Origin of the sequence: Streptosporangium sp. LJ11 (assembly GCF_051918945.1) — a bacterium.
Taxonomy (GTDB): domain Bacteria; phylum Actinomycetota; class Actinomycetes; order Streptosporangiales; family Streptosporangiaceae; genus Streptosporangium.
Genome location: NZ_JBPXMB010000011.1, coordinates 1 through 115,343, shown reverse-complemented (window position 1 = coordinate 115,343; position 115,343 = coordinate 1). Strand labels below are relative to the sequence as shown.

The 115,343-nt window shown below is 70.5% G+C and carries 87 protein-coding genes (1 of these 87 running past the window's edge); 45 read left to right on the top strand and 42 right to left on the bottom strand.

Features of this window, described 5'->3' with window-relative positions:
• Together ACTOQ3_RS17920 and ACTOQ3_RS17915 are read right to left on the bottom strand one after the other, a co-directional pair.
• Positions 1-730: the 5' portion of a glycosyltransferase family 4 protein gene (locus ACTOQ3_RS17920; protein ID WP_440084521.1), read on the bottom strand. Its footprint begins 362 nt before the window's first position; only the first 730 of its 1,092 coding nucleotides appear in the window; its start codon is at positions 728-730; its stop codon lies off the left edge, out of view.
• Positions 731-868: 138 nt separating this feature from the next.
• Complete coding sequence (locus tag ACTOQ3_RS17915) at positions 869-2,989, bottom strand: amylo-alpha-1,6-glucosidase (protein WP_440084520.1); 2,121 nt, start codon at positions 2,987-2,989, stop codon at positions 869-871.
• A 337-nt stretch (positions 2,990-3,326) separates the two neighbouring features.
• Between ACTOQ3_RS17915 and ACTOQ3_RS17910 the strand changes: the two genes are divergently transcribed.
• Positions 3,327-5,195, top strand: coding sequence for an FAD-dependent oxidoreductase (locus ACTOQ3_RS17910; RefSeq protein WP_440084642.1), 1,869 nt, complete (start codon positions 3,327-3,329; stop codon positions 5,193-5,195).
• A gap of 379 nt (positions 5,196-5,574) precedes the next feature.
• On the opposite strand, the gene glgP is transcribed toward ACTOQ3_RS17910, so the two are convergent.
• On the bottom strand, positions 5,575-8,157 hold the full coding sequence (glgP, locus tag ACTOQ3_RS17905; protein ID WP_440084519.1) for an alpha-glucan family phosphorylase: 2,583 nt from the start codon (positions 8,155-8,157) through the stop codon (positions 5,575-5,577).
• A gap of 352 nt (positions 8,158-8,509) precedes the next feature.
• Here glgP and ACTOQ3_RS17900 point away from each other — a divergent pair, with 352 nt between their 5' ends.
• The 3 genes from ACTOQ3_RS17900 to ACTOQ3_RS17890 are packed head-to-tail and all read left to right on the top strand — an operon-like array spanning position 8,510 to position 13,709.
• Positions 8,510-10,642 carry an alpha-1,4-glucan--maltose-1-phosphate maltosyltransferase gene (locus ACTOQ3_RS17900; RefSeq protein WP_440084518.1) on the top strand — a complete coding sequence of 711 codons (2,133 nt, stop codon included), beginning with the start codon at positions 8,510-8,512 and terminating at the stop codon, positions 10,640-10,642.
• Between the two features lie 45 nt (positions 10,643-10,687).
• Positions 10,688-12,391 (top strand): maltose alpha-D-glucosyltransferase, encoded by a 1,704-nt coding sequence (treS, locus tag ACTOQ3_RS17895; protein WP_440084517.1) that lies wholly within the window; start codon positions 10,688-10,690, stop codon positions 12,389-12,391.
• A 4-nt stretch (positions 12,392-12,395) separates the two neighbouring features.
• Positions 12,396-13,709, top strand: a complete 1,314-nt coding sequence (locus ACTOQ3_RS17890) for a maltokinase N-terminal cap-like domain-containing protein (RefSeq protein WP_440084516.1) — start codon at positions 12,396-12,398, stop codon at positions 13,707-13,709.
• A gap of 43 nt (positions 13,710-13,752) precedes the next feature.
• On the opposite strand, the gene ACTOQ3_RS17885 is transcribed toward ACTOQ3_RS17890, so the two are convergent.
• The 3 genes from ACTOQ3_RS17885 to ACTOQ3_RS17875 all read right to left on the bottom strand — a co-directional run bounded on the left by ACTOQ3_RS17885 (position 13,753) and on the right by ACTOQ3_RS17875 (position 17,128).
• A complete protein-coding gene (locus ACTOQ3_RS17885; protein WP_440084515.1) occupies positions 13,753-15,090 on the bottom strand; it encodes an MFS transporter in 1,338 nt (445 codons plus the stop codon).
• Positions 15,087-15,617 carry a MarR family winged helix-turn-helix transcriptional regulator gene (locus ACTOQ3_RS17880; protein ID WP_440084514.1) on the bottom strand — a complete coding sequence of 177 codons (531 nt, stop codon included), beginning with the start codon at positions 15,615-15,617 and terminating at the stop codon, positions 15,087-15,089. The genes ACTOQ3_RS17885 and ACTOQ3_RS17880 overlap by 4 nt, the downstream gene beginning before the upstream one ends.
• Before the next feature lie 146 nt (positions 15,618-15,763).
• Positions 15,764-17,128: an FAD-binding oxidoreductase gene (locus tag ACTOQ3_RS17875; RefSeq protein ID WP_440084513.1), complete on the bottom strand. Its 1,365-nt coding sequence runs from the start codon at positions 17,126-17,128 to the stop codon at positions 15,764-15,766.
• Positions 17,129-17,414: 286 nt separating this feature from the next.
• On the opposite strand from ACTOQ3_RS17875, the gene ACTOQ3_RS17870 reads away from it, so the two are divergent.
• Positions 17,415-18,533 (top strand): helix-turn-helix transcriptional regulator, encoded by a 1,119-nt coding sequence (locus tag ACTOQ3_RS17870; RefSeq protein ID WP_440084512.1) that lies wholly within the window; start codon positions 17,415-17,417, stop codon positions 18,531-18,533.
• Between the two features lie 61 nt (positions 18,534-18,594).
• On the opposite strand, the gene ACTOQ3_RS17865 is transcribed toward ACTOQ3_RS17870, so the two are convergent.
• A complete protein-coding gene (locus ACTOQ3_RS17865) occupies positions 18,595-19,284 on the bottom strand; it encodes a DUF998 domain-containing protein (protein WP_440084511.1) in 690 nt (229 codons plus the stop codon).
• Between the two features lie 73 nt (positions 19,285-19,357).
• Between ACTOQ3_RS17865 and ACTOQ3_RS17860 the strand changes: the two genes are divergently transcribed.
• The 3 genes from ACTOQ3_RS17860 (at position 19,358) to ACTOQ3_RS17850 (ending at position 23,971) form a co-directional block, all read left to right on the top strand.
• Complete coding sequence (locus ACTOQ3_RS17860) at positions 19,358-19,831, top strand: MarR family winged helix-turn-helix transcriptional regulator (RefSeq protein WP_440084510.1); 474 nt, start codon at positions 19,358-19,360, stop codon at positions 19,829-19,831.
• Positions 19,832-20,265: 434 nt separating this feature from the next.
• Entirely contained in the window at positions 20,266-20,919 is a 654-nt protein-coding gene (locus ACTOQ3_RS17855) for a TetR/AcrR family transcriptional regulator (RefSeq protein WP_440084509.1), read from the top strand.
• 67 nt (positions 20,920-20,986) lie between these two features.
• Positions 20,987-23,971, top strand: coding sequence for an ATP-binding protein (locus ACTOQ3_RS17850; protein ID WP_440084508.1), 2,985 nt, complete (start codon positions 20,987-20,989; stop codon positions 23,969-23,971).
• Positions 23,972-24,119: 148 nt separating this feature from the next.
• Here the strand turns inward: ACTOQ3_RS17850 and ACTOQ3_RS17845 are convergent, their stop codons facing one another.
• From ACTOQ3_RS17845 to ACTOQ3_RS17820, 6 genes are all read right to left on the bottom strand, one after another.
• Complete coding sequence (locus ACTOQ3_RS17845) at positions 24,120-24,392, bottom strand: hypothetical protein (RefSeq protein ID WP_440084507.1); 273 nt, start codon at positions 24,390-24,392, stop codon at positions 24,120-24,122.
• Between the two features lie 81 nt (positions 24,393-24,473).
• Entirely contained in the window at positions 24,474-24,728 is a 255-nt protein-coding gene (locus tag ACTOQ3_RS17840) for a hypothetical protein (protein WP_440084506.1), read from the bottom strand.
• Between the two features lie 55 nt (positions 24,729-24,783).
• On the bottom strand, positions 24,784-26,979 hold the full coding sequence (locus ACTOQ3_RS17835) for a peptidase domain-containing ABC transporter (RefSeq protein WP_440084505.1): 2,196 nt from the start codon (positions 26,977-26,979) through the stop codon (positions 24,784-24,786).
• A gap of 143 nt (positions 26,980-27,122) precedes the next feature.
• Positions 27,123-30,572: a type 2 lanthipeptide synthetase LanM family protein gene (locus ACTOQ3_RS17830; RefSeq protein ID WP_440084504.1), complete on the bottom strand. Its 3,450-nt coding sequence runs from the start codon at positions 30,570-30,572 to the stop codon at positions 27,123-27,125.
• 486 nt (positions 30,573-31,058) lie between these two features.
• Positions 31,059-31,655 carry a CHRD domain-containing protein gene (locus tag ACTOQ3_RS17825; RefSeq protein WP_440084503.1) on the bottom strand — a complete coding sequence of 199 codons (597 nt, stop codon included), beginning with the start codon at positions 31,653-31,655 and terminating at the stop codon, positions 31,059-31,061.
• 391 nt (positions 31,656-32,046) lie between these two features.
• A complete protein-coding gene (locus ACTOQ3_RS17820) occupies positions 32,047-32,286 on the bottom strand; it encodes a hypothetical protein (RefSeq protein WP_440084502.1) in 240 nt (79 codons plus the stop codon).
• 10 nt (positions 32,287-32,296) lie between these two features.
• Here ACTOQ3_RS17820 and ACTOQ3_RS17815 point away from each other — a divergent pair, with 10 nt between their 5' ends.
• Entirely contained in the window at positions 32,297-33,436 is a 1,140-nt protein-coding gene (locus tag ACTOQ3_RS17815) for a xylan 1,4-beta-xylosidase (RefSeq protein ID WP_440084501.1), read from the top strand.
• Positions 33,437-33,780: 344 nt separating this feature from the next.
• Positions 33,781-35,106, top strand: coding sequence for an extracellular catalytic domain type 1 short-chain-length polyhydroxyalkanoate depolymerase (locus ACTOQ3_RS17810; RefSeq protein WP_440084500.1), 1,326 nt, complete (start codon positions 33,781-33,783; stop codon positions 35,104-35,106).
• Between the two features lie 252 nt (positions 35,107-35,358).
• On the opposite strand, the gene ACTOQ3_RS17805 is transcribed toward ACTOQ3_RS17810, so the two are convergent.
• From ACTOQ3_RS17805 to ACTOQ3_RS17795, 3 genes are read right to left on the bottom strand one after another with little or no spacing between them, the layout of a single operon-like run.
• On the bottom strand, positions 35,359-36,183 hold the full coding sequence (locus ACTOQ3_RS17805) for a carbohydrate ABC transporter permease (protein ID WP_440069227.1): 825 nt from the start codon (positions 36,181-36,183) through the stop codon (positions 35,359-35,361).
• Complete coding sequence (locus ACTOQ3_RS17800) at positions 36,180-37,100, bottom strand: carbohydrate ABC transporter permease (protein WP_440084499.1); 921 nt, start codon at positions 37,098-37,100, stop codon at positions 36,180-36,182. Before ACTOQ3_RS17800 ends, ACTOQ3_RS17805 begins: the two co-directional genes overlap by 4 nt.
• A gap of 1 nt (position 37,101) precedes the next feature.
• Entirely contained in the window at positions 37,102-38,421 is a 1,320-nt protein-coding gene (locus tag ACTOQ3_RS17795) for an ABC transporter substrate-binding protein (RefSeq protein ID WP_440084498.1), read from the bottom strand.
• A gap of 263 nt (positions 38,422-38,684) precedes the next feature.
• Between ACTOQ3_RS17795 and ACTOQ3_RS17790 the strand changes: the two genes are divergently transcribed.
• The 12 genes from ACTOQ3_RS17790 to sppA all read left to right on the top strand — a co-directional run bounded on the left by ACTOQ3_RS17790 (position 38,685) and on the right by sppA (position 54,027).
• Positions 38,685-38,921 (top strand): hypothetical protein, encoded by a 237-nt coding sequence (locus tag ACTOQ3_RS17790; protein ID WP_440084497.1) that lies wholly within the window; start codon positions 38,685-38,687, stop codon positions 38,919-38,921.
• Between the two features lie 34 nt (positions 38,922-38,955).
• The gene (locus ACTOQ3_RS17785) at positions 38,956-39,666 is read left to right on the top strand and encodes a FadR/GntR family transcriptional regulator (protein ID WP_440084496.1); all 711 of its coding nucleotides are present in this window, start codon (positions 38,956-38,958) and stop codon (positions 39,664-39,666) included.
• An 82-nt stretch (positions 39,667-39,748) separates the two neighbouring features.
• A complete protein-coding gene (gene dgoD / locus ACTOQ3_RS17780) occupies positions 39,749-40,894 on the top strand; it encodes a galactonate dehydratase (RefSeq protein ID WP_440084495.1) in 1,146 nt (381 codons plus the stop codon).
• Positions 40,895-41,053: 159 nt separating this feature from the next.
• The gene (locus ACTOQ3_RS17775) at positions 41,054-42,022 is read left to right on the top strand and encodes a sugar kinase (protein WP_440084494.1); all 969 of its coding nucleotides are present in this window, start codon (positions 41,054-41,056) and stop codon (positions 42,020-42,022) included.
• Positions 42,019-42,612, top strand: a complete 594-nt coding sequence (locus ACTOQ3_RS17770; RefSeq protein WP_440084493.1) for a bifunctional 4-hydroxy-2-oxoglutarate aldolase/2-dehydro-3-deoxy-phosphogluconate aldolase — start codon at positions 42,019-42,021, stop codon at positions 42,610-42,612. Before ACTOQ3_RS17775 ends, ACTOQ3_RS17770 begins: the two co-directional genes overlap by 4 nt.
• A 217-nt stretch (positions 42,613-42,829) precedes the next feature.
• Positions 42,830-43,330 carry a GNAT family N-acetyltransferase gene (locus ACTOQ3_RS17765; RefSeq protein ID WP_440084492.1) on the top strand — a complete coding sequence of 167 codons (501 nt, stop codon included), beginning with the start codon at positions 42,830-42,832 and terminating at the stop codon, positions 43,328-43,330.
• Positions 43,331-43,545: 215 nt separating this feature from the next.
• Complete coding sequence (locus ACTOQ3_RS17760) at positions 43,546-44,220, top strand: hypothetical protein (protein ID WP_440084491.1); 675 nt, start codon at positions 43,546-43,548, stop codon at positions 44,218-44,220.
• A 3-nt stretch (positions 44,221-44,223) separates the two neighbouring features.
• On the top strand, positions 44,224-45,468 hold the full coding sequence (locus ACTOQ3_RS17755; RefSeq protein ID WP_440084490.1) for a copper amine oxidase: 1,245 nt from the start codon (positions 44,224-44,226) through the stop codon (positions 45,466-45,468).
• A 290-nt stretch (positions 45,469-45,758) separates the two neighbouring features.
• On the top strand, positions 45,759-48,062 hold the full coding sequence (gene glgB, locus ACTOQ3_RS17750; RefSeq protein WP_440084489.1) for a 1,4-alpha-glucan branching protein GlgB: 2,304 nt from the start codon (positions 45,759-45,761) through the stop codon (positions 48,060-48,062).
• A 279-nt stretch (positions 48,063-48,341) separates the two neighbouring features.
• Complete coding sequence (locus ACTOQ3_RS17745; protein ID WP_440084488.1) at positions 48,342-49,946, top strand: glycosyl hydrolase family 18 protein; 1,605 nt, start codon at positions 48,342-48,344, stop codon at positions 49,944-49,946.
• Positions 49,947-50,094: 148 nt separating this feature from the next.
• The gene (locus tag ACTOQ3_RS17740) at positions 50,095-52,155 is read left to right on the top strand and encodes a S8 family peptidase (protein ID WP_440084487.1); all 2,061 of its coding nucleotides are present in this window, start codon (positions 50,095-50,097) and stop codon (positions 52,153-52,155) included.
• Positions 52,156-52,323: 168 nt separating this feature from the next.
• A complete protein-coding gene (gene sppA, locus ACTOQ3_RS17735) occupies positions 52,324-54,027 on the top strand; it encodes a signal peptide peptidase SppA (protein ID WP_440084486.1) in 1,704 nt (567 codons plus the stop codon).
• Between the two features lie 93 nt (positions 54,028-54,120).
• Here the strand turns inward: sppA and ACTOQ3_RS17730 are convergent, their stop codons facing one another.
• Positions 54,121-54,591, bottom strand: a complete 471-nt coding sequence (locus tag ACTOQ3_RS17730; protein WP_440084485.1) for a flavin reductase family protein — start codon at positions 54,589-54,591, stop codon at positions 54,121-54,123.
• Positions 54,592-55,217: 626 nt separating this feature from the next.
• Between ACTOQ3_RS17730 and ACTOQ3_RS17725 the strand changes: the two genes are divergently transcribed.
• Together ACTOQ3_RS17725 and ACTOQ3_RS17720 are read left to right on the top strand one after the other, a co-directional pair.
• Entirely contained in the window at positions 55,218-62,465 is a 7,248-nt protein-coding gene (locus ACTOQ3_RS17725) for a LamG-like jellyroll fold domain-containing protein (protein ID WP_440084484.1), read from the top strand.
• 210 nt (positions 62,466-62,675) lie between these two features.
• Entirely contained in the window at positions 62,676-63,197 is a 522-nt protein-coding gene (locus ACTOQ3_RS17720) for a hypothetical protein (protein ID WP_440084483.1), read from the top strand.
• A gap of 774 nt (positions 63,198-63,971) precedes the next feature.
• On the opposite strand, the gene ACTOQ3_RS17715 is transcribed toward ACTOQ3_RS17720, so the two are convergent.
• The 4 genes from ACTOQ3_RS17715 to ACTOQ3_RS17700 form a co-directional block, all read right to left on the bottom strand.
• Positions 63,972-64,895 carry a glycine betaine ABC transporter substrate-binding protein gene (locus ACTOQ3_RS17715; RefSeq protein ID WP_440084482.1) on the bottom strand — a complete coding sequence of 308 codons (924 nt, stop codon included), beginning with the start codon at positions 64,893-64,895 and terminating at the stop codon, positions 63,972-63,974.
• Positions 64,896-64,930: 35 nt separating this feature from the next.
• Positions 64,931-65,602 (bottom strand): ABC transporter permease, encoded by a 672-nt coding sequence (locus ACTOQ3_RS17710; RefSeq protein ID WP_440084481.1) that lies wholly within the window; start codon positions 65,600-65,602, stop codon positions 64,931-64,933.
• Positions 65,603-65,669: 67 nt separating this feature from the next.
• Positions 65,670-66,332, bottom strand: a complete 663-nt coding sequence (locus ACTOQ3_RS17705) for an ABC transporter permease (protein ID WP_440084480.1) — start codon at positions 66,330-66,332, stop codon at positions 65,670-65,672.
• A complete protein-coding gene (locus tag ACTOQ3_RS17700; protein WP_440084479.1) occupies positions 66,325-67,596 on the bottom strand; it encodes an ABC transporter ATP-binding protein in 1,272 nt (423 codons plus the stop codon). Before ACTOQ3_RS17700 ends, ACTOQ3_RS17705 begins: the two co-directional genes overlap by 8 nt.
• Before the next feature lie 301 nt (positions 67,597-67,897).
• Here ACTOQ3_RS17700 and ACTOQ3_RS17695 point away from each other — a divergent pair, with 301 nt between their 5' ends.
• A complete protein-coding gene (locus ACTOQ3_RS17695) occupies positions 67,898-69,988 on the top strand; it encodes an RNA polymerase sigma factor (RefSeq protein WP_440084478.1) in 2,091 nt (696 codons plus the stop codon).
• 64 nt (positions 69,989-70,052) lie between these two features.
• Here ACTOQ3_RS17695 and ACTOQ3_RS17690 read toward each other — a convergent pair whose 3' ends face one another.
• Positions 70,053-71,036 carry a helix-turn-helix domain-containing protein gene (locus ACTOQ3_RS17690; protein ID WP_440084477.1) on the bottom strand — a complete coding sequence of 328 codons (984 nt, stop codon included), beginning with the start codon at positions 71,034-71,036 and terminating at the stop codon, positions 70,053-70,055.
• 481 nt (positions 71,037-71,517) lie between these two features.
• On the opposite strand from ACTOQ3_RS17690, the gene ACTOQ3_RS17685 reads away from it, so the two are divergent.
• A complete protein-coding gene (locus tag ACTOQ3_RS17685) occupies positions 71,518-72,615 on the top strand; it encodes a glycoside hydrolase family 19 protein (RefSeq protein WP_440084476.1) in 1,098 nt (365 codons plus the stop codon).
• A 188-nt stretch (positions 72,616-72,803) separates the two neighbouring features.
• Here the strand turns inward: ACTOQ3_RS17685 and ACTOQ3_RS17680 are convergent, their stop codons facing one another.
• From ACTOQ3_RS17680 to ACTOQ3_RS17660, 5 genes are read right to left on the bottom strand one after another with little or no spacing between them, the layout of a single operon-like run.
• Positions 72,804-73,976, bottom strand: a complete 1,173-nt coding sequence (locus tag ACTOQ3_RS17680) for a lipid-transfer protein (protein ID WP_440084475.1) — start codon at positions 73,974-73,976, stop codon at positions 72,804-72,806.
• Positions 73,977-74,028: 52 nt separating this feature from the next.
• The gene (locus ACTOQ3_RS17675) at positions 74,029-74,439 is read right to left on the bottom strand and encodes a MaoC/PaaZ C-terminal domain-containing protein (RefSeq protein WP_440069281.1); all 411 of its coding nucleotides are present in this window, start codon (positions 74,437-74,439) and stop codon (positions 74,029-74,031) included.
• Positions 74,439-75,500, bottom strand: coding sequence for a bifunctional MaoC family dehydratase N-terminal/OB-fold nucleic acid binding domain-containing protein (locus ACTOQ3_RS17670; protein WP_440084474.1), 1,062 nt, complete (start codon positions 75,498-75,500; stop codon positions 74,439-74,441). The genes ACTOQ3_RS17675 and ACTOQ3_RS17670 overlap by 1 nt, the downstream gene beginning before the upstream one ends.
• The gene (locus ACTOQ3_RS17665; protein WP_440084473.1) at positions 75,497-76,651 is read right to left on the bottom strand and encodes an acyl-CoA dehydrogenase family protein; all 1,155 of its coding nucleotides are present in this window, start codon (positions 76,649-76,651) and stop codon (positions 75,497-75,499) included. The genes ACTOQ3_RS17670 and ACTOQ3_RS17665 overlap by 4 nt, the downstream gene beginning before the upstream one ends.
• The gene (locus ACTOQ3_RS17660) at positions 76,651-77,745 is read right to left on the bottom strand and encodes an acyl-CoA dehydrogenase family protein (protein WP_440084472.1); all 1,095 of its coding nucleotides are present in this window, start codon (positions 77,743-77,745) and stop codon (positions 76,651-76,653) included. The genes ACTOQ3_RS17665 and ACTOQ3_RS17660 overlap by 1 nt, the downstream gene beginning before the upstream one ends.
• A 298-nt stretch (positions 77,746-78,043) precedes the next feature.
• On the opposite strand from ACTOQ3_RS17660, the gene ACTOQ3_RS17655 reads away from it, so the two are divergent.
• From ACTOQ3_RS17655 to ACTOQ3_RS17640, 4 genes are all read left to right on the top strand, one after another.
• Positions 78,044-78,652, top strand: coding sequence for a TetR family transcriptional regulator (locus ACTOQ3_RS17655; protein ID WP_440084641.1), 609 nt, complete (start codon positions 78,044-78,046; stop codon positions 78,650-78,652).
• A 244-nt stretch (positions 78,653-78,896) separates the two neighbouring features.
• The gene (locus ACTOQ3_RS17650; protein WP_440084471.1) at positions 78,897-80,054 is read left to right on the top strand and encodes a steroid 3-ketoacyl-CoA thiolase; all 1,158 of its coding nucleotides are present in this window, start codon (positions 78,897-78,899) and stop codon (positions 80,052-80,054) included.
• A 118-nt stretch (positions 80,055-80,172) separates the two neighbouring features.
• Positions 80,173-81,192 (top strand): MBL fold metallo-hydrolase, encoded by a 1,020-nt coding sequence (locus ACTOQ3_RS17645; protein ID WP_440084470.1) that lies wholly within the window; start codon positions 80,173-80,175, stop codon positions 81,190-81,192.
• Between the two features lie 37 nt (positions 81,193-81,229).
• Positions 81,230-81,904 (top strand): FadR/GntR family transcriptional regulator, encoded by a 675-nt coding sequence (locus tag ACTOQ3_RS17640; RefSeq protein ID WP_440084469.1) that lies wholly within the window; start codon positions 81,230-81,232, stop codon positions 81,902-81,904.
• Between the two features lies 1 nt (position 81,905).
• On the opposite strand, the gene ACTOQ3_RS17635 is transcribed toward ACTOQ3_RS17640, so the two are convergent.
• Positions 81,906-83,123, bottom strand: a complete 1,218-nt coding sequence (locus ACTOQ3_RS17635; protein WP_440084468.1) for an RNA polymerase sigma factor — start codon at positions 83,121-83,123, stop codon at positions 81,906-81,908.
• 8 nt (positions 83,124-83,131) lie between these two features.
• A complete protein-coding gene (locus tag ACTOQ3_RS17630; protein ID WP_440084467.1) occupies positions 83,132-83,488 on the bottom strand; it encodes a YciI family protein in 357 nt (118 codons plus the stop codon).
• Between the two features lie 412 nt (positions 83,489-83,900).
• Between ACTOQ3_RS17630 and ACTOQ3_RS17625 the strand changes: the two genes are divergently transcribed.
• Together ACTOQ3_RS17625 and ACTOQ3_RS17620 are read left to right on the top strand one after the other, a co-directional pair.
• On the top strand, positions 83,901-84,917 hold the full coding sequence (locus ACTOQ3_RS17625) for a TIGR03564 family F420-dependent LLM class oxidoreductase (protein WP_440084466.1): 1,017 nt from the start codon (positions 83,901-83,903) through the stop codon (positions 84,915-84,917).
• On the top strand, positions 84,889-85,113 hold the full coding sequence (locus ACTOQ3_RS17620; protein ID WP_440084465.1) for a hypothetical protein: 225 nt from the start codon (positions 84,889-84,891) through the stop codon (positions 85,111-85,113). The genes ACTOQ3_RS17625 and ACTOQ3_RS17620 overlap by 29 nt, the downstream gene beginning before the upstream one ends.
• A 9-nt stretch (positions 85,114-85,122) precedes the next feature.
• On the opposite strand, the gene ACTOQ3_RS17615 is transcribed toward ACTOQ3_RS17620, so the two are convergent.
• The 9 genes from ACTOQ3_RS17615 to ACTOQ3_RS17575 all read right to left on the bottom strand — a co-directional run bounded on the left by ACTOQ3_RS17615 (position 85,123) and on the right by ACTOQ3_RS17575 (position 94,059).
• Positions 85,123-85,521: a hypothetical protein gene (locus tag ACTOQ3_RS17615; RefSeq protein WP_440084464.1), complete on the bottom strand. Its 399-nt coding sequence runs from the start codon at positions 85,519-85,521 to the stop codon at positions 85,123-85,125.
• Between the two features lie 40 nt (positions 85,522-85,561).
• The gene (locus ACTOQ3_RS17610; protein ID WP_440084463.1) at positions 85,562-86,164 is read right to left on the bottom strand and encodes a hypothetical protein; all 603 of its coding nucleotides are present in this window, start codon (positions 86,162-86,164) and stop codon (positions 85,562-85,564) included.
• Between the two features lie 91 nt (positions 86,165-86,255).
• On the bottom strand, positions 86,256-87,191 hold the full coding sequence (locus tag ACTOQ3_RS17605) for an aldo/keto reductase (RefSeq protein ID WP_440084462.1): 936 nt from the start codon (positions 87,189-87,191) through the stop codon (positions 86,256-86,258).
• 277 nt (positions 87,192-87,468) lie between these two features.
• On the bottom strand, positions 87,469-88,482 hold the full coding sequence (locus ACTOQ3_RS17600) for an ABC transporter permease (RefSeq protein ID WP_440084461.1): 1,014 nt from the start codon (positions 88,480-88,482) through the stop codon (positions 87,469-87,471).
• The gene (locus ACTOQ3_RS17595) at positions 88,479-89,975 is read right to left on the bottom strand and encodes a sugar ABC transporter ATP-binding protein (protein WP_440084460.1); all 1,497 of its coding nucleotides are present in this window, start codon (positions 89,973-89,975) and stop codon (positions 88,479-88,481) included. The genes ACTOQ3_RS17600 and ACTOQ3_RS17595 overlap by 4 nt, the downstream gene beginning before the upstream one ends.
• Positions 89,975-91,036 carry a sugar ABC transporter substrate-binding protein gene (locus tag ACTOQ3_RS17590; protein ID WP_440084459.1) on the bottom strand — a complete coding sequence of 354 codons (1,062 nt, stop codon included), beginning with the start codon at positions 91,034-91,036 and terminating at the stop codon, positions 89,975-89,977. Before ACTOQ3_RS17590 ends, ACTOQ3_RS17595 begins: the two co-directional genes overlap by 1 nt.
• 65 nt (positions 91,037-91,101) lie before the next feature.
• Positions 91,102-91,848 carry an SDR family NAD(P)-dependent oxidoreductase gene (locus ACTOQ3_RS17585; RefSeq protein ID WP_440084458.1) on the bottom strand — a complete coding sequence of 249 codons (747 nt, stop codon included), beginning with the start codon at positions 91,846-91,848 and terminating at the stop codon, positions 91,102-91,104.
• Positions 91,841-93,217, bottom strand: coding sequence for an L-fuconate dehydratase (locus ACTOQ3_RS17580; protein WP_440084457.1), 1,377 nt, complete (start codon positions 93,215-93,217; stop codon positions 91,841-91,843). Before ACTOQ3_RS17580 ends, ACTOQ3_RS17585 begins: the two co-directional genes overlap by 8 nt.
• Complete coding sequence (locus tag ACTOQ3_RS17575) at positions 93,214-94,059, bottom strand: fumarylacetoacetate hydrolase family protein (protein WP_440084456.1); 846 nt, start codon at positions 94,057-94,059, stop codon at positions 93,214-93,216. The genes ACTOQ3_RS17580 and ACTOQ3_RS17575 overlap by 4 nt, the downstream gene beginning before the upstream one ends.
• 467 nt (positions 94,060-94,526) lie before the next feature.
• On the opposite strand from ACTOQ3_RS17575, the gene ACTOQ3_RS17570 reads away from it, so the two are divergent.
• The 3 genes from ACTOQ3_RS17570 (at position 94,527) to ACTOQ3_RS17560 (ending at position 100,119) form a co-directional block, all read left to right on the top strand.
• On the top strand, positions 94,527-97,742 hold the full coding sequence (locus ACTOQ3_RS17570) for a glycosyl hydrolase family 95 catalytic domain-containing protein (RefSeq protein WP_440084455.1): 3,216 nt from the start codon (positions 94,527-94,529) through the stop codon (positions 97,740-97,742).
• Positions 97,743-98,170: 428 nt separating this feature from the next.
• A complete protein-coding gene (locus ACTOQ3_RS17565) occupies positions 98,171-99,376 on the top strand; it encodes a cytochrome P450 (RefSeq protein WP_440084454.1) in 1,206 nt (401 codons plus the stop codon).
• Positions 99,377-99,666: 290 nt separating this feature from the next.
• Positions 99,667-100,119: a DNA-binding protein gene (locus tag ACTOQ3_RS17560; RefSeq protein ID WP_440084453.1), complete on the top strand. Its 453-nt coding sequence runs from the start codon at positions 99,667-99,669 to the stop codon at positions 100,117-100,119.
• Positions 100,120-100,231: 112 nt separating this feature from the next.
• Here the strand turns inward: ACTOQ3_RS17560 and ACTOQ3_RS17555 are convergent, their stop codons facing one another.
• A complete protein-coding gene (locus ACTOQ3_RS17555; RefSeq protein ID WP_440084452.1) occupies positions 100,232-101,116 on the bottom strand; it encodes a helix-turn-helix domain-containing protein in 885 nt (294 codons plus the stop codon).
• Between the two features lie 139 nt (positions 101,117-101,255).
• Between ACTOQ3_RS17555 and ACTOQ3_RS17550 the strand changes: the two genes are divergently transcribed.
• Positions 101,256-101,948 carry an SDR family NAD(P)-dependent oxidoreductase gene (locus ACTOQ3_RS17550; RefSeq protein ID WP_440084451.1) on the top strand — a complete coding sequence of 231 codons (693 nt, stop codon included), beginning with the start codon at positions 101,256-101,258 and terminating at the stop codon, positions 101,946-101,948.
• Positions 101,949-102,173: 225 nt separating this feature from the next.
• Here the strand turns inward: ACTOQ3_RS17550 and ACTOQ3_RS17545 are convergent, their stop codons facing one another.
• A complete protein-coding gene (locus ACTOQ3_RS17545) occupies positions 102,174-103,382 on the bottom strand; it encodes a macrolide family glycosyltransferase (protein ID WP_440084450.1) in 1,209 nt (402 codons plus the stop codon).
• Positions 103,383-103,722: 340 nt separating this feature from the next.
• Entirely contained in the window at positions 103,723-104,751 is a 1,029-nt protein-coding gene (locus ACTOQ3_RS17540; RefSeq protein WP_440084449.1) for a GDP-mannose 4,6-dehydratase, read from the bottom strand.
• A 296-nt stretch (positions 104,752-105,047) separates the two neighbouring features.
• Between ACTOQ3_RS17540 and ACTOQ3_RS17535 the strand changes: the two genes are divergently transcribed.
• The 6 genes from ACTOQ3_RS17535 to ACTOQ3_RS17510 all read left to right on the top strand — a co-directional run bounded on the left by ACTOQ3_RS17535 (position 105,048) and on the right by ACTOQ3_RS17510 (position 112,726).
• The gene (locus ACTOQ3_RS17535; protein WP_440084448.1) at positions 105,048-106,292 is read left to right on the top strand and encodes a glycosyltransferase family 4 protein; all 1,245 of its coding nucleotides are present in this window, start codon (positions 105,048-105,050) and stop codon (positions 106,290-106,292) included.
• Positions 106,293-106,334: 42 nt separating this feature from the next.
• Complete coding sequence (locus ACTOQ3_RS17530) at positions 106,335-107,048, top strand: class I SAM-dependent methyltransferase (RefSeq protein ID WP_440084447.1); 714 nt, start codon at positions 106,335-106,337, stop codon at positions 107,046-107,048.
• A gap of 29 nt (positions 107,049-107,077) precedes the next feature.
• Positions 107,078-108,130, top strand: a complete 1,053-nt coding sequence (locus tag ACTOQ3_RS17525) for a prenyltransferase (RefSeq protein WP_440084640.1) — start codon at positions 107,078-107,080, stop codon at positions 108,128-108,130.
• 607 nt (positions 108,131-108,737) lie between these two features.
• Positions 108,738-109,658, top strand: coding sequence for a DUF1702 family protein (locus ACTOQ3_RS17520; protein ID WP_440084446.1), 921 nt, complete (start codon positions 108,738-108,740; stop codon positions 109,656-109,658).
• A 24-nt stretch (positions 109,659-109,682) separates the two neighbouring features.
• Positions 109,683-111,671, top strand: a complete 1,989-nt coding sequence (locus ACTOQ3_RS17515) for a CRTAC1 family protein (RefSeq protein ID WP_440084445.1) — start codon at positions 109,683-109,685, stop codon at positions 111,669-111,671.
• Positions 111,668-112,726, top strand: a complete 1,059-nt coding sequence (locus tag ACTOQ3_RS17510; RefSeq protein ID WP_440084444.1) for an enediyne biosynthesis protein UnbU — start codon at positions 111,668-111,670, stop codon at positions 112,724-112,726. Before ACTOQ3_RS17515 ends, ACTOQ3_RS17510 begins: the two co-directional genes overlap by 4 nt.
• Here the strand turns inward: ACTOQ3_RS17510 and ACTOQ3_RS17505 are convergent.
• Complete coding sequence (locus ACTOQ3_RS17505) at positions 112,662-113,309, bottom strand: class I SAM-dependent methyltransferase (protein ID WP_362696934.1); 648 nt, start codon at positions 113,307-113,309, stop codon at positions 112,662-112,664. The two genes, ACTOQ3_RS17510 and ACTOQ3_RS17505, sit on opposite strands and share 65 nt — an antisense overlap.
• 76 nt (positions 113,310-113,385) lie before the next feature.
• Here ACTOQ3_RS17505 and ACTOQ3_RS17500 point away from each other — a divergent pair, with 76 nt between their 5' ends.
• Genes ACTOQ3_RS17500 through ACTOQ3_RS17490 form a run of 3 tightly spaced genes read left to right on the top strand, consistent with a single transcriptional unit; the run spans position 113,386 to position 115,151 of the window.
• Positions 113,386-113,850: a pyridoxamine 5'-phosphate oxidase family protein gene (locus tag ACTOQ3_RS17500; protein ID WP_362696936.1), complete on the top strand. Its 465-nt coding sequence runs from the start codon at positions 113,386-113,388 to the stop codon at positions 113,848-113,850.
• Positions 113,851-113,859: 9 nt separating this feature from the next.
• The gene (locus ACTOQ3_RS17495) at positions 113,860-114,054 is read left to right on the top strand and encodes a ferredoxin (RefSeq protein WP_362696938.1); all 195 of its coding nucleotides are present in this window, start codon (positions 113,860-113,862) and stop codon (positions 114,052-114,054) included.
• An 11-nt stretch (positions 114,055-114,065) separates the two neighbouring features.
• The gene (locus ACTOQ3_RS17490) at positions 114,066-115,151 is read left to right on the top strand and encodes an alcohol dehydrogenase catalytic domain-containing protein (protein WP_440084443.1); all 1,086 of its coding nucleotides are present in this window, start codon (positions 114,066-114,068) and stop codon (positions 115,149-115,151) included.
• The last annotated feature ends 192 nt before the right edge of the window (positions 115,152-115,343 follow it).

The following is a 115,343-nucleotide window of genomic DNA, read 5'->3' as shown; positions in this document are numbered from 1 at the left end:
TGGCCGCCGCCAGCAGCTCGTGCTTGCGCGGGGTGTCGGCCTCGCCGACGTACTCGGCGTCGGCGCCGAGCCGGGGCCTGACGTACTCGTCGAAGTAGTCGTACTCGATCTTCTCGGTGAGCTTGCCGGCGAGCAGGATGCGCCGTCCCGCGGCGCGGGCGGCGTCGATGGCCAGGTGGGCGCCCTTGTCCTCGTTGAACCGGCCCAGCCACAGCGCCCAGTCCTCCTTGCGCTCCCTGAAGGAGAAGGCCGTGACGTCGACCGCGTTGTGGACCACCCCCGCCCAGTTCAGGTCGGGGGCGATGCGCCGCTGGGCCTCGGAGATGGCCACCATCGACACGGTGGCGCCCAGGACCCGGTAGTACTCGCCGTACTCGCCCCCCACCTCCCCGTGACAGGTGATCACCGTCGGGACGGTCTGCGCGGGCGCGGTCAGCGGGCCGGCCAGGGTGTGGTCGTGGATCACGTCCACCACGAGCTTCGAGGTCATCGCGTACGCCTTGGCGGCGTGCAGGACCTCGGGCAGCGGCTCGCCGATCCGCTCCGAGGGCGCCCGCCCGTAGGTGCTCAGGAAGCGCGCGGAGGTCCCCGCCCGGCCCGCCCCGATCAGCGTGATGTCGTGCCCGCGCCGGGTCAGCCCGGCGACGAGCCCGGCCACCACCGACTCGATGCCCCCGTAGCCCAGGGGCGGCACGTCGTACCAGGGCGGCGCGACCATCAGAATGCGCATGCCCTCCGACCATCCCGGAACATCTCTCGAAGAAACCATGGCCACCTCACAGAAAAGACACGGAACCGAAGAAGACAGGAACCTGGAAGAACGCGGAATCAGAAAAGGCGCGGCCCCGGAAGGACGCGAGAGAAACGATCAGTGGACCTGCCGCAGGGCGGCGTTGAGCGGGCTGCGCGGCTCATTGATCAAGGTGATCCCCTCGGGCAGCCCGGCCACGGCGGCACCGTCCGGGCCGACCTCGATCGTGACCCGGGAGCCCGCGAGCGGAAGTCCCTGGATCCGCAGGCCCTCCAGGCCGACGGGATCCAGCCACACCCGCCCGTACGGGATCCACGGCTCGAAGCGCAGCAGGCTCCTGATCAGCTGGATGGGACTCGCCGCGGCCCACGCCTGCGGGGAGCAGGAGGTGGGGTACGGCACCGGCCAGGTGAACTCGGCCCGGTCGAACCCGCAGAACAGCTCGGGCAGCCGCCAGCCGAAGACCTCGGCCGCGTCCAGCAGGCCGAAGGCGATCCGCTGGGCCTCGCCCGTGAAGCCGTAGCGCATCAGCCCGGCCGCGATCAGGGCGTTGTCGTGCGGCCAGACCGAGCCGTTGTGGTAGCTCATCGGGTTGTAGGCGCCCATGGTGGTGGCGAGGGTCCGCACCCCGTACCCGGTGAACATCTCCGGCGAGAGCAGCCGCTCGGCGACGTGGGGGGCCCGGTCCTCGTCGACGATGCCGGTCCACAGGCAGTGGCCCATGTTGGAGGCGAGGCTGTCGATGGCGCGTCCCGCGCCGTCGAGGCCGATGGCGTAGTGGCCCCGGTCCGGCAGCCAGAAGCGCTCGTTGAAGGCGTCCCTGATGCGTTCCGCGCGGACCGTCCACTGCCCCTCCAGGGCGTTGTCGCCCATCTCGTGGGCGAAGTGGGCGCGGGCGATGTAGGCGGCGTAGACGTAGCCCTGGACCTCGGCCAGGGCGATGGGAGGGGCGGCGATGGTGCCGTCGGCGAAGTTGACGCCGTCGAAGGAGTCCTTCCACCCCTGGTTGATCAGCCCGTGGTCGGTCTTGCGCCGGTAGGACAGGAACGGGTCGGAGGATCTGCGGATCCAGTCGAGGGCCGCGTCGACGTGCGGCATGAGCTCCTCGACGGCGCCCCCGTACATGCCCCACCTGCGCAGCTCGCCCATGACCATCACGAACAGCGGGGTCGAGTCCACCGAGCCGTAGTAGGCGCGGCCCGCGTGCGGCGAGGCGCCGCTCTGCGTGCCGAACCGGAGCTCGTGCAGGATCTTGCCCGGCTCCTCCTCGGTCAGCGGGTCGTCGGCGGTGCCCTGCAACCCGGCCAGGCGCCTCAGGGTGCCCAGTGCCAGGCACTGGTCCATCGAGAGCGCCATCCACGAGGTCAGCAGCGAGTCGCGGCCGAACAGGGTCATGAACCACGGCGCGCCCGCGGCGATCGTCGGCGCCTCGTCCGGCTTGCCGGGCTCGAAGAGCCGCAGCGCGCCGAGATCCGCCTTGGAACGCTCCAGAACCTTGGTCAGGACGCGGTCGGAGGTGACGATGATCGGGCTGAGGCGCTCCCAGTCGGCGCGCCGCCTGGCGGGCTCCGCGTGCTCCAGCGGACGGTGGGTGGAGAACCACGCGGGCGACTCCTCACCGTCCAGGATCGGGTTGACCTGCAGGCTGGCGCTCCACTCACCCCGCGCGGGCACGACGACGCGGAAGATGAGCACCCCGGGCACGGCGAACGGTGACGGCTCGGCCACCACCCTGGTGCCGCGCGAGCGGCAGGCGGAGAAGATCAGCAGTCCCGTCCTGTCGGCCGTCATCTCCACGTCGGTCACGTACCGGATCCGGCCGGCCTTCACCTCGAACAGGTCGGCCACGTCGGAGGCGACGTGGATGTCGATCACGCATCCGGCGGGCTCCCCGGACAGGTTGCGCAGGGTCAGGTCCTCGCGCAGGCCGCCCCCGACGTAGCGGTCCCTGATCACGAGCAGGCTGCCCTCGGCCCGCCCGGGGCGGGGGGCGGCCCTGCCGAGGAACATCGCGTGGTAGGGCTCGGCCGGAAGCACCCTGAGCGCCTCCACGGGCAGCTCGTCCACCCTCAGCTCCCAGCGCGACAGGATCCTGGTGTCGGCGTGGTAAACACCCTGCGCCCCGCCGGGAAGGATGTCGCCGTTACGGGCGCACACGCAGAAGGAGCCGCCCTCGACCAGCGTGACCGTGGTGTCGCCCAGCGCGCCCGGCTGGCCCTCGAAGGTCCATGCGTCCACTGTTCTCTCCAGGGTGTACAAGATGTCGGCTATATAGCCATTCCCGCCACAAACAAGAAAGAACTATGTAAAAGAAGTATATTGTCGCACTTTGCCACATAAGAGGGATTTTGTCCGAGTCGATCCGGCACCCGTCCCCCGAGGCCGCCCACCGGCGGAACCACACACCCCTCCCCGGCCGTGCCCGCACTCCCCATACGACAAAAGCCGCGAAAGACGGATCCTGTGCGACCGGTTGGAGTCACAACCACAAAGAACCTGGCATACCTGAACTTGAACCGATAGTAGTCATTCAATTACTTACAGTGACCGTGAAAGGGAGGATGTCGTGCCAGGGATGAACCGGCGAGGGTTCGCCAGGTTGGCCGGGCTGGGCGCCGTGGGAGCGATGGGCTCGGCCGTGGAACCGGCGGTCGCGGCGGCGGTCTCGCTCACGGACCCGGCCCCCGCACGCACCGGGAGGGAGCCGCGCGACGCGAGGCGCTGGGACACCTGCACCCGGGTGGCCCGGGATCTGTTGCTCGTCGGCGAGGACGGCTCGGACCTCAAGCTCGAATACCTCAAGGTGCTGATCGACAAGGGCCTGCCCAGGACCCGCTCCCCCAAGAAGATCCTCGTCGTCGGCGCCGGGATCGCCGGGCTGGTGGCCGCGACGCTGCTGAAGCGGGCCGGGCACCGGGTCACCGTCATCGAGGCCAACGGCAACCGGATCGGCGGCCGGATCAAGACCTTCCAGACCGGTTTCGCCGACCGGCGGCAGTACGCCGAGGCGGGGGCGATGCGCATCCCCGACTTCCACCCGCTCACCCTGGCCCTGATCGACAAGCTCGGCATCTCCCGGCGCCTGTTCTACAACGTCGACGTGCGGCCGGGCGACGCGGCGAGCGGCCCGACACCGCCCGTCGTCTACACCCCGCGCCGCGGCCCGGTCTGGCGCTCCGGCCCGTCCCGGGGGGAGTTCACCGCGCCGGAGCGGGCGAACCACACCCTGATCCGGGTCAACGGCATCACCCAGCGCCGCGACGAGTACGCCAGGAACCCGCGCGAGATCAACGCCTCGTTCGGGCTGCGGGACGGCAGGACCGCGGGCAGGATCCTGGACGACGCGCTCGACCCGGTCAGGGACTACTTCTCCGTCGTCCGCGGCGGGACGCGGGTCGACAAGCCACTGCCGGAGCTGATCGAGGGCTGGGCCCGCGTCCTGTACGACTTCGACGACCACTCGATGAACCGCTTCCTGCGTGAGCACGCCCGGCTGAGCGACGCGGCGATCGACGCCATCGGCACCCTGGAGAACCTGACCTCCCGGCTGCCGCTGTCGTTCATGCACACCTTCCTGACCCGGAGCCTGGTCAATCCCTCCGCGACCTACTGGGAGATGGAGGGAGGCAGCCGGGAGCTGCCGTACCGGCTGGCGCCGGGGCTGCGCGGCGACATCCGGATGGACCGGCGGGCCGTGCGGATCCGGCACACCGCGCGGGGCGTCCGCGTCGAGACGGTCACCGAGACGGGCAGCACCGAGTCCGCCTCCAGGCCGCAGGGCAGGGGCGAGACGTTCGAGGGAGACCTCGCGATCATCACGATCCCGTTCTCCGCGCTGCGCCACGTGGAGATCACCCCGGCCCTGCCGTACCCGAAGCGGCGCGCGGTGATCGAGCTGCACTACGACTCCGCGACCAAGGTGCTGCTGGAGTTCCGCAGGCGCTGGTGGGAGTTCGACGAGCGGGACTGGCGGCGTGAGCTCGGCTCCCGCTACCGCCCGGGGCCCGCGGCCCACGTGACGGGCGGCGGATCGGTCACCGACAACGCCAACCGGTTCGTCTACTTCCCGTCCCATCCGGTGCGCGGCAGTGAGGGCGGCGTCGTGCTGGCCAGCTACGCGTGGGCCGACGACGCCTCCCGCTGGGACTCCATGGACGACGCCGAGCGCTACGGTCACGCGCTGCGGGGGCTGCAGGAGGTGCACGGGGAGCGCATCTCCGAGTTCTACACCGGCCACGGCATGACCCAGAGCTGGCTGCGCAACCGCTACGCCTTCGGCGAGGCCGCCGTCTTCACACCGGGCCAGATGACCGAGATCCACCCCGCCATCGCCGCCCCCGTGGGGCGGCTGCACTTCGCGGGTGAGCACACCTCGCTGAAGCACTCCTGGATCGAGGGCGCCCTGGAGTCGGCGGTCCGCACCGCCCTGGAGGCCAACGCCTGACCCCTCACCCCTCACCCCTCACCACGGGGTTTCTCCGCGTGGCCCGCGGCACCGACCTCCGCGGGCCACGCGCCACCGGGGCGCCGTACGATCAGGCGCGCTCCGGGGTCACGGCGCCGGGAACCTCTCTCGGGCGCCAGGGATCGAGTGCTCAACCCTACCCACCTCACCACGCAACGTGTCGGCACGCGGACACTTCAGAAAAGCACCGGTGTCGCGACGCCGTCCGTGGACGTCGTACGCGAAGACCGTGTGCGAGACCCCGCACGGCCGCTCACCCCCTCACCCCGCGGGAACGCGAAGACCCCCGCGCCCCTCGCCGGAAACCGGGAGGAGCACGGGGGTCCCGCCGTCCGGCGCGCGCCGGACGGTCACGTGGTCAGCGCAGGGTGCCGTTGGTCATGCCGACGGGCTCCTCGGGCACCGCGACCAGGCCGAGCTCCGAGGTCGACGCCACCAGCGGGTGGTCGGGAACGACCCGGACGGTGTAGCCGAAGGGCCCGGTGCGGTCGAGGGGGATGGTCCCGGCGAAGACGGCCCTGCCGTCGTCGCCCTCGGACTCGACGGTCAGGTCGGCGTAGGAGGGGGCCGCCAGGTCGTCGTGGTCGCCGACCCGGCCGTAGGCCGCCTGGACCCGGATGTCCCCGGGCTCCAACTCGCCGAGGGCGATGGTGGCCTTCAGTTCCACGGACGTCCCGAGCTCCGGGGTGCTGTCGCCCAGGCCCGAGGCCTCCACGTGCTCGACCCGCACGCCCGGCCAGGCCCTGCCGACCTTGAGCTTCCACGCCGCGAAGCCCCTGGCCTGCTCGTACCCCTCCCCGGAGAGGGCACGGGCGGACCTGGCGGCCGGCGTGTAGAGGTCGACCACGTAGTCGCGGAGCATCCGCCCGGCGAGCACCTTGGGGCCGAGCGAGGCCAGGGTGTGCCTGACCATCTCCAGCCAGCGCCGGGGCAGCCCGTCGGCCCGGTCGTAGAACCGGTCGGCCACCTCGTGCTCGATCAGGTCGTACAGGGCGGCGGCCTCGAGCTCGTCGCGGCGGTCGGGGTCGGCGACGCCGTCGGCGGTGGGGATGGCCCAGCCGTTGGTGCCGTCGTACCACTCGTCCCACCAGCCGTCCCGGATGGACAGGTTGAGCCCGCCGTTGAGCGCGGCCTTCATCCCGGACGTGCCGCACGCCTCCAGCGGGCGCAGCGGGTTGTTCATCCACACGTCGCAGCCCTGGACGAGCAGCTGGCCCAGGGCCATGTCGTAGTCGGGCAGGAAGACGATGCGGTGCCGCACGTCCTCGGAGTCGGCGAACTTCACGATCTGCTGGATGAGCTTCTTGCCGCCCTCGTCGGCCGGGTGGGCCTTGCCCGCGATCACGATCTGCACCGGCCTGGCGGGGTCGAGCAGCAGCGCGCGGAGCCGGTCGGGGTCGGACAGCATCAGGGTGAGCCGCTTGTAGGAGGGCACCCGGCGGGCGAAGCCGATGGTGAGCACCTCGGGGTCGAGGGCGTCGTCGATCCAGCCGAGCTCGGCCTGCGAGGCGCCCCGGTTGATCCACGACTGGCGGAGCCGCACGCGGGCCGCGACGACCAGCTTCTCGCGCAGCCGGCCCCTGATGCCCCAGACGTCTCCGTCGGAGATCTTGCCGATGCTCTCCCAGCCCTGGGCGCGGTCGACCAGGGTGGGCAGCTCCCTGCCGGCCAGCTCCATGATCTCCCGGCCGACCCAGGTGGGGGCGTGCACGCCGTTGGTGATGAACCCGATCGGGACCTCTTCGGTGTCGAAGCCCGGCCACAGGCTCTGGAACATCTCCCGGCTCACGGCGCCGTGCAGCTCCGAGACGCCGTTGACCCGCTGGGCCAGCCGCATGCCCATCGCGGCCATGTTGAACTTGCCCGGCTCCTCCTCGGCGCCCAGCGCGAGGATGCGGTCGACGGGGACCGTGGGCCACGCGTTCTCGCCGCCGAACTGGCGGCCGATCATCTCCGCGGGGAAGCGGTCGATCCCGGCGGGCACGGGGGTGTGCGTGGTGAAGACGGTCCCGGCCCTGACCGCCTCCAGGGCCTCGTCGAAGGAGAGCCTGGCCTCGGTGAGCTCGCGGATGCGCTCCAGGCCGAGGAAGCCGGCGTGACCCTCGTTGGTGTGGAACACCTCGGGCTCGGCGTGCCCGGTGACCCGGCAGTAGGCGCGGATGGCGCGGACGCCGCCGACACCGAGCAGCAGCTCCTGGAGCAGCCGGTGGTCGCCGCCGCCGCCGTACAGGCGGTCGGTGACGTCGCGGGCGGCGGTGTCGTTCTCGGCCACGTCGGAGTCGAGCAGCAGCAGCGGCACCCTGCCGACCTGGAGCACCCAGACCTGGGCGTGCAGCGTGCGGTGCTCGGGGAGGCTGATCTTGATGCGTACCGGGGTGCCGTCCTCCTCCCGCAGGAGGGTGAGCGGCAGGCCGCCGGGGTCGAGGGAGGGATAGTGCTCCAGCTGCCAGCCCTCGGGCGAGAGGGACTGGGTGAAGTAGCCGTGCCGGTACAGCAGGCCGACGGCCAGGATGGGCACGCCGAGGTCGCTCGCGGCCTTGAGGTGGTCACCGGCGAGGATGCCGAGCCCGCCCGAGTACTGCGGCAGGGCGGCGGCGATGCCGTACTCGGGAGAGAAGTAGGCGATGGCCTTGGGGGCGTCGGACATGGTCTGGTACCACCGGGGGGCGGTCATGTACTCGCGGAGATCGTCGGCGGCGTCGGCCAGTCGCCTCAGGAAGCGGCGGTCGGCGGCCAGCTCGCGGAGCCGGTCGGCCTGCACGGCGCCCAGCAGGGCGACGGGGTCGTACCCGACACGCCCCCAGATGGCCGGATCGACCTCGCCGAACAGATCCAATGTCTCCGGGTGCCATGACCAGCGCAAATTGAGGACGAGCTCGCCGAGGGAGGCCAGCTCCGGCGGCAGGACGGTGCGGACGGTAAACCTGCGGATTGCTCTCACGGTGCCAGACCCTAGTTACTCAGCGCCACGAGGGCGACCCCAACACTCACGCGTCTCCCTCTCACCGCTATCAATCCACCCCAAACACATCAAAGGCAGGTGATCGACTGTTAGGGCGACTCGCGGAAGAGTAAGAGGTGCCGCACTCTATCCAGAGGGACGCATGAAGCTGGACTATTGGGGCACCGGACATACGAGCCAGAACATGCCGCCCTCGGGAACCGGCCGTCCCATCAGGGCATGCTCCCGCTTGCCCCGAGACCGGCCGCCCGGGGATGCTTGAAAAAACGAAGATCTTTCCTTGCTGACTTCTCCGGCGGTACCGGGCGTGCCGCCGCTACCTTGAGACGCGATGATCGGACGAATCCCAATCCAGGACATCCACCCCACGGTCGACTGCGGGCGCCGCCCCGCCAAGGCCGCCGCGGGTGAGACCTTCGAGATCTCCGCGACCGTGTTCCGTGAGGGACACGACGCGGTCGCGGCGGGGGCCGTGTTCACCGGTCCCGGCGGCGTGCGCGGTCCCCTGCTGCCCATGCGCGAGCTCGCCCCCGGCACCGACCGGTGGGGCGTGGAGGTGACGCTGCCCACCGAGGGTGAGTGGCGTTTCCGGGTGGAGGCGTGGAGTGATCCCATGGCCACCTGGTTGCACGACGCGGGCATCAAGATCCCACGTGACCTGGACGCCGACCTGATGTGCGAGGAGGGTGCCCGTCTCTTCGACCGCGCGGCGAGGGCGGTGCGGGCCGCCGAGTGCGGGCCGGCGGCCGTCCCCGCCACCGGCCCGGTCGCGACCGGCAGGCCGGTGAGCGGCAGGACCCCGGCGGCGCGGACGGCCAGGGGCGCCAAGGTGACGCAGCAGCACGTCTGCGGGCACCGGGCCGCGCTCCAGGCCGTCGCGGCGAGGCTGCGCGACACCGAGATCGACCCGCGCGCCCGGTTCGCCGTGGCCCAGATGCCGGAGACGGCGGCGATGCTGCGCGCCCACCCGCTGCGCGACCTGGTGACGAGATCGGCCCCGCGCACGGTCCTGGTGCACCGCCGCAGGGCGCTGTTCGGGTCGTGGTACGAGTTCTTCCCGCGCTCCGAGGGCGCGATCATCGAGCAGGGCGTCGCCCCCAAGTCCGGGACCTTCCAGACCGCCGCCAAGCGGCTGCCCGCCGTGGCGAAGATGGGTTTCGACGTCGTCTACCTGCCGCCGATCCACCCGATCGGGCACAGCTTCCGCAAGGGGCGCAACAACACCCTGACGCCCGAGCCGTACGACCCCGGCTCACCCTGGGCGATCGGCTCCGAGGAGGGCGGCCACGATGCCATCCACCCCGACCTGGGCACGTTCGAGGACTTCGACGCCTTCGTGGCCAAGACCCGCGAGCTGGGCATGGAGGTCGCCATCGACCTCGCCCTGCAGTGCGCGCCCGACCACCCGTGGGTCAGGGAGCACCCGGAGTGGTTCAACATCCGCGCCGACGGCTCGATCGCGTACGCGGAGAACCCGCCGAAGAAGTACCAGGACATCTACCCGCTGAACTTCGACAGGGATCCCAAGGGGATCTACGAGGAGATCAGGCGGGTCGTGCGGCTCTGGATGGACCACGGCGTGCGGATCTTCCGGGTGGACAACCCGCACACCAAGCCGGTGGCCTTCTGGGAGAAGCTGCTGGCCGACGTCCACACCACCGACCCTGACGTATTGTTCCTGGCGGAGGCCTTCACCCGCCCCGCGATGATGCGGACGCTGGCCAAGGTGGGTTTCCACCAGTCGTACACGTACTACACGTGGAAGAACTCGCGCTCGGACGTCGAGGACTACCTGAGCGAGCTCTCCCACGAGACGTCGCACTACATGCGACCCAACGTGTTCGTCAATACTCCGGACATTCTCCATGAATACCTTCAACACGGGGGAGTCCCGGCATTTTATATCAGAGCAGTACTCGCAGCCACGGCGATGCCGACGTGGGGCGTGTACGCCGGATATGAACTTGCGGAGAATGTGCCGGTTAGACCGGGTAGCGAAGAATACCTTGATAGCGAGAAATATCAGTACAAACCCCGCGATTGGGTAGAGGCCGAGCGAGAAGGCCGTAGCCTCGCCCCGTTCATTACACAACTCAATTTGTTCCGAAGAGCACACCCGGCGCTCCAGGAACTGCGTAATCTACGGTTTCACAGCGTCAACAACCCGGATGTGATCTGCTTCTCCAAGCGGTTGCCCGGCGCCTACGACACGGCCACACGACGGCACGGCCTGGGCGACGTTGTCCTCGTCGTCGTGAACCTGGATCCGCACAACACCCACGAGGCGACGGTGTCGCTGGACATGCCCGCCCTCGGGCTCGACTGGCAAGCCGAGTTCGTCGTGGACGACGAACTGTCGGGCGAGTCGTATCGCTGGCGGCAGGACAACTACGTGCGCCTCGATCCCCACATCCACCCAGCGCACGTCTTCACTCTGCGTGCCGCGGCGGCGAACCAGCGGTGAGCCGGCCGGGTACGCCTATACCGGCAGAACAGCGGGGAGTCACTGGTGAGTCAGCTACCTGAGCCAATTCCTAACACCTTCGACGAGGAAAAGCCGCGCGACCCGTACTGGTTCAAGCGAGCTGTCTTCTACGAGGTTCTCATCCGGGGCTTCGCCGATTCCAACGGCGACGGCACCGGAGACATCCGCGGTCTCATCCAGAGACTGGACTATCTCCAGTGGCTCGGTGTCGACTGCCTCTGGCTGCTTCCGCTGTACGAGTCGCCGCTGCGCGACGGCGGGTACGACATCGCCGACTTCATGAAGATCCTTCCTGATTTCGGCGACCTCGGAGACTTCGTGAAGCTGGTCGACGAGGCGCACAAGCGCGGCATGCGGGTCATCGCCGACCTGGTGATGAACCACACCAGCGACCAGCACCCGTGGTTCCAGGCCTCCCGCCACGACCCCGAGGGGCCGTTCGGCGACTTCTACGTCTGGAACGACCACGACGAGCTCTACAAGGACGCCCGGGTCATCTTCATCGACACCGAGACGTCCAACTGGTCCCACGACCCGGTCCGGGGCCAGTACTACTGGCACCGCTTCTTCTCGCACCAGCCGGACCTCAACTACGAGAACCCGGACGTGCAGGACGCGATGCTGGAGGTGCTGCGCTTCTGGCTGGACCTGGGCATCGACGGCTTCCGGATGGACGCCATCCCGTACCTCTTCGAGCAGGACGGCACCAACTGCGAGAACCTGCCCCGCACCCACGAGTACCTGAAGCGGGTCAGGGCGGAGGTCGACCGCCTCTACCCCGACCGGGTGCTGCTGGCCGAGGCCAACCAGTGGCCCGCCGACGTGGTCGAGTACTTCGGCGACCCCGCCACCGGGGGCGACGAGTGCCACATGGCGTTCCACTTCCCGCTGATGCCGCGCATCTTCATGGCGGTCAGGCGGGAGTCGCGCTACCCCATCTCCGAGATCATGGCCCAGACGCCGAAGATCCCGGAGAACTGCCAGTGGGGCATCTTCCTGCGCAACCACGACGAGCTCACGCTCGAGATGGTCACGGACGACGAGCGCGACTACATGTACTCGGAGTACGCCAAGGACCCCCGGATGCGCGCCAACGTCGGCATCCGGCGGCGGCTCGCCCCGCTGCTGGAGAACGATCGCAACCAGATTGAGCTGTTCACGGCGTTGCTGCTCTCCCTTCCGGGATCTCCCGTGCTGTACTACGGCGATGAGATCGGGATGGGGGACAACATCTGGCTGGGCGACCGCGACGGTGTCCGTACCCCCATGCAGTGGAGCCCCGACCGCAACGCTGGATTCTCCGACTGCGACCCGGGCCGCCTGTATCTCCCGGTCATCATGGACCCGATCTACGGCTACCAGGCGCTCAACGTCGAGGCGCAGCAGCGCAGCGCGGGCTCGCTGCTGCACTGGACCAAGCGGATGATCGACATCCGCAAGCGGCACCCGGTCTTCGGCCTGGGCGAGTTCACCGAGCTGAACTCGTCCAACCCGAGCGTCCTCGCTTTCGTGCGCGAGCTCGGCGACGACCGGATGCTGTGCGTCAACAACCTGTCCCGGTTCCCGCAGCCGGTGGAGCTCGATCTTCGCCGCTTCGAGGGATCGGTTCCCGTGGAGACGATGGGCGGGGTTCCTTTCCCAGCGATTGGCGAGCTTCCGTATCTTTTGACTCTTCCTGGGCATGGGTTCTACTGGTTCACCCTGCCACCCGCATCCCAGGAGGCGTAAAGCCGTGTTGACGGAGCTCCTTACCGGTTGGATCACCCAGCAACGATGGTTCGCCGGTAAGGGGCGCCCGATCGACGACCTCGTCGTCGACTCGGACGTGGAGCTGTCACCACGCCTGCGCCACCTGATCATCTCCGTTCACCAGTCGGGGGCCCGCGACCGCTACCAGCTGCTGCTCGGCAGCGAGGCGCCGGAGTGGGCCCGCTTCAAACCGGCCCACATCGGCGGCGGCTACTACGACGCCGCCTACGACGCCGACCTCACCGGCACCCTGCTCGAGGGCATGGCCTCCGGCCGCGACCTGGGCGCGCTCCGCTTCCGCCACCTCGACGGGGTGGAGATCGACACCTCCAAACGCAGCCTGGTCCTCGGCGCAGAGCAGTCCAACACCTCGCTGGTGTACGGCGACACCTACATCTGCAAGCTGTTCCGCCGGCTGACCGCCGGGGTGAACCCCGAGCTGGAGATCGTCACCGCGCTGGCCCGCCGCGACGGCACGCACATCGCCCGGCCGTACGGCTGGATCGAGACCGACCTCGACGGCGAGACCACCACGCTGGCGATGACCCAGGAGTTCCTGTCGAACGCCAACGACGGCTGGGCCCTCGCCCTGGCCAGCGTCCGCGACCTGTACGGCTCCCTCGAACCGTCGGCCTCCGACGCGGGCGGCGACTTCAGCTCCGAGGCCTACCGCCTCGGCGTCACCACCGCCACGGTCCACCGGGAGATGGCCGCCGCCTTCCCGACCGACGTGATCGAGTCGCAGGAGGTCAAGCGGATGGTCGAGGAGTTCCGCCGCCGCCTGGGCGTCGCGGTGGACGAGGTGCCCGCTCTCGGCGAGCACGCCCACGTCGCCGAGGAGGCGTACCAGCGGGTCTCCGACGTGGCCCGGGAGATGCCCGTCCAGCGCGTCCACGGCGACTACCACCTCGGCCAGGTGATGCGCACCACCAACGACTGGATCATCCTCGACTTCGAGGGCGAGCCTGGCCAGCCCATCGCCGAGCGCCGCGCCCTGTCCTCCCCGCTGCGGGACGTGGCCGGGATGCTCCGCTCCTTCGACTACGCCGCCCGCCACCTGCTGGCCGACCACTCCAACGCCGACGAGCTCCGCCCCCGCGCGGTGGAGTGGGCCGAGCTCAACCGCTCCTCCTTCCTGGCGGGCTACTCCGCCGGAGGCGGCCACCTCCGCGCCGAGGACGCCGTCCTGCTGCGCGCCCTGGAACTCGACAAGGCCGCGTACGAGGTGGTGTACGAGTCCCGTAACCGGCCGACCTGGCTGCACATCCCGATGTCGGCCTTCCAGCTGGGCCGCTGACGGTCCGCGCGATCGTGCGGCGCCTCCGGCGGCCGATCCGCGGTCATCGCGGTTCGCTCGTGCCCTCCGTCCGTGCGGAAGTCGTCTGCACGGGGGTCGTCGCCTCGGGAGGCAGCGGATTCTCCGGCACGGGCGGGGTGCGGTAGTCGCGCAGGGGCCGGTTGACCAGGCCGATGGCGACGACGGCCAGCGCGGCTCCCAGGCCGCCCACGACGAGCGCCACGGGCGCGGACGTCAGGGAGGCGAGAAGTCCCCCGCGGAAGTTGCCGGCCTCGGGACCGGCGACGCCGATGACGTGCTCGACCGAGGAGACCCGCCCGCGGTAGAGGTCGGGGGTCTCGAGCTGGACCAGCGCGCCCCGGGTGACCACGGAGACGGTGTCTGCCGCACCGGCGAGGACCAGGCAGCCGAGGGCGAGCCAGAGGGGTCCGGCCAGGCCGAACCCGGCGAGGGCCAGACCCCAGACCGTGGCCGCGAGGAGCTGGACGAGACCGCCGCGACGGAGCCGGGTGACGGTCCCGGAGAGCAGGCCCGCCCCCAGCCCGCCGACCGCGATCGCGGACAGGAAGAGTCCCAGGGTCTGGGGCGCGCCCTCGAAGCGGATCTCGTTGATCAGGGGGAAGAGCGCGATCGGCATGGCCAGGAGGGTGGCGGCGAGGTCGGTGGCGAGGGAGCCCCACAGGGCGGGGCGCCGGAAGATGATCCGCCGGCCCTCTCGGGCCGGGCCGTGCTCCCGGCGCCCGCCGTACCCGGACGGCTGGTCGTCGCCGGTGCGCAGCACGGCCATCGGAGGCAGCCGGACCACCGCGACCAGCGACGCGACGGCGGCGAGTGCCTGGAACGCGTACGCGGCGGGATAGTGCCACCGCGCGAGCACGAGGCCGGCGAGGGCGGGCCCGAGGAGCATGGAGGCCTGGAAGGCGACGTTCTGCAGGGCGAGCCCGGCGGCGACCTGGTCGGCGGGGAGCAACCGGACGGGGAAGGTGCGCTTCGCCGGGGCGCCGAGCGCCGCGCAGCCGGACTGGGCGGCGACCAGGGCGAGCAGCAGCAGGACCGACCGGTTGCCCGCGGCGGCCTGCGCCACGAGGCCCACGGCCAGCAGGATCTGGCCCGCGGTGGTGGCACGGACCAGGGTCCTGCGGTCGACGGCGTCGGCGAGTGATCCGCCGACCAGGCCGAGGACGAGAAGGGGCACGGCTGTCGCGAGGCCGATGGCGCCGGTCCAGAGCGGGCTGCGCGTGAGCTCCCAGACCTGCAGCAGGACGGCGACGCCGGCGATCTGCCGGCCGAGCGAGGAGAGGGAGGAGCCGATCCACAGGTCGCGGAACGGCCGGCTGCCTCGCAGGGGGCGGACGTCGATCAGCCGCTCGCGCCAGGTCACGGGTGCGGCTCCCCCGCCGAGGCGGCCGGGGACTCCGGGGCTGCGGGAGGCTCGTCGAGGTGGGCCAGGATCCGATCCCGCATGGGCCGCCGCTCCAGGGCACGTTCCAGCTCGGCGACGACGGCACTGAGCGCGTGCGGGATCTCGTCGTCGAGTTCGGCGACGGCGGCCTCGGTCGCGCGCCACTCGGCTTCGAGGAAGGGGACGAGCGCGCGGCCGCGGCCGGTCAGGGTGATGCGGCGCGTGCGCGCGTCGGTGCCGGACTCGGAGTCGACCAGTCCCTCGCGGCGCATCGCGGTGAGCGTCTGGCTCATCGCGGAGTGCGAGCGGCCCAGCGATTCCGCCAGCTCGCGGATCGTGAGCGGCCCGGTGTGCGCGAGGCGGATCAGCGGATAGGCGAACCGGGGACGGACCCCCCGGATGCCCCGCTCGGTGTACAACGACTCGATCTGGGCGTCCAGGGCGGCCAGCAGGGCGTGGACCGTGTCCCACCGCCCGGGCGAGGCGGTGGGATCCAGAGATGTCATAGCGCTAATATAACAGCACTCACATAATTTTGCGCCCGTTGAGGCCGGCGGACGGCGACCGCCTCTCCCCGGTCCCGGGACGATCCGCGCGCTGCGCGGCCCGGCCGCCTCGCCGGCGAGTACGGCCGCGTACCCGACCTCTCAGGTCAGTGCAGGTAGCTGGCCGGTGCGACGGGGTGGTTGGCGTGGATCAGGTCGGTGGGGTCGTAGGTGGCCTTGATCCGCTGCAGCCTGATGTGGGTCTCGAGGCGGTCGAACCTCGGCCCGGACCGTTCGGTGAAGTTGCGGAAGGCGGTCTCGGCCTTCCAGGGGGCGAGGGCGTCGCTCATCTCGTCGAGGACGGCGTGCGCGGCGGCCTCCACGCCCGCGTCCGGGACGATCCCGGCGGAGAACACGGCGAACGCGGCGTCCATGCCGGAGACCGCGCCGCCTCCCGGCTGCCCGGGGGCCAGCGCCCCGCCGAGATGGCGCAGCTCGACGGTGAGCAGCGGGACGTCCGCTTGCGGGCCCACGACGCGCAGCAGGGCCTCCAGGGCGGAGGGCGAGAATTCGGCCAGTTGGAAACCGTCGCCGGCGATCGGGGTCGGCTCCTGCGGGTCCATGTGCAGCGCTCCGAGCTCGGTGATCGGGGTCGGGCGGACGGTGTCCAGCTCGGGGCCGAGCGCGCGCAGCGGGGCGAACAGAGGATCGGCCACGGTGGGGTCCAGCAGGCACGCGGCCTGGACGGCGACGAAGGAGCGTCCGCGCAGCGGCTCGGGGATCTGCGGTATCGGCGGAAACCGCAGCAGCCTGCCCATCGAGGTCACCGTCTCCGGCACCGACCGAACCCACTCCCGCCAAGCACCCAGGATCTCGGCGGCGCGCTCGATCGGCCACAGCAGCGTGCCCGCGTGGACCTCGGTGATCGGGAACAGCCGGAACTCCAGGGCGGTGACCACCCCGAAGCTGCCTCCGCCGCCGCGGATGGCCCAGAACAGGGCGGCGTCGCGCGTCGCGTCGATCGTACGCAACTCGCCGTCGGCGGTGACGATGTCCGCCGACAGCACGTGGTTGGCCGCCAGGCCGTGCAGGCGGGCGAACCACGACAGCCCGCCGCCGAGGGTGTACCCGACGACCCCGACATCTGGGGCCGTGCCGGCCAGCCCGGTCAGGCCGTGGGCACTCGCCGCCGCGGTGACGTCCGCCCACAGGGCGCCGGCCTCGACCCTGGCGATCTGGCGCTCGGCGTCGATCGTGACCCCTCGCATCGCCGACGTACGCAGCAGGATCGTCCTGTCGAGCGGCCCGAGGGGGGCGGCGTTGTGCCCGGTCGCCTGCGGTGCGACCCGCAGGCCGAGCCTGGCCGCCGCCTCGACGGTGGCCACGACGTCGCGCACGGAGGCCGCCCGCACGACGGCGGCGGGCCGCTGGTCGACGGCCAGCTGCCAGGCGGCCCGTGCCGCGTCCCAGCCGGGAGAGGAGGGGCGGACCAGGACGCCGTCGAGAACATCCCTGAGCTCATTGAGATCCATCACGGGTGACGAGGAGGACATGGTGAAGATTCTCCGTTTTAGCTATTTTTAAGATGATTTAGGTCACAGACTCCGCGCCCCGGACATGCCGGTCGGGCGCGGGGGGGACGGGCATGCCGGTACGGCACGGCCGAGGCGAGGGCCGATCTGTCCGGTGGGGCCGGGGAGATCGCCGTCGTCCATCAGTCTGTTCAGGGCCACGGCCCCCGCACATCCCTCAATCCGCTGGTCCGGGCGCTCCAGGGTCCCTCATTCGGGGGAGGCTCCCGTGTGACAGCATCGATGTATGACGACGTCCACCGGACGGCCCGGAGAGTGCCGTAAATCCGGCACGGCGGGTCGTGGCAGCGAGCTGTTCGCCGCGGCGTCGCAGCGGTTGCGCCGGGTGATGCCCTTCGACGCGGCGGTGTGGTTCGGCACCGACCCCACCACGATGCTGCCCATCTCGCCGCTGCGGGCCGAGAACATCGAGCCCGATCACTGCGAGGGATACTTCCGCCGGGAGTACGGCACCGAGGACGTCCTGCTGTTCCGCGACGTCGCGCGCAGCCCCGACGGCGGCGGCACCCTGGGCCTGGCCACCGGCGGCTTCCCCGGGCGCAGCCCGCGCTACCGCGAGTTCATGCGGCCCCAGGGCTACGGCGACAACCTGCGCGCGGCGTTCCGGATCGGTGAGCGCACCTGGGGTGTGGTGGACCTGTTCCGCGACACCGGCAGGCGGCCGTTCACCGAGCGTGACGTCAGGCACGTCACCGCGATGGGCCCCGAACTGGCCCTCGGGCTCGCCGGGCTCGCCATCGCGACGACCGAGGACGCACCGCCGGTCACCGCCGAGGCGCCGGGCACCGCGCTGTTCGACGAGTCCGGGCAGATCATCTCGCTGGACGCGCACGCCGAACGGTGGCTGAGCGAGCTCGCCGGACCGCGGTGGGATCACCAGCAGACCCCGCTGCCGATGGTCACCGTGCAGTCGGTCGTGGCCCGCGCCCGATCCGTCGCGGCCGGTCGCGACCCCGGCCCGGCGGCGGCCCGGCTGCGGGGCGGCTCTGGCCGCTGGCTCGCGGTGCACGCCTCGTGCCTGCGCAGCCCCAGCGGTGCGCCCGGTCCGGTGGCGGTCGTCCTGGAACCGGCGAACTCCGCGCAGATCGCCCCGATCATCGTCGAGGCGTACTGCCTGACCCCTCGCGAGCAGCAGATCACCCAGTGCGTCGCGCGCGGGCTGTCGACCGCCGACATCGCCACGGAGCTGCACCTGTCCGCCCACACGGTGCGCCACCACCTCAAGGCGATCTTCACCAAGTTCGGCATCACCAGCCGGGGCGAACTGGTCGCCAAGCTGTTCGCCGAGCACTACGGCCCCCTGATGCACGCCCCGGACGCCGATGTGGAGCACGTCCACACCTGAGACGGGGCTCGCCGGACGTCCCGCCGAGAAGCGGGCGAAGGACGCCGGGTCTCATCGGGTCTCATCGGGTCACCGCCCCACCCGTCGTCTCCTCACCGCCCGTCGCCGGGTACGCGACGGATGCCGCCGTCTCGGACGCGGCGAGAGCGCGGCAAGCCAGGTAGGCCAGATAGGCGAAGCCGGTCAGGACGGACAGTCGCTGGAACAGTCCGGCGGGGGCGGGTGACCAGACGCCGGCGTGGTCCAGGCCGTTCAGCATGCCCGCCACGAGCCAGAGGGCGACCACCAGGCCGCCGGTGGCCAGCCCGTACCACCGGGCGAAGCGACGCGAGTAGATGACGGCCGCCGCCGCGACGGAGAGGACCATGACCGGTCCGGCGATGTCGTGGAGGATGCCGTGCCAGGTCGTCCCGGCCACGGTGCCGGGAGGGCGGTAGGTCCCCGGGTCGATCACGAAGAGGCCGGCGGCGAACAGGGCGACGCCGGCGGTGGTCACGACCCGCGGACCCCAGGTCGCCGCGGGGCCGTCGGCGAAGACGGCGCGCAGGCCGCGCCCGAAGACGGTGATCAGGACACCGCCGATCAGGAAGCCGGCGATCTGGATCCAGCCTCGACCGGACAGGGCGAGTTCGCTGATCCAGCTGCGCATCGGGTCATAACCCGGCCGGATCGCTCCTTCGACCAGCCAGATCAGCGTGAACAGCGAGGTCCCGGCGATTCCGGACCACAGCGACGACCTACGAGCGTCCATTTATCTGCCTCTCTCATTATCTGCTCTGTGCAGATAATGTTATGCGCAGAGTATGAGCATGTAAGGTAGATGCATGTCAAGTGCCGAGCCGGTCGACCGTCAGGCCCTGCTGGCGCACCTGCAGGCCGAGCTCACCCAGACGATCGCCGCCGGGATCCTGTTCCAGCAGGCGGTGGCCGACCGCCTGGGGCTCAGCCTGGGCGATTTCAAAAGCCTGACCGCGCTGACCGGGATCGAGCAGGCGACCGCCGGGGACATCGCCGCCCAGACCGGTCTGACCACCGGTGCCGTCACCCGGATGATCGACCGGTTGGAGCGGGACGGCTGGGTCCGCCGCGAGCACGACCGGCAGGATCGCCGCCGCGTGCTCGTCCGGCCGGTCCCCGAACGGCAGGCGGAGATCCGGCCGCTGTTCGAGGGCATGTCGGAGGCCTGGGCCCAGGCCCTCGCCGAATACGACGACGACCAGATCGCCATGGTGCTCGACCTGTTCGGCCGGATGCGCGACGTCGCCCGCGAACAGGCCGCCCTCCTCCGCGAGGGATAACCGGGAAACACCGCCGGCCAGGTACCCCCTCCTCGAGTCGCGGACTCGTTCCGGCGCCCCGCGAAGCACGCCCACGCGGCGGCCGGGAAGAGATCCCTGCCCGCGAGTCCCGGCGACCGTTCCCTGGGCGTCCGGCCTCGCGCGGCGGGATCCACGGAGGCGAAGGAGACGGCGGAGACCTGTCCGGCATCTCCTCAGAAGGGTGAGACGGAGTTCACTTTTTTTCCATCCGAAATTGATCATTTTTTGGCTGGATGGCTGTACAGTCAACGATTGTCACTGACACCTCCTGATTTAGCCCGTCATGTCAGGAAAGAAGGCTCATGACTGACCGTCCGCCGCCAACTACTCCGCCAGGCGCCGCACGCGAGAATGGACTCAGGGCGGCCACCGCCTCGTACGAGCCATGACGCGAGCCAGTGAGGTGGGGAAGAGTGTCGCCACGATCGGCGCAGGCCAACGAAGTGATGCGCGAGCAGTCGATGGAGAGGATCCTCGCCGCCGCACTGGAGGTCTTCAGCGAGAAGGGCTACCACAACGCCACGATCTCCGACATCACCACCAGAGCCGGGGTCTCGCGCGGCCTGATCACCTACTACTTCCCGGGCAAGCAGAATCTCGTGGACAAACTCCTGGACCGTTATATCGACAGCGTGACCGGAATTCTCGACGTGACCGGCACGCCGGACGAGCGGCTGGCCGCCATCATCGACGGCGTCCTGCTCACCGTCTCCCAGTCCCTGCCCGTGCAGCAGATGACGCTCAGCCTGGTGATCCACCCCTCCACCCACGGGCTCTTCGCGCAGGCGGAGGCCAGGAAGGAGGCCGGGGTACGCCGCCTGGAGGACGGCCTTCGCGAGCTGTTCGCGGCACGCGGCGCGGCCGACCCCGCCCTGGAGGAGGTGATGCTCCGCAGCGTGCTGGAAGGCGTCATCTTCAAGGCCGCCGTCTACCAGGACCAGTACCCGCTGGAGCGTGTCCGCCGCCGCCTGTACGAGATGTACGAACTGCCCGACCCGAGAGCCGCCCTCATCCAGAACGACCCGCCGCCGGTCGGCCGCATGCGCGCCGCCCGAACCGGGGAGTGACCCGCCCCCCTCTCCGCGTGGCGTGACGTCATCTCCTTCCTCCCCCATCACGCATGGAGAACCGACGATGGACGTGCGCGTACCGGCCGCTCGGCCGGAGCCTCCCCGCGGGCTCACCACGGCAGGCACGAGCCGGACGGACCCGAGGGGCCGATCGGGCAGGGCGAACCAGGCTCATTCCACGAACCAGGCGTGCTCGACGGACCCGGCGGCCGGCGCCGGCCTGACAGACCGGGCACCTGACGCCCTGCCGGGCCGCGGCGCCGAGCTGGCCGAGCTGAGAAGACTGGCGGCCCGCGCCGGAGAGTCGGCCTGCGTGGTGGTGGACGGCGAACCGGGTATCGGCAAATCCCGGCTGCTGTCCGCGTTCGCGGCCGTCGCCGCGTCCGACGGCGTCGCGGTGCTCACGTGCCGGGCCACGGAGATCGGCAGCGGCGTCCCCTGGTCACTGGTCCTGGACGCCCTGGACCACGCGGGAAGTCAGCCGGACCTCGCCGCGGACGCCGACCGGCTGCGCGCCAGGCTCGTCGCGCCCGCCCCGCCCGCCGGGAACGGCGACCGGGCGCCCGGCGCGGAACGGCACAGGACGCACCGGCGGGCCCGCGCCCTGCTGGAGGCGCGGGCCCTGCCGTCCGGTCTGGTGCTCCTCCTGGACGACGTGCACTGGGCCGACACGGCCTCCGCCGAACTGGTCGACTATCTCGTACGGCACCCACCCCGGGCGACCGTCACCGTCCTGGCCACCCGCACCGGCAGGCTGCCGCCGATGCTGGAGCGGTCGCTGGCGAGCTCCTCCGCCCCCGTGGCGCGCATGCGGCTGGGCCCGCTGCCGGCGAAGGACGCCGAGTCGCTGACGCCGGGGAAATCACCGGCTTACCGGCGTCGTCTGTACGAGATCAGCAGGGGAAACCCGCTCTACCTGGAGATCCTGGGCCGGCTGCCCGAGCGTACGGTCGACGAGCTGTGCCGGGGATCGGGGTGCGGCGACGGCGGGCGGACGGAGCTCGACGTCCTGATCGCCCGGGAGCTGGGGACGCTCGGGACCTCCCTGACCAAGGTCCTGCAGGCCGCCTCGGCAACCGTCGGCGCGCTCGACCCGGCAATCGATCCGGCACTGGTCGCCTCCATCGCCGAGATGCCGGAGGAGGAGGTGCGAACGGCGCTGGACGACCTCGCGGCGCGGGACGTGCTGAGCGTCACCGACGGACGGCTCCGGTTCCGTCACCCCCTGGTCCGGGCCGCCGCGTACCGCATGACCACGCCGTCCTGGCGGTCGGCCGCCCACCGCCGCGCGGCCGACCACCTGGCAGGGCGGAACGCGCCGCCGTCGGTGCGCGCCGAACACCTGCGGCACGTGGTGCGGCCCGGCGACGCCGCCGGAGCCGCCCTGCTCGCCGAGGCCGCGCTGAACTCGGTGAACGTCGCCCCCGCGACCGCCGCCCGCTGGCTGCGCGCGGCCCTGCGCGCGCTGCCCCACGACGCGGGAACGGCCGGACGGCGGGCCGAGCTCCGGCTGGAGCTGGCCAGGGTGCTCGGGCCGGCGGGCCGGTTCAACGAGGCCCGGACGGTCCTGCACGAGCTGGCCGCCGACGGCGGCGCGTTCCGGTCCGCCGCCCTGGAACGCCTGGGCGCCACGGAAAGGGCCCTGGGCAGGCTGCCCGAGGCCCGTGCCCTGCTCGGCTCCGAGCTGCGCAGGGCGACCCGTGGCAGCGCCCGCGCGCGGAGCGCGTTGCTGGTGGAACTCGCCGCCGTCGACATGATGCGAGGCGACTGGCGTGCCGGGGCCGAGCTGGCCGCCGAGGCGCTCCGGCTGGCCCGCGGGGAAAGCCGCCCCGGGCTCCCAGCCACCGCGATCACCCTGCTGGCGCTGGCCGAGCTGTACCGGTGCCGGTTCGACGAGGGCCGCACGCTGCTGCGGGAGGCCCGCGAGCGCGCCGACGCGCTCACCGATCCGGAGCTGCGCGCCGCCCTGGGACTGATGGCGGCGCTGGCCTGGGCCGAGTTCCTGATGGACGAGCACTGCGACGCGCTCCGCCACGCGGAGCGCGGGCTGCGGGTCGCGCGCCGGTACGGGCACGACGACGTGGTGCCGCACCTCTACCTGGTCCGGTCCGTCGTACACGCCCGTCTCGGGATGGTGCCCCAGGCACTGACCGACGCGGAGGACGGGGAGGAGGTCGCCCGGCGTCTCGACAGCGCGGAGACGCACACCCTCGTCCTGGCGGTCAAGTCCCGGCCGCTGCTGTGGCGGGAGGGTCCCGGCGCCGCCCTTCCGCCGGTGACGGCCCCGCACCACCGGCAGGGCCCGCGTCCCGCGTGGTGGCGGGACATCGCCGACCACGCCCTGGCGGAAATACGTCTCCTCTCCGGTGACCCCGACGGGTGCCGGGACCTGCTGGAGGCACGGTTCGGCCCCGACCCGGAGGGGCTGGGGCCCCACGCCCCCTCGGTGTACGCGCTGCGCTCGCAGGCCGAGGTCGCCCGCGGTGACCTGGACAGCGGCCGGGAGTGGTACGCGCGGGCGAGGGCGGTCGCGGAACGAGGAGCACCGCGGGCCCAGCTGAGCTCCGTGGCCTGTGCCGGGGCGATCGTCGCGCAGGCGCTCGGCGACCGTCCGGCCGCGGTCGCCGCCGCACGGTACGCGGTGGACCGCTTCGCCGGGGAAGGGCTTCCGATCGACGAGGGTCTGGCGCGGATGCTTCTCGCGGAACTCGGCGGCCGGCTCGGCGACACCCGCGCCGCGCACCGCGAGCTGGGGAGCGCCAGGGAGCTGTTCACCGGATGCGGCGCCTCCTGGCTGGCGCAGCGGGCCGGACGCGAGCAGCGCCGGGCGGGGGCCCGCGGATCGCGCGGGGCGGAGCTCGCGGCGGAACTGTCCGGCCGGGAGCGGGAGGTCGCCGAGCTCGCCACGGAAGGGCTGACGAACCGGCAGATCGCGGAGCGGCTCTTCCTCAGCCCTCGTACGGTGGAGACCCATCTCGCCCGGGCGTTCCAGAAGATCGGTGTGACCACGAGGACCGCGCTGGCGCACCGGATGGCAGGGACGGGCTGACCCTCCGGCGCGGTCCTCCCGGCGGGCCGGCCCACCTGAGGGCCGGCCCGCCGCCCGAACGGTCCGCCTGACCGCCGCTCCCCTCGTCCGCTCGGCGGGCCCCGCCGGTCACCGGCTCAGCGGGTGCCGCCGGACGAGGTCGCGCACGTCACACGCAGCGGGACGTCATCTGGCATTCGAGCGGGCTTCCCGTCAAGCTCGGCAGGCACACGCTGGCGACCGTCATGGAACCGCAGCCGAGCGGGTCCGTCAGGCCGCCGCAGCAGCCGAGGCTGAGCAGCCTCTCCGTGGTGGCCGCGTGGGCTCCGCTCGCCCCGGCCATTCCCAGGTCGATGGAGCCGGCGGGATGGGTCGCCTCGTCGAACGAGCCGGCCCTGCCGTCGGGGTCCTTCCAGAAGCGGACGATCTCGTCTTCGGACATGACGTGTTCCTTTCGTGGTCATCCGGATGCCCGTCCTCCCGCCGCTTCCGGCGGGAGGACGGGCGGGGTCGAGGTCGGGGGTCAGGGGTTGAAGTGGGGCTTGCAGCAGCCCACGGTCACCGCGGCGCAGGTTCCCACCCAGGCCGAGCTTCCGCAGCTCGGCCAGCAGCTCACCGCGTCGGTGAGGACGATGCCGCACGGGAGGGACGTCACGTCGTTCCCCCCCGACACGGTCGTCAGGTCGAGGTTCATGTCACCCGAGGGGTGCGACATGCCGTCCCCGCGGAACTCGGGGTCCTTCCAGGCTCTGACCAGGTCGTGGTTGTCGATGGACATGATGGGCTTCCTCCGGTCGGTGGTGCTTTCGTTCCGCGCGGTGGACACCGCGCCGCTAGGGAAGAGCCGGGCCCACGGCCGCGGCCGGCTCGGGCGCGGCCCGCTCGGGCGCGGCCGGTGGGCCGAACAGCTCTCGGTAGGTCCCGGACCGGCTGATCAGCTCGTCGTGGTCGCCGCGGTCCACGACCCGGCCCCGGTCCATGACGACGATCTCGTGGGCGTTGAGGACGGCGCTGAGCCGGTGCGAGATGACGATCCTGGTCACCTTCAGCGCCGACAGCGCGGCGTCGACACGCCGTTCGGTCTCGGGGTCGAGGTGGCTCGTCGCCTCGTCCAGGATGAGCAGCCGGGGCCGGTGGACCAGCGCCCGGGCCAGCGCCACGCGCTGGCGCTGGCCGGCCGACAGCGATGCTCCGCCCTCCCCGACCGTGGTGCGGTAGCCCATGGGCAGGTTGAGAACGTCCTGGTGCAGCCCGGCCATGGTGGCCGCCTCGACGACGTCGGCCTCCGTGGCGTCCGGGTTGCCGAGCGTGATGTTGTCGCGGATCGTGCCGTTGAACAGGGACAGTTCCTGGAGCACGGCGCCGCACCCCTGGCGCAGTTCGGCCAGGTCGAGCTCGCCGACGGCCAGGCCGTCGTGGCGGATCAGCCCCGTCTCGGCCCGCAGCAGGCCCAGCACCAGCAGCGCCAGCGTGCTCTTCCCGGAACCGGTACGCCCGACGACGCCGAGTTTGGTGCCGGCGGGCACGTCGAAGGAGACGTCGCGCAGCACGGGCGGCGACTCCGGCGCGTACCGGAAAGTGACGTTCCTCGCCTGCACGGAGACGGGCCGCCCGCCGGGAAGCACCTGGTCGCCACCGGCCTCGGGCGCCGAGTCGAGGACGTCGTAGACGCGCTCGATCTGGCCGCGGAGCATGGAGAGCAGCTGGACGATGCCCACGAAGCCCATCAGGGGCGCGAGCACGGACATCGCCAGGGCGTTCGCCGCGAGCATGGAGCCGAGCGACATCCGGCCGTCGAGCACCAGCCACACGCCGCACCACAGCAGCGCGAGCGGCGCGAGCAGGGACAGCGCGGCCTGGCCCCCCTCGAACCAGGAGCTGGCCCTCCCCCGGCGCAGCATCGCCGCCTGGTAGGAGTCGAACAGCTCACGCCAGCGTCGCCGCGCCTGCTCCTCCACCCCGTTGGCCTTGACCGGAAGCATCGCCTGGAGCGCCTCGACGAGGTAGTTCTGCTCCTCGGCGCGGGCGGTCAGCTCGTGCTGCGACAGCACGCGCACCCGGCGGTAGGAGCTGAGCATCAGGCCGATCTGCATGACCGCGAGCACAGCGACGATCAGCGTGTACCACGGGCTGATGAGGGCCAGGGCCGTGACGTATCCGGCCAGCATCATCGTGTCCAGGCACAGCGTCAGCGCGTGCTGGGTGACCGTCTCGCGGCCCGCCGACACACTGCCGAGCCGCATCAGCAGGTCACCCTTGCTCCGCTGCAGGAAGAAGTCCAGCGGCAGCCGCAGCAGGTGGGCGACGAACCGCCCGACCAGCTGCTCGTCCGCCAGGGCCCGGAGCCTGAGCAGCATCCGGGAGCGGAACAGCGTCAGCACGCCCTGCATGACGACGACCCCGGCGACCGCGACACCGAGCACCCCGAGCAGGTCGTGGCGCGAGTCGGGGACCAGGTGGTCGACGACCACCTGGGTCGCCAGGGGCAGCGCCAGCCCGAGCGCCTGCATGGCGCCCGCCAGCAGCAGGATCACCGCGAGGATGCGGCGCCCGCCCGCCACGCCGACGAACTCGCGCATGTACCGAAGGAGCAGGTTCCGTCGCAGCGGGGCGCGGCGCCTGACGAACCCCTCGCCGGGCGAGAGGTCGATCAGCACCCCGCCGTACTCGCTCGTGAACTCCTCGCGGGACAGGACGCGCCTGCCCCTGGCGGGGTCGACGATGTGCACTCGGACCGGCCCGAACCGCTCCACCACGACGTAGTGGTCCCTGTCCCAGTAGGCGATGACGGGCCTGGTGGGCGGCGCCGCCAGCGGGTCCCCGACGCGCTCGGCGGTGGCGCGCATCCCGTGCCCGGTGGCCGCGGCGACGAGGCCGGCCGGGGAGACGCCGTCGCGTCCCGGTCCGAGCAGCTCCCGGCATTCGGAGACCGACGTGTCCCGGCCGTGGTGGCTGAGCACCATGGCGAGGCATGCCGCGCCGCATTCGGTACGGGTCATCTGGAGGCGGACGGGAACGCGGCGGCGCACGGTTTCTCCTCGCGGCGGGAACTCGGGATGCGGGAACGGCGAGTACGGCGGGCGGGCGGCTCAGGCGGATCGGGCGGTCCCGGGAGCGGCGGTCCGTGCCGGGAGCGGCGCGGCGGGGCGGGGCGGTGTGGGGCGGGGCGGGGTCAGCCGGTGGGCGGCGCGAGGAGCAGTACCGGCGACACCCGATCCGGGAAGGCGTGGCGCAGCAGGCCGTGCCCGATGCCGGCCAGCCCGGTCATCAGGCCGGGGGTGGGCACGCCCGCCGGGGTGCCGCAGCGCGGACCGGTGTCGAGCTGGTCCAGTACCACGCCGAGGCGGCGGTCACGCTCCTCCGCCAGATCGGTGCGGCCGGCCGCGATGGCGGTGGTGAGCAGTTCGAGGTTGCCCACCTCACCGTGACAGAGGCTGTGCCCGATCTGCGAGGGCGGGCCGGCGAGGAAGGACCGAAGCGCGAGGTCGAGGTCGCCGGCCAGGTCGCGGGCCAGGAGGGGGTGTTCGTCCGCGACGCCGCGCAGCAGCAGGTCGGCGCGGGCCATGCCGATTCCCGGCGCGCCGTGGCACCACCCCTGCATGTGGGGAGGCGTCCCGTCGTCGCCGGAGGACATCCCCGGGGTGTCCCGGTAGTCGGGCCAGTTGCCGGCGCGCGCGTCGAACCGGCCGCGCTCGTAGTCGAAGGCGGCGCGGGCGGTCTCGGCGTAGCGGGCCCGCGCCGCGACGTCGTCCGACGCCGCGGCGGCGCGGGCGAGCGCCCAGCCGATGCCGCCGGCGCCGTGGGAGAAGCCCGTCAGGGGCTGGACGGCCGGTACCGCGACCTGCCAGGCGACGCCCCGCCGCTGCGGCCTGGCGGTCTCGACCAGGCGGTCCGCACACGCGCGGACCGCCTGACGGGCCAGGGCCAGCCCGGTCGCCTCGTACACGGCCAGCAGCGCGCCGATGCCACCCGCCACGCCGCCGATGACGTCAAGCGTCTCGTCACCCGGGATACCCGCGACCATCGAGGCGACGAGCGGTTCGACCGCGTCACACAGGCCCGGATCGTCCAGGTCCCGCGCCAGATGCGTCAGCGCGTACGCCAGGCCGCCGTGCCCGTTGAAGGGCCCGCAGGGAGCGGGGACAAGAGCGGTGGCGTCGGCCGGCGGCGTGGCGAGGGCGTCGACGATCCGGGGCAGCGGGACCAGGGAGCGGCGGGCCAGATCGGCGTAGCGGTCCTCACCGGTGAGAGCCGCGGCCTGGGCGAGGAACAGGGCGACGCCGGGAACACCGCTGTAGAGGTCCATCCGCAGTGGGCTGACCACCCACCTCGTCTCCTGCAGCAGATCCATGCCGAGCCAGTTCACCCGCGACTCGTCGGCCAGCGCGAGATCGGCCAGCTGGTCGGCGATCCTCCGCACGGCGGCGAGGACCCGCTCCCGGTCGAGGGGGGCGGCGGGCGTCCCCGGCCTCCGATCGTGACCGGCGGAGGGCGACGTCGGGCCGAGGTCGGCGGGGATCGCCGCCTGGTCCGGCCGGGTCGCCATGGAGGCCCGGATGATCCACTCCTGCCGGTCCAGGTCGGCCTCCCCCATCGCCCTGATCTTCCCGGTCACGTGCGTCAGGCTCTCGCGGTCCAGCACGCCGGGCAGCCGGACGCCCCGGCCGCTCCACACGTCCCTGGTCGTCGGCCGGGTGGTGAACATGGGGACGTCCCCGGCCCACAGTTCCTCTTTCTCCAGGGGCACCAGCGGGCGGCGGACCGGATCGTTCTCCGCGAGCGCCCAGAGCAGGTCGAACACCCGATCGCGGTCGAGGGCGTCGCGCAGCACGTCCGGATGGGTGGACTCCATGAGGAGCATCCCGTAGATCCGGGTGGCCCTCATCACCACGCGGATCTCGTCGCCGGCGAAGCACTCCAGCAGGCCGCCGTCGCCCACCAGCTCGGCGTGGCCGGACGCGATGGCCCCGTACCCGGCCCGGAAGCCGGCGATCAGCTCTCCGGCGAAGTGCGCGGGGTTCACCATCCGGCCGTCGGCGCTGAGACGGTTCTGGCTGCCGGGGAAGACGGCCTGCTCGCGCACCAGGCGCATCTCGTCGGTCCCCGGCCCGTCCCACTTGACGACCTTGAACGGCATCGTCTGCCCCGCGTCGGCTCCGACCCCGCCCATGTCGAGGGCCTCGCCGTCCTCGTTCCACAACACGGAGGGCAGCAGCCCGATGCGGGAGACGGACTCCGCCAGCACGGCGCCGGCCGGATCCTCATCCATCCAGTCCACGCCGGACAGGCGCGGAACCTCGGGATGGAACACCGCCTCAAGGTCCACCAGGATCGGCTGCTCACCGGCGGCGATCAGGTTCTCGTAGTGGAAGTCGACCCCGTCCAAGGCGTAGAGCAGCGCCATCAGCGCACCCTGGCGGCGGTAGAACCGGCGGATCCCGTGCGGGTCCGCGTCCGGGTCGTACTCGACGAACTCCACCCACCCGTACCCGCCGCTGTCCACGACCGTGAGGGAGCGCAGGTCATAGCCCGGCAGACGGTCGTCCAGCCAGCGGATCGCCTCGTTGACGTGGGCGTGCACCGACAGCGGCCGGGGTTTGTACACCAGGCGCCCGCCACCGGCGAACCGCAGCAGCCCCACCGACCGGCCCCCCTGGTGCGCGTCGCCGACCCCGCCGCCCATCTTCACCTCCACCAGGCGCCCGGGGTCCTCGCCGCCGAAAACCGAGGTGACGAGCTCCGCGCGGTCCGCGGCCAGCCGGACCAGCAGCTCGTGGTACGTCTCGGCCGTCCGGTCGCACGCCTGGGCGAGCAGCCGCGCCAGGACCACGTACTCGGACATCAGGCCGGTCAGCCCGTCCTTCGTGGCGAAGTGCTCGACGAAGGACCTGAAGCGCCGCTGCGGGGTGTCGCCCCGGAGCCGGCCGGTGACGCGCAGCACGTTCAGCTCCAGGACCAGCGTGCGGGCGGCCAGCTCGGCCAGGTGCCCTCCCAGCTGTACGGCCAGCTGATGGCCGATCTCCACCAGGTCGATCAGGCCGTCCAGACCGTCGGCGCGTACGGCCGCGGCGAACCGGTCGACCGCGAAGCGCACGAACGGGGTGACGATCTCCAGGAAGCCCGTCTGCCAGGCCGACTTCCCCTCCGGCTCAGGGATCCCCTCCCGGTGCGGGTCTGGGGTCCCCTCCCGATGCGGGTCCGGAGTCCCCTCCCGATGCGGGTTCGGAGCCCGCCCTCCGGCGGGCATGGTCCGCAGCACCGCCTCGACCGTCTCGGCCCAGGCGGGACGGCCCGTCGTCGCCGTCGCCCGGCCGGCGAGATGCCCGGGATCCTCCGCGAGCAGCGCGTGCAGCCGTACGGCGTCCAGCCCGCGCTCCGCCAGGAGCGCGGCGAAACGTCCGCCCCCCGCCAGCCCGTGGGAGTTCTCCCAGCGCTCCAGCCTGCGGCGCGCCCGCTCCAGCCGCTCGCCGTCCTCCGGATGCGCGGGCCCCCCTGGCAGCCGGAGCCGCTCGGCCAGTGTGAGGCCGGGCGCCCACCAGCCGGGCGCCGGAGCCCCCGGCGCGTCGTGGGAGGAGGCTGCCGGGGCGGTGGGCCGCGCGTCGGCGGAAGCGGCCTGGAGCATGACGATTCCTCACTGAGCGGTACTGAGCGATCAGGTGGCATGGACCCCCGACCGCGGCACAGCTTCCGGCCCGGGACCGACAACAGCATGAATCGGCCGGCGGCGGGCAACATCCGTTGAACTACGTAGTTCCTCACCTACGTAGTCGTCCCCCCGAGCACCTCCACGGCGACGGCCCGCCGGGCGTCCGCCGCGGGACGGCGAGCCGGTCCCCGCGTGGTCGAGAGACCGGCACTCGCCCCATGACCCAGACCCATGACACAGAAAAGCTCCTGGTAGCCGGGGTGATCGTTCCGATCACGCCCGGCACACCCAGGAGCTTCAGGCGCCGTTCCACCGCGCCAAAGTCGATATGTCGTTCTCACCGCTGGACTTCGCGACCCCGCCGAGCCGGCCGCGGCGCGTTCCCGCCCTCACGGCCCGACTCGTACGCGGTCCGATGACGCCGCCTCGCCGTCCGCTCGCCGGCCTCCGGACGCCGGTGGGTTACCAGCGACCGCCCTTGGTGAGCTGGCCGCGGACCGCGCCGTCGGGGAACTGCTTGGTGTGCAGGTTGGCGTACCAGTTCCTCGGGTTGCTCTTGATGCCCTTGAGCAGGCTGGAGTCCTTGACGACGACGGAGCCGAAGCTCGTGTTGCCGCGGATCTTGCCGTTGGACAGCAGGTCGATGACGACGGGGCCGTTCTTGCCCGCCTTGCCCTTGTGGATGTGGAAGGCGCTGGGCTTGTCGGTCCGCTTCCACTGGACGAAGTAGTAGAAACGGTTCCCGTGGATGCGGAACTTCGCGATGGCCACACCGTCCCGGTCGTTGACCTTCTTGCCCGGCTCAGGGACCTCGTTCCTGCCCAGGAGCCCGGCGGCGAAGTAGTACTTCCTGGCCTGGACGGTCTGGACGGTCTGGACGGCCTGGGACGCCTGGCCGGTCGCCGCGCCGGTGATCGAGGCGGCGGGCGCGGCCGCCGCCTCGGCGGGCACCGCCAGCGCACCGGCGGCCAGCGCCACGGTCGCCGCGCCCACCGCCGCGCGGCTCATCGCGAGCTTCCAGGAGATACGTCCGTTGCCGAGCTGTTCGCGAGCATTCATGAGGGCCTCCGCCTTATTTTCGCCGTGCCGTTTTTCCCTGACACCGCAGACCGTTTTTCTGGACACCGCAGACTCTAGGCAGTCAGTCGCCTTTGTTATGCGTACAAATCCACACATGTCGCAAGGGTGGCTGAAGTCACACAATGTCCTCTAAATCCCCTCAAACTCACCCACCTCTGCCGACCGGGGCGCCATGAAGCCGGACAGACCACATGAAGGGGACGGCTCAGGCCGGATCTCGGGCGGCGCGCCGCTCGCGGAGCCCGGGACCCCGGGGGACGTTTTCGCAGGTCGGCTGGGACACTTGCCGGTGAGCCGCGTTCCTGTACGACGCTCTTACATCGCCTGTGGAACGCTCGGTGCAAAGCGAATGCTGAAGATCGGGTGGGAATCAGGTGTCATCAGGTAGCTGGGGATCCACATGGCGGCGTCCCGTTCGGGCGATCGCCTCGGCGGCGGGGGTCGTCGCGCTGGCTCTCGTGGCGGCGAGCTGTTCCTCCGGTGACACCGCCGACCAGGCGGTTCCCGTCGTACGGCAGTCGGCCGCCGCCTCACCGGCGGCGCCGGCGCCGGCCACCACGATCCGGAAGGCGCCGCCGGTCGACCCCGCGTGGCCCCGCTGGGGGTTCACCCACACGGGGGTGAGCGCCAACAACGTCACCGAGCAGTTCGAGCAGGTCGTGGCCGGGGCACTCGCGCGGACCCCGATGCTGCAGAACCAGCACATCATGGGGTTCGGGGCGCTCAACCCCCAGCCTCGCCCGCAGGAGTTCTTCTGGGAGGACCTCGACAGCCGGACGAACCTCATGAGGAAGTCCGGCGGCACGCAGGTCATCACGCTCTGCTGCGCCCCCGACTGGATGAAGGGCGGCCCCGAGGGCCCGACCTCGGACGCGGGCTGGGACGAGCACCTCGAGGACGCCCCCTACCCCAAGCACTTCGACGACTTCGCCAAGCTGTCGGCGACCGTCGCCACCAAGTACCGCGACGTCAAGTACTTCATGGTCTGGAACGAGTTCAAGGGCTTCTGGAAGGACCACTCCAAGCCCGCGGACTTCAAGGGCTACACCACGCTCTACAACAAGGTCTACGACGCGGTGAAGGCGGTCCGGCCCGACGCCCAGGTCGGCGGGCCCTACCTCGGCTTCGACAGCAACAGGACCGGCAGGTCCGAGCTGCGCGGGCCGTGGGGGGTCGTCAACCAGAACGCCCTGGACGCCTTCGAGTACTGGTTCGAGAACAAGAAGGGCGCCGACTTCGTCGTGGTCGACGGCGCCTCGCTGACCGACGCGCACGAGATGCTGCCCGACGCGTTCGGAGCGCTGAGCAAGTTCGGCGCGGTCACCACCTGGCTGCGGGAAAGGACCGGTGACATGCCGGTCTGGTGGGCGGAGTGGTACTTCGTCCCCGAGGACAAGACCACCTGGCCCGAGCCGATGCGACTCGCCGTCCAGGCCGCCTCGATGATCGAGTTCGCCGAGAGCGGCGCCGCCACGGCGCTGTACTGGAACCCGCAGTCCGTGAAGGGCTGCCAGGGGTGCATGTGGGATCCGAAGACCGGTGCCATGCTTCCCACCGGCAAGCTGGTGAGCGACTTCACCACCTGGTTCCCGGCGGGGGCCGAGCTGGAGAAGGTCACCTCCTCCGTTCCCGGGATCCGGGTGCTGGCCCAGCCGAAGAAGCTGCTGATGGTCAACACCACCAAGGCGGAGACCACCACGACCGTGGACGGCAGGGAGTTCACCCTCCGGCCCTACGAGATCAGGTGGAGCGACCGCTGACCCCCTCGGCGGCCCGGCTCGATGGAGCCGGCCGCCGGCCGGGCATGGAAACTTTCATCAGACCGTGCGGGGACACCCTCGCCGGTTCCGGCATCGGCCGCGTCCTTCACCTGCGAGGAAATGGCAGGGGGAGAGAGCGGGAGCCGGAGCCGCGTCCGTACCCGCACGCCGGTGATTGAAAATTTCGGCGAACAACTTTAACTTTCGGCGACAGGTGTGAGGCGTCGAGCGCCGGGGCCGCGACGGTCGGGGGGCCCCGGCGATCGGCCGTGGCCAAGAGGAGATCGACGATGTCCGACAGCGATGTTCCACGCCGGGCCCGACCTGGACCGGGGAGCGGCCGGATGAGAACGGCCCTGCGCGCGGTGTGCGCGGCCCTTCCCCTCCTGCTCGGCCTGGCGCTGACGACCTCGGTAGCGTCCTCGGCGTCCTCCGCCTCCCTGGTGGAGGTCACCGGCTTCGGGACGAACCCCAGCAACCTGCGGATGCACCTCTACGTCCCGGATCGGATGGCGCCCCGGCCCCCCATCCTGCTGGCGGTGCACTACTGCACCGGTTCCGGCCCGGCCTTCCACTCCGGCACCCAGTTCGCCTCGCTGGCCGACCGGTACGGATTCATCGTGATCTACCCGTCGGCCACCCGCAGCGGGAACTGTTTCGACGTCTCCTCCCCCGAGGCGCTCAGGCGCGGCGGCGGGAGCGACCCGGTCGGGCTCATGTCCATGGTGACCTACGTCCAGCAGCGTTACACCGCGAACTCCTCGCGGATCTACGTGACCGGCGCCTCCTCCGGCGCGATGATGACCGAGGTCATGCTGGGCCTGTACCCGGACGTGTTCCAGGCCGGAGCGGCCTTCATGGGCGTGCCCTTCGGCTGCTTCGCGAGCCCCTCGGGGTGGAACAGCGAGTGCGCCAACGGCACGATCGTGAAAACCCCCCAGGAGTGGGGCAACCTGGTACGGGCGGCCTACCCCGGATACACCGGCGCCCGGCCCCGCGTCCAGCTGTGGCACGGCACCGAGGACTCCACCCTGCGCTATCCGAACCTGGGTGAGGCGGTCAAGCAGTGGACCAACGTCCACGGCCTGAGCCAGACGCCGACCTCCACCGACACCCCCCGGGCGGGCTGGAACCGCAGCCGCTACGCCGACTCCACGGGCACCGTCAAGGTCGAGTCCTACAGCCTGCCGGGTGTCGGGCACAACCTGCCGCAGAGCGGGATGGCCGAGTCCGCGATCCAGTTCTTCGGCCTGGACACCTCCGGCCCCACCCCCACGCCCACTCCCACACCGACTCCCACACCCACTCCAACCCCCACACCCACCCCCACGCCCACTCCAACCCCCACGCCCGGTACCTCCTCCTGCCGGGTGACCTACAGCGCCAACAGCTGGAACACCGGTTTCACCGCCAACCTGTCCGTCACCAACACCGGCACCTCGGCGATCAACGGCTGGGAGCTGAGGTTCACCTTCCCCGGGAACCAGCAGGTCACCCAGGGCTGGAGCGCCACCTGGACACAGTCCGGCCAGGTCGTGACCGGCCGCAACGTCCCCTACAACGGCACCCTGAACCCCGGGCAGTCCGCCGGGATCGGTTTCAACGCCTCCTACAGCGGCACCAACGCCGCCCCCGGCTCGTTCACCCTCAACGGCTCGCCCTGTAGCTGACCACCCCGGACACGAACGGGAAACACCTCGGACCATCCCGGTCTCGGCCCCGGGTGGAACAGGTCTTCCCGCTTCTCCCGGCGACAGGCCCGCCGGCCGGTGGCGGGCCTGTCGCCGGCCTCCGCGGGAAACCCCGGAGAAGGCCGGCGAGACGGGCGCGGGAGCGGTCGCGTTCTCGTACGCCGGCTCACCCCGCGGATGCCGCCGACCGTCTCCGCCACCGGGCCGGGGCCGCCGAACGGGCGCGCCGCGTCACTTGACCGCTCCGATCGCGAGGCCCGAGATGAAGTGCCGCTGGAACCGCAGGAACACCAGCAGCGTCGGCACCGCGGCGATGATCGTGCCGGCCGCGATGACGTTCCAGGAGGAGACGAACTGGCCCTGCAGCCCGAGCAGCGCCGGGGTGACCGGCATCCTGGTGTCCGTACGCAGCACCGTGATCGCCCACAGCAGGTCGTTGAAGATCCAGGTGAAGGAGAGCGCACCGAGCGCGGCCAGCGCGGGCCTGGTCAGCGGCAGCACGATGCGCCAGAAGACCTGCGCGACGCCCGCGCCGTCGATGGTGGCCGCCTCCTGGATCGCGGCGGGCAGCTCGCGCATGAAACCGTGCAGGACGAAGGTGTAGAAGCCGAGGCCGAACGCGACGTGGACGGCGACCAGCGCGGCGAGCGTGTCGTACGTGCCGGTGAGCTCGGCGAACTTGGAGACCGGGATGAGCAGGATCTGCGGCGGCAGCAGGTTGCCCGCGAGCATGACCAGCAGCAGCGTGCGGCGGAACGGGATGCGGTAGCGGCCCAGCGCGAACGCCGCCATCGCCGCGAGCAGCAGGCTCAACGCCACCGCGGGCACGGTCACCAGGAAGCTGTTGACCAGCGACTGGAGCTGGCCGCCGTCGCTCCACGCCTGGCGGTAGGTGTCGAACGTGAACGAGCGGGGCAGGCTGCCCACGCCGTTGGCGGCCACGTCGTCGAAGGTGCGCAGCGAGGTGAGCACCACCCAGATGATCGGTGACAACCAGAGCAGCGACAGCAGCGTCATGCCCCCGTGGAAGGCACCGGTCCGAAGTCCTCTTGTCATGATTCCTCCCGGAACGCACGGACCAGGTAACCGAGGATCACGACGAGCGCGAGCGCGAAGATGACCACCGCGATGGCCGAGCCGTAACCGAGGCGCAGGCTCTGGAACGCCGCCGAGTACATGTAGGTGCTCAGCAGCTCGGACGAGTGGTACGGCCCGCCCCTGGTGAGCGCCCAGACGATGTCGAAGGAGCGCAGCGAGTCGATGACGATCACCGAGAGCACGACGGCGTTGACCCCGCGCAGCTGCGGGAGGGTGACGTTCCTGAGCCGCTGCCAGCCCCCGGCCCCGTCCACCTTGGCCGCCTCGTACAGGGCCGGGTCGATCGCCTTGAGTCCGGCTAGGTAGAGCACCATGACGTAGCCGATCTGCCGCCAGAGGGCGGGCAGGATCACCGCGTAGAGCGCGGTGTCCGGGTCGGCGAGCCAGGGGCGGCTCAGGTGCTCCAGCCCGACCGCGGCGAGGACCTGGTCGGCCAGCCCGTCCGGCTGGTAGAAGACCCGCCACACCAGCGCGGTCACGACCAGCGAGAAGACGACCGGCGTGAACAGCGCCGCCCGGTAGAAGCCGACGCCCCGCCGGTCGCGCTGCAGCAGCAACGCCATGCCGAAGCCGCCGAGCACGGAGAGGCCGCCGAAGAGCACCAGCCACAGCACGGTGTTGCCGAGCGCACCCCGGAAGATCGGATCGCCGGCGAGCTCGGTGAAGTTGGCCAGGCCGACGAACTCGGGCGGGGTGAGCCCGTCCCAGCGCGTCAGCGACAGGTAGAGGCCCTGCGCCGCGGGCCAGAAGACCCAGACGCTCTCCACCACGAAGGGCACCAGGACGAACACCGCGAGCAGCGGAGACAGGCGCTGAACCGATCGCCGCCGCTTCGCCGGTCCGGCCGGGGTCGCCTGCAAGGGGGTGGCCGCCACGTCAGCCCTTGAAGACCTTCTGCGCGGCCGTCTGCCATTCGCTCAGGATGGTGTCGATCTCGTCCGGCTCGTCCATGAACCTGGTCAGCGCCGTGTCGGCGGTCGGCTGCAGGGCGTCGCTGGAGTCGCGGTTGAAGAACTGGGTGAGGTCCGCGGCCTCGTCCAGCATCGCCTTGCCCTTGGCGACGAGCGGCGAGTCGGCCGCCTTGGCCCTGGGGTTGGCCGGGAGCACGATGCCGGAGCTGCTCGAGATGTAGAGCTCCTGCGCCTCGGCCGAGGCCAGGTAGGTGAGCAGGGCCTTGGCCCCGGCCGGGTTCGCCGACCTCGCGCTGGCGAAGAAGCCGTCGGTCGGCGCCTCCTCGACGATCGGCACCCCGGGATCGATGATGGGGAACCGGAAGAAGTCCAGGTCGTCGAGGGCGTCCTTGGGGGCGGCGTCGGCGAAGAAGGTGCCGATGAGGAACATCCCGGTCTTGCCCCCGAGCAGGGCGGTGGTCGCCTCCTGGAACGGGTACGCCTTGCCCTTCGGGTCGAAGTAGGGCAGCGCCTCGCGCCACCTGGCGAAAACGGCCTTCACCTTGGGGTCGTCGAAGCGCTGCTCGCCCGCGAGCAGCTCCCGGTGGAAGCCGGCCCCGTTGATCCGGATGTTGAGGTAGTCGAACCAGATGGAGGCCACCCACGGGGTGTCGCCCAGGCCGATGCCGATCGGCGGGATCCCCTTACTCTTCAGCGTCTCGCACAGGGTGAGGAACTCGGCCCAGGTCTTCGGCTCCCGCACGCCCCACTTGGCGAAGTTGGACTTGCGGTAGAAGAAGCCCCACCAGTAGTTGTTCATCGGCACGAAGACCTGCTTGCCCTCGCCGTCGGTGGACAGCTCGCGCAGCGCCGCGGGGTAGTCGCCCATCGAGCCCCACACGTCGGAAACGTCGAGCAGCAGGTCCTTGTCGGCGTAGTTGTTGGCGACCGAGCCCGCGTACCAGGTGTAGAGGTCGGGCGGGTTGGCCGAGGTGAGGTAGGTCGGCAACTGGGTGCGGTAGGTCTCCGAGGCGACCGTGTTGAGCGTCGCCGTCCCCTTGCCCAGCGCGTTGAACCCGTCGACGACCTTCTGCATCGCCGCCTTGGCCTGCGGCGAGGAGAGGTTGGACTGGAGGGTGACCGGCCCGGCCGGGGTGGCGACGGACGAGGTGGCGGCCGCCGTCGCGGCGGGCTTCGTCGCGGAGGTGGCGCAGCCGCTCGCCAGCCCGGCGGCACCGAGCGCGCCCAGGCCGGCGAGCCCCATCTGCCCGAGGAACCGGCGGCGACCGGGGTCGAAGTCGCTCAAGGGTGTTCCCTCCTTCGTCGACACGTTACGTGACATTCGCTTTGTGTCGGTCATGTGAACGTCGTGAGCAGAAGGTTGCATCGGCCCTCATCGACTGTCAATATATTTCATAATTAATGATTTAACTGAGATCGGCGGAGCGACGGGAGGATGGTCATGAACCGGCTTCCGGAGAAGATCAAGCTGGTCACAGAGGTCTCGGCGGGCACCGGGACGGCGAGCGCCCGGCGTCCCGCCGCCGAGGGAGCCGCCGTGGTGCCGCGGTGGGGCCGCCGGACGTGCTGGACGCCCGCGACACGACGGTCCTCGCGGACGAGATCCGGCCCCCCGGCGGGCGATCACCGTCCGTGGCCGCCGGCGTCCGGGACGAGACCCGCGGGGCCGCGGCGGTCGCGGTGGTCGCCGCCGTCGCGTTCCTCGCGCCGCCGGACGCGGCTCACGCGACCGTCGCCGGTCCCGTTGTGGACGGCGGCCGGACCGCGGTGAAAGCCTCGGCCTGAAACATCGATCACCAACAGGGAAGGCGCGAAAACCTTGGCACGGTACGCACATCGCGGCGTCCACGGGCAGACCGTCGAGATCGTCGCACGGCGAATCCTCAGCGGCGGGATCGCCGAGGGCGAGACGCTCAACATCGTGGCTCTGCAGGAGGAGCTGGGTGTGAGCCTCACCGCACTGCGCGAGGCACTCAAGGTGCTCTCCGCCAAGGGCATCGTCGACGCCCGGCAGCGGCGCGGCACCTTCGTGCGGCCGCGCACCGACTGGAACCTGCTCGACGGCGATGTGATCCGCTGGCAGTTCGACGAGCACACCGACCCCCGGCTGCTGGACGAGCTGCACGAGGTACGCACCATCGTGGAGCCGGCCGCCGCCCGGCTGGCCGGCGACAGGGCCACGGAGGCGGACCTCGCCGCCCTGGACGCGGCGCTCGACGCGATGGCCGCCGCCGACGGCGACCCCGTCGCGGCCGTCGCCGCCGACCTGCGCTTCCACCGCGCGCTGCTCGCCGCCACGCACAACGAGCTGCTGGAGCGGATGGAGATCGTCATCGAGACCGGCCTGGCCGAACGGGACCGCCTCGTGCACGGCGGCGAGCACCACGACGACCCGGTGCCCAGCCACCGGGCGGTGGTCGAGGCGATCCACGACCGCGACCCGGACGCCGCCGAACGCGCCATGCGAGAGCTGCTGGCCAAGGCCGTGCACGACGTGGCCAGGATCCGCCGATCGAAGGAAGACCAGTGAGGACCTCGCAGGACTCGAAGCTCCCGGCCTCCACCCGGAGGCCGGGGAACCCCCAGGACTCGCAAGACGTGAAGGAAGCGCAGTGAAGATCGAGCGAGTCGAGACCTTCCTCGTCCCGCCGCGCTGGCTCTTCTGCCGCGTGGAGACCGACGAGGGCATCGTCGGCTGGGGCGAGCCGGTCGTCGAGGGCCGCGCCGAGGTGGTGCGGGCGGCGGTGGAGGTGCTCGCCGGATATCTCGTCGGCGAGGATCCCCTGCGGATCGAGCACCACTGGCAGGTGCTCACCAAGGGCGGCTTCTACCGGGGCGGCCCCGTGCTCTCCAGCGCCGTCGCGGGCCTCGACCAGGCGCTGTGGGACATCGCGGGGCAGGCGTACGGCGCCCCGGTCCACGCGCTGCTCGGCGGCCCGGTGCGCGACCGCGTCCGGGTGTACTCCTGGGTGGGCGGCGACGAGCCCGGTGAGGTGGCGGCGGAGATCGCCGCCCAGGTCGAGGCGGGTTTCACCGCGGTCAAGATGAACGCCGGCGGCCGCCTCTCCCCGCTGCCCACCTCGGCCGAGATCGACGACGTGGTGCGACGGCTCGCCGCCGCCAGGGAGGTGCTCGGCGACGAGCGCGACGTGGCCGTGGACTTCCACGGCCGGGCGGGCGCGGCGGCGGTCCGCCGCATCCTCCCCGAACTCGCGGCGCTGCGGCCGCTGTTCGCGGAGGAGCCGCTGCTTCCCGAGCAGGGTCACGCCCTGCACGACGTCGTCACCTGCTCGCCGATCCCGATCGCCACCGGCGAGCGGCTGTACGGCCGCGCCGAGTTCCTCGAACCGCTGCGGGCCGGTGTCGCCGTGGTGCAGCCGGACCTCTCCCACGCGGGCGGCATCTCCGAGGTACGCCGCATCGCGGCCCTCGCCGAGACCTACGGGGCCCTCCTCGCGCCGCACTGCCCGCTCGGCCCGATCGCCCTGGCCGCGAGCGCGCAGGTCGCCTTCGCCACGCCCAACTTCCTCATCCAGGAACAGAGCGTCGGCATCCACTACCACGAGGGGGCGGACCTCCTCGACTACGTCGTCGACCCCGAGCCGTTCCGTTTCGTCGACGGGCACCTGCGCCGGATGGACGCCCCAGGTCTGGGCATCACCGTGGACGAGCGGGCGGTCCGCCGCGCCGACCGTACCGGCCACGCCTGGCGCAACCCGGTCTGGCACCACGACGACGGCTCGTTCGCCGAATGGTGACCGACCGGCTCGCCCCGGTCCCGCCGCGCCGGCGTCCGCGTCGAGCCGAGGCCCGGCTCCGCGCTCGACCCGACCGGCGCGGGACCGTACCCGCCTCCGGAGCGGTGACCCGGCGGCTCACCGTCTCCGCGTTCCACACCGACCACAAGGACGAATGCCATGCGAATGCCTGACGCCCAGGTATCCGACATCCTCACCCTCGGAGAGACGCTCGTCAGCCTGTACGTGCAGGGACAGCGCCTCGACAGCGCGTCCTGCCTCGCCAAGTCGATAGCCGGGGCGGAGGCGAACGTCGCCATCGGCCTGGCCAGGCTCGGCGCGCGGCCCGCGATGATCTCGCGGGTCGGCCCCGATCCCTTCGGCGTGGAGGTCCACCGCACCCTGCGCGGGGAGGGTGTGGACGTCGGCCACGTGAAGACGGGCGGGTCCCCGACGGGGATGATGGTCAAGGAGGTGCTCGGCCCGCATCTCACGAACGTGTACTACTACCGGGCCGGATCCGCCGCGACCGAGCTGACCGGCGCCGACGTGCCCGGCGAGCTCGTCGCGGCGGCCCGCCGCGTCCACGTCACGGGCGTCACGCTCGCCCTCGGCGAGGGGCCCGCCGAGGCCGTGCGCACCCTCGTCGGCCTGGCCCGCGACCACGGGGTGCCGGTGAGCTTCGACCCGAACATCCGCCGCAAGCTGTGGACGCTCGAAGAGGCCGCGGCGGCCTGCCGCACGCTGCTGCCGGACGTCGACGACCTGCTCCTGGGCGAGGACGAGGCGCTCGCCATCAGCGCGACCACCACCTGCGCGGACGCGCTGAGCGCCCTGACCGACCTCGGCGTCCCCCGGGTCGTGATCCGTCGCGGCGAGCGCGGGTGCGTCGCCGCCGAGCGGGGCGGTGAGCCGGTCGACCTGCCCGCCCACCCGGCCCCGGCCGTCGTCGACACCGTCGGAGCGGGGGACGCGTTCACCGCGGGCTACCTGTTCGAGCTGCTCCGGGGCCGCTCCTTCGCCGACGCCCTGCGGACCGGGTCGTGGACCGCCGCCCAGGTGGTGGCCCACCGGGGCGACTACGAGGGATTCCCCCGCTCGCACGAGTACGACGCCTTCGTTTCAGGACAGGGAGGATTCGATCGATGATCGACCTGGTCAGATCCCATCGGCTGGTGGGGATCATCCGCAAGCGGAGCGAGGACGAGGCGCGCGCCGCCGCGACCGAGGTGCTGGCCGCGGGTGTGCGGCTCATCGAGATCACCATGACCACCCCCGGCGCGCTGCGGCTCATCCACGAGCTGACCGGCGCGTGGCCGGACGCCGTGGTGGGCGCCGGGACCGTGCTCACGGCGCGGGCGACGGAGGAGGCGATCGAGGCCGGTGCCCGCTTCGTCGTCGCGCCCAATGTCGACCGCGCCGTCATCGAGGCCGCGCACCGCGGCGGGGCCGCCGCCATGCCCGGGGCCTTCACCCCCACCGAGGCGCTGACCGCGATGAGTTTCGGCGCGGACGTCGTCAAGCTCTACCCCGCGTCCGGGATCGGCCTGGCAGCCTTCGGCGACCTGTCCCGCGCCCTCGGCCAGGTGCCCTTCATGCCGACGGGCGGGGTGACCGTACAGGACGCGCCGGAGTGGATCCGCGCGGGGGCGATCGCCGTCGGCATGGGCGACGCCCTCACCCGGGCGAGCACCGCCGAGCTGGCCGGCCTCCTGGCCGGGCTCGGCGGCACGGGCTGATCGGGTCGAACCCCGTACCGTCCTTGACCGGCCGCTGTCTCGGCGTCGAGGACTTCGGTACCGGGGCCGGGCGCGGGTCCGGCCGTGAGGCCGCGACACCGCCGACCGGCTCCGGACCCTCCACGGTGACGGCACCGTCCGCGGCGGCCGGGCAAGCGGGCGTTCAGGCAAGGGAGCGTTCAGCGGGTGCCAAGGCGGGTGCGCCAGCCTGGTCCGCATGCCGTTCCTCCCGAGAACCCATGAGATCCCCGCCGGTGTGGAGCACGTGAGGTTCCACATCCGGCCCATCACGATTCACGACGCGGTGCGCGACTTCGACGCCGTGATGAGCAGCGCGGCCCGGCTGCGGGAGCGCTTCCCGCTGTGGGGCTGGCCGCCCGGCGACATGACGCTGGAGGACAACCTGATCGACCTGGCCTGGCACCAGAAGGAGGCCCTGCTGCGCAGGTCTTTCAACTACGCGGTCATGAGTCCCGGCGGGTCCCGCCTGCTCGGCTGCGTCTACGTCGATCCTCCGGAGAAGCGCGGGGCCGACGCCGACGTGTCGTTCTGGGTACGGGCCGACGAGGAGGGCACGGGCCTGGAGGAGGAGCTGGAGCCGGTGGTCCGCGCCTGGCTGGACGAGGCGTGGCCGTACGCCTCGGTGCGCTGGCCGGGCAGGGAGATCTCCTGGGAGGAGTGGGACCTCCTGCCGGACGCGCTTCCCGCGGGCGGGTGAGGTGCCCCCGCCGCAGGTGAAAGGCGCGGAACGCCTTCCCTGACCCGCCTGGGAAGGTCCCGGCCCGCCCCGGCCCCCGGGTCCAGAATGCGGACAAAAATCCATTAACGCCAACAAGATAAACCAAAAGTGCAATACGCCTTTGGACCCGCCGGGACACTCCCCGATCGCTACTCTTCGCAATGAAAAGTCAACGGTGAGTAAAGAGGGCGTTCATGGGGCGAAGACTGATGGTGATGACGGTCGCGGGGGCGGGGGTGGCCGTCGTCGCCGGGGCGGTGCTGTTCCTCTCCGGCGAGCAGGGATCCCAGGCCGCGAGGTCCACCCTGCAGATGCCCGCGCGGGAGGACCCGCTGACCGGCCAGGAGGTCGCCCAGGCCACCACGATCGCGTCGGCGGGGTCCAGATCGCACATGGCCGCCGGGCGGATCAAGCTGCTCTACGTGGAGCGCGACGACGACAAGGACTCCTCCGACCGCCGCCGCGCCGACGCGTACCTCTACGACTACGGCAACGACAGGCTCATCGTGCGGACCGTCGACCTCGGCCGCGGCGCGATCGTGCGGGAGACCGTGGCGCGGGGGGTGCAGCCGCCGCCGTCGAAGGAGGAGGAGACGACGGCCGCCGGTCTCCTGCTGTCCCACCCGGGATACGGCAAGATCACGCGCGACGCGTACGCCAGGGCCGGGGGCGGCCGGCTGAGGTCGGCGGCGGACCTGGGGCTGCGCGGGCTGATCTTCACCCCGTTCGGCGAGAGCGGCCCCGCCGGGCAGTGCGAGGTCCACCGGTGCCTGCGGCTGTTCGTCCGGCTGCCCGACGGCACCTGGCTGGACACCAGCCGGATGGTCGTCGACCTGTCCGCCAAGAAGATCCACACCCTGGAGTGGTAGCCCGTGTTCCTCCGTCTCACCCTCTCCTGCGCCCTGCTCGCCGGAGGGCTCGCCGCACCGCCCTCCGCGCCCGGTGCGCCGATACCTCCGCTGCCGCCGCTCACGTCGTCCAGCGCGCCGCCACCGTCCGGCGCCCCGGCGGAGGCGCCGGCGACGGCACCGGGGACCGCCGCGCGGCCTGCGGCGACCCCCTGCAACGCGCCGTACCGCGTCGACAAGACCCTGCCCAACGGGGCGCGCTGGCAGCTCTGCTGGGAGATGCGCAACGTCGAGGGGCTGACCCTGACCAGGATCGTCTACACGCCGAGGGGCCAGCGGCCGATCACCGTCCTGCGCAGCACCTCGCTGGCCCAGATCCACGTGCCGTACGACAGGGGCCGTCCCCGCTACCACGACATCGGGTCGCTGGGCTACACCGCCATCCCGCTGCGGGCCGCCGACTGCCCGCTCGGCGAGCGTCGCGAGCAGTTCGTCTGCGTGACGACCAGGGCTCGCGGCCACGCGTACCTGAAGGCGCTCCCCGAGCAGCTGAACAAGACGGCTCAGGGGCGTGACCTGGTGGTGTTCGCCGCCTTCCAGGTCGGCTGGTACACCTACCTGGCCGAATGGGCCTTCTCCGACGACGGCGCGATCACCCCGCGGGTGGGGGCCACCGGGTCGCTCGCCGGGTTCGCCACCACGCCCGAGCACGGCTGGCCCATCGGGGTGGGCGCGAGCGGGTTCGAGGCGAGCCACACCCACAACATCTTCTGGCGCCTGGACTTCGACGTGGCGGGCCGGACGGACGACGTCGTGGAGCAGTACGACTTCGGCGGCTCCGGCACCGCGAGCCGGAAGATCCTGCGGACGGCCTTCACGAAGGAGGCCAAGGCCGTCAGCGAACCGATGCGCTGGTGGCGGGTGGTCGACAAGAAGGTGCGCAACGCCGACGGGCACCGTGTCTCCTGGGAGATCAACAACTCCGACACCGCCCAGTACCGGGGCCCCGCCGACGAGGCCTTCACCCGGGCCGATCTCTACGTCACCGACTACCGCTCCTGCGAGCGGCTGGCGACGGTCAACCCGGCCCCCGGGTGCGCCCGCTCCGTCGACCGCTACACCAACGGGGAGCGGCTCGCCGACCCGGTGCTGTGGGTCAACGTCGGCTACCACCACGTCCCCCGCGACGAGGACGCCGACCCCATGCCGAGCCACTGGCAGGGATTCCGCATCACCCCGCGTGACGTCACCGCCAAGAACCCGTACTGACCGCGCCCGGCCGTTCCCCGGCGCGTCGTTCCAGGCCGTTCCCGGCGGTTCCCCGCCGTGTCGGGAGACACCGGCCGTCGGCGGCGGCCCGAACCCGTGCACGCCGCCGCCCATGATCGGATACGGTCGGCGCACGATGGTGTGACCGGCCCCACATAACCGACAATCGTGACTTTTATCTCGCTTGGATCCGCACGTTTTACCAACACGCATGGTGATAGCGGACAGGGGCATGGGATGGGTCACCCGAGTAGGGCAAGGTAGGGGCTATCGATCTACGGGAGTAAGCCATGAACGCGCACTTGGACCTGGACCGGCTCGCGGGCGGAGCGCACCACGATCCGCACTCGATCCTCGGGTCGCACCTGGGTCCCGAGGGCGTGACGATCCGGACGCTGCGGCCCCTGGCGCAGAAGGTCGAGGCGCTCGTGGACGGCGAGGCCCACGACATGAGTCACGTGGCCCACGGCGTGTTCGCGGTGACCCTGCCCGGGATCGACAAGATCCCCGACTACCGGCTCCGGATCACCTACGCCGGTGCCGAGCCGTACGAGACCACGGACCCCTACCGGCACTGGCCCACGCTGGGCGAGGTGGACCTGCACCTCATCGGCGAGGGGCGCCACGAGCGGCTCTGGGAGACCCTCGGCGCGCGGGTCATGCGGCACGAGGACGTGGACGGCACGGCCTTCGCCGTGTGGGCGCCCAACGCGCGCGGCGTCCGGGTCATCGGTGACTTCAACCACTGGGAGGGCGGCGCGCACCCCATGCGCTCGCTCGGCAGGTCGGGCGTGTGGGAGCTCTTCATTCCCGGTCTCGGCCCCGGCGACCGCTACAAGTTCAGCGTCCTCGGCGCGGACGGGGTCTGGCGGGCCAAGGCCGACCCGATGGCCCGGCGCACCGAGGTGCCGCCCGCGACCGCCTCGGTGATCGAGAAGTCGGAATACGTCTGGCGGGACGACGAGTGGATGCGCCGCCGCGCGGGCGGCGACGCCCTGCGGGAGGCGATGAGCGTCTACGAGGTGCACCTCGGCTCGTGGCGGCCCGGCCTGTCGTACCGGGAACTCGCCGTCGAGCTTGTCGACTACGTGGTGGACATGGGGTTCACGCACGTGGAGCTGATGCCGGTGGCCGAGCACCCGTTCGGCGGCTCCTGGGGTTACCAGGTGACCTCCTACTACGCCCCGACGTCCCGCTTCGGCTCCCCCGACGACTTCCGCCACCTGGTCGACAGCCTGCACGAGGCGGGCATCGGGGTGCTGGTCGACTGGGTGCCCGCGCACTTCCCGATGGACGACTGGGCGCTGGCCAGGTTCGACGGCACCCCGCTGTACGAGCACGCCGACCCCGCGCGGGGCGAGCACCCCGAGTGGGGCACCTACATCTTCGACTTCGGCCGCAGGGAGGTGCGCAACTTCCTGGTCGCCAACGCCGTGTACTGGCTGCGCGAGTTCCACGTCGACGGGCTGCGCGTCGACGCGGTCGCCTCGATGCTCTACCTCGACTACTCGCGGCGCGAGGGCGAGTGGACGCCCAACGAGTACGGCGGCAGGGAGAACCTCGACGCGGTCGCGTTCCTCAAGGAGATGAACGCGGTCGCCTACCGGGAGGCGCCGGGCATCATCACCGTCGCCGAGGAGTCGACCGCGTGGCCGGGCGTCTCCCGGCCGGTGCACCTGGGCGGGCTCGGCTTCGGGTTCAAGTGGAACATGGGCTGGATGCACGACACGCTCGCGTACCTCAAGCACGAGCCGGTCTTCCGCCAGTACCACCACCACCAGATGACGTTCTCGCTGATGTACGCGTACTCGGAGAACTTCGTGCTGCCGCTCTCGCACGACGAGGTGGTGCACGGCAAGGGGTCGCTGCTCGGCAAGATGCCCGGCGACGAGTGGCAGCGGTTCGCGAACCTGCGGGCGCTGTTCGCCTTCATGTGGGCCCACCCCGGCAAGCAGCTGCTGTTCATGGGCGGCGAGTTCGGCCAGGGCTCGGAGTGGTCGGAGGAGCGCGGGCTCGACTGGTGGGTGCTCGACTTCGACGGGCACAGGGGGGTGCAGCGGCTGGTCCGCGACCTCAACCGGGTCTACAGGGAATCCCCGGCCCTGTGGAGCGTGGACGCCTCCCCCGACGGCTTCCGATGGATCGACGCCGACGACGCGCTGGGCAACGTGTTCTCCTTCCTGCGCTACGCCGAGGACGGCTCGGTGGTGGCGTGCGTGGCCAACTTCTCCGGCGCGCCGCACGAGGACTACCGTCTCGGGCTGCCCTTCCCCGGGGTGTGGGAGGAGGTGCTCAACACCGACGCCTACGACTACGCGGGCAGCGGGGTGGGCAACCTCGGCGCCGTCGAGGCCATCGAGGAGCCGCGGCACGGTCTCCCGTACTCCGCGACCCTGCGCGTCCCGCCCCTGGGCGCCCTGTGGCTGCGCCATCCGGGCGAGCTCGCACCCGCCGTGGACGAGCGCGCGGCGGAGATCGTCGAAGCCGCGGAGCGGGAGATCGTACGGGAGCGGGTGGTGACCGAGCTGCCCGCCGCGGACGAGCCGAGGGGACCGGAGGAGCCGGAGGAGCGCAGGGAGGCCGAACCGGCCTGACCGGGCCCCGGAACTCTCCGACAGGGCCTCTGACTCCCTGACGACTCTCTGACAGGCCAGATGCGAAACGGGCCGGTCGCGCGGGCGCGCGACCGGCCCGTTTCGCGCTTCGCGCTTCCGGCACCCGCGCCGCCGCCCGCCCGGCCGAAAACCTTAAATCGGCCTTATATCCACGAACAAGGCATTGACCGTCGGCGAACGAGAACCTACGCTCAGAAAACTAATAGGAAACTTTCCTATGAATACGGGGACTTGGCACTCTCTGACCTGGAGCGACCCTTGCGACGAATTACCATCGGCTCCTTCATCGCGGCGGCAGCGCTGCTCGTCCCCCTGGGGATCGGCACGGCGACGGCCGCCACACCCGCCACCGCGACCTACTCGACGACTTCGAACTGGGGCTCCGGTTTCGAGGGCAAGGTCGTCGTGAAAGCCGGGACGAGCGCGCTGACCAGCTGGAAGGTCGAGTTCGACCTGCCCGCCGGCACCTCGATCAGCTCGTCCTGGGACGCCGACCTGACGAAGAGCGGCAACCACTACACCTTCGTCAACAAGTCGTGGAACGGCGCGCTCGCGGCGGGCGCCTCCACGAGCTTCGGTTTCAACGGCGCGCCCGGTGGCATCACCGGCGTGCTGAACTGCAAGCTCAACGGCGCCGCCTGCGACGGCGGCGGTACCCCGGACCCGACGCCCACCCCCACGCCCACGGTCACCCCCACGCCGACCCCGACCCCCACCCCGACGGTCACCCCCACCGTCCAGCCTCCCGGCGGTAAGAAGATCGTCGGATACTTCACCCAGTGGGGCGTCTACGCCCGCAACTTCCACGTGAAGAACCTGGTCACGAACGGCTCCGCGTCGAAGCTGACGCACATCCTGTACGCCTTCGGCAACACCACCGGCGGCCGGTGCACCATCGGCGACTCCTACGCCGACTACGAGAAGGCCTACACCGCGGCCGACAGCGTCGACGGCGTGGCCGACACCTGGGACCAGCCGCTGCGCGGCAGCTTCAACCAGCTCCGCAAGCTGAAGAAGGCCTACCCGAACATCAAGGTCATCTGGTCCTTCGGCGGCTGGACCTGGTCCGGCGGCTTCACCCAGGCCGCGCAGAACCCGGCCGCGTTCGCCGACTCCTGCCACAACCTGGTCGAGGATCCGCGCTGGGCCGACGTGTTCGACGGCATCGACGTCGACTGGGAGTACCCCAACGCCTGTGGCCTGACCTGTGACAGCAGCGGCCCGAACGCCTTCAAGAACATCATCTCCGCGCTGCGCACCAAGTTCGGCCCCAACGCCCTCGTCACCGCGGCGACCACGGCCGACGGCTCCAACGGCGGCAAGATCGACGCCGCCGACTACGCGGGTGCCATCAACAACCTGAACTGGCTCATGCCGATGACGTACGACTACTTCGGCGCCTTCAACGCCCAGGGCCCGACGGCTCCGCACTCGCCGCTGACCTCCTACCCCGGCATCCCGCAGGCCGGGTTCAACTCCGACGCGGCGATCCAGAAGTTCAAGTCCAAGGGCATCCCGGCCGACAAGCTGCTGCTGGGCATCGGCTTCTACGGCCGCGGCTGGACCGGCGTGACCCAGGCGGCTCCGGGCGGCTCCGCCACCGGCGCGGCCCAGGGCACCTACGAGGCGGGGATCGAGGACTACAAGGTCCTCAAGACCAAGTGCCCGCCCACCGGCACCGTCGGCGGCACCGCCTACGCCTTCTGCAACGGCAACTGGTGGAGCTACGACACCCCCTCCACCATCGCCGGGAAGATGACCTACGCCAAGAACCAGGGTCTGGGCGGGGCGTTCTTCTGGGAGACCAGCGGCGACACCACCAACGGTGAGCTGATCACCGCCATCTCCAACGGCCTCAAGTAATATTCCGACCACTCGACCCTCCGTGTGCGCTACGCCGCGGGGGGTCGAGCTTTTCTCCGAAGATCCTCCAAATCTGGGGCAAAGTATTCACGCGGCGCATACGGCTGCTTAGACTCCGAAACGCCCGTTTGATCCCCCCGGAGGACGTGTGCGACTTCGAGCTCTCGTGGCCATGGCGTTGGTTCTCACCATCGCGCCCGCGGTACCCGCCCTCGCCGAGGACACACCGGCACCGCCGGCGGCCTCCGCGGGCGAGAGCCCACCCGCGGCCCCGGACGACGGAGCCGGAGGGACGGAGGGCCAGGAGACGCCCGCCGCCACACCGGCCCCGCCCCCCGCCGACGCGACGCCCCCACCGGCGCCTCCGCTGCCGAAGCTGGAGGCGGGACTCGCCTCCGACGGCGACGGGGCCCGGGTCATCGTCGAGCTGGCGGCCCCCGCGGAGGCGGCGCCGGTGGCCGGGGAGGCGCGGCGGCTGCCCGACGCCCAGGTCGTCCTCGAACCCGCGGACACCTCGTTCATCGTGGTCGAGGGGACCGGCGAGTCGCTCGCCAAGCTGGCCGAGGACCCGCGCGTCCTCTCCATCCGCCGCGACCGCACGTACTCCCCCACGTCGCTGGGATCACTGGGTTCGGCGGGCTCGCTGGCCACCAGCCTTCAGGTGATCGGCGCGGACAGGGCGCACGCCGCGGGGACCAAGGGCCAGGGCCAGACGATCGCGATCATCGACACCGGGATCGACGCCGCCCACCCCGACTTCGGGGGCAAGGTCGTGGCGCAGGCCTGCTTCTCCGCGACGGACGACGGCGCGCAGTCCCTGTGCCCCAACGGGCAGACGAGCGACCCCGGGTCCGCCGACGCCAACACCGCCGCCTGCGTCCACGAGCAGGTCAACCTGTGTGACCACGGCACCCACGTGGCGGGGATCGCCCACGCCGTCGCCCCCGACGCGGACATCGTGGCGATCCAGGTCTTCAGCAGGATCAACGACTGCGCCGACGAGGGCGGGGTCTGCCTGACCGCATTCGAGTCCACGATCCTGCTCGCCCTGGAACACGTCGCGAAGCTCAAGGACGAGGGCAGGAACGTCGCCGCGGTGAACCTCAGCCTCGGCGGCGGCCTCTACGAGGGAACGTGTGACGCCGAACCCGAACTGGCGGCGATGAGGAGCCGGATCGACGACCTTCGCGCCAAGGGCGTGGCCGTCGTGGCCGCCGCGGGGAACGAGGGCGTGTCCGGCGCCGGGGCTCCCGGCTGCTTCTCCGGCCCGGTGACGGTGGGCGCGACGGGCGACGACGACACCGTCCCCCACTGGTCCAACCACGGCTCCGTGCTCGACCTCTTCGCCCCCGGTCTCGAGATCGACTCCGCGGTGCCCGGTGGCGGCCACCAGGTCTACAGCGGGACCTCGATGTCCACCCCGTTCGTCACCGGCGCCCTGGCGCTGATGGCCCAGAAGGCCCCGGGCACCCCGGACGCGCTGGCCCAGCAGCTCAAGACGACGGGCCGCCCGATCGTCTACGGCACGGTGACCACCCCGCGTCTCGACCTGAACGCCGCGATCGCCGGGGGCACCCCCAGCCCGCCCGTCACCCAGACGCCCCTTCCCGAGGAGCCCGCCGACCCGCCCGCCGACGACCCGTCCGACGAGCCCTCGGAGGAGCCCAGCCCCGACCCCAGCTCGGGTCCCTCCCCCTCGGCCGCGCCGAGCGACCCGGCGCCGACGCCGATCCCGCTGCCGACGGTGACGATCACCGTGACCGTGACCGTCCCCCCGACGAAGGCGGCGGCGGCGCCCACGGTGTGCACGCGCGGCAAGTCCACGAAGACGCTGAGCGCCGCGCAGTGGGCGGTGGAGGTCACCCGGGGCAAGGGCAAGATCTCGGACGCGACGCTCGGCTGCTACCTCGGCCTGGTGACCAAGGCCAGCAAGGTCTTCGCCGAGGTCACGCCCGCCTCCACGCCGGCCGCCGCGTACAAGGTGCTCAAGCCGGCCAAGAAGACGGCGAGGACCAGGCTGGAGAGCGAGCTGCTGGCCGCCTGGCTGAACTGGGCGAACGGCGGAGTGAACTTCACCGCCAGGATCAAGGAGACGGCCACCCTGAAGACGGTTCTCACCTCGGTGGAGAAGACGCGCCTGAAGGGCGGCTCTCCCGCCGCATCCACCTCGATGCTCAAGAAGCAGGTGAACGCCCGCCGAGCCGCGTAGGCGCCGCGTGGACCCCGGGGGTCATGAAGACCCCCGGGGACGGAAAACAGGTGGACGCCCGCCGGACCGCGCGTAGACGCCGGGGTCATGGAACCCCCGGGGGCCGGAAAACAGGTGGACGTTCACCGAACCGCATAAGCCCGGTATGTGTCGCTTAGGGTGAGGGGCATGGACGCGACCAAGGTGATCATCGACACTGTCGACCGGTTCAAGCAGCGCCGTACCGCTCCACTGGTCCTTGAGCTCGACCTCACCGAGGGCCTGACCGACGGCAGTCCCCCGGTGGATCCGCTGAGCGCCGTCCTGGCGATGCGCAAGACGAGCCTGACCGACGTGCTGGCCGGGCTCAAGCGCGCCAGGAAGGACGACCGGGTCAAGGCGCTGATCGTCAAGATCGGCGGCCAGCCGCTGGGGCTCGCGATCGTCCAGGAGCTCCGCCAGGCCGTGATCCACTTCCGGGCCTCGGGCAAGCTGACCGTCGCGTTCGCCGAGACCTTCGGCGAGCTCGGCGGGGGCACCGTCCCCTACTACCTGGGCAGCGCCTTCGAGCGGGTCTACCTCCAGCCGTCCGGCGACGTCGGGCTGACCGGTGTCGCGATGGAGCAGCGCTTCCTGCGGGGCGCGCTGGGCAAGCTCGGCGTCGAGTACCAGATCGGCCAGCGGCACGAGTACAAGACGGCCGCCAACACCTTCACCCAGGACCACATGACCGAGGCCCACCGCGAGTCGATGAGCCGCATCACCGAGTCGATCACCGAACAGGTCGTGGCCGGCATCGCCGACGGGCGCGGGCTCGAACCGGCGAAGGTGCGCGAGCTCATCGACCAGGGCCCGTTCATCGGCGCCGAGGCCGTCGAGGCCGGTCTCGTCGACCGGCTGGCCTACCGCGACGAGGTCTACGACGAGGTCAAGGAGGCCGTCGGCGACAACACGCTGCTGCTGTACGTCGGCCGCTACGCCAAGGCGCTGTCCGCCAAGAAGCTCCCGCACCCCGGCGAGCAGACCGTCGCCCTGGTCCGCGGCAACGGCCCGATCCGGCTCGGCCGCAGCGGCCGCAGCCCGCTGGGCGGCGGTGGCGCCATGGGCTCCGACACCATCTGCGCCGCCCTGCGCGCGGCCCGCCGCGACGACAACGTCAAGGCGGTCGTCTTCCGGGTCGACAGCCCCGGCGGCTCGTACACGGCCTCCGACGCCATCTGGCGCGAGGTCGTGCTCACCCGCAAGGCGGGCAAGCCCATCGTGATCTCGATGGGCGACCTGGCCGCCTCCGGCGGCTACATGGTCTCGATGGCCGCCGACGTGATCGTGGCCCAGCCGGGCACGCTCACCGGCTCCATCGGCGTGTTCGGCGGCAAGGCGGTCATCGGCGGGCTGCTGGAGAAGATCGGCGTGTCCTCCGAGACCGTCGGCGAGGGCGCCAACTCCGGGATGCTCTCCCCCACCAACGCCTTCTCCGAGGCGCAGTGGGCACGGGTCAACGCCTGGCTCGACCGGGTCTACGACGACTTCGTGAACAAGGTCGCCGAGGGGCGCGGCCTGTCCCGCGAGCGGGCCCACGAGCTGGCCAAGGGCCGGGTCTGGACCGGGGCGGACGCCCTGGAGGGCGGCCTCGTCGACGAGCTCGGCGGCCTGGAGGACGCCCTGGCCCTGGCCCGCAAGAAGGCAGGACTGCCCGTCGACGCCCCGGTGCGCTCCTATCCCAAGCTCAGCCCCCTGGAGCGGCTGCGCCCCGCGGAGTCCAGCGAGGACAAGGCCGCCGCCACGGCCCGGGTCCGCCTGGAGGCCTGGGGCCCGATCGCCCACCTCGCAGGCGAGCTGGGCCTGCCGTCGTACGGGCCGCTGATGCTCCCGGGCTCGTGGACGATCCGCTGACCATGCCTTTCCTCGTCCTTCGGTGAAGGAGCCGCCGCGTTCGAACGCGGCGGCTCCCGCCCGTGAGAGAGGGATGAGCGGCGACCCGCCGGGTCAGCGGTAGCGGCTCCGGTAGCGGGCCAGCGGCAGGACCGAGGCGTCGACGTAGTCGACCCCGAGCACCTTGGCGATGAAGATCGTGTGGTCTCCGGCCGGGACGACCTTGACCGTCTCGACCTCCAGCGCGGTGACGCCGCCGTCCACGACGAGGGCCTCGCTCAGCTCGCCCCGGTGATGCGGCGTGCCCGCGAGCAGCAGCCTGGCACCCGGACGGCCCGCCGTGGCGAAGCGGCTGGCGATCGCCTTCTGCCCCGCCGACAGCACGCTGGCGGCCCAGCGGTCATGGCGGAGCAGCAGCTCGTTGAGGTATCCGGCATTGTCCAGGCTCACCATCACCAGGGGCGGGTCCAGCGACAGCGAGGTGAAGGTGGCGACCGTCACCCCCACGTCGTCGCGCCCGTCCTTCACCGTGACGACCGTCACACCGGTCACCACCTGGGCCATGGACTCGACGAACTCGTTCATGCGGCCATCATCCCGGAACCGGACAGGTGCCCGCCCCGGCGCGGTGTGTCGTGAATCACATCGGCCCACGACCTCGTCATCGCCGTTTTTCCTCCGCAGCCGACAGCCTTCCGCGCCTCCGCCTCCGCGAGCACCGACTTCAGGTCGCTCTTAAATCGCGCAGCCGATCCCCCTTCTCCCGCCGCGTCCGCTATGAACGCTTCCTCGTTTCACCGGGTGTGAGCTGCGCTTTCAAGAAAAATCGGAGAGCGAGACACGCGAGGCGAACAGCGGGCCACCACTCACTTTCCCTACGTGATCATTCCGGTCCATGCTCGCGGACAACCAAGCGTCACTGTAAGAACGCAAGTTCGATATGTCGCAATTTCAAACCCAAAATCTATGTCCTATTTATTCATGCTTACACATATTGCGCACATAAAGGACGCATGTGTAATTTCTGATCGTTTGCTGGTTGCGCGCTCCGAACCGTCGACCCCGGCCCCGTTGTGGACCTGGTGGCGGGCTGGGGTAACGCGGGAGCGGTTAGCTTCCGCGCTGACTTGTTCGGAGGGTGACGGCGTATGCGCCGGAGTTTGTCGTGGTCGTTGTCGGCAGCCGTGAGAGCCCGGACAGCGGTGACCGTTATGGTCGCGGCGCTTCCCGGCCTGTTGTTGTTCCAGGCGGTTCCGGTGTCGGCCGCGAGGGTGCAGCCACCCGCGCTCTTTCAGGGCACCCCTGATACGCCTAATCAGCTGACCGGTTCGGCGGCAGGATTTCCGTCGTTGGTGGATTCGGCGGCCACGGCGACGACGGTGAAGGTGAAGCCGTCGCAACAGGATGACGAACCTCCCAAGGGGGCGTTGCGGCCCGAGGGGCGCTTCGTCGATGAGCCCCAGCCCGCCGCCCCTGCCAAGGGCGCCGACGCCGACAGGCGTTCCTTCTCTTCCGGCGCTGCGCGGGCTCAGGCGATGGATTGTCAGTACGGGTGTATTCCGACGATCGTGGATGTGCATCCGTGGAACGAGGCGCAGGTCGGGTCGTTGACGCCGCTGCTGGTGACCTACGCCAAGAGCAACGCCGGCGTGTACGGCATCGACTACCGCTTTGAGATCTGTGACCAGTCGGGGATGTCGGGCACCTGCACCACCTCAGGGTGGCTGAGTGATGTCAATACCTGGCGGGTTCCGGCGGGCAAGCTGAAGTGGGGCAAGGAGTACTGGTGGCAGGTCTCGGCCAAAGACCGCGGCACCTTGGGGGTGAACACCTCGTTGATGTCGTCCATCACCACCGGGGTGCGGCAGCCGATGATCACCTCGCAGTTGTCCGCGCGGGGGGTGAACGGCCAGGAGTTTCACCAGCTGGCCGGGAACTACACCACGGCCTTCACCGACGTCTCGGTCACGACGGCCGGTGAGCCGTTGTCGGTGGTGCGCTCCTACAACACGCTGGATCCGCGGGCCGATGGGATGTTCGGCGCGGCCTGGTCAACGCTGTGGGACATGAAGCTCCTCTCCGAGGTCGGCGGGGAGGCCTCCTCGCTGCTGGTCACCTATCCCGATGGCCGTCAGGTGCGGTTCGCCGACAACGGCAACGGCACCTTCCAGCCGCCGCCGGGAATGCACGCCACCTTGGCGACGGTCAGCGGTGGTGGCTGGCGGTTGATGGACAAGGGCGCCATCTCCTACCATTTCGACGCCCAAGGGCGACTGACGAAGATCACCGATGCCCATGGCCGTAGCCGTAATCTCGTCTACGGAACCGATGGCAAGCTGGCGACGGTGACCGCCTCCGGCGGACGGGCACTGCACTTCACCTGGACGGGTGCGCACGTCACACAGGTGTCCACCGACCCGGTGGGGGGTCAGGCCTTGACGTGGACCTACCATTACCAGGGTGATCGGCTGGTCGGCTCGTGCGCTCCGGTGGCCGCGCCGAACTGCATCACCTACGGGTACGGCACCGGCTCGACCTACCGCTCGACGGTGCTGGACTCCGACCCTTACGGGTACTGGCGGCTGGGTGAGACCTCGGGCACCTCGGCCGCCAATCTGGGCTGGGGTACGGGCCCGGCCACCTACGCCAACGCGACCAAGGGGCAGCCCGGAGCGCTGGCCGGTACCACCGACACCGCGATCAGCGTGACCTCCGGTTCGGTCGAACTTCCGCTGAACTCGGTCGCCCGGCTGGCCGACAAGTTCTCGGTGGAGGTGTGGTTCAAGACCACCTTGCACGGGGTGCTGTTCTCCGCCGGTTTGGAGGATCCGACTCCTGCGGACTCGGCGATCTATGTGGGTACCGACGGCAAACTACGCGCCCGCTCCCAGCCGTTCTCCGGTGATGACGCGGCCCCGATCACCTCGGCGGGTGTCGTCAACGACGGACAGTGGCACCACGCGGTGCTGAGCGTGGCCGGCACCACCGACCGGCTGTATCTGGACGGTCAGCTGGTGGGTTCCCTGACCGGGCCAGGAGGCCTCGAATGGCGCGAACAGGCCCGGTTCGGCAAGGGAATGCTCAGCTGGCGCTGGCCGGCCACCAGCGAGGTGTTCAAGGGGCAACTGGATGAGGCGGCCCTCTATGACAAGCCGCTGACCGCTGGGGAGATCAGCCGCCATCACGCGGCCCGCGCCGAGACCCCGCACAAGCTCACCACCATCACGTTGCCGTCGGGACGGGCATGGGCGACCAACACCTACGACGCTGCCACCGACCGGATCACCACTCACGTCGACCAAAACGGCGGCACCTGGAAGATCGGCGCCCCGGTCTACGCGCCGGAGACGGGCAAGTCGACGATTACCGTCACCGACCCCAACAACAACACCCTGAGCTACGTCCACGACGCCTGGCGCGGCTACCGCCTGGTCAGCCGCACCGACCAGCTAGGCAAGATCACCAGGTACGAGTACGACACCGGCGGGTTCCCCACGAAGGCCACCGATCCAAACGGGGTTGTCACCGAGCGGGTCAACGACGCTCGTGGCAACGTCACCGCCATCAAGACCTGTAAGGCGGTAGGAAACTGCCAGACCACCCGTCAGACGTTCTACCGCAACACCACCGACGAGTTCGACCCACGCAACGACCGTCCCATAACACACAGGGATGCCCGTTCAGCGAGCGCCACCGACAACACCTACGCCACCACCACCGAGTACACCACCCACGGGGAGGTGGCCAAGCAGACCACCCCGGCCACCCCCGACTTTCCCACCGGCCGTTCAACGACGTCCACCTACACCGATGGAACCGAACCCGCCGTCGGTGGCGGCACCACCCCGGCTGGCCTGCGCGAGTCGAGCAAGGACGCCAAGGGCAACGAGACGACCTACCGCTACAGTGCCACCGGGGACTTGGCCGAGCAGACCAGCCCCTCAGAGGTGGTATCGAAGTTCGGTCGTGACGCGCTGGGCCGAGTGACCTCGCGAACCGAGGTGTCAGCGGCCCACCCGGATGGTGTCACCACGACGTTCACCTACGACGGGCTCGGACGCCCGCTGACGCAGACCGCTCCCGGGGTGAAGAACGAGATCAGCAACGTCACCCACACCGCCAAAACCACCTACACCTACGACGCGGACGGCAACAGGCTCACCGAGACGGTATCGGATCTGACCGGCGGTGACCCGGCACGCACCACCACCTACACCTACGACGTCAAGGGCCAGGTAGAAACGGTCACCGACCCCGAAGGCAGTGTGATGCGCTCCACCTGGGACGTCACCGGCGCCCAAGCTTCGACGACCGACCCCATGGGCACTGTCCTCACCTATGCCTACACCAAGCGCGGTGAACCGTTCACCGCGACCCTCAAGAACTGGACCGGCAGCCCGGTCAGCCCGCAGGCCGCGCAGGATGTGGTGCTGGAGTCCCGCTCCTACGACCCCGGCGGGCGCCTGGCCGGCGAAGTGGACGCGATGGGCCGCAAGAGGGCTTACACCTACTTCACCGACAACCGCCTGTCCCAGGTGACCGGCGACGATGTCCGGCTGAACGGCTTGACGACCCCGACCGATGTGGTACTGGAGGACAACACCTACGACGCCGCCGGTCACCTCGTCAAGCAGGTCACCAACACACCGGCCAGCCAGGCCACCAGCGGTGAAAAGGTCACCACCGACTACGTCTACGACGCCGCCGGTCGGCTGACCTCCACCACGTTCGACCCGGCCGACCTCAAACGCAAGACCGCCTTCGAGTACGACGCGACCGAGAACGTCACCAAGAAGACCTTCACCGGCGCGAACACCACCAGGACGGAATCGACGCTCTACGCGTACAACTCCCTGAACCTGATGACCCAGCAGACCGTCGAGAACGGCGCCGACGACCTGGTCACCACTAATGTCTACGACGACCGCGGCCTGCTGACCGCGACCACCGACCCCCGAGGCAACGCCTCCGGCGCCACCGCCGCCGACTTCACCACCACGATGCGCTACGACCTCGCCGGGCAGCTCGTGGAGAAGAAAGCGCCACAGGTGAGGATCGAGAAAGCCGGGACGACCGCCGACGCGCGACCCACGGCGAAGTACGGCTACGACAGCACCGGCCTGACGACGCACACGGTCGACGCCGAAGGACGGACGATCACCTCGACGTACGACAAGGCCGGACGCCTCACCTCGGCGATCGCCCCGTCCTATACCCCGCCGGGTGGCAGTGCCGTCATCCCCAAGATCAGTTTCGGCTACGACGCCGCCGGTCGCCAGACCACGCTCACCGACCCGCGCAACCACATCACCTCCACCACCTACGACGCCCTGGGCCGACCGGTCAAGGTCACCGACCCCGGCCCCTCCGGTCCCGGCGGTGCCCGGGTGGCGGAGTACGACCTGCTCGGCGAGCAGCTCGCGGCGATCGACCCCAACGGCGCGCGTACCGAGGCCACCTACGACGACCTGGGCCGCAAGATCACCCAGACCCAGATCGAGCGCTTCCCCAGCACCGCCGCGCACACCACCAAGCTGAGCTACGACACAGCCGGCAACCTCACCAAAACCATCGCCCCGGGATCCGGCGACAAGACCACCACGTACGCGGTCAACGCCGCCGGACAGGTCAAGACCGTGACCGACCCCCTGACGCACGCCTCCTCGATCGCCTACGACCTGCTGGGCCGGCAGACCAAGGTGACCGACGCGCTGGGCAACGCCACCGAGGTCGAGTACGACCTGGCCGGGCGCAAGATCGCGACCAGAGATCTCACCGGAACCAACCCCGTTACGACCGTGCGCACCTTCGGCTTCGGCTACGACCCGGCTGGCAACCCGACCAGCACCACCTCCGGAGAAGGGCACGTCACCGAACGGCGGTTCGACGCGCTGGGCCGGATGACCTCCCTGATCGAGCCGGTCTCCGCGGGCACGTCGATCACCTCGACGTTCGGCTACGACGCCACCGGCGCACGCACCCGCACCACCGACGGCCGCGGCAACGCCACCTGGACGAGCTACAACACCCTCGGACTGGTCGAGTCGGTCCTCGAACCGGCCACCACCGCCCACCCGAACGCCACCGACCGGACCTGGAGCAGCGTCTACGACGCCGCGGGCAACGCCACCGCCACCGTGCAGCCGGGCGGGGTACGCCTCGATCGCACCTTCGACCACCTCAACCGGATGACCACGGAGACGGGCAGCGGCGGGTCGGTGGCCACTCCCACCCGCACCGTTACCTACGACACCGCGGGCCGCGTCACCGCGATCGGCGACTACACCCTCGACTACAACGACCGCAGCCTGCTGACCAAGGTGTCCAAGGCCACCAACCAGGTCGCCACCTACGCCTACGACGCCCTGGGCAACCTCAGCCAGCGCGTCGACCCCGCCGGGACGGCTACCTACACCTGGGATGACGCCAACAGGCTCAAGACCGCCTCCGACCCGGTGACCGGCCGCACCTGGACCTACGGCTACGACAACGCCGACCGCCTCAAGACCAAGACCTCCGCCAATCCGGTCAACACCCAGACCTACGACTACGACGCCGTCGACCGCCTCACCCTGCACTCGGTGAAGAACAGCTCCGGCACCGAACTGTCGAAGATCCTCTACGGGTGGGACAAGGACGACAACCTCATCAGCAAGACCACCAGCGGCACCGCCGGAGCCGGCACCAACACCTACGGCTACGACCGTTCCCGGCGTCTGACCTCCTGGACCGCGCCCGGAGGCGCCGTCACCTCCTACGAGTGGGACGCCTCCGGCAACCGCACCAAGGCAGGGGCCGACACCTTCGTCTACGACCAGCGCAACCGGCTCACCTCCGGCGCCGGGACCGACTACACCTACACCCCGCGCGGCACCACCGCCACCGAGACCAAGGCCGGCGTCACCCGCGACCTCACCTTCGACGCCTTCGACCGTCTCGTCTCCGACGGAGACGCCACCTACGGCTACGACGCCCTGGACCGGATGACCTCACGCACCAAGGGCACCGCCCAGCAGCGCTTCGTATACTCCGGCCTGAGCAACAACATCACCACCACCACCGACGGTGTGGGTGCCGTCCAGGCCAAGTACGGCCGTGATCCCTTCGGCGGCCTACTGAGCACGCAGGAGGGCGCGAGCCCCGCGCTCGCCACGATGAGCGACCTGCACGGTGACGTGGTGGGCACCTTCTCCGGCACCGCCCTGGTCGACTCGACCGCCTACGACCCCTTCGGCAAGGTCACCCACCGCTCCGGCACCCAGCCTGCCCTCGGTTACCAGGGTGATTACACCGACCCCGACACCGGCAAGGTCAACATGCACGCCCGCTGGTACCAGCCCGGCACCGGCGCCTTCGCCTCCCGCGACACCGCCACCCTCAGCCCCGACCCTTCGGTCCAGGCCAACCGCCACACCTACGCCAACGCCTCCCCTCTCACCCACACCGATCCCAGCGGACACAATTCCATTCAGCTCAACACCGTGAACTCCCCAAACAGCGCAAGTGGCGGTTCTGGCTGGCAGTCCTTCGATATGAACGCGTACATGAGTGCTCATATCGAAAAAATCACTACCTCGCCCTGGGATAGGGAAATCAACTGGCCGGAGCCGGGAAAGCCATACAATGCGTGGGATGTCGACGGTTCGGGCCTGTATAGAAGCGACGGCGTCCAGGACTGGGAACCTTGGAATCCCGGGCTCTCGGAAGAGGAAGCGAAGCGAATCGGTTACATGACCAACGGAAGGCCGGCCCCCAAGGGCTATTGGAAGGAGAGCAAGAAAGTACGAGAAACTTACATGAATCTATACAGCATACATGCCAGCGAAAAGGAACTCTCCAAGCTCTGGAAGCAGCTGACAGCACCAAAAGAACTTATCAAAGAAGTAGTCGTACCTAAGAACGACCGTCGGTCTGGGGCGCAATCGACAAAGACCGGTAAAGCACTGGTCTGCACTTATACAGTAAAAGGTCTTTGCAAAAAGGGAGAGGTGCCGCCCGCATGGGCCGCCAAAATATACAAGAATCTTCGTAACATGAAAATGTGCTATGAACGAGGGCCAAAGCAATGCGGCATAATTATTAACCTTGTAATTCACTCTTACCAAATGTCCGGAACCAGCCCCGTTGTTCCGGACAGTAAGACCAAAGGTGACGGGAAACTACGCCATTGGCTGCTCGCCACAGGGCTGGCCATCATGATGGGCGAAAAATTCGCCAGGAAATTTCTAGCCGTGCACGAGATAGGGGAGGAAGGAACAAAGGACAGCGTGGCAGATGTAAAAGTAAACAACGATGCCATCGAGTGGGCAATGACGGGCAATCGATACATTGTCTTGATTGGCGTATACGAAACCGACCACCCAAGATACTGGAGAGAAATAAAAGAAGGCTACAGGGATTACAGAAGTGGGAAAAAAACGAAAAGTAGATATGCAGATGCGCAACCTATGGCCTGGTAGAGGCTTCCGCTAAAGATCGGGCGCGTCGAAGATTCGTGCATATCAAGGCCAGAATCCCTGCTCTCGCACTGCAAAAACCAATGACAAAAGGATCTAACCAGGTTGCTAGCTTGAACGTCGGCTACACTGACCGTACGTAGCGAACCGTCAACGCAACCACACCAAACAGGGGTCGCAATGGAGAAGTTATCGCGATTCAAACATTGCTTGATGGCAGCTGTTTTGGCGTTAACAACAACCGCATGCTCCGCCGCATATCACGTGTCGGGATTAGACTGCCTCAGTGACCCCACCGAACAGATGGCAAATCGAGCGAAAGAAGAAAAAATTCTAGACCGCCCTCCGCCCAATACCCTCCCGATCACCGAAGAGTACACATCATTGGCCTGCGAAGACGACAACAGCATTGCCGAGGTCGGCCGCCGCTATCGATTCACAAGCCCACCCGCAACAATTTCATCTCATTACGAAAAAGAAGCAAGTGCGACTGGATGGCGCTTAATAAGGGACGGGAAGAAGGATGTCAACAAGCGCCTCGGATCCAAGGAAGATTGGCCTTCAGACACATGCTACATAAAAGATCTTGGAGATTTTGATGCAAATCTAGAGCTCAGTTTCGACTACTGGTCCGATGACGTAGAAAAGGATCCGTCCACAAAAACATACTGGCTTGAAATTTCTTTTTCTCCGGATGGCGGAAATTGTCAATCCACGAACAGTTCCGGAAAATGAAACAAATAGGACCCCGACTCGTCGAGAATTTGATCCATTGAAAACCGTCTGGCCGCGAAGCGGGCGGAAACCCGTCCACGGTCTCGCGGATGCCGGCCAAGTCCAGGGCCCGCAGCTGAAGTCAGGGTTGGGGCAGGTGGAGGCCCAGAACCGTCTCAGCGGCGAACGCGCTGGTCAGGAAGCGGATGAACTGATCGACGGTGTGGACTGCGAGATTGGCTCAGTGAACACGTACAACCAGAACTTCGCACCCTCACCGATGTCGTCAGCCCGCGGTCCGAGAACGTAGCGCTTACCGCCGACAATGACCGCCAACGCCACGTAGACGGGCCGGTCGGCGACCTGCTGTACACGGAGAAGGCGGCGCGCCGCGACGCAGGATTTTTATCGGCGACGGAAAGGATGCTAGTGGGCCGGGGAAGGCCACCGCGTCGTCGTCGGGAACGTGTTCCGCGCGCTGAAACGCATGATGTGGCTCGGTGGCTGGGCCGACGCCGGGCGCGGTGACCGCGACCCCACGAGTTCCCCAGCGGCTCGCCGCCGCCGAGTGTGACACCCCGAACACCGCTGCTCGCGCCAGGACGCCGACGGTCTCGCCGACCCCATCAGGGAGACCATCTCTTCCGTGGGCATATTCACAAGGGCTTTCACGGACGGCAAGGCGTGAGCCCGTGACGGAATCCGGCGACGCGCATGGAAGGCCGCGGAGTGGCCCGGGGACGCCGGAAGGCGGGTGGACGTCCACCCGCCTTCCGTTGAGACCGCTACCAGAACCTAGAGCAGGGCGTTCTGGGTGAGCCAGTCCTTGGCGACCATCTCGGCGTCGTCCTTGTCGACCGCGACGCGCTTCATCAGCGCGACCAGGCCGGCGGTGTCGAGCTTGGCGGAGACCGCGTCGAGGGTCGTCTTCACGGTGTCGTTCACGCCGGCCTTGTTGACCAGGGGCGCGATGTTCTCCGCGGCGAAGGCGCTCTTGTTGTCCTGGAGGGAGACCAGGTCATTGACGATGATCTTCGGGTCGGTGGTGAAGACGTTGCCGACCTGGACGGTGCCGTCCTTGATGGCGTCGGCGGTGGCGTCGCCGGTCTTCTTCCACTCCTTGAACTCCAGGCCGTAGGTGTCCTTGAAGTTCTTCTCCTGGCGGGTCTGGAACTCCGGCGGGCCGCCCACCGAGTAGTTCTTGGCGACCTTGACCAGGTCCTCGATCGTGGTGAGGCCGTCCTTGGTGGCGGTCTCCTTGGTGACGGTCAGCGAGTTGTTGTCCTCGGCCGGGGCGGGGGTGAGGACCTCCAGCTCGGCGGGGAGCTTCTCCTTGAGACCGGCGACGACGTCGTCCTTCGACTTCGCCGTGGTCGTGTTGTCGACGAAGGCGAGCAGGGAGCCGATGTACTCCGGCAGGATGGTCAGGCCGCCGCTCTTGATCTGGTCGTACAGGACCTCGCGGCTGCCGATGTTGAACTTCTCCTCGACCTGGACGCCCTTGGCCGCCAGGGCCTGGGAGTAGATCTCGCCGAGCAGGACGTTCTCCGGGAAGTTGGCCGACCCGATGACGACCTTCCCACCGGCCGCCGGCGCGGAGGCGGACCCGGACCCGGCCGGAGCCGGGGAGGCGCTGGTGAGCGGATCTCCTCCGCCGCACGCGGTAAGTGTGAGCGCCGCGGACAGGAGGACCGCCGCGGTGCTGATCAGGCGCTTCATGGTGCTATTCCCTTCCAGAACGGGGGGTAGGAAAACTATCTGATGGCCTGGCGCTCGCTCACCCCCGGGGAGACCGTTACGCGCTGCACCAGGGTGAACCCGAGCTGGACGAGAAGCGCCAGCAGTGCTACGAGGACCGCCCCGCCGATCGTGCTCGGGAAGTTCTTGGTCGCGAGACCGTCGATGATGAAGCGGCCGAGGCCGCCCAGGCCCACGTAGGCGGCCACGGTCGCGGTCGCCACCACCTGGATCGCGGCCAGGCGCAGGCCCAGCAGGATCAGCGGCAGCGCGACCGGCACCAGCACCCGGCCGAGGACCTGCCCGCCGCGCAGGCCCATGCCGTACGCGGCGTCGCGCAGGTCGGGGTCGACCCCTCGGACGCCCTCGTAGGTGTTGACCAGGATGGGCGGTACGGCCAGCGCCACCAGCGGGATGAGCACCGGCAGGATGGTGCCGACGCCCATGAACAGGACGATGAGGACCAGCAGGCCGAGCGTCGGCAGGGCGCGGGCCGCGTTGGCGGTGAGGATGACGAGCATCGCGCCCCTGCCGGTGTGACCGATCAGCAGCCCCAGCGGTAGCGCGATCAGCATGGCGAGCAGCAGCGAGAGCCCGGCGAACTCCAGGTGTTCGAGCAGCCGGTTGGGGATCCCGTCGGGTCCCGACCAGTTGGCCGGGTCACCGAAGAAGTCGATCAGCCAGTTCACACGGCCTCCTCTGCCCGCGCCCCGCTCAGCCGGTCCGTGGGAACGGTCAGGGACCCGATCATCCGGTTCACGCGGACCCCCTTGCCCGCGACCACGGGGTGAGCAGGCGTTGCGCCAGGATCAGCAGCAGGTCGGCGACCCCCGCGAGCACCACGACCAGCACGATGCCGACGACGATCGGGGTGTAGAACTGCCGCTGCCAGCCGTCGATGAACAGGTAGCCGAGCCCGCCCCTGCCGACCAGCGCGCCGACGCTGACCAGGCTGACGCTGGCCACCGTGGCCACCCTGAGCCCGGCCAGCACGACCGGTACCGCGATCGGCAGCTCGACCTGGAGCAGCCTGCGCAGCGGCGTGAAGCCCATCGCCACCGCGGACTGCCGCACGTGGTCGGGGACCGAGCTCAGCCCGTCGACGACCGCGGGGATCAGCACCGCCATGGCGTAGAAGGTGAGCGGGACCATCACGGTCGTCCGCGTGGCGAGACCGGTGATCGGGATGAGCACGATGAAGACGGCCAGCGAGGGCAGCGAGTAGATCACGTTCATGACGCCGACGGTCGGCTGGTAGAGCCAGCGCCACCGCACCCCGGCCAGCCCGAGCGGGAGCGCGATGATCAGCCCGACCAGGATCGGCACCAGCGCCATCACGATGTGGTCCTCGAGCAGGCCCTGGATCGTGTGCCAGTTGCGCCCGATCCAGTCCCAGCGGACCAGCGGTTCCTCATCCATCGACACCTCCCGCGAGTCCGCCGGCGCCTCGCGCGGGCCTGTCGGCGGCTCCCACGGAACCGTCAACGCCCCCCGCGGGTTCGTCCGCGCCTCGCGCGGAACCGTCGCCGCCCCCCGCGGAGCCGCCGGCACCTTCCGCCGGGACATCGGCGCCTCGCGCCGGTCCGCCGACGTCTCTCACGACCCTGGTGAGCGCCTCGTCCAGTGAATCGCGGGTGGCGACGCCCACGGCCCTGCCCGACCCGTCCACCGCGACGGCGTGGCCCGAGGGGGACAGCAGCGTCGCGTCCAGCGCGGCGCGCAGCGAGTCGCGCCCGCTGACGAAGGTCCCGTACGGCGCGAGCTCCGCGTCGGCGAGGGTGCCCGGCTCGGGCAGGTCCTTGACGGCGGCCCAGCCCAGCGGCCGGCCGTCCTCGTCCGTCACGGCCAGCCACGGCTCTCCGGTGGCGCGGGCCGCGACGGCGTCGGTGGAGGCGGGCGCGAGCAGGTCGGCACGGAGCCGCACCCCCTCGTCCGAGACGAACGACAGCCGCCTGATGCCCCGGTCGCGGCCCAGGAACTCGCGGACGAAGTCGTCGGCGGGCCGGGCCAGCAGCGTCGCGGGGTCGTCGAGCTGGGCCAAGTGGCCCCCGACGCGGAGCACGGCCACCCGGTCGCCGAGCTTGACGGCCTCGTCGATGTCGTGGGTGACGAACACGATGGTCTTGTTCAGCTCGGCCTGGAGCCGCAGGAGCTCCTCCTGCAGGCTCGTGCGGACGATCGGGTCGACCGCGCTGAACGGCTCGTCCATCAGCAGCACGGGCGGGTCGGCGGCGAGCGCGCGGGCCACGCCGACGCGCTGCTGCTGCCCGCCGGAGAGCTGGAAGGGATAGCGGTCGGCCATCTTGAGGTCGAGCCCGACCCGTTCGAGCAGCTCCATCGCCCGGTCGCGGGCCTTCTTCTTGTCCCAGCCGAGCAGCAGGGGCACCGTCGCCACGTTGTCGACGATCTTGCGGTGCGGGAAGAGCCCCGCCTGCTGGATGACGTAGCCGATGCCCCTGCGCAGTGTCGGCGGGTCGATGGTCTTGACGTCGACGCCGTCGAGGAGGATCTGGCCCTCCGAGGCGTCGATCATTCTGTTGATCATGCGGAGGGACGTCGTCTTACCGCACCCCGAGGGGCCGACGAAGACGGTTATCTCCCCGGTTGGCACCTCGAGGCTTAGATTGTCCACGGCGACGGTCCCGTCGGCGTAGCGCTTGGTGACACCGTTGAATGTGATCATGCGCAACCTCTTGTTTTCGCAGGGTTACGGCCCCCCTGCCCCAACCGTCCCCATGATCCCGCACGGGTCAGCCTATGCCCCACTTCTCCGATCTGTCTTCCAGGCTTTCCCGGACCGGCTCCGAAGCAGATCCACAAGTGTATTTCTCAACAAAAGGGCATTGAGTAGTGCGGGAGGTGCCCATGACTTGACATGATTACCCACATCGCTGGAGTCGATCCCTCTGGCACCGTACGTCACAGGCCTCACAGCCACTCCGACTCTCCACCACGCTCGCCGAACCACCAGAGGAACCGGTCCAGTGACTCAACCGCTCCTCGGTCAACGCTCGCGCGTCGAACTCATCGCCGAGCTCTATGACCGCCACGCAGCAGGGCTGTTCGCCTACTCCCACGACCAGCTGGGCAACGCGGACTCGGCCTCCGACGTCCTGGTGGCCGTCCTCTCGGGCGTCTCGGACGCCGAACCGCCGCGCGCCGCGCTGTACGCGCTCGCCCGCCGCGAGATCTTCCTGCGCGACATCGTCTACTCGCCCCCCGCCATCGGTCTCGACCCGGTCGCGGCCCTCGTCGAGCGCGTCCTGGGCGACCTGCGCACGCACCAGCGTGAGGTGCTGTACCTGTCGGGCGTGTGCGAGATGGACGCCTCCGAGCTGTCCTGGGTGCTCGACGTGGCCGTCGACACCGCCGACGAGCTGACGGTGAGCGCCTGCCGCCGCTTCGCCCAGTCGCTGGGCTACGCCCTGGCCTCGGCCAGGGTCCCCGAGAACATGACGGAGGTGTTCGGCGCCCTCGCCGTCGCCCCGGTCCGCGACGTGCTCAACCTCGCCTCCTGGGCCACTCCCCCGGCGGGACTTCGCGCCGCCGTGCTCGGGCCCCAGGCACCGCCCGCCGTTCCGGTCGCCAGACGGTCGATGTCCCCGCTGATCAGGCAGCTGTGGCCGACGACGCCCGCGTGGCCGCTGCCGCTCGCGGAGACCGGCGTCCCGACCGGTCCGCCGATCGGCGCCTCGGCCTTCCCCGTGCCGGACCTGCCGGACCATATGGCGGAGGACCGCTTCCCCGACCCCTTCGCACCGCGGGATCCCGACGCCGTCTCCACCTACGAGGCCACCACGGAGCCGATGCCCAGGCTCGGCGACTCGGTGCTCACCGCCCTGGACACCGCGGCCCTGCGGCCACGCCGCCGCCTCCAGCGCCCCCGGCCGCGCCGGGCGGCACCGCTTCCGGCCCCGATTCCCGGGGACGTGCTGGACGACGCCCCCGGGCGGGAGGACTTCTTCCGCCCGCTCACCCCGGAGGCACGGGCGGCCCGCGTCCACACCGACAGGCTCGTCGCCGCCGCCCCCCGCACCGAGGCCCCGCCCGCCGACCACACCGGGACGCCGGCCGCCGACCACACCGGGACGCCGGCCGCGGAGACGCCGCGGAGCCCTGTTCCCGCCGTTCCCGCCGTTCCCGCCGTTCCCGCCGCCGAGACCCCCCGCACCCCGCTCACCGTCGTCCCGCCCCTCGGCAACCCCGAGCACCTCGGGAACCCCGGGCACCTCGGCGACGTGCTGGACGACGGCCTCGGTGACGTGCTGGACGACGGCCTCGGTGACGTGCTGGACGACGCGCGTCCCCTTCCCGGCTGGCCCCTGCAGACCGACCAGCTCGACGCCCTCGCCGACCGCGAGCGCCACCGGCCCGCTCCGGCGCCCTTCCCCGCGCGAGAAGCCGGGCGGCACGCGTCCGCCGCCGACGACCGTCCCCGGCTCTCGCTCCCCGTCTGGACCACGCGGACGGAGAACCCCCCGCCTCCGGCGGAACGCCCCGAGCCCCCGCTGCCCGCCCCGGCCCCCCGGGCCGCCGATCCGGTCCGGCCCTCCGCCGTCGACTGGTTCGCCGACGTCCCTCCCTCCGGCGCCCGGACCCGCGAGACCCCGACCGCCCTTCCTGTCTGGTCCCCCCGGACCGACCACCTCCGCACCCCCGCCGGTCGCGCCCAGTTGCGTCTGCCCCGCTGGGTCATGCGCGAGGACCAGCCCGGCGACGCCCCCGACCGGACCGCCCCGCCCAACCACACCCTGACGCCGTACGACGCGCCGCTGGACGACGCGGCGACCATGCCGGGGAACGGGTTCGCGGCGATACCCCCGGCACCCCCGGCACCCCCGGCGCCCCTGGCCTCCGCGCCGTCCGCGCCGTCCGCGCCGCATCCGGCGCCCGAGGAGACCTCCCCCTCCGGCCGGACGTCCCGCAAGCGCGGGGGGGACCGGGCACCACGCAGCCACAAGGCGATGAAGAACGCGACCCATCACGACTGGGCCTGGGAGGTGATCGGCTTCGTCATCGCGGTGACGATCGCCATGATCGTCTTCTTCGCGGTACCGATGATGTCCACCCCGTAGGCCCTCCCGGAATCCCCGGGGCCTTTCCGTACTCCCGCCCGGCCGCGCCGGTGTGGCCGGGTGCTCAGAGCCAGCGTTCGGTGGCGGCGCGCCAGGCCAGCTGCATGCGGGTCTGGGCGCCGGCGAGTTCCATGATGTGCGAGACGCGCCGCTGCACGGTCCGCTGACTGACGCCCAGCCGGGTGGCGATCGACTTGTCCGGTACGCCCGCGACCAGCAACGAGACCAGGGAGAGGTCGTCGGAACCGAGCGGGCAGGGCGTCGTCCCCTCGGTGACGGCACCGTCCTCGGCGATCCGCAACGGCGTCGCCCGCTCCCAGCAGCCCTCGAAGAGGGCGATCAGCGCCTCCAGCAGCTGGTCGCCACGGACCAGCGCCGCCGTCGGTTCCGAGGTTCCCTCCTCCCGCGCCACCGGGATCACGGCGACCTCCCGGTCGACGACCGTCAGCCACACCGGCAGGCAGGGCGCGACCCTGGCCTGCTCGCCCAGTTTGGCCGCGTACGCCACGTTGGCCGGCATGCCCTGCTCCTCCAGCAGGGGCCCCTCGTAGATCACCCGATACTCGACCCCGCGGCGCAGCGCGTCCGGCTCGGCGAGGTTCTCCTCCGCGGGCGACACGACCGCGCGGCCCTGCCGAAGGCAGAGGACCTCGTGGCGGGCGTTCTCCTGCAGGTGGTCGAGGTGCTCCCGGAGCACGACGCGGTTCGGCAGGACCTCGATCAATCGGCCGGCGTCGCGGCGGCGGGCGCCCTCCCGGTACTCCTCGGAGAGCCGGTCCACCTCGCGCCGCGCCCAGTCGAGCGCCTGCTGGTGACGGAGGAGCTGTGAACCCAGCACGATGTCCGGCGCCACGGCCGTGAACCGCCGCCTGCCGGGACCGACCGTCCTGACCAGCCCCCTGACCCGCATGGACACCAGCACCGTCTCGGCCGTCTCGGCGTCGACACCCAGGTTCCCCACGAGGTCGGCGACCTCCGCCTCGGCGGTGGTGACCAGGAACCGGTAGACGCGCTCCTCCACGGGATCGAGTCCGAGGGATTCCAACATGACGCACATGATGACATCCGAAACGCCAGCGAAAGTTACATTCACCGTCTAACCGGACTTATATCGCCATTGTGAATTAACCGGGCGTGGGTCATATCGGGCGTGGAACGCACCACCCCCGCGACGGTGGAAATCGAGGGCGATCGGGGTTGTGACAACGATCTGTCAAGGCTAGTATCACGGCAACTCTTAGGAAACTTTCTTAAGAGAAAGTTAAGGCGGGAGCCTTCGTGGCCCCTGGTGAACCGTTCGAACCGACCAGGAGCTGCGCGAACCTCGATGACACGATCCGTCGTCACCCGCAGGTCCGGCCGCCCGGACGTCTCACACCGTCCGGAACCCGCAACGGAACCGGTAATGCGGAGCCTGCCGTCCTTACTCGCCCTGACTGGATTTGCAAGCCTCTCGCGCGAGCCACTCGCGCCCCGGTAGCACGGAATCTCGAACCTCTGCGGCCCCCACCGCACGAAGGAGTGATCAAGTGTTGAGACAGCGCATCATGGCCGCCCTCGCCGCCCTGACGGTCACGGGCGTGCTCGCGGTCGCCCTGCCGATGGCCTCGGCGTCCTCGGCGTCCTTAGCGTCCTCCGCCGCCGCGGCGGCCTGCGTGACCCCGTGGAACTCCTCGGCGGTCTACACCAACGGCATGACCGCCTCCCACAACGGCCGCAACTGGTCGGCGAAGTGGTGGACCCAGAACGAGGCCCCCGGCACCGCCGACGTGTGGGCGGACCAGGGCGCATGCGGCGGCGGCACGACGCCTCCCCCGGGCAGCTGCAGCCACCCGAACTGGGCGGCGGGCACCTGGTATCCCGCCGGGAGCATCGTCAAGTACACCGACGGCCGGTTCTACCGAGCCAAGAACGAGAACCCCGGCTACGACCCGGTGATCAGCACCTGGTACTGGGAGCCGTACACCTGCGGCGGCACGACGCCTCCCCCCACGAACCCGCCCACCTCGGGCTTCGTCGTGAGCGAGGCCCAGTTCAACCAGATGTTCCCGAGCCGGAACTCGTTCTACACCTACAGCGGCCTGACCGCGGCGCTGAGCGCCTACCCGGGCTTCGCGAAGACCGGCAGTGACACCGTCAGGAGGCAGGAGGCGGCCGCCTTCCTCGCCAACGTCAACCACGAGACCGGCGGCCTGGTCCACGTCGTGGAGCAGAACACCGCGAACTATCCGCACTACTGCGACGCGAGCCAGCCGTACGGCTGCCCCGCGGGCCAGGCGGCCTACTACGGGCGCGGCCCGATCCAGCTGAGCTGGAACTTCAACTACAAGGCGGCGGGCGACGCGCTCGGCATCAACCTGCTCGGCAACCCGTACCTGGTCCAGAACGACGCGGCGGTGGCCTGGAAGACCGCCCTGTGGTACTGGAACACCCAGAACGGCCCCGGCACCATGACGCCGCACGACGCGATGGTCAACAGCCGTGGCTTCGGCGAGACGATCCGCAGCATCAACGGCAGCCTGGAGTGCAACGGCAGGAACCCCGCGCAGGTGCAGAGCCGGATCAACGCCTACCAGCGCTTCGTGCAGATCCTCGGCACCACCCCCGGCGGCAACCTGAGCTGCTGAGCCGCCGGACGACCGGACGGCCGGTCATTCGACGGCCGCCGCGCGCCCGGCCTCCACCCCGGGCGCGCGGCCCCGCGGACCGTCCCCCGGGACGCGCGAACCCATGAGGCGGCGGCTCACACGGGCGACCCCACCTGGACGCCTTCGCGCCGGCCGCACGGCCCCGGACCGTCCCGCGGGGCACCGGGTCACTCCGACGACAGGACCAGCCCGCTGGTCGGCACACCCGTGCCGGCGGTGACCAGCACGTTCCGCACCCCGGCCACCTGGTTGGCCGAGGTGCCCCTGATCTGCCTGACGGCCTCGGCGATGCCGTTCATGCCGTGGATGTACGCCTCCCCCAGCTGGCCGCCGTGCGGGTTGACCGGGAGACGGCCGTCGATCTCGATGCCGCCCCCGGCCACGTAGTCGCGGGCCTCGCCGCGCCCGCAGAAGCCCAGCTCCTCCAGCTGGGTGAGGACGAACGGGGTGAAGTGGTCGTACAGGATGGCCGTCTGCACGTCCGAGGGTCCGAGTCCCGACTGCTTCCAGAGCTGGCGGCCGACCACCCCCATCTCCGGCAGGCCGGTCATGTCGTCGCGGTAGTAGCTGGTCATCATCATCTGGTCGGCGCCCGCCCCCTGGGCGGCGGCGGTGATCACGGCGGGTGACCTGCGCAGGTTCCTGGCCCGCTCGGCGGAGGTGACCACCAGCGCCACCGCGCCGTCGCTCTCCTGGCAGCAGTCGAGCAGGTGCAGCGGCTCCACGATCCACTTGGACGCCTGGTGCTCCTCCAGGGTGATCGGGCGACCGTGGAACCACGCGGCCGGGTTGGTGGAGGCGTGCCTGCGCATCGCGACCGCCACCCGCCCGAAGTCCTCGGAGGTGGCCCCGTACGCGTGCATGTAGCGCCGGGCGAACATGGCGACCCAGGCGGCGGGGGTCATCAGCCCGTACGGCACGTGCCAGCTCATCTCCAGCCCCTGGGACGAGGGCTCGCCGCCGATGCGGGCGTCGGGCTGGCCGAACCTGTTCCCCGAGCGCTCGTTGAACGCCCGGTAGCAGACCACGGTCTCGGCGACCCCGGTGGCGACGGCCATCGCCGCGTGCAGCACGGTCCCGCACGCCGCGCCGCCGCCGTAGTGGACGCGGGAGAAGAACGACAGGTCGCCGATGCCCACCTCGCGGGCCACGGCGATCTCCTGGTTGGCGTCCTGGGTGTAGGTGACGAGGCCGTCCACGTCCGAGGGCGCGAGACCCGCGTCGTCGAGCGCCGCGAACACCGCCTCGGCCGCCAGCTGGAGCTCGGACCTGCCCGACTGCTTGGAGAACTCGGTCGCGCCGATCCCGGCGACGGCCGTGCTCCCGGAGAAGGAGACCACGGTGGTGGGGGCCTTTCTGTGTTTCCGCCTTCTCGCCGCCGCTGGGGCGCGGTCAGCGGGAGGGGAGGGCGAACCTGACGGTGCCCGAGACGTGGTCGCCGAGGCTGACCCCGCCGCGGACCTCGACGGTGAACTCGCCGTCCTCGCAGGCGACCACGCTGCCGGTGAAGGCCAGCCTGTCGCCCGCGTACGCGGGGACGCCGAGCTTGACGTTGATGCCGCGGATGATCGCCTCGGGTCCGGCCCAGTCGGTGACGTAGCGCTCGACGAGACCCATGGTGGTCAGGATGTTGAGGAAGATGTCCTTCGACCCCTGCGCCCTCGCGCCCTCGACGTCGTGGTGGACGGGGGTGAAGTCCATGGTCGCGAGCGCGGTCGACACGACCACGGTGGGGCTCAGATCGATCGCGAGCTCGGGAAGCGGAGCTCCGACCCGCACCTCGTCGTCGGTAAGTGTCCGCATCACGCCTCCAGGGGGACCCACATGGGCAGGATCAGCTCGTCGTCCATTCGGCGGTACGTCAGGCGCACCGGCATACCGATACCCACCCGCGAAGCGTCGCAGTCCACCACGTTGCCCACGATCCGCACACCTTCCGGCAGTTCCACCACGGCGACCACGAAAGGTGTCCGGTGTCCCGGAACCGGCGGGTTGTGGTGGACGACGTAGCTGTACACCTCGCCCTCGCCGCTCGCCGTCACGAACGTGCGAGCGGCGGAGCGGCACGAGGGGCAGACCGGTCCCGGCGGGTGGCGAAGCTCGCCGCAGTCGGCGCACTTCTGGATCCGCAGCTCGCCCGCGGCGACCCCCTCCCAGAAGAAGGCGGTGTCGGCGTTGATCGCGGGTCTCAGCGGGTACGGCGTGCGCGGGGACGCGTCCCCGCGCGCCGTGGTCGCGTCCCCGCCCGGTCCCCCGGCCCGCTCCCCGGGCAGGAACTTCAGTACCCGGAACAGCATGTCGGCCACGGCCTCGCCGCCGGCGTACCAGGTGACGTTCCAGGTGACGAAGTAGCCCTCACCGAGCGCGGTCCGCTTCGGCCCGGTGATACCGGTCAGCCGGGTGGCCGGAACCAGGGACTCGCCGAGCCTCACGTAGCGGTGGTAGGTCTGCTCGCAGTTGGTGGCGACCACGCCGGTGTAGCCGTTGCCGTCCAGCGTCGCGAGCACGGCGTCGACCGGCGTGCCCGGCCGCTTCCTCCTGCTCCCGTCCACGCCGGGCATGGTCCAGACCTGGATCATCGCCGGTGGGGCCACGATCCCCCCGTGCACCCCGGCGGCGGCGGCCTCGGGGTCGGTGTAGAGCGGGTTGGCGTCGCCCATGGCGTCGGTCCAGTGCCGGATCATCGGGAGGTTCACCGGGTCCGCCTCCGCGACGCCGAGCACCTCGCCCTCGGCGATCTGCCGCTCGGCCAGGGCGGTGAGCCGTTCGTGCAGGGAGGCGGGCTCCGCCGTCGCGGGGGTCGGATTCGTCGCGGAGGTCGGGTTCGTCTGGGTGGTCGGGTCCGTCGGAGGGGTCTCGGTCATCGGGGCGGCCTCGGCAGGCTCAGGCCGAGCATGGCGATGAGCTCGCGCTGGACCTCGTTGACCCCGCCGCCGAAGGTGAGCACCAGCCCGCCCTTGGCACCGCGGTCGACGCGCCGCATCAGGTCCGCGGTGTCCGGGTCCGACGGGTCGCCGAAGCGGGCCAGGACCTCGCCGACGATCCTGCCGACGTCCTGCAGCCGCTCGGAGCCGTACACCTTGGTGGCCGAGGCGTCGGGGGCGCCCAGCCAGCCGAGGTCCATGTTGGCCGCGACCTGCCAGTTCAGCAGTTCGTTGGTCCGGAAGTAGGCGTAGACCTGGCCGAGCGCCCTGCGGACCGCGGGCTCCTCGATCGTGCCGGTGCGACGGGCCCAGGCCAGGAACCGGTCGTAGGTGTGGGCGAGGTTGCCCGCCGGGCCGAGCGTGACCCGCTCGTGGTTGAGCTGGTTGACGATCAGGTCCCAGCCCTTGTTCTCCTCCCCCACGACCATGTCCACCGGCACCCGTACGTCGGAGTAGTAGGTGGAGTTGGTGTGGTGGTTCCCGTCCATCGTGATGATCGGGGTCCACGAGTAGCCGGGGTCGGAGCAGTCGACGATCATCATCGTGATCCCCCGGTGCTTCTTCGCGTCCGGGTCGGTGCGGGCGGCGAGCCAGATGTACTGGGAGTAGTGGCCACCCGAGGTGAAGATCTTCTGCCCGTTGACGACGTAGTGGTCGCCGTCGCGGACCGCGGTGGTGCGCAGGGCCGCCAGGTCGGTGCCCGCCCCGGGCTCGCTGTAGCCGATCGCGAAGTGGCACTCCCCGGCCAGGATCTGCGGCAGGAAGAACTCCTTCTGCGCCGCCGTCCCGTACTGCATGAGGGTCGGGCCGACGGTCTGCACGGTGATGATCGGGTACGGCACCTCGGCGCGGGCGATCTCGTTGGCGAAGATCTGCTGTTCCAGCGGGCCGTACCCGCCGCCGCCGTACTCCTTGGGCCAGCCGAGCCCGAGCTTGCCGTCGCGGCCGAGGGTACGGCAGTGCTCCATGTAGGCCTGACCGAACGGGTCGGTGGAGATCCGCGCGCGTCCCTCGGCGGTGAGACAGGACTGGAAGTACTCGCGCAGCTCGTCGCGGAGCCTCTTCTGGTCGGGAGTCAGGTCGATCAGCATCAGACGAGCGCTCCGATCGTGTCGAGCCGGGCTTCCACCCCGCCCAGCAGGTGGGCGTGGTGCTTGCCCCAGGCGAAGTAGCGGTGCAACGGGTAGGTCACGTCCACGCCGATTCCGCCGTGCAGGTGCTGGCAGGTGTAGAGCGCCCGCAGCGCCTGGTCGGTCGCGGTCAGGGCGCCGACGGCCAGGTCCGCTTCGGCCTCCTCGTCCGCGCCCTCGGCCAGCCGCCACGCTCCGGACCACACGGCCACGTCCAGGGCCCGCCCGGCGATGTAGACGTCGGCGATCTGCACGGTGACCGCCTGGAACTCGGCCAGCGCCCGGCCGAACTGCTTGCGCGTCCTGATGTACTCGGTGGTGAGCGCCAGCGCCCCGGCCAGCACGCCGGAGGTGACGGCGATGTTCCCGGCCAGTGCCAGCCTGCGCAGGCCGTCGGCCGCCGTACCGTCCTCGGCCCCGACGAGCTCGCCCGGGGTGGCCTCCAGGGCGAGCGCGGCGGCGGGTTCGCCGGTGGAGGTCGGCACCGGCCGCAGGCCCGCCCGGGCCGGGTCCACCAGGAACAGGCCGACCCCGGCGGCGGTCGCGGCGGGAACCAGGACCCTCGCCGCCTGGGCGGCGTAGGGCGTGGTGCCCTTGGCGCCGTCCAGCACCCATCCGGCGCCGTCCCTGCGGGCGGTCGTGACCGGCGGGGCGGCGAGGTCGCCGAAGTCACGGCCCGGCTCGGAGGGGGCCACGGCCAGTGAGATCTCGCCGTCGGCCAGCGGGGCCAGTGCCTCGCGCTGCTCCCGGGAGCCGTACCTGGTGATCACCTGCGCCGCGACCAGGCTCTGCTCGGCGGGGACCGGTGCCACGTGGGCGCCGATCTCCCGCAGGACGACCGCCATCTCCACCGGTCCGAGTCCCGCGCCTCCGGCCTCCTCGGGCAGGACGGCACCGAGCAGCCCGGCCCCGGCGAGGGAGCGCCACAGGGCGGTGTCGTAGGACGCGCCGCTCTTCTCGTGGGCTTCGAGCCTGCTCGAGGTCACCTCCTTGCCGAGGAGGTCGACCGCGAGTTTGCGCAGATCGGTCTGTGTCTCGTCGAGATTGAAGTCCACTGGCGCTCCAGGGTTTCTGTCGGCCGCTTCGCCCTTCCGGAAAGTAGAACAGATTCTATTCTGTGTCCAGAGCCAGCTAATCGCAATAAGTCACCGAATAACCGCCGCACCGCATATGCCATGTAAGCGTGGGGCATCTTTGTGACTGGCGAGTAACCCATCGGAGTATCCTGAAATCAGATAACGTGTTCTCATGCGCACCTCGCATGTGACCACCGATACGCCGGTCATCCCGCACCGGACCGGAAGGCACGCCCCGAGCGACGCCGATCCGGCCACGACCGAGGGGGCATCCGGCATGCAGAGCGAATCGGCGTCCACAGGTGTCCGCACCAGGAGTCAGCACCAGCGACGCAAGCGCATCGTCCAGGCCGCCGCCGCCCTCGCCTCGCGGGGCGGCGTCGAGGCGATGCAGATGCGGACCGTCGCCGAGCGTGCCGGGGTCGCGCTCGGAACGCTCTACCGATACTTCCCCTCCAAGATGGATCTCGTCGTCGCCGTCGTCGGCGAGGAGATCGAACTCCTGGAGACCAGCATCGAGCGCCGCCCGCCCAACGCCACCACGGCCTCGGGCCGGGCCGTCGACGTCCTGATGCGCGCCACCCGGGGCCTGATGCGCGAGCCCGAGCTCGCCGACGCGCTCATCCGCTCGTTGATCATGGCCGATGTCGACATACCGTTCGGCGACCGCATGGCGGGCCTGCTGCTCCGCGTCGCCGGGGACGACCTCACCGTCGAGACCGCCACCGAGGAGCAGTTCGCCCTGGCGGGCTCGCTGTCCAGCGTCTGGGTGCACGAACTCATGGAGATGCTCAGGGGCCGGCGCACGTACGAGCAGATCCAGCGCCGCATCGAGATCGCCGCCGGACGCCTGCTGGCCGACTTCCGGTCCTCCCCCTCCGGCTGAGTCCGCCCCCGTCCCACCGGACCGGAGGCGCTGTTGCCGGAGGCCCCGTGCCACCGGAGGCGCTGTTCGCCGGAGCCCCTGCCACCGGAAACCCCGCCGCTCCTTCCGCCTGAAACTAGAACCCGTTACAGTCGGTGGCGGAAGCGACTAGAGCGACGTTCTGGAGCGACGCGCGAGCGGGCGGATCGGCGGGAACGGCCGCCCGGCGGCCGCGAGCTCCGACCCGGATGGCGAGGAGATCGTTATGGGTGCGGTGATCGTCGAGGCCGTGAGGACCCCGATCGGCAGGCGCAACGGATGGCTCGCCGGGCTGAAGCCGCAGGCGGTCCTCGCCGCGGCGCTCAACGGCCTGATCGGCAGATCGGGCATCGATCCCGCCGCCGTGGAGCAGGTTTTCGCCGGATGCGTCACGCAGGCCGGAGAGCAGGGCGGCCATGTCGGGCGGCACGCCTGGCTCTACGCCGGGCTGCCGTACCAGACGGGCGTGACCACGGTCGACGCGCAGTGCGGCTCCTCGCAGCAGGCGGTGCACCTGGTCGCGGCGCTCATCCAGGCCGGGGTCATCGACGTCGGCGTGGCCTGCGGCGTCGAGGTGATGAGCCGGGCGCCGCTCGGTTCCAACGTGCTGCCCGCCGATCCCCGGCCCGACGACTGGGCCATCGACCTGCCCGACCAGTTCACCGCCGCCGAGCGGATCGCGCGGCGGCGCGGGCTGACCCGCGAGCGGCTCGACCGGTTCGGCGCCAGGTCCCAGCGCCTGGCCGCGGAGGCGTGGGCCCGGGGACGCTTCGACCGGGAGGTCGTCCCGGTGACCGCGCCGGTCCTCGGCCAGGACGGGGTGCCCACCGGCGAGACCCGCGTCGTCGACAGGGACCAGGGACTGCGCGAGACCACCGTCGAGGGGCTGGCCGGGCTCAGGCCCGTCATGGGCGAGGACGGCATGCACACGGCGGGCACCTCCTCGCAGATCTCCGACGGCGCGGCGGCGGTGCTCCTCATGAGCGAGGAGGCCGCCGCCCGGCACGGCCTGCGGCCCCGGGCGCGCGTCCTCGCCCAGGCGCTCGTCGGCTCCGAGCCGTACTACCACCTGGACGGGCCGGTGGACGCGACCGCCAGGGTGCTGGCCGCGACCGGGATGAGTACGGCCGACATCGACAGGTTCGAGGTGAACGAGGCTTTCGCCTCGGTGGTCTTATCCTGGGCATCGGTGCACAAGCCGGACATGGAACGGGTCAACGTCAACGGCGGCGCCATAGCGCTCGGCCATCCGGTCGGAGCGACCGGATCCCGACTGATCACCACCGCCCTGCACGAGCTTGAGCGGTCCGACTCCTCGACCGCGCTGGTGTCGATGTGCGCGGGCGGGGCGCTCGCGACCGCGACCGTCCTGGAGCGCCTCTGAACGGCATCGCCGCCCCGGGACACCCGCGAACGGCGCCGATCCCCTGGAGCGTCTTGAGCGGCGCCGCACAAGGAGCACCACCGTTGAAATCCCGCAGGCCGCACAAGGAGCGCCACCGTTGAAATCCCTCCGCAGGCCGTACAGCGAGCAGCGCCCGTTCGACACCGGCGGCGGGGTGTGGAGCGTGCCCGTCCCGATCCCGGGCAACCCGCTCGGCTACACGCTCGTCTACGCGATCGAGTCCCCCGCCGGTCCCGTGCTGGTCGACGCGGGCTGGAACGCCCCCGAGGCGTGGCTGGCGCTGCGCGACGGGCTGGGGGCGGTCGGCATGGACGTCCGCGACGTGCGCGGCGTGGTCGTGACCCACTTCCATCCCGACCACGCCGGGCTGGCCGGTCAGGTCAGGGAGGAGTCCGGCGCGTGGATCGCCATGCACGAGGCCGACGCCGCGCTGATCGGGTTCATGCGGAACTTCCAGGGGGACGCGCACCGCGACTTCCAGGCCGACATGCTGCGCCGGGCGGGAGCGGGCACCGTCGAGGTGGAGGAGGTGACGGGGAACCGGCCGCAGCCGCCCGCGGTACCCGACCGCGTCCTCACCGACGGCGACCTGATCGACCTGCCGGGGCGCAGGCTCCGGACGATCTGGACGCCCGGTCACACGCCCGGCCACGTCTGCCTGCACCTTGAGGACGCCGACCGGATCTTCACCGGGGACCACGTGCTGCCGGCGATCACGCCGCACATCGGGATCTACCCGTACGACCGCGCGGACGTGGATCCGCTCAGCGACTTCCTGGAGTCGCTGGAGAAGGTGAAGGGCCTGGGCCGGCTCGAAGCTCTCCCCGCCCATGAATGGATATTTCAGGACACGGGGGCTCGGGCGACGGAGATCGTCGTCCACCACGAGGAGAAGCTCCGACGGCTGGCCGCCCTGCTCGCCGAGGCCGAGGGACCTCTCACTATTTGGGAGATAGCTGGACGTATGACCTGGAATCGCCCGTGGGAGGACTTTCCTCCCGTACTGCGCGGGATGGCGGCCGGAGAGGCCGCGGCCCACCTGCGCACGCTGGAGGTTCGCGGAATCATCCGCCGCGCGACGGGAGTGGATCCGGTCCGGTTCGCCATACACTCATAGACATCGGATGTCTGGCGCGACCTGAGGACGGTGCAGAGTGGCGGTCACCGACGCCGCTATCGACAAGATCAAGCAGATGATCCTGTCTGGCGAGCTCGCCCCGGGCAGCAGGCTGCCCAAGGAGGCCGACCTGGCCGATCGGCTCGGACTGTCGCGCAACTCGCTGCGCGAGGCCGTCAGAGCCCTGGCCCTGATCAACGTGCTGGACGTGCGCCAGGGCGACGGCACGTACGTGACCAGCCTGGAGCCGAGGCTGCTGCTCGACGCGATGTCGTTCGTGGTCGACTTCCACCAGGACGACACCGTGCTGCAGTTCTTCCAGGTCCGGCGGATCCTGGAGCCCGCGGCGACCGCGATGGCGGCGACGTGCATGTCCGAGTCCGAGGTCGCCGAGCTGCGCAAGATCCTCGACGAGCTGCCTCCCGACCCGAGCGTCGAGCAGCTGGTCGCCAACGACCTGGAGTTCCACCAGCGCATCGCGGCGGGCTCGGGCAACGCGGTGCTGTGCTCCCTCATCGAGAGCCTCTCGGGGCCCACCACCAGGGCCAGGATCTGGCGGGGCCTCACCCAGGAGAACGCCCTGGAGAAGACCCGCGAGCAGCACACCGCGATCTGCGACGCCATCGCCGCCCGCCAGCCGGAGGTGGCGCGGGCCTGGGCCACGGTCCACATCGCCGGCGTCGAGGAGTGGCTCCGCAGCGCCCTCGCCTGACTCAGGTGAGCGCCTGCCGGGTGCGCCGCAGGAAGTCGCGCTCGGCCGCGTTGCCGGTGCGGGCGATCGCCGCCTCGTAGGCCCGCGCCGCCTCGGCGGTGCGGCCCAGACGCCGGAGCAGGTCGGCGCGGACGGCGTGGAACAGGTGGTAGCCGTCCAGGTCGAGGCCGTCGACCAGGGTGAGCGCCGCCCCCGGCCCCTCGACCTCGGCCACCGCGACCGCGCGGTTGAGGGCCGCCACCGGGTTGGGGGCCAGGGCCAGGAGCAGGTCGTACAGCGCCAGGATCTGCCACCAGTCGGTGAGGGCCGCGCTCGGCGCGTCGCTGTGGACGGCGTTGATCGCGGCCTGGATCTGGTACGGACCGGGCCGGTCGCGCCGCAGGCACCACCGGACGACGGCCTGGCCCTCGGTGATCAGGTCGCGGTCCCAGCGGCCCCGGTCCTGGTCCGCCAGCAGCACCAGGTCGCCGTCCGGCGTGGTGCGGGCGGCCCGGCGGGAGTCGACGAGCAGCATGAGCGCGAGCAGCCCCATGACCTCGGGTTCGCCGGGCATGAGCTCGGCCAGGAGCCGTCCCAGCCGGATGGCCTCCGCGCAGAGCTCCTCGCGCACCAGCCGCTCGCCCGAACTCGCCGTGTGGCCCTCGTTGAAGATGAGGTACACCACGGCCAGGACGGCCCGCAGCCGGTCAGGGAGATCGGCCTCGGCCGGGACACGGTACGGGATCCCCGCGTCACGGATCTTGTTCTTGGCCCGGACCAGGCGCTGGGCCATGGTCGGCTCGGGCACCAGGAAGGTCCTGGCGATCTCGGCGGTGGTGAGCCCGCCCAGCAGCCGCAGGGTCAGCGCGACCCGGGCGTTGGCGGCGAGCGCGGGATGGCAGCAGGTGAAGATCAGGCGGAGCCGGTCGTCGCGCACGGCGCTCTCCTCCAGCGGTTCGTCCCCGGCGTGCAGCAGGGCCGCCTGGGCGTGACGGTCCTGGCGGGTCGCCTCCCGGCGGAAGCGGTCGATCGCCCTGTTGCGGGCGGTGGTGATGATCCACCCCGCCGGGCTCGGCGGCAGGCCGGTGGAGGGCCACCGGCCCGCCGCGACGGTGAACGCGTCCTGGACCGCCTCCTCGGCGAGATCGATGTCGCCGAGGAGACGCACCAGGACCGCGACCGCGCGCCCGTACTCGGCACGGAACACGCGGTCGATCTCCGAGGCGGGGACGCCCGGCATACCGGACGTCAGCCGTCCACCTCGCCCTGGAACGGCCGCACCTCGATCGGGAGGAGGCCGATCGCCAGGGCGAGCCTGCGACCCCATTCGAGCGCCGCGTCGAGGTCGGGCGCCCTGACGACCGTGAACCCGCCGAGGTGTTCCTTGCCCTCGGTGTACGGGCCGTCGGTCATGAGCGTGTCGCCGTCCTTCACCCGGATCACGGTCGCCGTGTCCGGGGAGTGCAGGCCGCCGGAGAAGACCCACGCACCGGCGTCCTTCATCTCCTGTTCCAGGATCTCCAGATTCCGGGCGATCGGCCCCAGTACCTCGGGACCGGGAGAACCTCCGCCGGGCTGGTAAATGCTGAGCAGATACTGTTTCATCGCGCGTTCCTCCTGGACGACCGGTGCGGCGCCGTCGCCGCCTTCCTACCCGTCACACGAACGGCGCCGGGCGCATTCGACACCGGGCGCGGCGTCCTTCGAAGATATTTCCGCCCCGACACGGAACCGTGCTCAGACGCCGAGCCGGGTTTCCCCTCTCGTTCGCCTGTGTTCGCAGGTGTCGTGACCATCTCCGTCCCCAAGAACACGATCTTCCCGGAACCGGCGCTCCGGGTGGATCGGCTCCCCGGAGGCTGAGCATGCACCCCGCGGAGGGCCCCGAGCCGCCGGACGGAGAACTCACGACCACGGACTCGGAGGGGAGGTGGGACCAAAACACTTTCCTCAGGCAATACATTAACCAGGTAAAGATTTATGGCCGACTCCTCCGGCCGAACGATTGGAGTACGCCATGCGCATCGGTGTCGCGCTGCCCACCGATCACACGCGGCTGTCCGCCGCGGCCAACTCCGTCGACACCCTGGTCGGCGAGGTGAGGGAACTCGCCGCCGCGGGGCTGACCTCGGCCTGGTTCACCCAGCGGTTCGACCACGACGCCATCACGGTGGCCGCGCTGGCCGCGCGCGAGGTGCCCGGCATCGACGTCGGCACCGCGATCGTGCCGATCTACCCGCGGCACCCGATCGCGATGTCGATGCAGGCCCAGACCGCACAGGCGGCCGGCCACGGGCGCTTCACGCTGGGCGTCGGGCTGTCGATCAAGTCGTTCGTCGAGGAGACCTACGGGATCGCGCCGCACCCCAGGATCCGGCATCTGCGGGAGTACCTGGAGGTGCTGCGCGACCTCTTCGAGAACGGCACCGCGAACCTGGGCGGCGAGACGCTGGTCGCCAGGACCTCCCTACCGGCGAGCGTGCCGGGCGCGCGGCCGCGGGTGCCGGTGCTGGTCGCGGCGGCGGGCGAGCAGACCCTGCGCGCCGCGGGCGAACTCGCCGACGGCGCGCTGCCGATCCTGTCCGGCCCGCGCACGCTGGCCGAGTACACCGTGCCGACCATCGCCCGGTACGCGGAGGCGGCCGGGCGGCCGGCGCCCCGGGTCGCCGCGATCGTCTCCGGCGTGGTGACCGCCGACGTGGCGGGCGCCCGGGCCCGCGCGGAGGAGAACATGGGGTACTACGGGACCATCCCGTCCTATCGCGCGGCACTGGACCGCGAGGGCGTCGACCATCCCGCCGATCTGGTGGCGATCGGAGACGAGGAACTCCTCGCGGACCAGGTGACCGCGTACTTCGAGGCGGGCGTGACCGAACTCGTCTACACCCAGACCGCGATCGGTTCCGCGGAGGACGAGCGCCGCACCTGGAAACTGCTCGGCGAGCTGGCCTCAGGACACCGGCACGGACCGGCGGCGGTGCCCGCCGCGAGAGGGGAACGACACGATGACGACGATGCTCGCGCAGATCGGTGACCTGCACCTGGACGACGGCGAACGGACGACCCGGCGCGCCACCCGGATCATGGACTACCTGCGGGCCCTGCCCCGCCTCCCCGACGCCGTGCTGGTCACCGGGACATCACCGACCACGGCGATGAGTCCGAGGCGGAGTGCAGCCGTTCCGGACAGCGAACCTCCAATAGAACACACCAGACCGGTGCCGACGTAATCGTGGCGGTCAGTTCTCACGCCCACGCCGACGAGACGGCTTCGCAAGATCACGACAACGAGCCACCGGATCGTCGATTTCCGTCAGGTTCGGGCCGGCGCCGTCACCATCACAGCAAGCGGGCTTGGTGCGCTCGCCCACCGGCGGTTCGTGCAGCCCGCACACCTGCCACAGCGAGGTGTAGACGTCATGTGTGCGGTTGCGCTCGTCATGAGGTCCCAACATCAGAATCCATGAACGGCCCAGGCCCTCGAACGCGACCACGACGCGCATGGCCGCTCTCAAGTGCTTGACGCACAGGCGGTTCACCGGAATCTCTCCGGTGAGTCGATAGCCGAGAGCCGCGCAACCTCGCGCTTCCAGATCACCGACGAAAGCGACGAAGGCTCTCAGGTCAGCTCCGCGCAACGTCTCGGCCTGCTTCTCCGCGAGAACGGAGAGATAGACCTCAGTCTTCGTCAGCGGCCGGTTCCGAGTTCCTGGAACCCCACTCCGCCCGGATCTCCCGCCACGGGCGGCCCTCGTTCTGGCTCATCTGCCGAAGACCGTCAGCCAGCTGGTCACTCTCCAGAAACTCCTGGTCCTGCAAGCGGCGCCAGACGGCCTCGGCGAGATTGCGGGTACGGCCGACCCGGCGCAGGTCCTGGACAAGGGTCGCCACGGCGTAAAGGCGTTCGGCCTCAAGCATCAGTCGTGGCTTTCCCCTGACCTGCGTGAGCAGCCCTTCCCCGACCCATGCGCGAACCGTCTTCTCGTCAACACCAAGGAGCTTGGCCGCGACCGTCGCTCGCACCGGCTCGGCATGAGCGAGCAGGTCGTGAACGACTTCCCTGACCGTGTCACGAGTGTCGGCCTCGTGGGTGCTGGCGGCCACTCCGTCCAGTCGCTGCGCCTGGTCGAACAGGGCCAGTGCGGCCCGCTCCTCGACCTCTTTCCTGCGAAGGGTCTGCGTCGCACCGGCCCTCTCGTGATCGCCCCGCGCCGACGCCGCCCGATGCTTCCGTTTTTTGACCGCTCCCGCCGAAGCTTTCCCGGGCTTGGCATCAACCATGAGGAGGCCTCCTTCCCGCCTCATACTACTCCCTGATTCTGGCCCAAAATCGGGAATCAGCAGGATCTCGGGCTCCCCTGCCGCGGCGCGTTCAGGGGATGAGGCCTTCGGCGGCGAGGTCGGCCCACAGGGCCTCGGGGACGGGCTTGGCGGTCAGTTCCGCGTTGCGGGTCACCTCGGCGGCGGAGCGGGCGCCGATGACCACGCTGGCGACGGCGGGGTGGCGCAGGGGGAAGGCGAGGGCCGCCTGGGGCAGGGTGACGTCGTGGCGCTCGCAGACGGCGGCGATGCGGCGGGCGCGCTCCAGGAGCGGGCCGGGGGCGGGGGCGTAGTCGTAGGTGCCCGACGGGTCGTGGGTGGCCAGCAGGCCGCTGTTGAACACCCCGGCGGCGAGCACCGAGACGCCGCGCTCGGCGCACAGCGGCAGCAGCTCGTCCTCGCCCGACTGGTCGAGGAGGGTGTAGCGCCCGGCGAGCATGACCATGTCGACATCGGTCTCGCGGACGAACCGGGCGAGCATTCCCGTCTGGTTCATGCCGGCCCCGACGGCCTTGACGACGCCCTGGTCGCGCAGCTCGGCCAGGGCCGGGTACGCCTCGGAGACGGCCTGCTCCCAGTGGTCGTCCGGGTCGTGGATCAAGGCGATGTCGACCGCGTCGAGACCGAGCCGCTCCAGGCTCTCCTCCAGCGACCGCAGCACCCCGCCCCGCGAGAAGTCCCACACCCGGCGCAGGTCGGCGGGAACGTCGAAGCCCTGGTCGTCCCGGCCGAAGGGGCCCTCGCCGGTGGCGGGCACGAGCAGGCGGCCGACCTTGGTGGACAGGGCGTAGGAGTCGCGGGGCCTCTCCGCCAGGGCGGCGCCGAGACGCCGCTCCGACAGGCCGAGCCCGTAGTGGGGCGCGGTGTCGAACAGGCGGATCCCCGCCTCGTAGGCCGCGTCCACCGCCGCGCGCGCCGTGTCCTCGCCGACCTCCGAGAACAGGTTCCCGATCGGGGCCGTGCCGAAGCCGTATCTGCTGACCTGCACCGCTTGCTCCGTTCTGTACGGCTTCATGGCTCTCATGCCGCTTGATGCATTTGTATCGCTTCATGCCTCGCGGGTGGTCATCCATTTCCACACGTGTCCGCGTGGGCTCCACCACCCGTACGGGCCCAGGGTTTCGCGCGGGCCTCGCGCCCGTACGGCTTCACGTCCCCGTACGGGCTGCGCGTCCACGCGGCTCACGCCCCGTCGAAGGCTCCCGCCCTTGTCGAAGGCTCACGCCCCTGCGCCAAAGGCTCACGCCCCCGTCGAGGCGGCCGCGTCAGTCTTGGGCCTTGCCGCCCGCCAGGCGGCTGATCATCAGGGCGACCAGGATGATCGAGCCGTAGACGAGCTGCTTCCACTCGCCGGGGACGCCCTTCAGGGTCAGGATGTTCTCGACGAGGCCGATCACCAGGACACCGGTGAGCGCGCCGAGGATCGTCCCCTTGCCGCCGTCCATGCTGACGCCGCCGATGACGGCCGCGGCGAAGGCCATGAAGATCCAGCCGACGCCCTGGTTGGCGCTGATGCCGCCCAGCCGGCCGGTCTCCAGCACTCCGGCGAGCGCGGCGACGATCCCGCCGATGACGAAGACGACCCAGAGGACCCGCTCGACCCTGATGCCGGCCGCGCGGGCGGCGTCGGCGTTGCCGCCGATGGCGTAGAGCGAGCGGCCACCCCGGAAGTAGCCGAGGGCGACGATGGCCACCGCGAAGAGGACGCCGGTGATCCAGATGGCCGCCGGCAGGCCGAGCCAGCGGGCGCTGCCGAGGTAGAGGAACGACTCGGGCAGCTCGAACAGGCTCTTGCCCTGGGTGAGACCCAGCTGGAGGCCGTGCACGACGATCATCATGGCCAGCGTGACGATGAAGGCCGACAGCTGGAACCGCAGGATCAGGAAGCCGTTGAAGGCGCCGACCAGGCCGCCGACCAGCAGGCACAGCGGGATGGCCAGGATGCCGGGCAGCTCCAGGCCGAACCCTCCGGCCGCCACCGGGATGACCAGCATCACGCCGAAGGCGGGCGCCATGCCGACCGTGGACTCCAGCGACAGGTCGAACTTGCCCGCGATCAGGATCAGCGCCTCGGCGAGGACCACCAGCGCCAGGGCCGACTGCTGCTGCAGCACGTTGGTCAGGTTGCCCGTGGTGAGGAAGACCGGGTCCACGAAGGAGCCGGCGATCAGCAGAACGACGATCACCGGGACCAGGGTGAGGTCGCGGAACCGCCCGAGCTGGACGCGGCGGCCCTGCGGGGCCGCCAGCACGGGCGGGGGGGTCTTTGTCGTGGTCATGAGTGCTCGATACCTTCCATCGCCGCCACCAGCTCGTTGTCGGTCCAGCCGCGCGGCACGTCCTTGACGATCCTGCCGTGGAACATGACGAGGACGCGATCGCAGATTCGCAGGTCGTCGAGCTCGTCGGAGACCAGGACGGCCCCCGCCCCCCGCTCGGCCGCGTCCTCCACGGCGCCGAGCAGGGAGTGCTTCGCCTTGACGTCCACCCCGGCGGTCGGGTTGATCACCACGAGCGCGTTCGGGTCGTCGGCGAGCGCCCTGGCCAGCACCACCTTCTGGGCGTTGCCGCCGGACAGGTCGGCCACCTGCTGGTCGGGGCCCGTCGTCTTGATGTCCAGCAGGTCGATCATCCGGGTGCCGCGCTCGCGGCGGCGGGCCGGGGAGACCACGCCGTAGCGGCCGAGCTTGTGGGCGATCGGGATGGTCGCGTTCTCGGCGATCGAGAGCAGCGGCACGAAACCCTGGTGGTGCCTGTCCTGGGGGACGAACCCGAGCCCGGCGCGGAGCGCGGAGGGCACGTCGCCCTGCCTGATGTCGGTGCCGTTGACGGTCACCGTCCCGGTGTCGGCCCGGTGCAGGCCGACCAGGGTCTCGGCGAGACCGACCTTGCCGCTGCTGCCGGAACCGGCGAGGCCGACGATCTCCCCCGCCCTGACGGCGAGGTCCACGTCCTCGTAGCGCCCGGCGAGACTGAGTGCCCGCGCGGACAGCACCACGGGGGCCGAGGGGGCGACCGTCCGGGTGCGGTACTCGTAGGCGGCGGTGGCCTCGCCGGTCATCGCGTCCACGAGCCGGTCGTGGGGCAGGTCGCCGACCGGGGCGGTGACGATGTGCCGGGCGTCACGGAAGACCGAGACGCTCTGGCAGATCTCGTACACCTCCTCCAGGTGGTGGGAGATGAACATCATCGTGACGCCCTGCTCGCGCAGGGAGCGCATCCGGTCGAAGAGCCGCTGGATGGCCGGGCCGTCGAGCTGCGCGGTGGGCTCGTCCAGGATGATGAACCGGGCGCCGAACGACAGCGCCCTGGCGATCTCCAGCAACTGGCGCTGCTCGACCCCCAGGTCTCCGGCCATGGTCTCCGCGTCGACGTCCACGCCGTACTGCTCGAGCAACTGGCGGGCCCGCGTGCGAAGGCTCCGCCAGCTGATCCTGCCCCGCTCCGTCTGGCGGTTCAGGAAGAGGTTCTCCGCGACGGACAGGGTGGGGATGATCGTCGACTTCTGGTAGACGCACGCGACCCTCTGCCGCCAGGCGTCCCGGTCGGCCGGCGGCGGCGCGGGCTGCCCGGCGAAGCGGACCTCGCCCTCGTCGGGACGCTGGAGCCCGGTCAGGATCGACACCAGCGTGGACTTGCCCGCGCCGTTCCTGCCGACGAGCGCGTGCGTCTCCCCCTCGCTGATGGCGATCCCGGCACCGTTGAGCGCGGTGGTCGGGCCGAAGCGCTTGGTGATCCCAAGCGCCTCGACTGCCTTGACGGAAGATGTCATCACTTGACCTGGTTACCCCAGAGAGCCTGGTCGTCCACGTTCTCCTTGGTGACCAGGGGAGCGGGGAGCTGGTCCTCGAGACCGTTCGGCAGCTGGATGATCGTGCTGTCGTGGTCGGTCGGGCCGGGCTGGAAGGTCTTGCCCTCGGCCGCGGCCTTGGCGTAGAAGAGCGCGTACTTGGCGTAGAGGTCGGCCGGCTGGGAGACCGTGGCGTCGATCTCGCCCTTGCGGATCGCCTCGAACTCCTGCGGGATGCCGTCGTTGGAGATCACGAAGACGTGCTTGGGGTCCTCCGGCGGCACGATCAGGCCCTTGGCCTTGAGCACCTGGAGGGTGGGGGCCAGGTGGACGCCTCCGGCGTGCATGTAGACGCCCTTGATGTCCGGGTGCTGCTCGAGACGGGTCTGGAGCATGGAGGCGGCCTTCGTGCCCTCCCACTCGGTCGGCTCCTCGAAGACCGTGATGCCGGGGAACTTGTCCTTCATGCAGCCGCGGAACGCCTCGGCCCGGTCACGGCCGTTGATCGACGAGAGCGCGCCCATGAGCTGGACGACCTTGCCCTTGCCGCCGAGCTTCTCGCCGAGGAACTCGCACGCCTTCGTGCCGTACGCCTTGTTGTCGGCCCGCACGACCATGTAGACCTTGCCCTTGTCGGGGCGGGTGTCCACGGTGACGACGGGGATGTTCTTGCCCTCCAGCGACTGCAGCGTGGAGGCGATGGCACCGGTGTCCTGCGGGGCCATGACGATCACCTTGGCGCCCTGGCCGGTCAGGGCCTGGGTGTTGGCGACCAGCTTGGCCACGTCGTTCTGCGAGTTGGTCGGCGGCATCAGGTCGACGCCCAGCTCGGTCGCCATCTGGGGGACGTACTTGTTGTACGAGTTCCAGAAGTCGGAGTCGGTGCGGGGGAAGTCGATTCCGACCTTGGCGCCCGCGGGGGCGGCGGCCGCGTCACCGGTGGGCTGGGCCGCGGTGGTGGCGGGCTCCGACGATCCGCAGGCGGAGAGGGTGAAGGAGATCGCGAGCAGTGCCGCACCTGTCGCCGCGGGTCCGATTTTCATACCGTTGCCTCGATTCAAAGCTGTATGGGGGGTGAATTATTTCTCGACCGACGCGTGGAGCCCGGTCATGACTTCGGCCGGAGCCTGAGCCCCTGCATCCCGCCGTCCACGGCCAGGACCGTGCCGGTGGTGGCCGCCGCGAGCGGGCTCGCGAGGTAGGCGATCGCCGCGGCGACCTCCGGGGCGCTCACCAGGCGGCCCATCGGCTGGCGGGCCTCCAGGGCCGCCCGCTCGGCCGCCGGGTCCTGTGCCGCGTCGAGCAGGCGCTGCACCCAGGGGGTGTCGGCGGTGCCGGGGTTGACGCAGTTGACCCGGATGCCCTCGCGGACGTGGTCGGCCGCCATCGCCAGGGTCAGCGACTGGATGGCCCCCTTGGACGCGCTGTAGAGCGCCCGCTGGGGCAGTCCCGCCGTCGCCGCGATCGAGCAGGTGTTGACGATCGCGGCGTGCGCCGAGCGGCGCAGGTGCGGCAGGCTCGCCCGGGTGACCCGGACGATGCCCAGGACGTTGACGTCCAGGACCCTGAACCACTCCTCGTAGGGGTTGTCCTCGATCGTCCCGGCGGCGCCGATCCCGGCGTTGTTGACCAGGATGTCCAGGCCGCCGAGCCGCTCGACGGCCTGGGCGACGGCCGCGTTGACCGCCTCCTCGTCGGTGACGTCCGCCCTGACCTCGACGAACGGGCCGCCGGAGGCGTTGATGTCGAGGGAGGCCACCCTCGCGCCCCGCTCGGCGAGCAGGGTGGCGGTGGCCAGGCCGATGCCGGAGCCGCCACCGGTGACCAGGGCGCGCAGGCCGTCGAACTCACCCATTGAGGGACCTCCATACCGGGCCGTCGGGGTAGGTGTAGTCGATGATCGAGGCGGCGTGCATGGCCGCTCCGAAGCCGGGCCGGCTCGGCGCGGCGTAGGCGCCGTTCTCGATCACCACGGGATCGACGAAGTGCTCGTGGAGGTGGTCGACGTACTCGATCACCTTGCCCTCCATCGAGCCGCTGACCGCGACGTAGTCGAACATCGACAGGTGCTGCACCAGCTCGCACAGGCCGACCCCGCCCGCGTGCGGGCAGACCGGGACGCCGAACTTGGCGGCGAGCAGCAGGATCGCGACGTTCTCGTTCACGCCGGCGACGCGGGCCGCGTCGATCTGCAGGTAGGAGATCGCGCCGGCCTGCAGGAGCTGCTTGAAGACCATGCGGTTCTGCACGTGCTCGCCGGTGGCCACCGGGATGGGCGCGATGCCCCGGGCGATGGCGGCGTGGCCGAGCACGTCGTCGGGGCTGGTCGGCTCCTCCACCCAGTGCGGGCGGAACTCCGCGAGGGCGTTCACCCAGGCGATGGCGGAGTCGACGTCCCAGCGCTGGTTGGCGTCGATCGCGATGGGGAAGTCCTCGCCGCAGGTCTCGCGGGCGATGCGCATCCGCCGCCTGTCGTCCTCCAGGTCGGCGCCGACCTTCAGCTTGATCTGGGTGAAGCCCTCGTCCATCGCCTCCTTGCACAGGCGGCGCAGCTTGTCGTCGCCGTAGCCGAGCCACCCCGGGGAGGTCGTGTAGGCCGGGTAGCCGTGCTCGCGCAGGTGGGCCACGCGCTCGCGCCTGCCGGGCTCGGCGGCGCGCAGGATCTCCAGCGCCTCCCGCGGGGTGAGCGCGTCGGTGAGGTAGCGGAAGTCGACAAGCTCGACGAGCTCCTCGGGGGACATCTCGGCCAGCAGCAGCCAGAGGGGCTTGCCCGCCCGCTTGGCCTTGAGGTCCCAGAGCGCGTTGACCACGGCGGAGATCGCCATGTGCATGACGCCCTTCTCCGGGCCGAGCCAGCGCAGCTGGGAGTCGTGGACCATGTCCTTCCAGAGCGCGCCCATGTCCTCGACGTCCCTGCCGAGCACGTACGGCTCCAGGGCCCTGATCGCGGCGGTCTGCACCTCGTTGCCGCGCCCGATGGTGAAGGCGAAGCCGTGGCCCTCGAACCCGTCGTCGGTCCGCAGGACCAGGTAGGCGGCCGAGTAGTCGGGGTCGGGGTTCATCGCGTCGGAGCCGTCGAGCTCCAGCGAGGTGGGGAAGCGGATGTCGTGGGTCTCCATCGAGATGACGCGGTACGCGCCGACCCCCGCCAGAACCTCCTCCGCCGCCTCGGCCACGATGGCTTCGACCGGCGCGTCCTCGCGGGTGTCGATCCTGTCGCTCATGCCTGCCCCACGGTCTGTCGCTGGCTCCCGAGGCCGTCGATCTCCAGCTCCACGGTCTGCCCGGCGCGCAGGTACGGCGTGCCGGGCAGGCCGAGCGCGACGCCCGCCGGGGTGCCGGTGTTGATGAGGTCACCGGGTTCGAGGACCATGAACCGGCTGAGGTAGCGGACGACCTCCGCCACCGTGAAGATCATGTTCTTGGTGTCGCCGTTCTGGAACCGCGTGCCGTCCACCCACAGGCGCAGACCCAGGGCCTGCGGGTCGGCGATCTCGTCGGGGGTGACCAGCCAGGGGCCGAGCGGGTTGAAGGTCTCGCAGGACTTCCCCTTGTCCCACTGGCCGCCGCGCTCCAGCTGGAACTCGCGCTCGGAGACGTCGTTGGAGACGGCGTAGCCCGCGATCTTGGACAGTGCCTCCTCGTGCGTCTCGACGTAGCGGGCCGTCTCGCCGATGACGACGGCCAGCTCGACCTCCCAGTCGGTCTTCACGCTGTCCCTGGGGATGAGCACCTCGTCGTTGGGCCCGACGATCGTGTTGGGAGCCTTCATGAAGACGATCGGCTCGGCCGGGATCGCGGCGTTCGTCTCCTCCGCGTGGTCGCGGTAGTTGAGCCCGATGCACACGATCTTCCCTGGTCGCGCGATCGGAGCGCCGATCCGCAGCCCCTCGGCGTCCAGCACGGGAAGCTCGTCCCGCTCCAGCGCCTCTCGGACGCGAGCCACTCCCCCGGAAGCGAAGAAAGCCCCGTCGATCTCGGCTTCCGAGATTTCGCGGAGATTACCGGCCCCGTCCAGGACGGCCGGTCGCTCCTGGCCGACGGGTCCCACTCGCAGCAGCTTCACACCGCACCCTTCGTTGATACATCGGATGTCTTGTCTCGTGATGCTGAACGACGCCGAACCCCGGTGTCAACCCCTCACCGGCCGATACATCCGATCCGTTATCGAGGAGAAACCGCAGCTGACAGGGGTAATGCCGGATCGTGCCCTAATTTTGACCTCCAGTCATCGGGTTTCCTCGCGCGGACGGAAATGGAGATCATCTGGGACGTTCGCGGTGGTGAGGGGCACAAAAGTGATCAACCGTCCAGAAACATCGGAGGATGAGGCTTGTTACGGCGGAATTTCGGTGCTATCTCCTTGAAACAGTCCCGCCCTGTGATCGGAGGAATCCGTTGCCCCGCCCCCCACGACGCCGTCTCGGCGTCGCACTCCTCGCCGCTCTCACCCTCGCCACCGGGTTATACGGCCAGAGCTCGGCCAACGCGGAGCCGTCAGCAAATATGACCACGCCAAATACACCCGATGACTTGACGCTCTGGTACGACAAACCGGCCACCGACTGGGAGACCCAGGCGCTGCCGATCGGCAACGGCGCGCTGGGCGCCATGGTGTTCGGCGGCGTGAACAGCGAGCAGATCCAGTTCAACGAGAAGTCCCTGTGGACCGGCGGCCCCGGCGCGAACGGCTACGACTTCGGCAACTGGACCTCCCCCAGGCCGAACGCGATCGCCGAGGTCAGGGCACAGATCGACCGCGACGGCAGGATGTCCCCCGAGGCGGTGGCGGCCAAGCTCGGCCAGCCCAAGAGCGGCTTCGGCGCCTACCAGACCTTCGGGGACCTCTGGCTGGACATGCCCGAGATCCCCGGGAACACCGTCACCGGCTACCGACGGGAGCTGGACCTGCGCGACGCGGTCGCCAGGGTCGGCTACACCGCGAACGGGGTGACCCACTCCCGCGAGTACTTCGCCAGCCACCCCGGCAACGTCGTCGTCGGCAAGGTCTCCGCCGACAAGCGCGGCAAGGTCTCCTTCACGCTGCGCACCTCCTCGCCTCGTGACGACAAGCAGGTCTCGGTCTCCAAGGGCCGCCTCACCGTCAAGGGCGTGCTCGCCGACAACGGCATGAGGTTCGAGTCGCAGGTCCAGGTGATCACCCGGGGCGGCACCCGCACCGACGGCACCGACAAGATCACCGTCACGGACGCCGACAGCGCGGTGTTCGTGCTGTCGGCGGGCACCGACTACTCCGACGTCTACCCGGCCTACCGGACCGTGGACCCGCACGCCAAGGTGACCAAGGCGGTCGACAGGGCCTCCCGCAAGTCGTACGAGGAGCTCAGGTCCGAGCACCAGGCCGACTACCGGAAGCTGTTCGACCGGGTCGAGCTGGACCTCGGGCAGAAGACCCCGGCCATCCCGACGGACAGGCTGCGCGCGGCGTACACCGGTGGCGCCTCGGCCGACGACCGGGCGCTGGAGGCGATGTTCTTCGCCTACGGCCGCTACCTGCTGATCGCCTCCTCCAGGGAGGGGTCGCTCCCGGCCAACCTGCAGGGCGTGTGGAACAACTCCACCAATCCCCCCTGGTCGGCCGACTACCACGTCAACATCAACCTGCAGATGAACTACTGGCTCGCCGAGCAGACCAACCTCGCCGAGACGACCGAGCCGTACGACAGCTACATCCGGTCGATGGTCGCCCCCGGGCAGAAGACCGCGAAGGAGATGTTCGGGGCGCGCGGCTGGGTGGTGCACAACGAGACCAACCCGTTCGGCTTCACCGGCGTGCACAACTGGGCCACCTCGTTCTGGTTCCCCGACGCGGCGGCGTGGGTGACCCAGCAGATGTACGACCACTACCGCTTCAGCGGCGACACCAAGTACCTGCGCAAGACCGCGTACCCGGTGATGAAGGGCGCGGCCGAGTTCTGGCTGGACACCCTCTACACCGACCCGCGTGACGGCAGGCTGGTGGTCTCCCCCAGCTACTCCCCCGAGCAGGGCGACTTCACGGCGGGCGCCTCGATGTCCCAGCAGATCGTCTTCGACCTGCTGACCAACACCCTGGAGGCGGCCGAGGAGCTGAAGACCGACAAGGCCTTCCAGTCCGAGGTGAAGGCCGCGCTGGCCAAGCTCGACCCGGGCATCAGGATCGGTTCCTGGGGACAGCTCCAGGAGTGGAAGGAGGACCTGGACGACCGGGGCAACACCCACCGGCACGTCTCCCACCTGTTCGCCCTGCACCCCGGACGGCAGATCACGGCCGGCACCCCGGAGGCCGAGGCGGCCAAGATCTCGCTCACCGCGCGGGGCGACGGCGGCACCGGCTGGAGCAAGGCGTGGAAGGTCAACTTCTGGGCCCGCCTGCTGGACGGCGACCACTCGCACAAGATGCTCAGCGAGCAGCTCAAGGGCTCCACGCTGGACAACCTGTGGGACACCCACCCGCCGTTCCAGATCGACGGCAACTTCGGCGCGACCTCCGGCATCGCCGAGATGCTGCTGCAGAGCCAGCACGACACGGTCCACGTGCTGCCCGCGCTGCCGTCGGCCTGGTCCACCGGGTCGGTCACCGGCCTGCGCGCCCGGGGCGACGTGACCGTGGACGCCTCGTGGAAGGACGGCAACGCCGACAGGGTCACCGTGCACGCCGGGACGTCCGGCCCCCTCAAGGTCCGCGCCGCCATGATCGGTGGCCGCTACCACGTCGAGGACGAGCGTGGCCGGACGATCACCCCGCACCGCGACGGTGACGTCATCACCATCGACGCCAAGGCGGGCAGGTCCTACACGCTCGTCAACGAGGTGACCGTCAAGATCACCGCCCCGGTCGTCGCGGGCGCCGGCGAGTCGATCCCGGTCACCGTCACCGTCACCGCGACCGGCCGGGAGAACGTGCCCGCCGGCACGCTGACCCTCGCCCTGCCGCAGGGCTGGACCGCCGCCCCCGCCTCGATCGAGGTGCCCGCCGTCTCGCCGGGCAACCCGAAGACCTTCACGTTCTCGGTGGCCGTCGGTCCCGCGAACGGGACCAGGTCCGCGCGGGTCGCGGCGGAGCTGTCGGGAAGCGGCTGGAAGGCCGGCGGCTCGGCGGCCGTCGGCCTCAACCCGTGCGTCTCCCCCCCGGCGGACCGGGCCGTCGTCGCCTGGGACCCGACGTCGGGAACGACCGTCACCGACACCTCCGGCAGCGGCAGGAACGCCACCGTCGTCGGCGGCGCGACCTACGACACCGGGGCCCCGAGCGGCAGCGGGCTGGTCCTGAACGGCTCGACCTACCTCACCACCGGGAACACCCTGCTGGGCTACCTGCCCGAGGCGACGTTCGCGGCCGAGGTCAAGATCGAGGGGACCGGCTACCGGCGACTCTTCGACTCCCAGCCCGGCGGCAACCCGGGCACCGACGGGATCATCGTCGACCTCACCCCCTCCAACACCCTGCGCTTCATCGGCGCCGGGCAGAACGTGGGGCTGAGCGGGACGATCCCGACCGGCCGCTACATCGACCTCGTCGTCACCATGGACCGCAACGGCGTGATCAACGCCTACGTCGACGGCACCCGGGTCGGCGGCGGCACGGCCACCAACGACGGCATCACCGGCTGCACCTCCCGGCCGCTGCGCTTCGGCGCCGACCAGGACGGCGGCCAGCGCCTGAGCGGCGCGGTCGACCGCATGGCCATCCTGCCGAAGGCCCTGACCGCCGCGGAGGTGGGAACCTGGCGCGACATCGCGTTCTGACCCCGGCGCTCCCGTACGCGGTCCACCCCCGGTTCCCCCGTCGGAACCGGTTCTGAATCCCCCGTGAGGCCCGGGACGCACCCACGCGTCCCGGGCCTCGCGACCGTGTGCGGTGCCGAGGGCCGCCGTGCGGGATGCCCGGCAGCATCGCGCGAAATGTCTGCGGCCGTGGTCCGGGGTCCTAACTTGACGGGCCCCCCCTGCCGTAATAGAACACGTTTCAGAAAGAGGAATCGCCAGACGCCCGATCAAGCGCCTGGTGGATCGGCGTGCCCCGGGCGGGAGGCGGGAACATCGGAAAGTCCCGCGATCGCCACGTTCGCGATGGATTCTCAGCGAACAGGGAGGGTACGCCGCTGACCGCACCCCAGGCCGTACCGACAATGAGCCGTGTCACGAGAACGCCGACCCGGCTCGCAGGAGGACCGATGGATATCGATCTGGTCGACCAGGACTTCTATTGGCGGAACGGCGCGCCGTACGAGCAGCTGGCCTGGCTACGGGCGAACGCGCCGGTCTACGCGCACCCGGGCGACACCGAGCGGGGCTGGCCCGGCTTCTGGGCGGTCACCAGGCACGCCGACGTGGTGCAGGTCTCCCGCCGCTCCGACCTGTTCTCCTCGAGCAGGAAACTCGCGCTCTTCAACGAGATGCCCGAGGACCAGATGGCCCTGCAGCGGATGATGATGCTCAACCAGGACCCGCCGGACCACACCCGGCGGCGCTCCCTGGTCAACCGGGGTTTCACCCCGCGCATGATGGGCGCCCTGGAGCAGCACATCCGCGACATCTGCCACGAGCTGGTGGACGAGGCCAAGGGACGCGGTTCGGTCGACTTCGTCAGGGACATCGCCGCCCCGCTGCCGCTGTACGTGATCTGCGAGCTGCTCGGCGCCCCCGTCGAGGACCGTGACAAGATCTTCAGCTGGTCCAACCAGATGATCGGGGCCGAGGATCCCGACTACGCGGCCGACCCCGAAGAGGGCACGAACGCGGCCATGGAGGTCTACGCCTACGCCAACGCCCTGGCCGCCGAGCGGCGCGCACAGCCCCGCGAGGACATCGTCACCAAGCTGATCATGCCCGACGCCGCCGGGGAGACGCTCACCGAGGAGGAGTTCGACCTGTTCGTGCTGCTGCTCGTGGTGGCGGGCAACGAGACCACCCGCAACGCGGCCTCGGGCGGCATGCTCGCCTTCTTCGAGAACCCCGAGCAGTGGCGGCGACTGGTCGCCGACCGCGCCCTCGCCCGCACCGCGGCCGACGAGATCGTCCGCTGGGTCTCCCCGGTGAACCTCTTCCGCCGTACGGCCACCACCGACACGACGATCGGCGGGCAGGAGGTCAAGGAGGACGACAAGATCGTGGTCTTCTACAGCTCCGCCAACCGGGACGAGGAGGTGTTCGCCGATCCCGGCGTCTTCGACATCGGTCGTGACCCCAACCCGCACATCGGCTTCGGCGGCGGCGGGGCCCACTTCTGCCTGGGCAACCATCTCGCCAAGCTGGAACTGCGGGTCCTCTTCGAGGTGCTGGCCGAGCGGCTGCCCGGCCTGGAGCAGGCCGGTGAGGCCCGCCGCCTGCGGTCCAACTTCATCAACGGCATCAAGGACCTGCCGGTCTCCGTCGCCTGAGGTCCGGCGCCGCCGGGGACGACACCGAGAACTCCACCGAGAGCGACACGGAGAACGACGCCGGAGACGGCGCCGAAAGGCCATGCGGGGCCGGGCGGCCCCGCATGGCCTTTCTCGTGCCGACATGCCGGCGGCTGCGGTGATGTCGGTGGCATGGGGAAAGGCCGGAGAGATCCCCGCCTCTCCGGCTCGTCCAGCGGGTCACAGGGGTGACAACGCCCCCACCTTTTAAACATTTTGTTGAACACTAGATATTGACAACAAGTTGTTCGACGGCTCATCCTGGTCGCATGCCCGCTTCTCATGACGGATCATCCGACCCCTTCACGCCTCCCGACCCGGGCCTGACCCGGGCGCATCGCGAGTACGCCTCCCTGTCGCGCATCGCCGAGCGCCACGCGGCCGATGAGGGCCGGCGCCTCCGGCAGGTCCACCCCACGGTCCTCGGAGCCCACGAGGCCGTCAGGCTCGTGACGTTCCTCCTGAGCGGCAGCGCCCATCGCGAGGAGGGCGAGCCGGAGGTGGACCACGCCGACATCACCGCCGCCCTGACCCTCCTGCCCAGGGTCCGCGCGGAAATGGACGAGCTGGAGGCGTCGCTCCTCCTCATGGCGCGGGGCCGCGACCTCACCTGGCAGGAGATCGCGTTTGGTCTCGGCCTCGCCACCCCCCAGGCGGCCAAGCAACGCTACGAGCGCCTGGCGGGCCGCACCACCGCCCGGCCGGCCCAGAAGCCGGGTTGAGCGACCGGTGTTCTCCGGTGGCCTCGCGGTGCTCCTTCTTCGCATGCCGGGGTGATCGTTGCCGGTCACCGGGAGAGGAGAGGCGGCCACATGGTGTCGTTCCTCGCCGGGTTCACCCGAGTGCGGCGCTGTCCATCTCGCGTGCCGGCCTGCCGGAGCTCTTGTTCTCGTCCGAGGTCGGCAGGCCCGCGGAAGCCAGCAGAGCCAGCTTTTCCGCATCGCTGGACCCGGCTTCCGGGTGATACACGACGAGCATCAGGCCCTCGGTTCCGCCTATGCCCAGTCGTTCCCGGTTGAGGGTCAGTTCCCCGACCTGCGGGTGGTTGATCCGCATCAGCGACCCGCGCTGCCCGCGGACCTCGTGGCGGGCCCAGAGCCGACGGAAATGGGGACTCGCCAGTGAGAGTTCTCCGGTGAGCTCGATGAAGCGAGGATCGTCGATGTCGTTGCCCACGGACTGCCGCAGGTTCGCGACGAGGCATTCCGTGACGTCTTTCCAGTCCGGGTGCAGAGCCTGCTCGGCCGGATCCAGGAACATGTCCCTCAGCTGGTTGCCCCCTGCGGCGAGGCCGGGAGAGAGTGCCCTGGCAAGACTGTTCGAGGCCAAGATGTCGAAGTACCGGCCTTCGATGAAAGCGGGCTGGACGAGGGAGTCCAGGAGCTTGAGGGCGCCGGGCGGCGGGATCTCCCTGGGCGGCCGGCGTCTGCGCCGCCGGGGTGCCTCCGAGACCAGGGTCCGCAGATGGGCGATGTGGTCGTCGTCGAGGTGGAGCACGCGAGCGATCGACTCGAGCACCTGCGCGGACGGGTTGCGATCGCGGCCCCGTTCCAACCGCAGGTAGTAGTCGGCGCTGATGCCGGCGAGCATGGCGACCTCCTCGCGCCGCAGCCCGGGCACACGCCGCACACCGACGCCGGGAATGCCCGCCTGCTGAGGCGTCACCAGCTCGCGCCGGGCACGCAGGTACGCGCCGAGGGCGTTCGTCGTCGCGCTCATGAGGCCGGCCCAGGACTCCGCGAGGCGCACAGAGGGGGCCCTGTCACACCCCAGGCTCGAGAGGGCTCTGGTCGAGGCGAGTAGCTCCGCATAGCGTGCTCAACGGTCCGCTCGGGCCACATATTTCGCGAGGAGTGACATGACCGTCACACTGATCACCGGGGCCAACAAGGGCATCGGTTTCGAGACAGCCAAGCAGCTTCTGGAGCTGGGGCACGTCGTCTACCTCGGTGCGCGTGACGTCGAGCGAGGCGAGAAGGCCGCGGCGGCGCTGGGCGCACGATTCGTGCAGCTCGATGTGACCGACGACGCGTCGGTGAACAACGCGCTGGCGACGATCGATGCGGCCGAGGGCCGGCTCGACGTCCTGGTGCACAACGCGGGCATCCTCGGGGACGGAGCCGGCGACGGCCCCACGGCTCTGCGAGTCTTCGACACCAACGCGGTGGGAATCGTGCGCGTCACGGAGGCGGCGCTTCCCCTGCTGCGCAGATCCTCGAACCCCACCGTGGTCACCGTCTCGAGCAGCGCCGGGTCGTTCTGGGCGGTGAACAACCCCGACCGGCCGGAGTTCCACGTGAGGGCTGCGCTTTACTCCGCGTCCAAGGCAGCGGCTACCATGCTCACGGTCCAGTACGCCAAGTCCCAGCCGGGCATCAAGTTCAACGCGCTCGAGCCGGGCTTCACCGCCACCGACATGACCGCCGGCCTGCCTTTCGAAGGTGGAAGATCACCGGAAGAGAGCGCCAGAACCGTCGTGCGTCTGGCGACTCTCGCCGCGGACGGCCCGACAGGAAGGTTCCAGGACGAGGCCGGGGAACTGCGCTGGTGAGCGCGCAGGAACGATCGAGGGGTTCGGGGTGTTCGCCGGCGAGTCCGGATGGGTGACGCGTCGTAAGACCTCGGAAGAGGTCTGGGCCGTGCCGGAGCCACTGCCGAAGCCGCTGCCGAAGCCGAAGGAAACCGGGGCAGGCCGTGCCGGATCGGCGCCCGTCCGATGAACCCGCTCGCGGAGCGTGCCGGCGGTGGGCCGGGCGTCGCCCGCCCGGCCTGCGCCTCAGGAAGGGCGAACCTCCCCTCGACGCCGGAGCAGTTCCTCGATCAGGTCGGCCGCGCGGACGGTGCCGCCCTCGCCCCGGACCTCGTCCTGGAGCTTCGCCAGCCGCGCCGCCACCTCCGGGTCGGAGGTGAGGTCGAGCAGGGCGGCGCGCAGCGCCTCGGGGGTGGCCTCCTCGGTGTCGATCCGGCGGCCGACCCCGAGCTCCACGAGCCTGTCGGCGTTGCCGAACTGGTCGGCGGCCTGCGGGACGGCGATCATCGGGACGCCGCAGTACAGGCCCTCCTGGGTGCCGCCCATGCCCGCGTGGGTGACGAACGCGTCGGCCTGCTCCAGGATCGAGAGCTGCGACACCCAGGGGTGCACCTCGACGTTGGCGGGGATCACCCCGAGTTCCGCCCGGTCCACGAACTTTCCGACCTGGAGGACGACGTGCCAGCCGGGCAGGTCGCCGAAGGCCGCCAGGCAGGAGCGGTAGAAGCCCGGCAGGTTGGTGAAGGCCGACCCCAGGGAGACGAGCAGCACCTTCTCCGCGCCCTCGGGGCGGACCCAGGGTTCCTGGTGGGAGCGGGTGGCGAAGCAGGGTCCGGTGAAGGTGATCCGGGCGGGATCGACCCGGTCGGCGTTGGGCTGCATGACCTTCGGGATGAGCGCCAGTGCCCGTGGCGGGCGGCCCCCGAAGTCATCGGAGTCGATGCCGTGGATGCCGTTGTCGCGCAGCCACTCCTCGAACCGCCGGTAGTGCTCGGCCCCGCCCGGAGCCCTCCTCAGCTCCTCGAGCATCGGCGCCATGTCCTCCCGGTAGCCCTCCCAGCCCACGTAGGTCGGCGAGAGCTGCATCAGGGGGATGTCCCAGTTCTCCGCGAGCACCCGGGCGGTGTAGCCCCCGATGTCGTAGAGGAACAGGTCGGGCCGGTCGTTCTCGTACGCGGCGCGGAGCTGCGGCAGCATCGAGATCGCGTCGTCGAGGAAGACGTCGAGCTGGGCGATCGGGTCCTCCGGCCACTCGGCGGTGTCGCCCATGGGCAGGGTCGAGGTGTACGGGACGAACTCGGCGCCGGCGCCGGTGATCACCTCGGCGAAGGAGGGGTCGTTGGCGTAGGTCACCCGGTGCCCGCGCGCCACCAGCTCCCTGATCACCTCGATGCTCGGGTTCACGTGGCCCGGCGCGGGGATGCTGACCATCGCGATGTGCGCACGTCGGGGCATGGTTTCTCCTCTGTCGGATCTTCGGGGTATCGCGAGAAACGATACGTTCCGTCTCGTCGATGGGTACAGCATCACCCCTGCCGTGCACGATGTCAAGACGAGACGTTCCGGCTCGCCTAGCGGGCGAGAGCCCGCCGGGTCAGGCCGGGCGGGTCAGGCCGGGCCACTTCGGGACCGCTTAAGGGCCCCTTCGACACCGCTTCGAGGTCACCCGGAGCCGTCCCGGCGCCGGGGCGACTCCGGGCCGGGGCGGGGGCGGGGCCGCTCCGGGCGAGCCCACGGACGGAAAAAGGCCCCGGGAACGGGAGGCCCGGGGACAGGAGGCTCGGGGACGGGAGGCTCAGGGCCAGGAGGAGTCCTGGTCGGGGTCGCCGCCCTCGGAGAGCAGCTTGACGTCCGACTCGACCATCATCGCCACGAGTTCCTCGAAGGTGACCGTGGGCTCCCAGCCGAGCTGGACGCGGGCCTTCTTCGGGTCGGCGCACAGCAGGTCGACCTCCGCCGGACGGTGCAGGTTCTGGTCGGTGACCACGTACCGCTCCCAGTCGAGCCCGGCGGCGGTGAAGGCGGCCTCCACGAGGTCGCGGACGGTGTGGGTGCGGCCGGTGCCGATCACGTAGTCCTCCGGCGTGTCCGCCTGGAGCATCAGGTGCATCGCGCGGACGTAGTCTCCGGCGAACCCCCAGTCGCGCCGCGCCTCCATGTTGCCCAGGCGCAGCTCGGAGGCGAGGCCGAGCTTGATCCTGGCCACGCCGAGCGTCACCTTCCTGGTGACGAACTCGGCTCCCCGGCGCGGGGACTCGTGGTTGAACAGGATCCCCGACACCGCGTACATGCCGTAGGACTCGCGGTAGTTCTGCGTCAGGAAGTGCCCGTACGCCTTGGCCACCCCGTACGGCGAGCGGGGGTGAAAGGGGGTGATCTCGGTCTGCGGGGTCTCGCGGACCTGGCCGAACATCTCCGAGGAGGAGGCCTGGTAGAACCGGATCTGGCCCGAGCCCGCCGCCGTGCGCGAGGAGGAGATGCCCGAGCAGACCCGGATGGCCTCGAGCATGCGCAGCACGCCCATGCCGGTCACCTCCGCGGTGAGCTCGGCCTGCTCCCACGACATGGGGACGAAGGAGATGGCGCCCAGGTTGTAGACCTCGTCGGGCTGGACCTTCTCGACGGCGGAGATCAGCGAGCCCTGGTCGAGCAGGTCACCCCGGACGAGCTGGACGTCCTGGAGAAGCTTGCGAAGCCGTGACACGCGGGGGTTGGCCTGCCCTCGGGCGAGGCCGGAGACCTCGTAGCCCTGACTGAGCAGGCACTCGGCCAGATAGGAACCGTCCTGCCCGGTGATACCGGTGATCAGCGCGCGCCTGGCCAACGCGTCCTCCTCGCTTGCGGGGGCGGCGACCTATGCCTGGTCTTGTGCCGTTTGATGGCGAATGTACCCGCACACCCCCCGGCGGGCACCAGCACCCCACGGCACAGCACACCTAGAACGCGTTACACCGAATCACGCTCGGTAAGGCTAACTTCCCAGTTCGCACCCTGTGAAGCACGATCTAGGAACAATTCCACATCAAGTAGAACAGAGCCCATGAATGGTAGGGTCCGAGGACTAAGGTCATCTTTCACGGTACCTGTCCCCTTTTCGGACAGGTTGAGAAGGGGGTTGCCGTGCCGGGTGCTGAATCACTGCGCGTCGCGCTGCTGTCGTACCGCAGCAAGCCGACCTGTGGTGGGCAGGGCGTCTACCTGCGTCATCTCAGCCGCGAGCTGGTCGCCCTGGGGCACAGCGTGGAGGTCTTCTCCGGCCAGCCCTACCCGGAGCTCGACGAGGGCGTCGTCCTCACCAAGATTCCCAGCCTGGATCTGTACCGCGACGAGGACCCCTTCCGCACCCCCGGACTGCGGGAGTACCGCGACTGGATCGACCTGCTCGAGGTCGGCACCATGTGGACCGCCGGATTCCCCGAGCCGCTCACCTTCAGCCTGCGGGCGTACCGCGAGCTGAAGAAGCGCGTCGGCGACTTCGACGTCGTGCAGGACAACCAGACCCTCGGCTACGGCGTGCTCGGCATCCAGAAGCTGTTCCCGGTGGTCGGGACCATCCACCACCCGATCAGCGTGGACCGGCGCATCGAGCTGAAGGCCGCGACGCTGCGCAAGAAGATCCCCATGCGGCGCTGGTACGGCTTCGTGCGCATGCAGGCCAAGGTCGCGCCGCGGCTCAACCCGATCCTGACCGTCAGCGAGTCGTCCCTCGCCGACATCCACCGCGACTTCAACGTGCCGCAGAAGAACATGCGGCTCATCCCGCTGGGCGTCGACACCCGCTACTTCCACCCGCGCCCGGAGATGCCCAAGCGGCCCGGCTCCATCGTCGCGGTGGCCAGCGCCGACTCCCCGATGAAGGGCGTCGCGACGCTGCTGCGGGCGGTGGCGAAGCTCGCCACCGAGCGCGACGTCAACCTCACCGTGGTCAGCAGGCCCACCCCCGGCGGCCCGACCGAGAAGCTCGTCGCCGAGCTGGCGCTGCAGGACCGGGTCAGGTTCGTCCACGGCATCTCCGACACCGAGCTGGGCGAGCTGATCGCCACCTCCGAGATCTCGGTCGTCCCCTCCCTGTACGAGGGCTTCTCGCTCCCGGCCGTCGAGCACATGGCCTGCGGCACCCCGCTGGTCGCCAGCCGTACCGGGGCGCTGCCCGAGGTCGTCGGCGACGCCGCCGTGCAGGTGGCGCCGGGCGACCCCGAGGAACTGGCCGCGGTGCTGCGCCGCCTGCACGACTCCCCCGAGGAGCGGGCGGCGGTGGGCAGGAAGGGCTACGACCGGGTGATGGAGCGCTTCACCTGGAACGTCGTCGCCAAGCGGACCGTGGAGGCCTACCACGAGGCCATCCAGGCCCGCCGCGCGACGTGAGCGACACCCCCGAACGAGACCACCTGTGAAGAGGAGCGGCGAGTGCTGACTGTCGACTTCGACCGGCTGCCCGTGGGACCGGGGAACCGAGTCCTGGACCTGGGCTGTGGCGGCGGACGGCATGCCTTCGAGGTGCTGCGGCGCGGTGCCGACGTGGTGGCCTTCGACATGGACGCCAAGGAGCTGGAGGGCGTGGCGAGCATGTTCGCCGCGATGGACAAGGCCGGGGAGGTGCCGCCCGAGGCGACGGCGGACACCGTGACGGGCGACGCGCTCGACATGCCGTTCGAGGACGGCAGCTTCGACCGGGTGATCGCGGCCGAGGTGCTGGAGCACATCCCCGACGACATGGCCGCGATGCGCGAGATCTTCCGGGTGCTCAAGCCGGGCGGCCAGGCGGCCGTCACCGTGCCGAGCTTCCTGCCCGAACGGATCTGCTGGGCACTCGACGAGGCGTACCACACCGCTCCCGGCGGGCACGTCCGCATCTACACGCTGGCCGAGCTGAGCGCGAAGCTCAAGTCGACGGGCTTCACCGTCGGCCCGCACCACCACGCCCACGGCCTGCACGCGCCGTACTGGTGGATCAAGTGCGCGGTCGGCGTCGGCAACGACGACCACCCGCTCGCCAAGGCGTACCACGAGCTGCTGGTCTGGGACATCATGAAGCGTCCCGCCGCCACCAGGATCGCCGAGGCGGTGCTCAACCCGCTCATCGGCAAGAGCGTGGTGCTCTACGTCCGGAAGCCTGCGTGAACTCTGAGGGAGAAGCGGTGAGCGGCTCCATGGGGTGGGAAATGCAGTGGGAACAGGTCGTCCGGACCGCGTGGAGCATCGCGGCGGTGCAGGAGCCCGACGGCGGCGTCCCGTGGCCCGAGGGGCACGTGGACGCCTGGAACCACGTCGAGTGCCTGATGGCGATGAGCGTGGCGGGACTCACCGACCCGGTTCGCCGGGGGTACGACTGGCTGGCCCGCACGCAGCGGGCCGACGGTTCCTGGCCGATGAAGCTGGTCGGCGGCGAGGCCGTCGAACAGGGCGGGGAGTCCAACCACGCCGCGTACGTCGCGGTCGGCGTCCGGCACGAGCTGCTGGTGACCGGGGACGAGGAATTCGCGCGGCGGATGTGGCCGGTCGTCCGGGCGGCGCTGGACTTCGTGGTCGGCCTGCAGACCACCCGGGGTGAGATCGTCTGGGAGCGCGCGGCCGACGGCAGGCCCGCCGAATACGCCCTGCTGACCGGCTGCGCCTCCATCCACCAGGGCCTGCGCTGCGGCGTGCTGCTCGGCGAGCACCTGGGCGATCCGCAACCCGACTGGGAGCTCGCCGCCGACCAGCTCGGCCACGTGCTGGCCGCCCACCCCGAGGCGTTCGCCGACAAGAGCCGCTTCTCGATGGACTGGTACTACCCGATCCTGGGCGGCGCGGTACGCGGCCCGGCCGCGGAGGCGCGGCTGGCCGAGGAGTGGGACACGTTCGTGGAACCGGACCTCGGCATCCGCTGCGTCTCCGACCAGCCGTGGGTGACCGGCGCCGAGACGTGCGAGCTGGTGCTGGCCCTCGACGCCCTGGGCGACCGGGAGCGGGCGTCGAAGCTCTTCTCGGACATGCAGCACCTGCGGCACGAGGACGGCTCGTACTGGACCGGCTGGCAGTTCGTGAACGAGAAGCACTTCCCGCACGAGCGCTCGGCCTACACCGCGGCCGCGGTCGTGCTCGCCGCCGACGCGCTGGCCGGGCACACCCCCGCCTCGGGCATCTTCCGCGACGCGGGCGCGTACGTGACCGACCGGCCCACCGCCGCCTGCGGCTGCAGCCACGCCCGTTCCAGGGGCTGACCCCCGGTCCCGCACCTCCCGTCACGACCCGTCCACGACCCCGGCATCGACCCCGGCCGCGGGGAGGTGGCGCGGAGCCCCGGTCGGCGGGCCCGGCGGGGACTCCCGGCCGGGCCTGCGGCGTTTTCTTTGCACGGAATCAGAAACGCGGTGCTTGAAGGGCCGGAGGCGGCTCACTACGTTCGGGTCCGTGAGTAACGCGGAGGGCACTCGGACGGTGGCTCAGAGCGACGACGCGGAGACGTCCGACGCGAGAACCGGCACCGAGGCCGTCGACCCGCCGGACCTCCCGGCGCCCTCCCACACTCCGGACCTCCCGACGCCTCCCGGCACGCCGGACACTTCGGGTCCTCCCGATCCCGCCGACCTCCCACCCCCGCCGGAAGCGCCGGAAGCGCCGACTCCTCCCGCCCTCCCGGACCTTCAGGACCTTCAGGACTCCCCGGCCTCCCCTCCGTCCCACCGCGAACCCCCGCGTCCTTTCGAGCCCCCGCACCCGCCCGAAGCCTCGAAGAACCCGCCCGAGTCCTCGGATCCGCCGGAAGCGCCGGATCCGTCCCCGCCTCCGGAGCCCCGGGAGTCCCTCACCCCGGTCAGGCCGAAGGGCATGGCCCGGCTGCTGTGGCAGGACCCGGCCCGGATGGGGTTCGGGGTGCGGCGGTTCCGGCTGGGGCCGGCGCGCGAGCTCCTGGAGGGCGCGGGCGGGGCGTTCGTCTCCGGCTTCAACGCGGTGGTCGCCGGGGAGACCGAGCGGATCGACGACCTCCGCGAGGACCTGCGCGGCTTCGCGTACGAGGGCGCGGGCATGGCCTGCGCCACCCTCGACGTGCTCACCCTCACCGGCGGGCGCCGGCTCAGGGAGCTGCTGAGCGGGCAGGGCCTGCGCCACCCGCACCTCATCCACATGGGCACCGGCCGGGCGTACGCCCGCATGCGGCTGCGGCCGATGTGGGGCGTCCACTCGGTGCATCCGCTGCTGCGCTGGCTGGCCCACGACGGCTTCGGCTTCCACCAGGGTTTCTTCTCCTCCGACCGGACGGTGGGACGCCAGCGCACGGCCGGGCTGATGGACCGGACGCGGCGGGCGATCTTCGACCAGGGGCTGGGGCGGATGCTCTGGTTCCACGAGTGCGCGGGGGCGGGCGACGTCGTGCTGCGCGTCACCGAGTTCCCCGCGGGACGCCGCGCCGACCTGTGGAGCGGGGTGGGCCTGGCCGCCACGTACACCGGGGGCGCGAGCACCGCGGACCTGGGACGGCTGGCCTCGGCCGCGGCCGAGGACGGCTTCCGCGCCCACCTCGCCCAGGGCTGCGCCTTCGCCTGCGCCGCCCGGCTGATCTCGGCCGTCGTCCCCGAGCACACCGTCGCCGCCGCCCCCGTGCTGTGCGGGGCCGAGGTGGACGAGGCGGCGGGCTGGACCGACACCGCGCTCGTCGCGCTGGGCCACAACGCGCACAGCGACGACCACTACCAGGCCTGGCGGGCGGGGGTCAGGAAGGCCTGGGCACGGCGCGACCGCGACTCATGACACTCATGACACCTACGACCACGCATGACCACGATTCGGAGGGCGGTGGGAACGGTGCCGGGGGTTCGCAGGTACGCGGCGGGAGTCCTGGCCCTGGTGGCCGCGACCGCCGGGTGGAGGCTGACCGCCCTGCCGGACGCCTCGGCCGTGGAGGCGTCCGCCGGCTTCTCCTTCCACGCGAGGCGGCTGGGCCCGCCCGCGGAGCCCGGTGACCGCGTCCTGCGGCCGGTCGCGCCGGGGTACGCGAACCTCCAAAGCCGGGTGTCGTCGCTGGGTGCCGGGGTGGCCCTGTTCGACGTGGACGACGAGGTCGTCGCCGACGACCTGTGCCTGGTCGACCCCCGCCGCGACACGGTGACCGTCAGGCCGGCGCCGGGGACCTCCCGCGGCTACCGGCCGTTCACGCTGGTACCCCCGCAGCGCGGGCGGCACGAGGCGCCGACCGGGTGCCTGCCCGCCGACCTCGACCAGGACGGCTGGGAGGACCTGGTCGTCTACTACTGGGGCCGCTCCCCCTCCCTGTTCCTGCGCGTGCCCGGGGCGCCCCCGTCCGGCGCGGCCTTCCGCCACCGCGCGCTGACCGGCGAACCGGAGATCTGGAACACCAGCGCCGCCACGGCCGGTGACTTCGACGGGGACGGCCGCCTCGACCTGGTCTTCGGCAACTACTTCCCCGACGGCGTCAGGGTGCTGGGCGGCGGCGCCGACCACGGCGACGCCGTGATGCCCGACTCGCTGTCCGCCGCCGCCAACGGGGGCGGCGACCGGCTCTACCGGGCGACGGGACCCGCGGTGTTCACCGAGGCCGAGGGGGTGTTCGACGAGGTCGAGGGCGGTGCGGGGGGCGGGGGCTGGACCCTCGCGCTGGGCGCCCAGGACCTGGACGGCGACGGGCGGCCCGAACTGTACGTGGCCAACGACTTCGGCCCCGACCACCTGCTGGTCAACGAGTCTGCGCCCGGCAGGATCCGGTTCACCGAGGCCCGGGGCACCCGGCACCTGACGACCCCGCACTCCCGGGTCCTCGGCCGCGACTCGTTCACGGGGATGGGGGTGGCCTTCACCGACCTCAACGCCGACGGCAGGCCGGACATCCTGGTGAGCAACCTCACCGGGAACCACGCGTCGCACGAGAGCAACTTCGCCTTCGTCTCACGACCCGGCGGGCTCCACGAGGGTCACGCGCCGTACGACGACCTCGGCGAGGAACTGGGGCTGAGCCGCAGCGGCTGGTCCTGGGACGTCAAGGCCGCCGACTTCGACAACGACGGCATCGACGAGATCATGCACGCGACCGGGTTCGTCAGGGGCGAGGCCGACCGGTGGGCGCGGCTGCGGGAGGCGGCCTCGGCCAACGACCTGTTCTTCTCCCGCCCCTCGCTGTGGCCGGACCTGCGGGCCGGGGACGACCTGTCGGGCCGCGACACCAACACCTTCTTCACCAGGGGCCCGGACGGCCGCTACGTGGACGTGGCGCGGCGGGCCGGTGTCAGCGGCGACGACAGTGACGACGGCGACGGCGACACGGTCAGCCGGGCGTTCGCCGTGGGCGACGTCGACGACGACGGGCGGCTGGACTTCGCGGTCGCCAACCAGTGGTCCGCGTCGGTGCTCTACCGCAACCACGGCCCGACGGCCCCGTTCGTGGGCCTGCGGCTCCGCCTCCCCGCGGGCGCCTGCGGCACGGCCACCGCGACACCCCTCGCGTGGACGCCCACGGGGCGGGCGCGACCCGGGCCGACACGGCCCGCCATCGGAGCCGTCGCCACGGTGCGCCTGCCCGGCGGGGTCACGCGCAGCAGGCAGCTCTACCCCGCCAACGGCCACAACGGCGTCTCCGCGCCCGAGCTGCTGTTCGGCCTGGGCGACGACCTGCCGGGCGCCACCGTCCCCGTCGAGATCTCCTGGAGGGACGCCTGCGGCGGCGCCCGTACCGCGTCGCTGTCCCTGGAGCCCGGCTGGCACCGGATCCTGCTGGCCGGCGGCCGCGCCGCGGAGGTCCGGCGGCCGTGAACGCCGACCGGAGGCGGGACGAGGCGTTCCGGAGGCTGGCGGAGTCCCTCACCCTGATCACCGTGCTCGGGCACACCGTGCTCGGGTTCGAGCAGTCCTGCCTGGCACCGGTGGTCGGCGTGCTCACCGGCGTGACCGCCGAGTTCGCGCTGGAGACCGTGGAGGCGTGGTCGCGGCGGCGCCCGGCCCGCTACCTCGGGGTGCCCCGCGCCCGGGTCGCCGGCTTCTTCCTGCCCTCCTACGTCTGCGGCCTGCTCTGCGCGATGCTGCTGTACGGCAACGGGCACCTGATGCCGGTCGCGCTGGCCGTCCTCGTCGGCGTCGGCGGCACGTACGTCTTCCGCGTGACGGCGCCACCGGCACCACAGGCGCCGCGGGTCCCGAAGGCGCGTGAGACGCCGGAGACGGCGAGAGAGGCCGGCGGGGCGGGGCGGACCGCCGAGGACGCGCCGGGCAGGCCGTTCCTGAACCCGGCGGCCTTCGGGGTCGTCGCCGTGCTGCTGCTGTTCCCGTGGGTCGGGCTCGCTCCGGCGTACCAGTTCACCGCGTGGGTCTCGGGGCCGTTCGACCTGGTCGTGCCGCTGGCCGTGCTGGTCTGGGGAACGGCGGTGAACGCCAGGCTCGCGGGGAGGCTGCCGCTGGTCATCGGCTGGGTCGGCGGGTTCGCCCTGCAGGCGCTGGTCAGGGGAGGGCTGACCGACGTGTCGGCGGTCGGCGCCCTGCTGCCGATGACCGGGACGGCCTTCGCCCTCTACACCGGATACATGATCATCGACCCTGCCACGTCCCCGGCCAGGCCGCGCGACCAGGTCGCGTTCGGCCTGGCCACCGCGGCGGTCTACGGGCTGCTCGTCCAGTTCCACGTCGTCTTCGGGCTGTTCCTCGCCCCGGTGGTCGTCGGTGCGGGCCGGAGTCTCCGGACGGCCCTTCACGACCGCCTCCACCCGCCCGGCGCCGGCGGTCCGGTGGCGGGCGGGTCGTCCGGGGAGCTCAGCCGATACCGGGACCGACCCGTTCGAGCACCCGCAGCGAGCCCTCCTGCCGGACCTCCTTGAACGCGCCGGAGGCGAGCACCCGCTGGTAGACGCGGTAGGGAGCCTGCCCGCCCTTGGCCGGGTCCGGGTAGATGTCGTGGAAGACCAGGGCACCACCCGGCATGACGTGCGGCGCCCACCCCTCGTAGTCCTTGGTCACCGGATCCTCGGAGTGGCCGCCGTCGATGAAGAGCATCGCCAGCGGGGTGTTCCACAGCGCGGCGACGCGCTCGGACCTGCCGACGATCGCGACGACCTCGTCCTCCAGACCGGCGGAGGCGATGGTGGCCCGGAACGTGGGCAGCGAGTCCATCTTGCCGAAGCGCAGGTCCATCAGCGTGGGGTCGTGGTGGGCCCAGCCCGGCTGGATCTCCTCGGAGCCCCGGTGGTGGTCGACGGTGAAGACGACGGACCCGGCCTGCCGGGCCCCCGCCCCGAGGTAGACGGCGGACTTCCCGCAGTAACTGCCGATCTCGCAGATCGGGCCGCGCGGGCCGTACTCGGCGGCGATCTCGAACAGCGCGATTCCCTCCTGGTGTGGCATGAAACCCTTGGCGCGCTGGGCGACGTACAGCAGGTCGGCCGGCATGGTGGCGATGCTCATCGCAGCAGACTACCGAGACCGAACAACATTCCGAATGCCCTTGCCCGACCTTGTGGAACGTGTTCTACTTTGCACCGTGAACCAGCGCGCCCGCATCGTGATGTCCGACGACGAGGTGACGGCTTTCGTCGGAGAGTCACGGAAGCTGCAACTCGGCACGATCAACCCTGACGGGACACCGCACATGGTGACCATGTTCTACGGGCTGACCGAGGGCAAGATCTCGTTCTGGACCTACGGCAAGGCGCAGAAGACACTCAACATCCAGCGCGACGCCCGGGTGAGCTGCCTGATCGAGGCCGGGGACGAATACTCCGACCTGCGCGGCGTCCTGGTCTACGGGGTCGCGCGGAGGATCGACGACCCCGAGGGCATCCTCGACGTCGGTATGAACGTGGCCAGACGGATGGCCGGGATGCCCGACGCGGAGGAACTCCTCACGGAGTACGTGGCCTACACCGGCCGCAAAAGGGTCGCCTTCGTGGTCGAGCCGAGTCGAGTGATCTCCTGGGATCACCGTAAGCTCGCCATTCCCGGTTAGGAGGCCCGTATGAAAATCAACGTCGACTATCTGGTCTGCGAGGCCAATGCGATCTGCATGGGACTCGCCCCGGAGGTCTTCGAGCTCGACGACGACGACCAGCTGCACCTGCTGCTGCCTGAGCCGCCGCCGGAGATGATGGACCGCGTCCGGCACGCGGTCCGGTCCTGTCCCAAAGCCGCCCTCTCCCTTGAGGAGAACTAGGAGGACCCCCCATGCGTGGTGCGCTTCTGCATGCCGTCGGCGACGACAAGCTCGACATCCGCGATGACTTCACCCTCGCACCGGTAGGCCCCACGGACGTCCGCATCAAGATCAGGGCCACCGGCGTCTGCCATTCGGACCTGTCGGTGATCAGCGGCGTGCTGCCCATGCCGCTGCCGGTGATCCCCGGTCACGAGGGCGCGGGCGTGGTCGTCGAGGTCGGCGACCACGTGACCTCGGTCCAGCCCGGCGACCACGTCATCCTCAACTGGACCCCGGCATGCGGCAGCTGCGCGAACTGCCTGGTGAACCAGCCGTTCCTGTGCATGACGTACGTGATGGACAGCTTCGTCAACGCCCGCTTCCGCTACGGCGGCGACACCCCGGCGTTCGGCATGGCCGGGTGCGGCAGCTGGTCCGAGGAGGTCGTCGTGCCCTGGCAGGGCGCGATCAAGGTCGATCCCGACGTGCCGTTCGAGGCGGCGGCCCTGATCGGCTGCGGGATCACCACCGGTGTGGGCGCGGCGCTGAACACGGCCAAGGTGCGGGCGGGCTCGACCGTCGCCGTGGTCGGCGCGGGCGGCATCGGCCTGTCGGTGATCCAGGGGGCCCGCATCTCCGGCGCCACCACGATCCTCGCGATCGACCCGCTGGAGTCCAAGCACGCCCTCGCCAAGAAGGTCGGCGCGACCCACGCCATCACCCCGGACCAGCTCATGGACGCGGTCGGCACGCTCACCGGCGGCGCCGGGTTCGACTACGGTTTCGAGGCCGTCGGCAAGTCCGCCGCCATCATGACGGCCTGGCAGGCCACCCGCCGGGGCGGCGACACAATCGTGGTGGGCGCGGGCGCGATGGACGACAACGTCCCGCTGAGCGCCTTCAGCCTGCTGTTCGAGGGCAAGAACATCCTCAGCTCGCTGTACGGCGGCTCGGACGTCCGGCGCGACTTCCCGTTCTTCGCGGGGCTCTACAAGGCGGGCAAGCTCGACCTGGAGAGCATGATCAGCTCTCGTATCAAGCTGGCCGACCTCAACGACGCGGTGGCGGCGCTCAGGGGCGGCGAGGTGCTGCGCCAGATCGTCGTCATGGACTGAGGCACGTCCGGTCCGACCCTCGGCCGGGTCACCGGGCCGCCCGCCTGAGCGGGGCGGACCGGTGGCCCGGCCGTGTTCACCGTGGTTCACCGTGCGCGTCTCAGCCTTCGGCCGGGGGTTCAGTCCGAGGAGAAGGCGGCGTCGAAGGCGGTGGTGGGCGGGGTGATGGCGTTGAGCTTGCGGATGACGGCC

What these genes read in the sequence shown, in the direction of transcription:
- ACTOQ3_RS17765 (WP_440084492.1), top strand. Translation starts at nt 42,830, where the DNA reads ATGCCGTTCCTCCCGAGAACCCATGAGATCCCCGCCGGTGTGGAGCAC.
- ACTOQ3_RS17860 (WP_440084510.1), top strand. Translation starts at nt 19,358, where the DNA reads ATGTCAAGTGCCGAGCCGGTCGACCGTCAGGCCCTGCTGGCGCACCTG.
- ACTOQ3_RS17845 (WP_440084507.1), bottom strand. Translation starts at nt 24,392, where the DNA reads ATGTCCGAAGACGAGATCGTCCGCTTCTGGAAGGACCCCGACGGCAGG.
- ACTOQ3_RS17520 (WP_440084446.1), top strand. Translation starts at nt 108,738, where the DNA reads ATGGCCCGGCTGCTGTGGCAGGACCCGGCCCGGATGGGGTTCGGGGTG.
- ACTOQ3_RS17870 (WP_440084512.1), top strand. Translation starts at nt 17,415, where the DNA reads ATGACGACGTCCACCGGACGGCCCGGAGAGTGCCGTAAATCCGGCACG.
- ACTOQ3_RS17700 (WP_440084479.1), bottom strand. Translation starts at nt 67,596, where the DNA reads ATGATCACATTCAACGGTGTCACCAAGCGCTACGCCGACGGGACCGTC.
- sppA (WP_440084486.1), top strand. Translation starts at nt 52,324, where the DNA reads ATGGACGCGACCAAGGTGATCATCGACACTGTCGACCGGTTCAAGCAG.
- ACTOQ3_RS17610 (WP_440084463.1), bottom strand. Translation starts at nt 86,164, where the DNA reads ATGGTTGATGCCAAGCCCGGGAAAGCTTCGGCGGGAGCGGTCAAAAAA.
- ACTOQ3_RS17705 (WP_440084480.1), bottom strand. Translation starts at nt 66,332, where the DNA reads ATGGATGAGGAACCGCTGGTCCGCTGGGACTGGATCGGGCGCAACTGG.
- ACTOQ3_RS17720 (WP_440084483.1), top strand. Translation starts at nt 62,676, where the DNA reads ATGGCAGCTGTTTTGGCGTTAACAACAACCGCATGCTCCGCCGCATAT.
- ACTOQ3_RS17600 (WP_440084461.1), bottom strand. Translation starts at nt 88,482, where the DNA reads ATGACCACGACAAAGACCCCCCCGCCCGTGCTGGCGGCCCCGCAGGGC.
- ACTOQ3_RS17670 (WP_440084474.1), bottom strand. Translation starts at nt 75,500, where the DNA reads ATGACCGAGACCCCTCCGACGGACCCGACCACCCAGACGAACCCGACC.
- ACTOQ3_RS17515 (WP_440084445.1), top strand. Translation starts at nt 109,683, where the DNA reads ATGACCACGATTCGGAGGGCGGTGGGAACGGTGCCGGGGGTTCGCAGG.
- ACTOQ3_RS17505 (WP_362696934.1), bottom strand. Translation starts at nt 113,309, where the DNA reads ATGAGCATCGCCACCATGCCGGCCGACCTGCTGTACGTCGCCCAGCGC.
- ACTOQ3_RS17840 (WP_440084506.1), bottom strand. Translation starts at nt 24,728, where the DNA reads ATGTCCATCGACAACCACGACCTGGTCAGAGCCTGGAAGGACCCCGAG.
- ACTOQ3_RS17665 (WP_440084473.1), bottom strand. Translation starts at nt 76,651, where the DNA reads ATGCTGATCGACCTGACTCCCGACCAGAAGAGGCTCCGCGACGAGCTG.
- ACTOQ3_RS17760 (WP_440084491.1), top strand. Translation starts at nt 43,546, where the DNA reads ATGGGGCGAAGACTGATGGTGATGACGGTCGCGGGGGCGGGGGTGGCC.
- ACTOQ3_RS17550 (WP_440084451.1), top strand. Translation starts at nt 101,256, where the DNA reads ATGACCGTCACACTGATCACCGGGGCCAACAAGGGCATCGGTTTCGAG.
- ACTOQ3_RS17620 (WP_440084465.1), top strand. Translation starts at nt 84,889, where the DNA reads ATGACGACGATGCTCGCGCAGATCGGTGACCTGCACCTGGACGACGGC.
- ACTOQ3_RS17725 (WP_440084484.1), top strand. Translation starts at nt 55,218, where the DNA reads ATGGTCGCGGCGCTTCCCGGCCTGTTGTTGTTCCAGGCGGTTCCGGTG.
- ACTOQ3_RS17865 (WP_440084511.1), bottom strand. Translation starts at nt 19,284, where the DNA reads ATGGACGCTCGTAGGTCGTCGCTGTGGTCCGGAATCGCCGGGACCTCG.
- ACTOQ3_RS17830 (WP_440084504.1), bottom strand. Translation starts at nt 30,572, where the DNA reads ATGCTCCAGGCCGCTTCCGCCGACGCGCGGCCCACCGCCCCGGCAGCC.
- ACTOQ3_RS17810 (WP_440084500.1), top strand. Translation starts at nt 33,781, where the DNA reads ATGAGAACGGCCCTGCGCGCGGTGTGCGCGGCCCTTCCCCTCCTGCTC.
- ACTOQ3_RS17825 (WP_440084503.1), bottom strand. Translation starts at nt 31,655, where the DNA reads ATGAATGCTCGCGAACAGCTCGGCAACGGACGTATCTCCTGGAAGCTC.
- ACTOQ3_RS17595 (WP_440084460.1), bottom strand. Translation starts at nt 89,975, where the DNA reads ATGACATCTTCCGTCAAGGCAGTCGAGGCGCTTGGGATCACCAAGCGC.
- ACTOQ3_RS17690 (WP_440084477.1), bottom strand. Translation starts at nt 71,036, where the DNA reads ATGTTGGAATCCCTCGGACTCGATCCCGTGGAGGAGCGCGTCTACCGG.
- ACTOQ3_RS17565 (WP_440084454.1), top strand. Translation starts at nt 98,171, where the DNA reads ATGGATATCGATCTGGTCGACCAGGACTTCTATTGGCGGAACGGCGCG.
- ACTOQ3_RS17850 (WP_440084508.1), top strand. Translation starts at nt 20,987, where the DNA reads ATGGACGTGCGCGTACCGGCCGCTCGGCCGGAGCCTCCCCGCGGGCTC.
- ACTOQ3_RS17880 (WP_440084514.1), bottom strand. Translation starts at nt 15,617, where the DNA reads ATGACATCTCTGGATCCCACCGCCTCGCCCGGGCGGTGGGACACGGTC.
- ACTOQ3_RS17490 (WP_440084443.1), top strand. Translation starts at nt 114,066, where the DNA reads ATGCGTGGTGCGCTTCTGCATGCCGTCGGCGACGACAAGCTCGACATC.
- ACTOQ3_RS17650 (WP_440084471.1), top strand. Translation starts at nt 78,897, where the DNA reads ATGGGTGCGGTGATCGTCGAGGCCGTGAGGACCCCGATCGGCAGGCGC.
- ACTOQ3_RS17900 (WP_440084518.1), top strand. Translation starts at nt 8,510, where the DNA reads ATGATCGGACGAATCCCAATCCAGGACATCCACCCCACGGTCGACTGC.
- glgB (WP_440084489.1), top strand. Translation starts at nt 45,759, where the DNA reads ATGAACGCGCACTTGGACCTGGACCGGCTCGCGGGCGGAGCGCACCAC.
- ACTOQ3_RS17730 (WP_440084485.1), bottom strand. Translation starts at nt 54,591, where the DNA reads ATGAACGAGTTCGTCGAGTCCATGGCCCAGGTGGTGACCGGTGTGACG.
- ACTOQ3_RS17630 (WP_440084467.1), bottom strand. Translation starts at nt 83,488, where the DNA reads ATGAAACAGTATCTGCTCAGCATTTACCAGCCCGGCGGAGGTTCTCCC.
- ACTOQ3_RS17560 (WP_440084453.1), top strand. Translation starts at nt 99,667, where the DNA reads ATGCCCGCTTCTCATGACGGATCATCCGACCCCTTCACGCCTCCCGAC.
- ACTOQ3_RS17580 (WP_440084457.1), bottom strand. Translation starts at nt 93,217, where the DNA reads ATGAGCGACAGGATCGACACCCGCGAGGACGCGCCGGTCGAAGCCATC.
- ACTOQ3_RS17875 (WP_440084513.1), bottom strand. Translation starts at nt 17,128, where the DNA reads ATGGATCTCAATGAGCTCAGGGATGTTCTCGACGGCGTCCTGGTCCGC.
- ACTOQ3_RS17495 (WP_362696938.1), top strand. Translation starts at nt 113,860, where the DNA reads ATGAAAATCAACGTCGACTATCTGGTCTGCGAGGCCAATGCGATCTGC.
- ACTOQ3_RS17910 (WP_440084642.1), top strand. Translation starts at nt 3,327, where the DNA reads ATGAACCGGCGAGGGTTCGCCAGGTTGGCCGGGCTGGGCGCCGTGGGA.
- ACTOQ3_RS17590 (WP_440084459.1), bottom strand. Translation starts at nt 91,036, where the DNA reads ATGAAAATCGGACCCGCGGCGACAGGTGCGGCACTGCTCGCGATCTCC.
- ACTOQ3_RS17770 (WP_440084493.1), top strand. Translation starts at nt 42,019, where the DNA reads ATGATCGACCTGGTCAGATCCCATCGGCTGGTGGGGATCATCCGCAAG.
- ACTOQ3_RS17635 (WP_440084468.1), bottom strand. Translation starts at nt 83,123, where the DNA reads ATGCCGGGCGTCCCCGCCTCGGAGATCGACCGCGTGTTCCGTGCCGAG.
- ACTOQ3_RS17585 (WP_440084458.1), bottom strand. Translation starts at nt 91,848, where the DNA reads ATGGGTGAGTTCGACGGCCTGCGCGCCCTGGTCACCGGTGGCGGCTCC.
- ACTOQ3_RS17805 (WP_440069227.1), bottom strand. Translation starts at nt 36,183, where the DNA reads ATGACAAGAGGACTTCGGACCGGTGCCTTCCACGGGGGCATGACGCTG.
- ACTOQ3_RS17555 (WP_440084452.1), bottom strand. Translation starts at nt 101,116, where the DNA reads ATGAGCGCGACGACGAACGCCCTCGGCGCGTACCTGCGTGCCCGGCGC.
- ACTOQ3_RS17675 (WP_440069281.1), bottom strand. Translation starts at nt 74,439, where the DNA reads ATGCGGACACTTACCGACGACGAGGTGCGGGTCGGAGCTCCGCTTCCC.
- ACTOQ3_RS17625 (WP_440084466.1), top strand. Translation starts at nt 83,901, where the DNA reads ATGCGCATCGGTGTCGCGCTGCCCACCGATCACACGCGGCTGTCCGCC.
- ACTOQ3_RS17655 (WP_440084641.1), top strand. Translation starts at nt 78,044, where the DNA reads ATGCAGAGCGAATCGGCGTCCACAGGTGTCCGCACCAGGAGTCAGCAC.
- ACTOQ3_RS17775 (WP_440084494.1), top strand. Translation starts at nt 41,054, where the DNA reads ATGCGAATGCCTGACGCCCAGGTATCCGACATCCTCACCCTCGGAGAG.
- ACTOQ3_RS17525 (WP_440084640.1), top strand. Translation starts at nt 107,078, where the DNA reads ATGGGGTGGGAAATGCAGTGGGAACAGGTCGTCCGGACCGCGTGGAGC.
- ACTOQ3_RS17545 (WP_440084450.1), bottom strand. Translation starts at nt 103,382, where the DNA reads ATGCCCCGACGTGCGCACATCGCGATGGTCAGCATCCCCGCGCCGGGC.
- ACTOQ3_RS17715 (WP_440084482.1), bottom strand. Translation starts at nt 64,895, where the DNA reads ATGAAGCGCCTGATCAGCACCGCGGCGGTCCTCCTGTCCGCGGCGCTC.